This window comes from Tistlia consotensis USBA 355, assembly GCF_900177295.1.
GTDB lineage: Bacteria > Pseudomonadota > Alphaproteobacteria > Kiloniellales > DSM-21159 > Tistlia > Tistlia consotensis.
On the sequence record NZ_FWZX01000008.1, the window covers coordinates 53,941 to 165,010 of the forward strand.

Here is a 111,070-nt window from a genome sequence, read left to right on the forward strand (position 1 = left end):
AAGCGCAACGGGTAGAGGGTCCTGCTCAGGCATCGGCGTACCGTGCTCTTCATCGCCGCCCACCATGCCGTCATCCTCGCGAAAGCGAGGATCCAGAGAAAGGAGACGCCTGCACGGATCGATTGGGGTTCGCTCGTACGGCGTCGTTCTCTGGATCCTCGCTTTCGCGAGGATGACGAAGGAGAGGGGGCGAGGATGCAATGGCTCGGATGCCGACGGACCGGCGGCTCAGACCCCCAGGTAGCGCGCCTGCAGGGCCGGTTCGGCGGCCAGCTCGGCGGAGCTGCCGGTCCAGGCGACCTTGCCCTTCTCCAGGATCGCGTGGCGGTCGCAGAGGCGGATCAGGTCGCCGACGTTCTTGTCGATCACCAGGATCGCCAGGCCCTCGGCCTTGAGCCGGGCCAGCACGCGCCAGATCTCGCCGCGGATCCTCGGGGCCAGGCCCTCGGTCGCCTCGTCGAGGATCAGCAGCTTCGGGTTGGTCAGCAGCGCCCGGCCGATCGCCAGCATCTGCTGCTCGCCGCCCGACAGCTCGTTGCCCCAGGCGGTGCGCCGCTCGGCCAGCACCGGGAACAGCGCCTCGACCTCGGCCAGGCGCCAGCGGCCGCGCCGCGCGGTCGCCACCAGGTTCTCGCGCACCGTCAGGTTCGGGAAGACCTGGCGGCCCTCCGGGACCAGGCCGAGCCCGGCCCGCGCCACGGCGAAGGAACGCAGGCCCGCGAGCTCGATCCCCTCGAATCGCACCGAGCCGGCGCTCGGCCGGAGCAGCCCCATGATGGCGCGCACCGTCGTCGTCTTGCCCATGCCGTTGCGGCCGAGCAGGGCCAGCGCCTCGCCGGCGCCGACCGCCAGCTCGACGCCGAACAGCACGCGGCTGCTGCCGTAGGCCGCCTCCAGGCCGGCGACGCTCAGCATGGCGCCGTCTCCGCGCCGTCGCCGCCGTCCTGGCCCAGGTAGGCGGCCTGGACCTCGGCGTTGGCACGGATCGCGTCGGGCCGGTCGGTCGCCAGGACCCGGCCGCCGACCAGCACCGTGATGCGGTCGGCCAGCGCGAAGACCGCATCCATGTCGTGCTCGACCAGCAGGATGGTGACGCCGCCCCTGAGCCGCTGCAGCAGCGCGACCATGGCCCGGCTCTCCTCGGGCGCCATGCCGGCGGTCGGCTCGTCGAGCAGCAGCAGGCGCGGCCGGCCGGCCAGCGCCAGGGCGATCTCCAGCTGGCGCTGCTCGCCGTGCGCCAGGTCGCCGACCGGCACGGCGGCGCGCGCCTCCAGGCCGACCTCGCCGAGCAGCGCCTCGGCCCGTGCGGCCAGCCTGCGATCGCGCGCCGCGGCGCGCCGGAAGCCGAAGCTGTGGCCGCTGGCGACCTGGACCGCGAGGCGGGCGTTCTCCAGGGCGGTGAAGCGCGGGAACAGGCTGGTGATCTGGTAGGAGCGGCCGATGCCGGCGCGCGCCCGGGCGGCGGCGTCGAGGCCCTGGATCTCGCGGCCGGCGAAGCGGATGCGGCCCGCGTCGGGCCTGAGCTCGCCGGCCAGCAGGCCGGTCAGGGTGGTCTTGCCGGCGCCGTTCGGGCCGATCACCGCGCGCAGCTCGCCCGGCGCGAGGGCGAGCTCGACCTCGGCGCAGGCCCGGACGCCGCCATAGGCCTTGGTCAGGCCTTCCGCGCTCAGCAGCGGCTCAGCCATGGCCGGCACCGCGCGGGCGTCGCAGGCCGGCGAGGCCGCCGCGCGCGAACAGCACGACCAGGATCAGGATCGGCCCGAGCGCGAGCTGCCAGTGCTCGCTCCACTCCTTGAGGGCGAACTCCAGCAGCAGCAAGGCGGTCGCGCCGTAGAGCGGGCCGTAGAGCCGGCCGATGCCGCCGAGAATGACCATGACCAGCAGCTCGCCCGAGACCGGCCAGGACAGGAAGGCCGGGCTGACGAACTCGGTCAGGTTGGCGATCAGCGCGCCGGCGAGGCCGGTCACGGCGCCGGAGAGGACGAAGGCCGCGAGCTTGTAGCGGAAGGTCGGCAGGCCGAGCGCGGTCATGCGCCGCTCGTTGTCGCGGATGCCCATCAGCGCCCAGCCGAAGCGCGCACGCACGACCAGGGCCTTGGCGGCCAGCAGCAGCGCCAGCAGGCCGAGGCAGAGGTAGTAGAAGGCGAGGTTGTCGTCGAGCTCGAGCGGCCGGAGGCTCGAGCGGGCGAAGAGGCTGAGGCCGTCCTCGCCGCCGTAGTCGGGCAGCGAGACGAAGAGGTAGTAGATCATCTGCGCGAAGGCGAGGGTGATCATGATGAAGTAGAGGCCGTTGGTCCTCAGGCTGAGCGCGCCGATGACCAGCGCCAGCAGGCCCGCGACCAGCACGGCGAGCGGAAAGGCGATCCAGGCGTCAGAGGTGCCGGGAATCTCCAGGCCGGCGATCGCGACGGGGCCCAGCACCATGTCGTGGTAGGCCAGGATCGCGACGACGTAGGCGCCGGCGCCGAAGAAGGCGGCATGGCCGAAGGAGACGAGGCCGCCGTAGCCGAGCACCAGGTTGAGCGCGCCCGCGGCCAGGGCGTAGATCAGGATCCGCGCCGCGAGCTCCAGGCTCCATTCCAGGCCGAGCGCGGCGGCGAGCGCCGGCCAGAGCGCGAAGGCCAGGCCGAGCAGCAGCCCGGCGCCGTGCTCCCTTGCGAGCCTAGCCATGGGGCGGGAACAGCCCGCGCGGCCGCCAGATCAGCACCGCGGCCATCAGGATGTAGATCGCCATCGCCGAGAGCGCGCTGCCCAGGGTGCTCGCCGCCGAGGGCCCGAGGAACAGCTCGAACAGGCCCGGCAGGAAGGCGCGGCCGAGCACGAAGGTCAGCCCGACCAGCAGGGCCGCGACGAAGGCGCCGCGGATCGAGCCGATGCCGCCGATCACGATGACCACGAAGACCGGGATCAGCACGGTCTCGCCCATGCCGATCTCGACCGCGTAGATCGGCCCGGCCAGGGCGCCGGCCAGGGCGGTCAGCGCGGCGCCCAGGGCGAAGACCAGGGTGTAGAGCCGGTCGATGTCGACGCCGAGCGCCGAGACCATCTCGCGGTTCGAGGCGCCGGCGCGGATCAGCATGCCGAGGCGGGTCCGCGCGACCAGCAGGTAGAGGCCGAGCGCGACCGCCAGGCCGACGCCGATGACCGTCAGGCGGAAGGCCGGGTAGGGCGCGCCGGGCAGGATCTCGACCGTGCCGTTCAGGAAGGCCGGCAGGTCGAGGCGCAAGGGCCTGGCGCCCCAGATCATCTTGGTCGCCTCGTTGAAGAAGAGGATCAGGCCGAAGGTCGCCAGCACCTGGTCCAGGTGGTCGCGGGCGTAGAGCCGGCGCACGACCAGCAGCTCGACGACGACCGCGACGGCGGCGGTCGCCGGCAGCGCCGCGATCAGTCCGATCAGGAAGGAGCCGCTCTCGCGCGCCGCCCAGGCGCAGACGAAGGCGCCGACCATGTAGAGCGAGCCGTGCGCCAGGTTGACCAGGTTCATGATGCCGAGCACGAGCGTCAGCCCGGCGGCGATCAGGAACAGCATCACGCCGAACTGCAGCCCGTTCAGGGTCTGCTCGAGGAGGAGGAGCGGGGACACCATGATGCCGTCGGCCCGGAATGCCCGGCTCCCTTGCCCGTCATCCCCGCGAAGGCGGGGATCCAGGGGCCACGAGCCGGTGCCGGACGGCCCTGGATCCCGGGTCGCAAGGCTCGCAAGCCGGAAGCCCTTCTGGGCTTCCGGGCTCGCCTAACGCCCGGGATGACGGAAAGGGTGGGGCATCGCAGTCCTACATCTTGCACTCGGCCGCGTAGGCGTCGCCGTGCTCCTTGAAGGCGGTGCCGATGATCTTGTTGGTCAGCACGTCGCCCTCCTTGACCACCTCGCGCACGTAGATGGTCTGGATCGGGTGGTGGTTGCTGGCGAACTTGAAGGCGCCGCGCACCGAGTCGAAGTCGGCGGCCTCGAGCGCCTTGCGGAAGGCGTCCTTGTCCGCGACCCCGCCGGTCTTCTTCAGCGCCGAGGCGATCAGGCGCGCCGCGTCGTAGCCCTGGCTGGCGTAGAGCGAGGGCAGCCGGCCGTAGGCCTTCTGGAAGCCGGCGACGAAGGCCCTGTTGGCGGCATTGTCGATGTCCTTGTTCCACTGCGAGGAGTTGACGACGCCGAGCGCCGCCTCGCCGACCGCGCCGAGGATGCCCTGGTCGAAGGAGAAGGCCGGACCGAACAGCGGGATCTGGCCGTTGAGGCCGGCCTGAGCGTACTGCTTGATGAAGGAGATGCCCATGCCGCCGGGCAGGAAGAAGAAGACCGCGTCGGGCTTGGCGTCGCGCAGCGCGGCGATCTCGGCGGCGTAGTCGGTCTGGCCGAGCTGGGTGTAGACCTCGCCGGCGACGCCGCCCTTGTAGTAGCGCTTGAAGCCGGCCAGGGCGTCCTTGCCGGCCGGGTAGTTCGGCGCGATCAGGTAGACCTTCTTGAAGCCCTTGTCCTGGACGTACTGGCCCATCGCCTCGTGCAGGTTGTCGTTCTGCCAGGCGACGTTGAAGTAGTTCGGGCTGCAGCCCTTGCCGGCGAGCAGCGACGGCCCGGCGTTCGGGCTGATGTAGAAGACGCCGGCGCGGGTCACCTTGGGCACCACGGCGATTGCCAGGTTCGACCAGACGATGCCGGTCATGATCTGGACGTGGTCGCGCTCGACCATCCGGTTGGCCAGCTCCGTCGCGACGTCGGGCTTGCGGGCGTCGTCGTCGACGATCAGCTCGACCGGAACGCCGCCCAGCTTGCCGCCTTCCTCGTCGACCGCCAGCTTGAAGCCGTCGCGGATGTCGATGCCGAGGCCGGAGCCGCCGCCGGACAGCGTGGTGATCATGCCGATCCTGACCGGATCGGCGGCCTTCGCCGGCGCGCCGGCGACAAGAGGCAGGGCCGCCAGCGTCGCGGCGGCCAGCGCGGTCATGCGCAACTTCATCGGTGTCTCCCCTCGAACCCTGTTCTCTGCTTCCTTGGCGCCGCCGGAGCCCTCCGAAGCGGCGCGCCCGGCACTCTAGTGCAGATCGCGACCCGACGGAATCGCTTCACGACCCGCCGGGTCCCGATCCGGGCTAGATCTGCAGGCGGGAGACGATCGGATCGTCGCTGTCCTGGGGGTGCGAGAGGATGGCGGCGATGCCCGCCTCGACCCCCGCGGCCGCCGTCTCGAGGGACATGCTGGGCGCGCCCAGGTTCTCCTCGCGGGCCGCGACCTCGGGCAGGTGGGGCAGGTGGATCCAGCCGGCGCGCAGCGCGAGGCCGTCCACCGCGGCATGATGCAGGATGCCGTAGAGCAGGTGGTTGCAGCAGAAGGTGCCGGCGGCGTCGGAGATGTCGGCGGGGACGCCGGCGTCGCGCATCGCTCGGACCATCGCGCGGATCGGCAGGGTGCTGTAGTAGGCCACGGGCCCGCCCGGCACGGTCAGCTCGCCCTGCAGCGCGCGGCCGGCGTTGTCGCGCAGGCGGTAGCGGGCGCAGTCGTTGAGGTTCTGCGCGATCCGCTCCACCGTCAGCATGGCGCGGCCGCCGTACTCGCCCAGCATGACGACGGCCTCCGGCCGCAGCTCCGCGATGGCCGCGCGCACGACCTCGATGCAGGTGAAGAAGGTGTTGGGCAGGATGCGCCCCACCACGGCCGCGCCGCCGATCTCGGCACCGTCCAGGCGCCGCGCCACCAGCTCGGCCGGATTGACCGGCGTGTTGCCGAAGGCCTCGAAGCCGGTCACCAGGATCCTGCTCATCGCGATCCGATCCCCCCAACAGCACGTGCCCCGCAGCCTGCCTTGCGCCAATTGGCGATGGGAGGCAAGGCCGAATGCTGCGATCCGCGGGCCGCGGCGCCGGCTCCGTTCCGGTTCACAGGAAGCGGCAGCAGGCCTCCCGGCGCTTGCGGCTGACGGCCTCGTCGTAGACCTCGAAGAAGTTGCGGGAGCCGACGAGCCATTCGTCCCAGTCGACGCCGCCAAGCACCCGGTCGACGACGACGCCGTCGCTGGAGAGCGGCAGCGACAGGCGTCGATAGGGCAGGATCCGCCCGTCGTGCAGCCGCGACTCGACGACGGTCAGCCAGCCGCGCTTCTGCCCGACGACGGTGGCGTAGCTGCGTGCCGCGTTGTCGGACCAGGGCGTCGGCAGCGCCCCGACCAGGCCCTGGCCGGTCAGCTCGCGGTCGAACAGCTCGCGGATGCGGGTCCCGGCCAGGCGTACCTTGACGTCGCCCTCGACCGGCTCCAGCAGGTAGATCCAGGGGAGCAGGCGGGTCAGCTCGCTCGGTTCGATGGCCTTGCGCGCCGGCAGTCCCCCGGGCGGCCGCTTGCTCTCCCAGTAGTCGTAGAGCTGGCCGAGGCGGCCGTCGCCGAGCAGGTCCCGGAAGGCGTCCGGCTCGAGCGGGTCGGGGATCGACGGGGCGCCGGGTGAAGGCGGAGTCTGGATCACCGGATCGCTCGAGAGGAAACGTCAGGAGAAGGCCTTGAAGGCGATCAGCGTGAAGGTGTCCTGGATGCCGGGCAGCGTCTGGATGTGCTCGGTCACGAAGTGGCCGATGTCGGTGCCGTCCTCGAGGTAGCACTTGACCATGAGGTCGTACTGGCCGGAGGTCGAATGGACCTCCGAGACCTGCTCGACGGTCTGCACCAGGTCGTCGGCGACGCTATAGGCGCGGCCCAGCTGGCACTTGATCTGGACGAAGATGGTCTGCATGGCCCCGCCATCATAAGGGTGCGGGCGCGGACGAGAAAGGGGCCACCCGCTGCCGGACGGCCCCCGCTTTCCGCCGTCGCCCGCGCCGGGCTCCGATCAGCCTTCCAGCACGGCCGCCGGGACCTCGCGCAGGATGAAGGCCGGCACATGGTCGCCGAACGGCGTGTCGCCGACCGGCGAGGCCTCGTCGTCGTGCGACTCGTCGCGGCGACGGCGCGCCGGCTCGGCGCGCGCCTTGCGGCGACGGCCACCCTCGGCCGCCGGCTTGGCGACGGCCCGCTCGGGCTGCGGGGCGGCCCCGGTCTCGACCGTCTCGGCCTCGATCGCCTCGGCCTCGATCGGCTCGGCCGCCGGCTGCCTGGGCTCGCGGGCCTCGCGCGGCTCGTCGCGGCCGCTTCGGCGCTTGCCGCGGCTGCGGCGTGGCTTGGCCTCGCTGGTTTCCAGAAGGGCCGGCGTCTCGACCGTCTCGCCGGTCGGCGAGGCGATCTCCTCGATCTTGGCGCCGATCAGCTTGTGCAGGTTGGCCAGCAGCTTCTCGTCGTTGCGCGTCGCCAGCATGAAGGCCTTGCCGCTGCGCCCGGCGCGGCCGGTGCGGCCGATGCGGTGCACGTAGTCCTCGCTGTTGATCGGAACGTCGAAGTTGAAGACGTGGCTGACCCGCGGGATGTCCAGGCCGCGCGCCGCGACGTCGGAGCAGACCAGCAGGCGGATCTCGTCGTTCTTGAAGCGCTTGAGGGTCTCGACGCGGGCCGGCTGGGCCATGTCGCCGTGCAGGGCCTCGGCGTCGTAGCCGTGGCGCTTCAGGGACTTGTAGACCAGGTCGACGTCGCGCTTGCGGTTGCAGAAGATCAGCGCGGACTGGATCTCGTCCTTCTCCGCATCGAGCAGGCTGCGCAGGGCTGCCCGCTTGGCCTTGGGGTCGCTGTGGCAGTGCAGCACCCGCTGGGCCACGGTGGCGGCCGGCGAGGCCGGCGGCGCGACCGAGATCTCCTTGGGATTGTGCAGGAACTTGTTGCCGAGCTTGCGGATCTCCGGCGCCATGGTTGCCGAGAAGAACAGCGTCTGGCGCAGCGGCGGCAGCAGGTTCACGATGCGCTCGACGTCGGGCATGAAGCCCATGTCGAGCATGCGGTCGGCCTCGTCGATGACCAGCAGCTTGGTGTCGGCCAGCAGGATCTGGCCGCGCTCGAACAGGTCGAGCAGGCGGCCGGGCGTGGCGATCAGCACGTCGACGCCGCGCTGCAGCACCGTCTGCTGGTCCTTCACCGACTCGCCGCCGATCAGCAGGGCCTTGGTCAGGCGGTGATACTTGCCGTAGCGGTCGAAGCTCTCGGCGACCTGGGCGGCGAGCTCGCGCGTCGGCTCCAGGATCAGCGAGCGCGGCATGCGCGCCCGGCCACGGCCTTCGGCGAGGATATCGATCATCGGCAGGGTGAAGCCGGCCGTCTTGCCCGTGCCGGTCTGGGCGACGCCGAGGACGTCACGACCCATCAGGACCATCGGGATGGCCTTTTCCTGGATCGGAGTCGGGGTCTGGTAGCCGAGATCGGCTAACGCATGGAGGGTCTCCGGACGGAGACCGAGATCGTCAAATGTCATGTTGCTCCGGGAAGCTATATATCTGGAAGGCGACGGACGGGTCGTCCTTTTCCACGCCTTCGATGTGGGTCTTCCTATGCGGCGTTCAACCGTGGAAGTCAAGGAAAAGCCCGGTGGAAGCCTTGTCTTGGCCAGGGGACGGGCCTGTGTTATGCGCATGCTAGCGAATAATAATTGCCGATTTATTGCCGGGAGAGACTGAAATGCTCGTCGATCCTGAAGACTCGCTGTTGCTGGTCGTCGACCTGCAGCAGCGCCTGGCGCCGGCAGTCGCCGGCCACGAGGCGATCGAGGCGCGCGTCGTGCGGCTGATCCACGGCGCCCGCCGGCTGCGCGTGCCGGTGCTGGCCAGCGAGCAGTATCCGGAAGGCCTGGGCCCGACGATCGCGCCGGTCTCGGCGCTGCTGCGGCCCGAGGAGCGGATCGCCAAGCGCGCCTTCTCCTGCGCCGACGAGCCGGACTTCATGCAGGCGCTGGCCGAGGCCGGGCGCGGCCAGATCGTGATCTGCGGCATGGAGGCGCACGTCTGTGTGCTGCAGACCGCGGTCGAGCTGGCCGAGGCGCGCTTCACCGTCTTCGCGGTCGCCGACGCCATGGGCTCGCGCGACCCGGCCAACCGCGCGGTCGCCCTGCAGCGCATGACCGCGCTCGGGATCGAGCCGGTGACCAGCGAGATGGTCCTCTTCGAGTGGCTGCGCCGCTCCGACAACGAGGCCTTCAGGGACCTGCTGGACCTGATCAAGTGACGGGGACCAAGTGACGGGTGAGATTCACGTGACGGGCAAGACTTCGCTCGCCTTGCTGCCGGGCCTGCTGCTCGACCGGACCTTCTGGCGCCACCAGGAAGCGGCGCTGGCCGACCTCGCCGAGATCCGGGTCGCCGACTTCTCGACCCAGGACAGCATCGAGGCCATGGCGCGCTCGGTGCTCGAGATGATGCCCGGGCGCTTCGCCCTCTGCGGCCTCTCGATGGGCGGCTACGTCGCGCTCGCGGTCGCACACCTGGCGCCGGAGCGGGTCGAGCGGCTCTGCCTGATGGACACCAAGGCGGCGCCCGACAGCCCCGAGAACACGGCGCGCCGGCGCGGCCTGCTGGAGCTCGCCGCCAAGGGCCAGTTCAAGGGCGTGACGCCGAAGCTGCTGCCGCTGCTGATCCACGAGGCGCGGCTCGGCGACACCGACCTGACCGGCGACCTGATGGCCCAGGCCGAGCGCATCGGCCGCGACGGCTTCGCGCGCCAGCAGACCGCGATCATGACCCGGCCCGACGCCCGGCCCTGGCTCGCCGGCATCCGCTGCCCGACCCTGGTCATGGTCGGCCGCCAGGATGCCCTGACGCCGATGGAGAACGCGACCGAGCTGGCCGCCGGCATCCCGGACTCGCGGCTCGTCGTGATCGACGACTGCGGCCACCTGCCGCCGCTCGAGCGGCCCGAGGAGACCAACCGCCAGCTCAGGCGCTGGCTCGGGGCCTGATCCGCCGCGCGGCGGCCGCGCGGCGCCCGCCGAAGCCGGCCATGCTGGAGAACACCCCGTCGCGGAACAGCAGGGCGTGTGCCAGGGCGGCCGCCAGGTGGCCCAGGAAGGTCGCGAAGAGCAGCAGCGCCAGGACCGTGTGCGCGCTGCGCAGCAGGGCGTAGAGACCGGCGTCGGGCGCCAGGATCGGCGGCAGCTCGACAGTGCCCAGCAGCAGGATCGGATAGCCGGCCGCCGACAGCATCGCCCAGCCGACCAGCGGCAGCGCGACCATCAGCAGGTAGAGCAGCAGGTGCGAGCCGTGGGCGGCCAGCCGCATCGGCCGAGGCATCGCGGCCGGCAGCGGCGGCGGCGGCGCCAGCAGGCGATTGATCACGCGCACCGCGGCCAGCACCAGGATCAGCAGCCCGAGCGGCTCGTGGATCGTCACCAGGCGATGGTAGTCGGTCAGCGACGCGGCCATGGCGATGCCGATGAACAGCATCGCCAGGATCAGCGCCGCCATGACCCAGTGCAGCAGGCGCGAGGCGAAGGGGAAGCGGGCGGGCCGGTTCATGGTCACGATCCCTTGCCGGAGGCCTGGAGCTGGACCGCGCTCGGCTGCTTCGGCTCGCCGGCGCGCAGGGTGAAGGAGCGGGCGTAGGCGGCCGAGCGCGCGCTCAGCAGCGGGTCGTCGGTCGGCGCGATGCCGGGCGGCAGCACCAGCGGGTCGAAGTTGATGTCGCGGCAGTTGCCGGCGGCCTCGGCCTCGACCCGGTCGATCGTCAGGGTGCCGAGGTCGAGCCGCTCCCGCCCGGCCGGCCAGGGCAGCGTCGCGTCGTCCGTCGGGTCACCGGGCTGGCCCAGGGTGACCACGAGGTGCCACTGCACCGGCCCCTCTGCGACGCGGCGGATCATGGCGTCGAACAGGAAGTTGGGATCGTCGGGCGATGCCTCCGCCGGCGTCGCCGCGACGACCGGCCCGGCCGCGACCATCGACCAGCGGACCGGCGTGGCGCGGCCCTGGGCATCGACGAAGCGGAAGGCATCGAGGCTGTTGTAGCTGTCGTCGGCGAAGCCGGAGGTGACGCTGCGTGCCTTGATCAGCGCCAGCGCCGCCGCGGTCTCGGGATGGCTCGCGACGAAGGCCTGCAGGCGCGCCGGGTCGGGCTTGCCGGTCGCCGGGTCCGGCCGCGAGGCGACCAGCTGGTCGGTGAAGGCGGCCGCACCCCTGAAGGGGAAGACCGGGATGTCGTTCATGCCGGTGCGCCACTCGCCGCCGCCGGCCGGCCGGAAGCTCAGCGCCATGCTGCGCACGGTGCCGGTCGCGTCGCCGGCGAAGGGCTGGCCGCCGGCGAGGGCGAAGCGGCCGACGACCGGCGTCCGGCCGGGCTGGAACACGGCAGCGCTGGACAGGCGCTCGCCAGCGCCGTTGCTGTCGAAGCTGCCGGCGATGCACAGACCCTTGGCGTGGTTGCGGCGGAAGCCCGGATGGACGCCGTTGGCGGCGTCGAAGGCCGCCATGACCTTGGCCTGGGTCAGACGGTCGGGCGACAGCCAGCCGCCGGCATAGGCGAAGCAGGCGACGACGGCCGCGACCGCAAGGGCAATGCCGGCGAGGGCGAGCGGGGCGCCGCGCCGTCTCAGCGACGACAGCCGATAGGGATTGGACGGGGCGGGGGAGGGCGTGCTGGATCGGGGCTTCACGTCTGGCCTCCTGAGCGGCGGCGGTGGCGGTGGCGGGGGGCCGCTCCCAGGGTGTGGCGACGCCGCCGGGCCGAGGCACGTCAACTTTCGGTGACCTGCCCTGTCTGCGCCGGCGCTAGGATCCGGCGGCCGATACGCAGGAGGGTCCGATGAAGCTCTATTCCGCGCCGCTCAGCCTGTTCGCCCGCAAGGTCGAGATCGCTCTCGCCGAGAAGGGCCTGGCCTTCGAGAGGGTCATGGTGCCGTTCAGCCAGGAGCGCGGCTACGCCCCCAAGCATCCCGACGTGCTGGCCGCGAATCCCAAGGGCCAGGTGCCGGTGCTGCTCGACGGCGACCTCACCCTCTACGACTCGACGGTGATCCTCGAGTACCTGGAGGACGCCTATCCGCAGCCGCCGCTCTATCCGAGCGGGCCGGCCGAGCGGGCGCGCTGCCGCCAGCTCGAGCTCTACGCCGACGAGGTCATGCTGCCGCCGGTCCGCGCGCTGATGCACCGGCCGGGCCCGAAGCCGGCCGACGCGGCGCTCTGGGACTCCTGGGAGGCCGAGGCCGCGAAGGCGCTGCCGGCGATCGCGCGGCAGTACGAGACGCTCGATCGCCGGCTCGAGGGCCGCGAGCATCTCTGCGGCGCCTTCGGCGTCGCCGACATCGCGGTCTTCCTGCAGGTGCTCTACGGCCAGCGCCTGGCCGGCCCGCCGCTGGAACCGCACGCGGCGCTTTCCGACTGGTGGCGGCGGGTCGCCGAGCGGCCCTCGGTCGCGCCGGTCGCCGCCGAGCTGGTCGACGCCGATCGCGCCCTGTCGCGACCCGTCGCCGGCGCCTGGGCCGGCACGCCGCGTACGAGCTGGCTGCCCGCCGCGGGCTGAGCCCGCGGACCCGGACTCAGAAGGCGCCGGCGCCGCTGAGCGCGCTCAGCTCGATGTTGCTGTTCCTGTCGCCGGTCGGCCGGATCGGCGGGAAGAGATCCAGGGTGATCTGCTTCATCAGCGCCACGAAGCGCGGGTCGTCGGGCGAGGTCGCCGCCGGGACATAGCCCTGGGTCGAGGTCATGCGCCGGAAGCCCTCGCAGAAGATCGCCAGCACCGTGATGCCTTCGCCCTGGCGGCCCATGCTCTTCGGCAGCTCGCCGTTCTTGCAGACCGCGTACTCGTCCCATTTGACCGGCGGGTCGAAGACCAGGACGACCTTGTAGGCGGCCTTCTTCAGGGCCGGCGACGGATCGGTCGTGACCGGAAAGCGCGCGCCGAAGCGGTGGTCGGTCAGGACCCGGTCGACGACGCGCTTCAGCGCTGCCTCCTGGCCGGGGAAGGGCTCGCCGGACAGGTAGGCGGCCATGCCGCCGTTCGCCGCCGGGCCGTTCAGCACCGAGAGGTCGTAGGCGTCGTAGACGTAGGCCGGGCCGCTCACCGGACCGCTGCTGCAGCCGGCGAGGCCGAGAACCGACAGGGTCGCCAGCGCCAGGACCGAAAGGCGGGAGAGGGGCTTCATGGTCGCGTGCTCACCGTGACAGGCAGGGGACGACCCCCAGAGATGGGGCGCCGCCCGCCCCCCGGCAACGGCCCGCGCGGTCGCAGGCGGATCGTCGGATGCCATTGTTGGCCGAGTGTTGTCCGGCCAGGGTTTCCACGGGACCTCACGGATATTATCTTACGATCGTTCCATCGATCGAGGATTGGAAAGATGCCGAGCAAGGAGACTGCGCGCCTGTCGTCGAAGTTCCAGATCTCGATCCCGAAGGCCGTGCGTGCGGCCCGCGACTGGAAGGCAGGTCAGGAGTTCGCCTTCATACCGAAGGGCGAAGGCGTGCTGCTGGTGCCGGTGCCGAAGGTCGGCGACCTCGCCGGCCTGGCCAAAGGCGCAAACCCGGAGGGCTACCGCGACCGCTCGGACCGCTACTGATGCGACTGGTCGATACCTCGGCCTGGGTCGAATGGCTGATCGCCTCGCCGACGGGGGCGGTGCTGGCGGCAGAGATCCCAGACCGTTCGGATTGGCTGGTTCCGACCATCGTGCAGCTCGAACTCGTCAAGTGGCTGACCCGCGAGGCCGGCGAGGAAAAGGCCGACCAGGTCATCGCCTTCACCCAGACCTGCCGAATCGCAGAGCTCGACACGGCGACGGCGCTCTCGGCGGCCGAGCTCTGTGCCCGCCACAAGCTCGCCACAGCGGACGCCATCGTCTACGCGACGGCGCTGGCTCACGGCGCGGATCTGCTGACCTGCGACCGTCATTTCGAGAACCTGCCGGGCGTCAGGCTGGTGTCGAAGGGGCGAACCTGAGCCCTGTTGCGGGCTGGCATGCGTGGGGATGTGGAGTGAGCCGATGGTTCCAGCGCGTCCTGTCGGAGAGGTCATTCGAAGCGCGAGGGAGGGCCTCGGGCTGGACGACGAGTTCTGCGCCCGGCAGTGCGTCCTCTCGTCGTCGTGCTATTACGACGTCGAAGCCTACGACGACGAGTTCTTCACCAACGTTTCGCTCGGCACGGCGAGGCGGATCTGCAAGCTGCTGGGATTGGATCTGCTCGACCTGACGGCAGGTTTCCTGCCGGCGGCGATCGCCGAGGGATGATGCTGAATTCTACGCCCCGCCTCACACGTCGAGCGTGTCGGCCTCGACGAAGCGGGCGTGTTCCTGGATGAAGGCGAAGCGCAGCTCGGGCTTGCGGCCCATCAGCTGCTCGACCCGCTCGGCGGTCTCGGCGAGGCCGAGGGCGGGGTCGTCGAGCGAGGCGGCCTGGTTGACCACGACGCGCAGCAGGGTGCGGCGCTTCGGGTCCATGGTCGTCTCCTTGAGCTGGGCCGCAGGCATCTCGCCCAAGCCCTTGAAGCGGCTGATCTCGACCTTGCCGCGGCCCTTGAACTCGGTGGCCATCAGCTCCTCGCGGTGGGCGTCGTCGCGGGCGTAGAGTACCTTGCCGCCCTGGCTCAGGCGATAGAGCGGCGGCTGGGCCAGGTAGAGCCGCCCGCTCTCGATCAGGCCCGGCATCTCCTTGTAGAAGAAGGTCATCAAGAGGCTGGCGATGTGCGCGCCGTCGACGTCGGCGTCGGTCATGATGATGATGCGCTCGTAGCGCAGCTTGTCGACGTCGAACGAGCCGCGCGTGCCGCAGCCCAGGGCCTGGCCGATGTCCTGGACCTCCTGGTTGGCCTTCAGCTTGTCGAACGAGGCGCTGGCGACGTTCAGGATCTTGCCGCGCAGCGGCAGGATCGCCTGGGTCTCGCGGCTGCGCGCCTGCTTGGCCGAGCCGCCGGCCGAATCCCCCTCGACCAGGAAGATCTCGGTGTTCTCGGCGGCGGTGCGGCTGCAGTCGGCCAGCTTGCCGGGCAGGCGCAGCTTGCGCGTCGCCGTCTTGCGGCTCATCTCCTTCTCGGCGCGCCGGCGCTGGCGCTCCTCGGCGCGCTCGACGATTCGCTCGAGCAGCAGGCGGGCGCGCTCGGGATGGCCGGTCAGCCAGTGGTCGAAGTGGTCCTTGACCGTCGACTCGACCAGGCGCTGGGCCTCGGGGCTGGCCAGCTTCTCCTTGGTCTGGCCCTGGAACTGCGGCTGCTCGATGAAGACCGACAACAGCGTGCAGGCGCCGCCCAGGAGATCGTCTGCGGTGACCTGCGCCGTCTTCTTGTTGCCGACCAGGTCGCCGTAGCCCTTGAGGCCGCGCAGCAGGGCGCCGCGTAGGCCCTGGTCGTGGCTGCCGCCTTCCGGGGTCGGGATGGTGTTGCAGTAGGAGCTGGCGAAGCCCTCCTCGTCGGCCGGCCAGTCGACCGCCCACTCGACCTTGCCGACGCCGTCGGCGAACTTGACCTCGCCGGCGAAGGGCTCGCCGGTCAGGCTGCGTCGCTGGCCCAGGGCCGTGGCCAGGAAGTCCTTGAGGCCGCCGGGGAACTGCAGCGTCGCCTCGGCCGGCGTCTTGTCGTTGGCGCCGAGCAGCTCGGGCGCGCAGGACCAGCGGATCTCGACGCCGCGGAAGAGATAGGCCTTCGAGCGCACCATCTTGAACAGGCGCGCCGGCGAGAAGGACTGCTCGCCGAAGATCTCGCTGTCCGGCACGAAGCTGACCTGGGTGCCGCGCCGGTTCTGGGTCTGGCCGAGCTTCTGCAGCGGCGTCTGGGGCTTGCCGCGGGCGTAGCGCTGGGAGAAGAGCTGCCGGTCGCGGGCGACCTCGACCACGAGCTCTGAGGCCAGAGCGTTCACCGCCGACAGGCCGACGCCGTGCAGGCCGCCCGAGGTCGAGTAGGCGTTCTTCCTGAACTTCCCGCCCGAATGCAGCGTCGTCAGAATGACTTCCAGGGCGGACTTGTCACGGTACTTCGGGTGCGGGTCGACCGGGATGCCGCGGCCGTTGTCGCGCACCGTGACCCGGTTGCCGGCCTCGAGCTGCAGCTCGATCCGACTGGCGTGGCCGGCGACCGCCTCGTCCATCGAGTTGTCGACCAGCTCGGCCACCAGGTGGTGCATGGCACGCTCGTCGGTGCCGCCGATGTACATGCCCGGGCGCAGGCGCACCGGCTCGAGGCCCTCGAGGACGTCGATGTCCTTGGCGCTGTAGCTGTCGTCGGTTTTCGCGAGATTCTGGAAGAGATCGGCCATGACCCGCATTATAGGGAGCCGGAGGAAGCCGCAGCAAGCAGATGCTGTGGGCGAGAGGGGATGCATGACAAGATCTAGTGGAAGTGGCGCGACTCCCGAGGCCGAACTGGAGATCCCGCCGGCCGAGGAGCCGGCGCTGCGCACCCTGGCCATGCCGGCGGACGCCAACCCGAACGGCGACGTCTTCGGCGGCTGGGTGCTGGCCCAGATGGACCTCGCCGGCGCGGTGCCGGCCAGCGCCCTGGCGCGCGGCCGGATCGCCACCGTCGCGGTCGAGGCGCTGCGCTTCCACAAGCCGGTGATGATCGGCGACCTGGTGTCCTGCTACGCCAGGATCGAGCGCGTCGGCACGACCTCGATTGCCGTGCGCATCCAGACCTGGGCCCGGCGCCGCTTCGGCGACGAGAACGTCAAGGTGACGGAGGGCATCTTCGTCTACGTCTCGATCGACGACAGCGGCCGGCCCCGGCCGGTGCCCAAGGACTGAGCGGGCGCACCGCCGCGGCGGGCCGCGCGGTCCGGACGGAGGCGCGGTTTAGGGAAAATTAAGCGGCGCCGGCCAACACTCGCGCATCCAGGCCAGTCCTTCGCGACAAGCAGAGGCGCGCGATTTCCATGCTATCGATCGGCGGCATCGTCGTTGTGTTCATCATGGTGTTCGGCAGCTACATCATCGGTGGCGGCAACCTGGGCATCGTGATGCACGCCATGCCGCTCGAGCTGATGACCATCGGCGGCGCTGCCGTCGGCGCGTTCCTGGTCGCCAACTCGATGGACGTGGTCAAGAAGGGCCTCGGCGGCTTCGGCAAGATGATCAAGGGGCCGAAGTGGGGCCGCGACGACTACCGCGACCTGCTGTGCCTCATGTACATGCTGACCAAGGTCATGAAGACCAAGGGCGTGGTCGGCCTGGAGCCGCACATCGAGAAGCCGGACGAGAGCAAGATCTTCACCCAGTTCACGAAGATCTCGGGCGACCACCACGTGACCGCGCTGATCTGCGACACCCTGCGCATGGTGACCATGAACCTCGACGACCCGCACCAGGTCGAGGACTACATGGAGCGCCAGCTCGAGAAGCACCACGCCGAATCGATCAAGTCGGCCGACGCGCTGCAGACCATGGCCGACGGCCTGCCGGCGCTCGGCATCGTCGCCGCGGTGCTGGGCGTGATCAAGACCATGGCCTCGATCGACCAGCCGGTCGAGATCCTCGGCGAGATGATCGGCGGCGCGCTGGTCGGCACCTTCCTCGGCGTCTTCATGGCCTACGGCATCGTCGGCCCGGTCGCCTCGCGCCTGAAGGAGATCATCGAGGAGGAGGGGCAGTTCTACGCCATCATCCGCGATACCATCACCGCGCATCTGCACGGCCATGCGGCCCAGGTCTCGGTCGAGATCGGCCGCGGCAACGTGCCGAGCCGCCTGCAGCCGACCTTCTACGACCTGGAAGAGGCGATCAACGCCGTGCCGTCCGAGGCGATGGCCTAGGCGCGCCGGCGTCGCGCTGCCCGTCCCGTTCCAACCGTCTGGAAACGAAGGCTCTTCGCCGCGGCCGGCGCCGCGGCACGGCACGGCGCAGCGGCAATGACGGCGGGTTGCAGGCGCTTGCCAGCCGAATTTCGCGCATGCAGGGTAGCGGCATGCATCGACTCGCCACTCTCGGATTCCTGCTTGCGCTCTGCCTGACGGCCGTGCCGGTCGCCGCCGGTCCCGCCCGAGCGGGCGAGGCCGACGTGGTCGCCGCTGAGGCCCTGCGAGAGCCCGCCGGCACCTGGCGCTTCGACGTCACCCTGCGCCATGCCGACGGCGGCTGGGAGCACTACGCCGACGCCTGGGAGGTGCTGGCGCCCGACGGCAGGCTGCTGGCGACGAGCCGGCTGCTGCATCCGCACGTCGAGGAGCAGCCCTTCACGCGCAGCCTGGGCGGCGTCGCGATCCCGGCCGGGGTCTCGCAGGTCACGATCCGGGCCCACGACAGCGTCCACGGCTATGGCGGCCGGACCCTCGAGCTGACGCTGCCGGGGACGGCCGGATGATGAGCATCCGACCCGAGGAGTTCGTCCACGAACGGCTGCGCGAGCTCTACGGCTACTGGCGCGGGCGCTGCGTCGGCGGCCGGCCGATGCCGCGCAGTGCCCTCGACCCGGTCGATCTGGCAGGCCTGCTGCCGAACCTGATGTTCCTGGAGGTGCCGACCGACGGCAGCGAGATCCGCTTTCGCCTGGCCGGCGAGGAGATCGAGGAGCGCTACGGCCGCTCGCTGCGCGGCCGGCGGCTGTCCGAGACCTTCCCGATGGTGCGGCGCCGCGACACCTCGCACCAGTGGGCGGAGATCGTGCGCGACGCCAAGCCGAAGTACCGCCGCGGGCCGATGGCCTTTCCCGAGGACCGGGTGTTCGAGGCCGAGCGGCTGCTGCTGCCGCTCTCCGAGGGCGAGCGCGACGTCCGCTACATCCTGGGCGCCGTCTACTACCTGCCGCTGCCGCCGGCGGCCTTCGAGGCCGCGACGATCGACGGCACGCTGGAGGGATGAGCGCTCGGCCGGCGTCGTGAAATCCGTTGCCGAACTTTCGGTCTCGTGAAAATATGAACTAGATTTTCACGAGGCGACCCATGGCCATCGGCGCGCCGGCAGCGGGCAGGCAGGCGGCAGGACAGGCGGCAGGACAGGCGGGCGCCGGGGCGGACGAGGCCGCGGGCGGCTCCGCCCTCGGCACCGACCTGCGCGCGCTGCGCCGGGCCCGCCGGGTGCCGCTCGCCGAGCTCGGCCTCGCGATCGGCCGCTCGGTCGGCTTCCTCAGCCAGGTCGAGCGCGGCCTGTCGCAGCCCTCGATCGAGGACCTGCGCCGCATCGCCGCCTTCTTCCAGGTGCCGCTCAGCCTGTTCTTCGGCCGCGCCGCCTCGGACCCCCAGGAGCAGGGCGTGATCGTGCGTGCCGGCAGCCGCCGGCAGATCGGCAACCGCGAGGCCGGGCTGGTCGAGGAGCTGCTGTCGCCGGACCTTTCGGCGCCCTTCGAGATGGTGCGCAGCGTCTTCCTGCCCGGCGCCGCGCTCGCCGAGCCGAGCCTGCGCGACACCCAGGAGACCGGCTTCCTGGTCTCCGGGCGTTTCGAGATCGAGATCGCCGGCACCCGCTACGCGCTCGGGCCGGGCGACTCCTTCCACATCGACCACAAGCCGTTCCGCTGGCGCAATCCGGGCGACGAGCCGGCGGTCGTGGTGTGGGTGATCGCCCCACCGACCTACTAGACGCGAAGAAGAGAAGAGGGGGAGGGCGCCATGGCGGAGCTTCCGGGCAGCGCGCGGGTCGTGATCATCGGCGGCGGCGCGGTCGGCGTCTCGAGCCTCTACCACCTGGCCAGGGCCGGCTGGAGCGACGCCGTGCTGCTGGAGAAGAACGAGCTGACCGCCGGCTCGACCTGGCACGCCGCCGGCAACGTGCCGACCTTCTCGACCTCCTGGTCGGTGATGAACATGCAGCGCTACTCGGCCTCGCTCTACCGGGGCCTCGGCGCGGCGGTCGACTACCCGATGAACTACCACGTCACCGGCTCGATCCGGCTGGCCCATTCCGACGAGCGGATGCAGGAGTTCCGGCGGGTCCAGGGCATGGGCCGCTATCAGGGCATGGACATCGAGATCCTCGGCCCGGACGAGATCAGGAGCCGCTACCCCTTCATCGAGACCCACGACCTGAAGGGCGCGCTCTACGATCCGGCCGACGGCGACATCGACCCGGCGCAGCTGACCCAGGCTCTGGCCAAGGGCGCGCGCGACCTGGGGGCGACGATCCTGCGCTTCTGCCCGGCGACCGGGGTCCGGCGCGACAGGGGCGAGTGGGTCGTCGAGACGGCCAAGGGCGAGATCCGCTGCGAGGTCGTCGTCAACGCCGCCGGTTACTACGCCCGCGAGGTCGGGCGCTGGTTCGGCCGCGAGGTGCCGATGATGGTGATGAGCCATCAGTACCTGCTGACCGACGAGATCCCCGAGCTGGCCGCGTGGAGCCGCGAGGTCGGCCACAAGCTGCCGCTGCTGCGCGACGTCGACAGCTCCTACTACCTGCGCCAGGAGAAGACCGGCCTCAACCTCGGGCCCTACGAGCGCAACTGCCGGGCCCACTGGGCGACGCCGGACGACCCGATGCCGGCGGACTTCTCGTTCCAGCTGTTCGACGACGACCTGGAGCGGCTCGAGTGGTACATCGAGGACGCCATCGCCCGGGTGCCGATCCTCGGCTCGGTCGGCGTCCAGCGGGTGATCAACGGGCCGATTCCCTACGCGCCCGACGGCAACCCGCTGATCGGCCCGATGCCCGGCGTGCCCAACGCCTTCGAGGCCTGCGTCTTCACCTTCGGCATCGCCCAGTCGGGCGGCGCCGGCAAGGTGCTGGCCGAGTGGGTGACCGAGGGCTCGACCGAGTGGGACATGTGGTCCTGCGACCCGCGCCGCTTCACCGGCTGGTGCGCCCCGGACTACTGCGTCGCCAAGGGCCTCGAGGTCTACGGCCACGAGTACGCCATGCACTTCCCGCACCACGCCTGGCCGGCCGGGCGGAACAGGCGGCTGTCGCCGGTCCACGAGCGGATCGCCGCGCTCGGCGGCCAGTTCGGCGCCTACAACGGCTGGGAGCGGGCCAACTGGTTCGCCGCCGCGGGCGACGACACCTCCGAGGCGGCGACCCGGACCTGGCGGCGCGACGGGCCCTGGCAGGCCCGCGTCCGCGAGGAGTGCCTGGCCGTGCGCGACGCCGCCGGCATCCTCGACCTGCCGGGCTTCTCGCGCTACCGGCTCGCCGGCCCCGGCGTCGTCCAGTGGCTGGAGGGCCTGATCACCGGCCGCGTGCCGAAGCCCGGCCGCCTGGGCCTCGCCTACTTCGCCGACGCGCGCGGGCGGGTCGTCACCGAGATGTCGGTCGCCTGCCTCGGCGAGGAGGAGCTGCTGCTGATCACGGCGGCTGCCGCCGAGTGGCACGACCGCGAATGGCTGGCCGCGCGGCTCCCCGCCGATGGCTCGATCGTGCTGGAGGACCAGACCGAGGCCTGGGCCTGCCAGATCCTGAGCGGTCCCGCCGCGCGGGCGATCCTGGCCGCGGTCTCCGACGGCGACCTGGCGCGGCCCTGGCTGTCGGTCCAGGAGGCGACTCTGGCCGGCCGGCCGGTCCGGCTGTTCCGCGTCTCCTTCGCCGGCGAGCTGGGCTGGGAGGTGCACAGCCGGGTCGAGGACACGCCGACCGTGTTCGATGCGATCTGGCGGGCCGGCGAGGGCCGTGGCCTCAGGCCCTTCGGCATGTTCGCGCTGAACGCCCTGCGCCTGGAGAAGGGCTATCGGGCCTGGAAGGGCGACCTCTCGACCGACTACTCGGTCCTGCAGTCGGGCCTGGAGCGCTTCGTCGCCTGGGACAAGCCCGCCTTCGCCGGCCGGGCGGCGCTGATGAAGGAGAAGCAGGAAGGCGTCGCCAGGCGCTTCGTCACCCTGCTGGTCGAGGCCGGCGACTGCGACGCGCCCTACATGTCGACCCTCTGGCACGGCGACCAGGTCGTCGGCGAGACCACCTCGGGCGGCTGGGGCCATCGCATCGACCGCTCGATCGCCCTCGGCATGCTGCGCGCCGACCTCGCAGCGCCCGGGCAGGAGATCGAGGTCGAGATCTACGGCGAGCGCTTTCCGGCGACGGTCCAGCCGGACCGGCCGCTCTGGGACCCCGAGAACGCGAGGATCCGGGCATGACCCTGGGGGCTCTACCGGACCGCGCCCGCGCGGTCGTCATCGGCGGCGGCGTCTCCGGCTGCTCGGTCGCCTACCACCTGGCGCAGCTCGGCTGGAGCGACGTCGTGCTGCTGGAGCGCAGGCAGCTGACCTGCGGCACGACCTGGCACGCCGCCGGGCTGGTCGGCCAGCTGCGCGGCTCGCAGAACATGACCCGGCTGGCCCGCTACTCGGTCGAGCTCTACCGGCGCCTGGAGGCCGAGACCGGCGTCGCGACCGGCCTGCGCCAGAACGGCTCGATCTCGATCGCCCTGACCCGCGAGCGCGCCGAGGAGCTGCGCCGCTCTCTGGCGCTGGCCCGCGCCTTCGACATCGAGGGCGGCGAGATCGATGCCGCCGAGGTCAAGCGGCTCTATCCGCACCTGGAGACCGGCGACGTGGTGACCGCCGTGCACCTGCCGGGCGACGGCCAGTGCGATCCGGCCAACATCGCCATGGCCCTGGCCAAGGGCGCCCGCATGAAGGGCGCGCGCATCGAGGAGGGGGTGAAGGTCACGGCCGTCGGCCAGGCGAACGGCCGGGTCACCGGCGTCACCTGGGAGCGCGCCGGCGCCACCGGCTTCATCGAGGCCGAGGTCGTGGTCAACTGCGGCGGCATGTGGGCCCGCGACCTCGGCGCCGCCTCGGGCGTGACGATCCCGCTGCACGCCTGCGAGCACTTCTACCTGATCACCGAGCCGATCGAGGGCCTGGGCCAGCTGCCGGTGCTGCGCGTCCCGGACGAGTGCGCCTACTACAAGGAGGACTCGGGCAAGATGATGCTGGGGGCCTTCGAGCCCAAGGCCAAGCCCTGGGGCATGGCCGGGATCCCGGAAGACTTCTGCTTCGACCAGCTGCCCGAGGACTTCGAGCACTTCGAGCCGATCCTGGAGCAGGGCGTCAGGCGCATGCCGCTGCTGGCGACCGCCGGCATCCACACCTTCTTCAACGGCCCCGAGTCCTTCACCCCGGACGACCGCTACTACCTCGGCGAGGCGCCCTCGCTCAGGGGCTACTGGGTCGCCGCCGGCTACAACTCGATCGGCATCGTCTCCTCGGGCGGCGCCGGCTACGCGCTGGCCCAGTGGATCGACCGGGGCCAGCCGCCCTTCGACCTCTGGGAGGTCGACCTGCGCCGGGCCCAGCCGTTCCAGGCCAACCGCGCCTACCTGAAGGAGCGGGTCAGCGAGACGCTCGGCCTGCTCTACGCCGACCACTTCCCCTACCGCCAGCCGGCGACGGCGCGCGGCGTGCGCCGCTCGCCGCTCCACGAGCAGCTGAAGGCGCGCGGCGCCGTCTTCGGCGAAACCGCCGGCTGGGAGCGCGCCAACTGGTTCGCCGGGCCGGGCCAGGAGCCCGCCTACCGCTACAGCTGGGGCCGGCAGAACTGGTTCGAGAACGCGCGGGCCGAGCATCTGGCGGTGCGCCAGGGCGTCGGCCTGTTCGACATGAGCTCCTTCGGCAAGATCCGGGTCGAGGGCCGTGACGCCTGCGCCTTCCTGGAGCGCCTCTGCGCCAACCGGATCGACGTCGAGCCGGGCCGCCTCGTCTACAGCCAGATGCTCAACGAGCACGGCGGCATCGAGAGCGACCTGACGGTCAGCCGGCTGTCCGAGACGGCCTTCCTGCTGGTCGTGCCCGGCGCCACGCTGCAGCGCGACCTCGCCTGGCTGCGCCGCCATCTGGGCGAGGGCGAGTCGGCGGTGATCACCGACGTCACCGCCGGCGAGGCGGTGCTCTGCCTGATGGGCCCCCGGGCCCGCGAGGTGCTGGCCGGCTGCTCGCCGAACGACTTCTCGAACGAGAGCCATCCCTTCGGCACCTGGCGCGAGATCGAGATCGGCTGGGGCCTGGCGCGCGCCCACCGCATCACCTACGTCGGCGAGCTGGGCTGGGAGCTCTACGTCGCCTCGGACCAGGCGGCCCACGTCTTCGAGGCCCTGGAGGCGGCCGGCGCGGAGCCGGGCCTGACGCTCTGCGGCCTGCACGTGCTCGACTCCTGCCGGCTGGAGAAGGGCTTCCGCCACTTCGGCCACGACATCACCGACGAGGACCACGTCCTGGAGGCCGGCCTCGGCTTCGCGGTCAAGACCGACAAGGGGCCGTTCCTCGGCCGCGAGGCGGTGCTGCGCAAGCGCGAGGCGGGACTGGAGCGGCAGCTGGTGCAGTTCCGCCTGAGCGACCCCGAGCCGCTGCTCTACCACAACGAGCCGATCGTCCGGGACGGCCGCATCGTCGGGATCCTGACCTCCGGCGCCTACGGCCACTGGCTGGGCGCCTCGGTCGGCATGGGCTGGGTGCCCTGCGCCGGCGAGAGCGCGGCGGCGCTGCTGGCCTCCAGCTACGAGATCGACGTCGCCGGCCGCCGCGTGGCCGCCGAGGCGTCGCTGAAGCCGTTCTACGACCCGGAGGGCGCAAGGGTGCGCGCGTAGTTCCCGGTCACAGAGGGAGGCGTGTGTGTCGATGAGCGTGGTGGAAGAGGGCGGCGCGCGGCGCCGCCGGGGCGGGCGCGAGAGCAAGCACGCCGAGCGGGCGGCGGCCCTGGCCGAGGACATCAGGCCGATCCGGCCGGGCCTGCCGGGCGGCTGGTACAAGCCGCTGACCGATGCCGGCGTGGCGCGCATCAACGAGGCGGTGCTCGAGGTCCTGGAGGACATCGGCATCGGCCAGGCGATCCCGAGCTGCGTCGAGGCCTGCACGGCGCTCGGCGCGGTCTACGAGAACGGGCGCCTCAGGTTCCCGCGCGCGCTGGTCGAGGACGTCGTGGCCCGTGCCGCGCGCAACTTCCCGCTCTGCGCCCAGGTGCCCGAGCTCGACCTGCATCCGGGCGGCAGCCGCGTCCACTTCGGCACCGCCGGGGCGGCGGTCCACCTGGTCGATCCGGTCAGCCGCGAGTACCGCGAATCGACCCTGCAGGACATCTACGACGCCGCGCGCATGGTCGAGGTGCTGGACAACATCCACTTCTTCCAGCGCCCGATGGTGCCGCGCGACCTGCCGGACCCGACCGAGCTTGACGTCAACACGCTCTATGCCTGCCTGGCGGGCACCCGCAAGCACGTCGGCGTCTCCTTCACCAGCCCGCAGCGCGCGCAGCTCTGCCTGGAGATGCTGCACGTCGTGGCGGGCGGCGAGGCGAGGTGGCGCGAGCGGCCCTTCGTCAGCAACTCGAACTGCCACGTCGTGCCGCCGCTGAAGTTCGGCGAGGACGCCTCGGCGGTGCTCGAGGTCTGCGTGCGCGGCGGCATGCCGGTGCTGCTGCTCTCGGCCGGGCAGGCGGGCGCCACGGCGCCGGCGGCGATCGCCGGGGCGGTCGTGCAGGCGGTCGCCGAGGTGCTGGCCGGCCTGGTCTACGTCAACGCCCTGGTGCCCGGCGCGCCGGCGATCTTCGGCACCTGGCCCTTCGTCTCGGACCTCCGCACCGGCTCGATGTCGGGCGGCTCGGGCGAGCAGGCGCTGCTGACCGCGGCCTGCGGGCAGATGGCGCAGTTCTACGACCTGCCGGGCGGCTCGGCCGCGGGCATGACCGACGCCAAGCTGCCGGACATGCAGTCGGGCTTCGAGAAGGGCATCACCGAGGTCATGGCCGGCCTCGCCGGCACCAACCTGATCTACGAGGCGGCCGGCATGCACGCCTCGCTGCTCGGCTTCTGCCTGGAGAGCCTGGTCATCGACAACGACGTGATCGGCCAGGCCCTGCGCTGCGTGCGCGGCATCGAGGTCACCGAGGACAGCCTGTCGCTGGAGGCGATGCGCCGGGTCTGCCTGACCGGGCCGGGCCACTACCTGGGCGACGCGCAGACCATCCATCTGATGCAGCGCGACTACGTCTATCCGCGTGTCGCCGACCGCAAGAGCCCGAAGGAGTGGGAGGAGCTGGGCTCGAAGGACGTGCTGGAGCGGGCGATCGAGGAGAAGCAGCGGATCCTCTCGACGGTCTTCCCCGGGCACCTGCCGCCGGCCGTTGACGCTGAGCTCAGGGCGCGGTTCCCGGTGCGGCTGCCGCGGGAGGCGATGCGGCGGGGGTAGGGGGAAGACACCTCTCCCTCCCGCGCTTCGCGTGGGCCCCTCCCTCTCCCCTGAAGCCGAGAGGGAAAAGAAGAGCGCCCGTTCATTCCCTCTCCGCTTCGGGGAGAGGGAGGGACCCGCGGCCGAAGGCCGTGGGAGGGTGAGGTGAGCGGAATTTCCGCCCGCTCCCTCCTCACCGAAAGAAGAACGGGCCGCCCCGAAGGGCGGCCCGCCAGCAACCAGTCCGAAAGAGCGACCGCTCAGCTCGAGTAGTACATCTTGAACTCGATCGGGTGCGGCGCCTGCTCGAAGGTGTAGATCTCTTCCCACTTGAGGTCGACGTAGGCGTCGATCTGGTCCTTGTCGAAGACATCGCCGGCGAGCAGGAACTCGTGGTCCTCCTCTAGGGCCTTCACGGCCTCGCGCAGCGAGCCGCAGACCGTCGGCACCTGGGCGAGCTCCTCGGGCGGCAGGTCGTAGAGGTTCTTGTCCATCGGCTGGCCCGGATGGATGCGGTTCTTGATGCCGTCGAGGCCGGCCATCAGCATCGCGGTGTAGCCGAGGTAGGGGTTGGCGGTCGGGTCGGGGAAGCGGACCTCGACGCGCTTGGCCTTCGGGCCGGCGCCGAACGGGATACGGCAGGAGGCCGAGCGGTTGCGGGCGGAGTAGGCCAGCAGCACCGGCGCCTCGAAGCCCGGGACCAGGCGCTTGTAGCTGTTGGTCGAGGGGTTGGTGAAGGCGTTGACCGCGCGGGCGTGCTTGATGATGCCGCCGATGTAGAACAGCGCGGTCTCCGACAGGCCGGCGTAGCCGTCGCCGGCGAACAGCGGGGTCGAGCCCTTCCAGATCGACTGGTGCACGTGCATGCCCGAGCCGTTGTCGCCGTAGACCGGCTTCGGCATGAAGGTCGCGGTCTTGCCGTAGGAGTGCGCCACGTTGCGGACCACGTACTTGTAGATCTGCATGTTGTCGCCGGACTTGACCAGCTCGTCGAACTTGATGCCGAGCTCGTGCTGCGACGGCGCCACCTCGTGGTGGTGCTTCTCGACGGTGACGCCCATCTCCTTGATCACCGAGACCATCTCGGCGCGCAGGTCGGTGGCGCTGTCGACCGGCGGCACCGGGAAGTAGCCGCCCTTGATGCCCGGGCGGTGGCCGAAGTTGCCCTCTGCCAGCTCGCGGCCCGACATGTAGGGGCCTTCCTCGGAGGTGAACTTGAAGAAGGAGTGGTTCATGTCGGTGGCGAACTGCACGTCGTCGAACACGAAGAACTCCGCCTCGGGGCCGAACACGGCCTTATCGCCGATGCCGGTCGAGGCCATGTAGGAGATCGCCTTCTTGGCGGTGCCGCGCGGGTCGCGGTTGTAGGGCTGGCCGGTCGTCGGGTCGTAGACGTCGCAGGTCAGGATCAGCTGCGGCTGGGCGGCGAAGGGGTCCATGACCGCGGTCGCCAGGTCGGGCCGCAGGCTCATGTCGGACTCGTTGATGGCCTTCCAGCCGGCGATCGACGAGCCGTCGAACATGATGCCCTCTTCCAGCATCTCCTCGTCGACGGTGTCGATGTGCTGGGCGACGTGCTGCCACGTGCCGCGCGGGTCGGTGAAGCGGAAATCGACGTACCGGACGTCGTTGTCCTTGATCATCTGGAGTACGGTCTTGGCATCGGACATGGTGCTGCGTCCTTTCTCGTTCGCTAGCGTGTGCTTCCTCTAAAACCCAAACATCCGGCCGCGCGGCGGCCGGATGGTCATCGTCGGGCGGCTCGTTCTAGACAGCTTCGGGCCCGCGCTCGCCGGTACGGATCCGGATCGCCTCGTCGACCGTCGAGACGAAGATCTTGCCGTCGCCGATGCGGCCGGTGCGGGCGGTCTGCTGGATCGCCTCGACCACACGCTCGACCAGGCTGTCGTCCAGGACCACCTCGACCTTCACCTTGGGCAGGAAGTCGACCACGTACTCCGCACCGCGATAGAGCTCGGTGTGTCCCTTCTGCCGTCCGAAGCCTTTCGCCTCCGTGACCGTGATCCCCTTGATGCCGACGTCGTGCAGGGCTTCCTTCACTTCATCCAGCTTGAAGGGCTTGATGATGGCTTCGATTTTTTTCATGGCCTCGTTCGCTTGTCGCAAGTCGGAACGGCACGGCCCGGGGAGCGGGCCGGCGCGCCGATGAGCCCCCAGAAGCAGGAGCCGTGCCAAGCCGGGCAGGCACGTCCGGTGCGGGCCGAGGGGCAGGGGGTGGCGCCCGACGGCCCGAAGCCGGTGGTCAGAAAATAGGCAATCTGCCTGTCGCTTGTGCGCTCATGCCGCCCGGCGCTCCTGCAGCCAGCGCTCGATGCGCTGCAGCGCTTCCAGGATGTTGTCGAGCGAGTTCGCGTAGGACAGGCGCAGGTAGCCCTCGCCGTAGACCCCGAAGGAGGTGCCGGCGATGGTCGCGACCCCGGCCTCCTCGAGCAGCGCCGTCTCCAGGCGCTTGGCGGCGAGGCCGGTGCCCGAGATGTTCGGGAAGGCGTAGAAGGCGCCGCCCGGCTCGACGCAGCTGATGCCGTCGATGGCGTTGAGGCCGCGGACGACCGCGCGGCGCCGCTCGTCGAAGGCCGCGACCATCCGCTCGACCGAATCCTGCGGCCCGGTCAGGGCGGCGAGGCCGGCCCACTGGGTCGCGGCGTTGACGCAGGAATGGCAGTTGACCGCCAGGCGCACGGCGCTCTCGACCAGCGCCTTGGGCCAGTAGGCGTAGCCGATGCGCCAGCCGGTCATCGCGTAGGTCTTGCTCCAGCCGTCGAGCAGGATCAGCCGGTCGTCGAGCTCGGGATAGGCCATCAGGCTGGCGTGCTCGCGGCCGTCGTAGAGGATCCGGCTGTAGATCTCGTCGGACAGGATCGCGACCTCGGGCCAGGCGGCGAGGCCGGCGACCAGGCGCTCGACCTCGGCCTTGCCGGTGACGCCGCCGGTCGGGTTGGCCGGGCTGTTGAGGATGATCAGCCGGGTCCGCTCGGCGATCCGCGACAGCACGTCCTCGGCCGAGAAGCCGAAGCCGTTCTCCTCCTTGAGCGGCAGCGGCACCGCCTTGGCGCCGGTGAACTCGATCGCCGAGCGGTAGATCGGGAAGCCGGGGTCGGGATAGAGGATCTCGGCACCCGGCTCGCCGAAGGCCAGGATCGCGAAGAACATGGTCGGCTTGCCGCCCGGCTCGATCAGCACCCGGCCGGGATCGAGCGGCCGGCCGGCGCGCTTCTCCAGCTCGGCCGCGACCGCCTCGCGCAGCGGCGTGACGCCGGCCGCCGGCGTATAGCCGTGGTGGCCGTCGCGCAGCGCCTTGATGCCGGCCTCGACGATGTGCTCCGGGGTCGGGAAGTCGGGCTGGCCGATGCCGAGATTGACGATGGAGCGGCCGCGCTCGGCCAGGGCCTGGGCGCGGGCCAGCACCTCGAAGGCGGATTCCGTGCCGAGGCGGCCGAGGGCGGCGACGGGGTGGAGCATGTCGGCGGGCTCTCCGAAGGGTCGCGAAACGGGAGCGCCAACCTAGGACCGGCGATGCCCCCAGGTCCAGTGTCCCGCAGGTGCGGCCGACCGCCGGCCGGAGGCGCAGCGCGATGCTTGACGGCTCCGGTCTCGCGGAGTAGACACCCGCTCCCGGCCGTTGGCCCGCCTTCGCGCGCGTGCCGACGCCGATGGTGGCTGTAGCTCAGTCGGTTAGAGCACCAGATTGTGGATCTGGGGGTCGTGGGTTCAAGTCCCATCAGCCACCCCATCGCTCTCCTCCTGTGAGACCCGGAAAAACGGCCGCGTGCGGCCGCGCTCGCGCTTGTTCCGGCTCGCCGCGGCCGTCTATCCTGACCGGCGTCGCGGCAGCCGCCACGCGTCGGCCCGGGGAAGCATGCGTCGTTCCGTTCCGTTCCTTCCGCTGCTCTGCCTGCTCGTCCTGCTCGCGCGACCCGCCTGGGCCGAGAGCTACGAGGACGGCGTGAAGGCGCTCGACGCCGGCAAGCCGAACGAGGCGCTGGCGATCTGGACGGCCCTGGCGGGCAAGGGCGACGCCTCGGCCAAGTACGGCCTCGGCCGGCTCTACGAGGTCGGCGGCCACGGCTTCACGCCCGACAAGGCCAGGGCCGCCGACTGGTACCGCCAGGCCGCCGACGCCGGCGTGATCGCCGCCCAGAACAATCTGGCCCTGCTCTACGCCAAGGGCGAGGGTGTGCCGCGCGACCTGGCGATGGCCGCCAAGCTGTGGGAGCAGGCCGCCGTGCGCGGCCATCCGACCGCCCAGTACAACCTCGGCCTGCTCCACCTGCGCGGCGAGGGGGTCGAGCGCGACGACGCCCAGGGGGCGGCCTGGATCCACAAGGCCGCCGAGGCCGGCGTGCCGGCCGCCCAGTTCGTGATGGGCGACCTCCGGCGCTACGGCATCGGCGTCGCCCAGGATCCGGGGCTGGCGCTCGACTGGTACGAACGCGCCGCGGCGGGCGGCTACGCGCCGGCGCGGCGCGAGGCGGAGCGCCTGCAGGCCGGCGGCGTGCTGGCGAAGCGCGGGCCGCCCGCCGAGACGGCGGCGGTCCCGATGCCGGCTGCGAAGGTGCCGGCGGGCAAGCCGCCCGCACGGCCTCCTGCGCCGCCGGCGGCCAAGCCGGGCGGTGCCGGGATCGCCGCCGCACCGCCCGCGGCGGTGCCGCCGGCGCACGCCGGCAAGCCGGCCGCGGCCCGGCTGCACGACGCCGGGCCGGCGCCGTCGCCCTCGCCGCCGTCGCCGCAGCTGCCGGCCCTGGCCGAGAACGACGGGCCGCTGACGAGCGAGGAGCTGTTCTTCCAGCGGACGGACGGCGCCGGAGCGGCGCCGCCGCCGGCGAGCGACGAGGCCCGCCCGCCCGGGACCCAGGCCGACGCAGCCCGGGCCGCTGCTGCCGGGACCGACGCTGCCGGGGCCGTGACCGCCGAATCCCCGGCAGCGCCCGAGCCCGGGCCGCTGCCCAGCCCGCCGAAGCCGGCAGACCTGCAGGTCGTCACGGCCGAACCGGTCGCCGCCGCGCCGCCCGAGGCGCCGCCGCCCGCTGCGCCTGCTCCGGCACCGCTCTCCGGCCGCTTCGCGCTGTGGCTCGGCACGGCCGGCAGCGAGGCGGCGGCCGACCGGCTGGGCCGGGCGGTCGCCGAGCGGCATCGCGATGCGCTGGGCACGCTCGCCGTGACGGTGCGCCGGGTCGAGGTCGCCGGCCTGGGCGCGGTCTATCGGGTCTTCGCCGGCGACTGGGCCGAGCGCGCCGAGGCCGAGCGCGCCTGCGACCGGCTGCGCGTCGCCGAGCCCGCCACCTTCTGCGCGGCTGTCGCCTACTGAGGCCGCGTCCTGGAGTCGCCGCGGCCGATCGGGCGAGACCGCTCCCGGCCGCAGACGGATGAGCGCCGGATGGGAGAGCCGTGATGCCGGAGACGAGGCCGTGATCGAGGAGGCGAAGGGGGCGGCGCCGGTCGCGCCGGAGGCGCTGCTGCTGTCGGTCGCCGAGATGGCGGCGGCCGACCGGGCGGCGATGGCGCGCGGCGTCGCCGGCACCGAGCTGATGGAGCAGGCGGGCAGGGCGGTCGAGCTGGCGATCCGCGCGCGCTGGTCGGCGCGTCCGACCCTGGTGCTCTGCGGCCCCGGCAACAACGGCGGCGACGGCTTCGTGGCTGCGCGGCGGCTCCAGGCGGCCGGCTGGCCGGTGCGCCTGGCGCTGCTCGGCACGGGCGACGGCCTGACGGGCGATGCCGCGCACCATGCCGCGCTCTGGGAGGGGCCGGTCGAAGCGCTGGCACCGGCCGGCCTGGCGGGAGCCGAGCTGATCGTCGACGCACTGTTCGGCGCCGGCCTGTCGCGCCCCCTCGAGGGCGCGGCGGCCGCGACGGTCGAGGCGGCCAACGCGGCGGCGGTGCCGCTTGTCGCCGTGGACGTGCCGAGCGGGCTCAGCGGCGACACCGGGGCGCCGCTCGGTCCGCTGGCCGCCGAGGCGGCGCTCACCGTCACCTTCTTCCGCAAGAAGCCCGGGCACCTGCTCTACCCGGGCCGGCGCCTCTGCGGCGAGATCCGGCTCGCCGACATCGGCATTCCGGACTCGGTGCTGCCCGAGCTCGCCCTGAAGGCCTGGCAGAACGGGCCGGCGCTCTGGCGGTCTGCCTTCCCGCGCCGGCGGCCGGAGAGCCACAAGTACGACTACGGGCACGCCGTCGTCGCCGGCGGGCCGATGACCGGGGCCGCGCGGCTGGCCGCCCTCGCGGCGCTGCGCGTCGGCGCGGGGCTGGTCTCGATCGCCGCCCGGCCCGAGGACCGGGTGATCTACGCCCTGGCCTCGCCCAGCCTGATCGTGCGCGACTGCGCCGAACCCGCGGCCTGGGAAGCGCTGATCGAGGACGAGCGCCTCAACGCCCTGGTCGTCGGGCCGGGCCTCGGGCGCGGCGACACGGCCTGGCAGCTGGCCCATGCGGCCCTGGCCACCGGTCGCGCCACCGTGCTCGACGCCGACGCCGTCACCGCCGCCGAGGGACGCGGCCACGCCCTGTTCCGCGCCGTGCGCGGGCCGGTCGTGCTGACGCCGCACGACGGCGAGTTCCGGCGCCTCTTCCCCGACCTCGAGGGCGATCGCCTGGTCCGGGCGCGCCGCGCCGCCGAGCGCTCGGGCTGCGTCGTGCTGCTGAAGGGCGCGGACGGCGTCGTCGCGGCGCCCGACGGCCGTGCCGCGATCACCGTCAATGCGCCGCCGGCCCTGGCGACGGCCGGCACTGGCGACGTGCTGGCCGGCACGATCGGCGGACTCCTGGCCCAGGGCATGCCGGCCTTCGAGGCCGCCGCCGCGGGCGCCTGGCTGCAGGGCGAGGCCGCGGCCCTGGCCGGTGCCGGGATGATTTCCCAGGATCTTCCGGAAAGAATCTCGCAAGTGCTTCGCGGAGCGGCATTTTCTTAACTAAAACGCAACAGTTGTAGGAGCAAATTCTATCGTGCCGATGGTTTCTGTCGGCCTCGTTCATGTGCGTAAGGAGCGAAAGCCGTGAGCGTAATCGAGAGGCTTGCCACACCCTGGCAGCGCCGCCGCGTCGAAGTCCGCGAAGGCCTGGTCTTCCGCGCGCGGGTCCAGAACGGGATGCTGGAGACCGCGCGGGTCCTTGCCGTCGTCGCTGATCCGATGGGCATCAGCCACGTCAGCTACGAGCTGACCATCGAGCGCAGCGAGGCGCTGCGCTACGACTACCGGCGTACCCTGAACCTCGAGAGCTTCATCGACCGCTACCAGGAACCGGTCGGAGCGGCCTGACCGGCGACCGGTCGCAGGGCACGATCGCCGAGCCCGACGACGTCCCCCCGAAATTTGATTCGCCATATTTCGTTCACATTTGAAATTAAGTTGAATCTCCGCCATCCAGGGCGTATCCCTTGACCGTCACTTAAGGCCTGTGGGGGTGCCTTGGGGATGGTCATCACCTTGAAAAGCAAGGCCGATTCGGCGAGCCCGCGGCGCGAGCGCAGCAACCTGATCTTCAGGCGCGGCGGCAAGCTGGAATACATCCGCTCCGGCGACACCTTCCGGCACAAGAACGGCGGGCCGGTCGAAGAGCTCGCCCGAATCATCTCGATCTACGCCGACAGCAACAACATCCCGCACGTCCGCTTCGAGCTGTCGCTGCGGCGCAACGAGCTGGGCGTGCCGGGCGGGCCGCGGATCCTGGCCCTGAACTCCTTCCGGGAGCGCTTCCGCGAGCGGGTGCGCTGAGCGGTCCCCCGGCGGAGCTGCCCGGGCCCGAGCCGACGACACCTCTGCCCTCGAGACCTTCGCGCGCCGCACGGCCGCCCTGTGCCGCCGTCCGCCAGCGCGGCTTTGCGCAGGGGCGCGCCGCGCGCCTATAAAGGCGGCTCCTGGGATCACGGGCTGGAGGATGGCCGGATGAGCACGGCGAGGGCGACGCGGGCCGAGGCGGCCGAGACCGCGCGCAGGCATCGACTGCGCTGCCTCGAGGAACTGCAGCGCAAGGTGCTCTGGCTGTCGAGCTGGACGATCCACAACGCCAACCACCTGCGGCCCAGCCGCGACGGCCTCAAGGTCGGCGGCCACCAGGCCTCCTCGGCCTCGCTGGCGACGCTGATGACCGCGCTCTATTTCCACGTCCTCAGGCCGGAGGACCGGGTCGCGGTCAAGCCGCACGCCAGCCCGGTGTTCCACGCCATCCAGTACCTGCTGGGCAACCAGAGCCGCGACAAGCTGGAGGGCTTCCGCGCCCTCGGCGGCGCCCAGTCCTATCCCTCGCGCACCAAGGACGCCGACGACGTCGACTTCTCGACCGGCTCGGTCGGCCTCGGCGTCGCCATGACCTCCTTCGCCAGCCTGGTGCAGGACTACGTCGAGCTGAAGGGCCTGCTGCCCGAAGGCCGGCGGCCGGGCCGCATGGTCGCGCTGGTCGGCGACGCCGAGCTCGACGAGGGCAACGTCTACGAGGCGCTGCTCGAGGGCTGGAAGCACGACCTGCGCAACGTCTGGTGGGTCATCGACTACAACCGCCAGAGCCTCGATTCGGTGGTCACCGACCGCCTGTTTGGCCAGATCGACAAGCTGTTCGACTCCATGGGCTGGCGCGTCGTCGCGCTGAAGTACGGCAAGAAGCTGCAGGCCGCCTTCGCCGAGCCGGGCGGCGAGGCGCTGCGGCGCTGGATCGACGACTGCCCGAACTCGCTCTACTCGGCCCTGGTGTTCTCCGGCGCCGCCGCCTGGCGCCGCCACCTGCTGGCCGACCTCGGCGGGGAGCCGGGCATCCGCGCGCTGCTCGAGCGCACCGGCGATGCCGAGCTCGAAGCGCTGATGACCAATCTCGCCGGCCACGACCTGGAGGCGGTGCTGGAGGCCTTCGAGTCGATCGACGACGACCGGCCGACCTGCTTCATCGCCTATACGATCAAGGGCTTCGGCCTGCCGTTCGCCGGCCACAAGGACAACCACGCCGGCCTGATGAACGTCGAGCAGATGGCCGAGTTCAGGCGCCGCAACCGGATCGGCGACGGCGAGGAGTGGGAGCCCTTCACCGGCCTCGACCTGCCGGCCGAGGAGCTGCGCGCCTTCCTGGACAGCGTGCCCTTCAACGCCGAGGGCCGGCGTCGCCACAAGGCCGAGCCGGTGCCGCTGCCGGCCGACTTCCCGGTGCCCGCCGGCGGGACGATGTCGACCCAGGAGGGCTTCGGCAAGATCCTGGCCGAGCTGGCGCGCGAGGACACGCCGCTGGCGAGCCGGCTGGTCACGACCTCGCCGGACGTGACGGTCTCGACCAACCTCGGCGGCTGGGTCAACCGCCGCGGCATCTTCGACCGCCGGCCGCGCGAGGACGTGTTCCGCGAAGAGAAGGTGGTCTCGGCGCAGCGCTGGTCGATGTCGCCGGACGGCCAGCACATCGAGCTCGGCATCGCCGAGAACAACCTCTTCACCCTGCTGGCGGCGCTCGGCCTCGGCCACACGCTGTTCGGCACGCGGCTGCTGCCGATCGGCACGCTCTACGATCCCTTCATCCAGCGCGGCCTCGATGCCCTGAACTACGCCTGCTACCAGGACGCCCGCTTCATCGTCGTGGCGACCCCCTCGGGCATCACGCTGGCGCCGGAGGGCGGCGCCCACCAGTCGATCGCGACGCCGCTGATCGGCATGGCCCAGGACGGCCTGGCCTCCTTCGAGCCGGCCTACGTCGACGAGCTGGCGGCGATCCTGCGCTGGTCCTTCGACTACCTGCAGCGCGACGAGGCCCATCCCGGCCACGACGCGCTGCCGGGCACGGACTGGCTGCGCGACTCCAAGGGCGGCTCGGTCTACCTGCGGCTCTCGACCCTGCCGCTGGCCCAGCCGCAGCGCAGCCTCGACGCCGAGCTCTCGGCGCGGATCATCACCGGCGGCTACTGGCTGAAGCCGCCGGCCGAGGGCTGCGAGCTGGCCATCGTCTACAGCGGCGCGGTCGCCGGCCAGGCGCTGGACGCCTGGGAGCAGCTGGCCGAGGAGCTGCCCGGCGCCGGCCTGCTGGCGGTGACCTCGGCGGACCGGCTCAACGCCGAGTGGTCGGCCTCGCTGCAGGCGCGCCAGCAGGGCCACCCGCGCGCCGAGAGCCACGTCGAGCAGCTGCTGGCGCCGCTCGCCGCGGACGCCGTCCTGGTCACGGTGCTCGACGGCCATCCGGCGACGCTCGGCTGGCTGGGCAGCGTGCGCGGCCACCGCGTCCAGGCGCTCGGCGTCGAGCACTTCGGCCAGTCCGGCGACGTCCCCGACCTGCACCGGCACTACAGGATCGACGCCGAGGCGATCCTCGACGCCTGCGCGGCCGGGCTGGTGGCGCGCTGCCGCTGACGCCGCCGGGGCGGGCAGGGGGACGCGACCGCGGACGCCGCTGGGCGAGCCGCCGCGGAAGCGGCGGTCCCGCTGCCTTTGACGGCCGGATTTCCTATGCTATAGACCGCGGCTCGCACCGGACGGGAGGCGTCGAGGCGTCTCGCGGCTCCGGGGCTGCGCCGCGGGCGGGCGTGGCGGAACTGGTAGACGCGCAGGATTTAGGTTCCTGTGACCTCGTGTCGTGGGGGTTCAAGTCCCTCCGCCCGCACCACGGCACCGGGTTCCGGGGGCACCGGATTCCGGGCCAGCGATCCGGGGTGCCGGGTCGGCCGGCGGGCGAGCGGCGGCCCGACGGCGGACCGGACGCCTGCGCCGACGACCGAAGGCCGGTGCGAGTGCCGACCCACTGACTACAGCCGACAGCCGAGACGAAAGGGCAAGCGTCCCCATGCAGGTTAACGAGACCCTCAACGAGGGCCTGAAGCGCGAATTCACCGTGACCCTCGCCGCCGCCGAGATCGAGGACAAGGTCCAGGCGCGCCTGGCCGAGGTCGCCAAGACCGCTCAGATCCCGGGCTTCCGGCCCGGCAAGGTGCCGAGCTCCGTGCTCAAGCAGCGCTACGGCGACGCCGTGCTCGGCGAGGTGCTGCAGCAGGCGGTCAACGACGCCTCGCAGCAGGCCATCAACGAGCGCGGCCTGACCCCGGCGATGCAGCCGCAGATCGAGGTCACCAAGTTCGAGAAGGGCGAGGACCTCGAGTACAAGCTCACGGTCGAGCTGATGCCCGAGATCGCGCCGATGGACTTCTCGACCCTCGAGCTCGAGCGGGTCAAGGTCGAGGTCCCGGCCGAGGAGGTCGACAAGGCGCTGGAGCGCCTGGCCGAGAACCAGCGCACCACCAAGCCGCTGGAGAGCGAGCGGCCGGCGGAGAGCGGCGACGTCCTGGTGATCGACTTCAAGGGCACGGTCGGCGGCGTGGCCTTCCCGGGCATGGAGGGCCAGGACCACCACCTGCAGCTCGGCTCCAACCAGTTCATCGCCGGCTTCGAGGACCAGCTGATCGGCGCCGGCAAGGGCGACGAGCGGACCGTGACCGTGACCTTCCCCGAGGGCTATGCGAACGACGAGCTGTCCGGCAAGGAAGCCGTCTTCGAGGTCACGGTGAAGGACATCCTGGCGACCGAGTCGACGCCGATCGACGACGAGATGGCGAAGAACTACGGCGCCGAGAACCTCGAGGACCTGCGCAAGAAGGTCGCGGAGCAGCTCGGCCAGGAGTTCGAGGGCATCGCCCGCTCCAAGGTCAAGCGCGAGCTGCTCGACAAGCTGGCCGAGGGCCACGACTTCCCGGTGCCGCCGGGCATGGTCGAGCAGGAGTTCGAGGCGATCTGGCGCCAGATCGAGGCGGACCGCGAGGCCGGGCGCAGCGACCCCGACGACGAGGGCAAGGACGAGGAGACCCTGAAGCAGGAGTACCGCACGATCGCCGAGCGGCGCGTGCGCCTCGGCCTGCTGCTCTCCGACGTCGGCCAGAAGAACGGCATCGAGGTCACCCAGGACGAGCTCAACAAGGCGCTGTTCCAGGAAGCCCAGCGCTATCCCGGCCGCGAGCGCGAGGTCATCGAGTTCTTCCAGAAGAACCCCGAGGCGATCGGCAACCTGCGCGGGCCGGTGTTCGAGGACAAGACCATCGACTTCATCCTGGCGCTGGCCAAGGTCGCCGAGCGCAAGCTGACGCCCGACGAGCTGCAGAAGGAGCTCGAGGCCGAGGCCGGCGACGAGTCGGCCTCGGAGGGCGGCGAGAAGGCCGAGGGCAAGGCCAAGAAGGCGCCGGCCAAGGCCAAGAGCAAGGCCAAGCCGAAGGCCGCCAAGGCCGGGGACGCCGACGAGTCCTCGGAGGCTTGAGCGGAGCCCCGCGACGGCCTAGCTAGAAGGAAGAGCTTCCGGCCCGGACGACCGTCCGGGCCGTCCAGCGAACCAAACGGGGCAGACAAGGGCGAGCATGAGCCACGACATCCAGATGAACACGCTCGTGCCGATGGTGGTCGAGCAGACCAACCGCGGCGAGCGTGCCTACGACATCTACTCCCGGCTCCTGAAGGAAAGGATCATCTTCCTGACCGGGCCGATCAACGACCACGTGGCCAGCCTGATCTGCGCCCAGCTGCTGTTCCTGGAATCGGACAATCCGAACAAGGACATCGCCTTCTACATCAACTCGCCGGGCGGCTCGGTCTCGGCCGGCCTCGCGATCTACGACACGATGCAGTACATCAAGCCGGACGTCTCGACCGTCTGCGTCGGTCTCGCCGCCTCGGCCGGCTCGCTGCTGCTGATGGCCGGCGCCAAGGGCAAGCGCTACTCGCTGCCCAACGCCAAGATCATGACCCACCAGCCGTCCGGCGGCTTCCAGGGCCAGGCGACCGATATCGAGATCCACGCCCGCGAGATCCTGGCGGTGCGCGCGCGGCTCAACGAGCTCTATGCCGAGCACACCGGCCGCACGATCGCCGACGTCGAGGGCATCATGGAGCGCGACCGCTTCATGAGCGCCGGCGAGGCCAAGGATTTCGGCCTGATCGACGAGGTCGTGGCGAAGCGCCCGAAGGGCCTCGGCGAGGCCGGGGAGGCCGATGCCAAGGACGGCGGCGGCGAGAAGACGTCATCCTAGGGCAGGGCGCCTGCGGCCGGACCGGCCGTCCCCGGCGGGCAGGAATGCGCGCGCCTGGGGATGAAAACCGGCGATTTAAGCCTTTATTGAATGTTGAAGGGCAAGACTTCCGGGCTTGCACGTTCCGGCGACGGGACGTCGCAAGCAGGATTTTTTGCCGTTGTGTGGCACGGCGGCGCCTGTCTAACATGACGTCGCTAGTAAGGGTGCGAGACGAACGGTCATGACGAAACCCGGCGGCAGCGACTCCAAGAACACGCTGTACTGCTCCTTCTGCGGCAAGAGCCAGCACGAGGTGCGGAAGCTCATCGCGGGCCCGACCGTGTTCATCTGCGATGAATGCGTCGAGCTCTGCATGGACATCATCCGTGAGGAGCATAAGACGACGCTCGTCAAGTCGCGCGACGGGGTGCCGACGCCCCGCGACATCTGCGCGGTCCTCGACGACTACGTCATCGGCCAGAGCCATGCGAAGCGGGTGCTCTCTGTTGCCGTCCACAACCATTACAAGAGACTCGCGCACGGCGCGAAGCACAACGACGTCGAGCTGGCCAAGTCGAACATCCTGCTGATCGGCCCGACCGGCTGCGGCAAGACGCTGCTGGCCCAGACCCTGGCGCGCATCCTCGACGTGCCCTTCACGATGGCCGACGCGACGACCCTGACCGAGGCCGGCTACGTCGGCGAGGACGTCGAGAACATCATCCTGAAGCTACTGCAGTCGGCCGACTACAACGTCGAGCGCGCGCAGCGCGGCATCGTCTACATCGACGAGGTCGACAAGATCAGCCGCAAGTCCGACAACCCCTCGATCACCCGGGACGTCTCGGGCGAGGGCGTGCAGCAGGCGCTGCTGAAGATCATGGAGGGCACCGTCGCCTCCGTGCCGCCCCAGGGCGGACGCAAGCATCCGCAGCAGGAGTTCCTGCAGGTCGACACGACCAACATCCTGTTCATCTGCGGCGGCGCCTTCGCCGGCCTCGAGAAGATCATCGCCCACCGCGGCAAGGGCTCGGCGATCGGCTTCGGTGCCGACGTGCGCGGGCCCGAGGAGCGCCAGACCGGCGAGATCCTGCGCGAGGTCGAGCCCGAGGACCTGCTGAAGTTCGGGCTGATCCCCGAGTTCGTCGGCCGCCTGCCGGTCGTCGCGACCCTCGAGGACCTGGACGACGCGGCGCTGATCGAGATCCTGACCAAGCCGAAGAACGCCCTTGTCAAGCAGTACCAGCGGCTCTTCGAGATGGAGGACATCAGCCTCGAGCTGACCGAGGACGCCCTCAAGGCGATCGCCGAGAAGGCGATCAAGCGCAAGACCGGCGCGCGCGGCCTGCGCTCGATCATGGAGGGCATCCTGCTCGAGCCGATGTTCGACCTGCCGGGCCTCGACGGGGTCGAGGAGATCGTCATCAACCGCGACGTGGTCGAGGGACGCGGCAAGCCGCTGTTCATCTACTCCGACCGGCGCGGCGACGTCGGTACCAGCGCCTGACGCGCGGCCGCTTCGGGCAGCCGGCCCGGGCTCTGCGGAGCACGGCGCCTCGGCCGGAGGGCGACCGCTCCGGCGATCGGACTTGAAGGGCCGCCCCCCGCGGCCAAGATAGAACATTGTGCGCACGGGGCCGCGCCACGCGGACCGTCGCCTGCCCGGCGCCGCCTATCCCAGGGGCGCGGACAACCCGAAAGAGAAGCAATGCTCGATCTTCCTCAAGGCAATCTCTTCCCGGTCCTGCCGCTGCGGGACATCGTCGTCTTCCCGCACATGATCGTGCCGCTGTTCGTGGGCCGCGAGAAGTCCGTGCGCGCCCTCGAGGACGTCATGAAGGACGACAAGCAGATCCTGCTGGTCACCCAGAAGAACGCCGCGCAGGACGACCCGAATCCCGGCGACATCTATGCCGTCGGCACGGTCGGCACGGTCCTGCAGCTGCTCAAGCTGCCCGACGGCACGGTCAAGGTGCTGGTCGAGGGCGGCCAGCGCGCGCGCATCCAGAAGTTCACGGAGAACCCGGACTTCTTCGAGGCCTATGCCGACCTGGCCGACGACCACGGCACCGAGGAGGGCGAGATCGACGCCCTGGCCCGCACGGTGGTCTCGCAGTTCGAGCAGTACATCAAGCTCAACAAGAAGATCCCGCCCGAGGTGCTGGTCTCGATCAACCAGATCGAGGAGCCGAGCAAGCTCGCCGACACCGTCGCCTCGCACCTGTCGCTGAAGATCCCCGAGAAGCAGGAGCTGCTCGAGACCGTCTCGGTGCCGGAGCGCCTGGAGAAGGTCTACGGCTTCATGGAGGGCGAGATCGGCGTCCTGCAGGTCGAGAAGCGCATCCGCAACCGCGTGAAGCGCCAGATGGAGAAGACCCAGCGGGAGTACTATCTCAACGAGCAGTTGAAGGCGATCCAGAAGGAGCTGGGCGAGACCGAGGACGGCCGCGACGAGGTCGCCGAGATCGAGGAGAAGATCCGCAAGACCAAGCTGTCCAAGGAAGCCCGCGAGAAGGCCAGCGCCGAGGTCAAGAAGCTGCGCTCGATGAGCCCGATGTCGGCCGAGGCGACGGTGGTGCGCAACTACCTCGACTGGCTGCTCTCGATCCCCTGGAAGAAGCGGACCCGCGCGCGCATCGACCTGAAGCTCGCCGAGAAGACCCTGGATGCCGACCACTACGGCCTGGAGAAGGTCAAGGAGCGCATCCTGGAGTACCTCGCGGTGCAGCAGCGCATGCGCAAGGTCAAGGGCCCGATCCTCTGCCTGGTCGGCCCGCCGGGCGTCGGCAAGACCTCGCTGGGCAAGTCGATCGCCAAGTCCACGGGGCGCAACTTCGTGCGCATGAGCCTGGGCGGCGTGCGTGACGAGGCCGAGGTCCGCGGCCACCGGAGGACCTACATCGGCTCGATGCCGGGCAAGGTCATCCAGGGCATGAAGAAGGCCAAGTCGTCGAACCCGCTGTTCCTGCTCGACGAGATCGACAAGCTCGGCGCCGACTGGCGCGGCGACCCCTCCTCGGCGCTGCTCGAGGTGCTCGATCCGGAGCAGAACAACTCCTTCAACGACCACTACCTCGAGGTCGACTACGACCTGTCGGACGTGATGTTCATCACCACGGCGAACACGCTGCGCATGCCGCAGCCGCTGCTCGACCGCATGGAGACGATCCGCATCCCCGGCTACACCGAGGACGAGAAGGTCGAGATCGCCAAGCGCCACCTGCTGCCCAAGCAGGTCAAGGAGCACGGCATGAAGAAGGGCGAGTGGTCGATCTCCGACGACGCCCTGCGCGACGTGATCCGCTACTACACGCGCGAGGCCGGTGTCCGGAACCTCGAGCGCGAGCTGGCCGGGCTGCTGCGCAAGGCGGTCAAGGAAATCGGCATGAGCAAGGCCGACAAGGTCAACCTGACCCGGCGCAACCTGGAGAAGTTCGCCGGCGTGCGCCGCTATCGCTACGGCGAGGCGGAGCAGGAGCCCCAGGTCGGCGTCTCGACGGGCCTGGCCTGGACCGAGGTCGGCGGCGAGCTGCTGTCGATCGAGGCGGTGACCGTGCGCGGCAAGGGCAAGGTCGTGGCGACCGGCAAGCTGGGCGACGTCATGAAGGAGTCGATCCAGGCGGCCGAGTCCTACGTCAAGAGCCGGGCGCTCGAGTACGGCATCAAGCCGACGATCTTCGAGAAGAAGGACATCCACGTCCACGTGCCCGAGGGCGCGACTCCGAAGGACGGCCCCTCGGCCGGCATCGCCATGGTGACGGCGATCGTCTCGACCCTGACCGGCATCCCGGTGCATCCGGACGTCGCGATGACCGGCGAGGTCACGCTGCGCGGCCGGGTCCTGCCGATCGGCGGCCTCAAGGAGAAGCTGCTCGCCGCGCTGCGCGGCAACATCAAGAAGGTCGTGATCCCCGAGGAGAACGAGAAGGACCTCGCCGACGTCCCGGACAACGTCAAGAAGGGGCTGGAGATCATCCCCTGCCGCACGGTCGACGAAGTGCTCCGGCACACCCTGACGGCGGCGCCGACTCCGATCGAGTGGAGCGAGCCGGAGGAGGCCCCCGTCGAGTCCTTGAAAAAGGACAACCAGGGCGACAGGCCGGACGTTCTGACGCACTGATCGCGGGCAGGATCGCGGACAATTCGAGACGCTTTCGAGGGGCCTTCGGGCCCCTCGAATCCCTTGAAAAGTGCGGCTTTGCACATTGACGGGACTCAAAACGCGCGCTTACACTCCAAGCCTCTTCCGCTGGAATGTTCCTAAGACAACGATTTCCCTACAGAGAAGGGGGGTTCAACGGTGAACAAGAACGATCTCGTGGCCACGGTTGCCGATAGCGCCGATCTTTCGAAGGCCGATGCGGCCAAGGCGGTGGACGCCGTATTCGACGCTATCTCCGCGGCTCTCGCGAAGGGTGAGGAGGTCCGGCTGGTTGGCTTCGGGACTTTCGCCGTCGCGACGCGTGCCGCCTCCGAGGGCCGCAACCCGCGGACCGGCGAGAAGATCAAGATCGCCGCGTCGAAGCAGCCGAAGTTCAAGGCCGGCAAGGGCTTGAAGGACGCGGTCAACTAACACCGGCCGCGCCATCGGACGAACCGGCCGGCCGCTCGCGGGATTCTGCGGGCGGCCGGTCGTTTTTTATGGGCGGTTAGCTCAGCTGGTAGAGCGCCTCGTTTACACCGAGGATGTCGGGAGTTCGAGTCTCTCACCGCCCACCACGACGGCGGCGCCCGACCTGCCCTGAGCGGCGCCCGCCGGCAGAGATCCGCGGAGTCGCACGCCCGTCGAACGGCGTGCGGGAGCGGCAACCCCTTCTTCACGAGGCAAGCACATGGCGCGAGTCGAACCGGGCTCCGTCGATCGGGTCGCCTGCATCGGCGCGGGCGTGATCGGCAGCGGCTGGGTGGCGCATTTCCTGGCGCGCGGCTACCGGGTCACGGCCTGGGATCCGGCGCCCGACGGCGAGGCCCGCATGAACCGCCTGGTCGAGGCGGCCTGGCCGGCACTCGAGGCGCTCGGCCTGGCGCCGGGCGCCAGCCGGGCCAACCTCTCCTTCGAGCCGACGCTGGCCGGGGCCGTTGCCGGCGCCGCCTTCGTGCAGGAAAGCGCGCCGGACCGCCTGGCGCTCAAGGTCGACCTGCTGGCCGAGATCGACGCCGCGGCCGCGCCGGAGGCCGTGATCGCCTCCTCGACCTCGGGCTTCGGCATGACCGAGATGCAGGTCAAGGCGGCCCGGCCCGAGCGCCTGGTCGTCGGCCATCCCTTCAATCCGCCCTACCTGGTGCCGCTGGTCGAGGTGGTCGGCGGCGAGAAGACCGCGCAGGACGCCGTGGACTGGGCGACCGCCTTCTACGAGGCCGCCGGCAAGACCGCGGTCAAGATGAGCCGCGAGGTGCCGGGCTTCATCGCCAACCGCCTGCAGGAAGCGCTCTGGTACGAGGCGCTGCACATGGTCGCGGCCGGCGAGGCGACGGTCGAGGAGATCGACCTGGCGCTGACCGCCGGGCCCGGCCTGCGCTGGGCCTTCATGGGGCCCTTCCTGACCTTCCACCTGGCCGGCGGCGAGGGCGGCATGGGCCACATGCTCGACCACTGGCCGCCGGGCTCGATGGACCCGGCCTGGACCCGCCTGGTGCCGCCCAAGGTCGAGGGCGCGCTGCGCGACACCATCGTCGAGGGCTGCGAGGAAGAGGCGGGCGGCCGCAGCGCCGCCGACCTGATCCGCGAGCGCGACCGCAAGCTGATCGCCGTGCTGCGGGCACTCCGCGAGGCGTGACGGCCCGTGCCGGCCTTGCTTCGTGGTTCGACAGGCTCACCATGAGGCGAAGGGCAGCCTGCGGCTCCCCAGTCTCCCCTTCGCCTCACCCTGAGCTTGTCGAAGGGCGCAGCGAAGCCGCGACCCGCTGGCGGTCCTCGACGACGTTCAGGTCCATGTGGTTGCGCATGAAGCGCTCGCTGGCGTCCTGCAGGGGCTGGAAGTCCCAGGGCGTGTAGCGGCCCTGACGCAGCGCCTCGTAGACGACCCAGCGCCGGGCCTGGCTGGCGCGCACCGCGGCGTCAAAGGCCCGGAGGTCCCAGCGCGCCGCGACCCGCGCCTGGAAGGCGGCGACGCGCTCGGCCTGCTCGGGCCGGCCGGCGAGGTTCTCCAACTCGTCGGGATCGTTCTCCAGGTCGAAGAGCTGCGGCGGATCGAGCTCGCAGGCGTTGAACTTCCAGCGGCCGTCGCGGATCGAGACCAGCGGCGCCCAGGAGCCTTCGGCCGCATACTCCATCAGCACCGGGCTGGTCCGGCCGGCGCCGCCGGCGAGCGGCAGCAGGCTCTCGCCGTCGACCGGCAGCAGCGAGTCCGGCTCGACTCCGCCGAGGGCCGCCAGGGTCGGCAGCAGGTCGAGCTGCGAGACCGGTGCATCGATCCGCCCCGGCGTCAGGCCGGGCGCGGCGATCATCAGCGGAATCCGCGCCGAGCCTTCGTGGAAGCTCATCTTGTACCAGAGGCCGCGCTCGCCGAGCATGTCGCCGTGATCGGCCAGGAACACGATCGCCGTGTCCTCGGCCATGCCGGAGCGCTCGAGCACGCCGAGCAGGCGGCCGATCTGGGCGTCCAGGTAGGAGAGGCTGGCGAAGTAGGCGCGCCGGGCCCGGGCGACATGCTCCGGCGTGACCTCGAAGGCGCCCTGGTCGCAGGCCTTCCAGATCCGCTGGCCGTGCGGGTCGAGCTCCTCGTAGGGGATCGGCGCGACGCGCGGCGTCAGGGGCCAGGCCTCCCCCGGACAGTCCGCGTAGAGCTCCCAGTATTCCGGCCGCGCCACATAGGGGTCGTGCGGATGGGTGAAGCTCACGGTCAGGCTCCAGGGCCGCTCGTCCCTGCGCCGCGCCAGGTCGTAGAGCTTGCGCTCGGCCTGGTAGGCGACCTCGTCGTCGAACTCGAGCTGGTTGGTGATCTCCGCGACTCCGGCGCCGACCACCGAGCCGAGGTTGTGGTACCACCAGTCGATCCGCTCGCCCGGCTTGCGGTAGTCCGGGGTCCAGCCGAAGTCGGCGGGATAGATGTCCGTGGTCAGGCGCTCCTCGAAGCCGTGCAGCTGGTCGGCACCGATGAAGTGCATCTTGCCGGACAGGCAGGTCTGGTAGCCGGCGCGGCGCAGGTAGTGGGCGTAGGTCGGCAGCGAGGAGGCGAGCTCGGCGGCGTTGTCGTAGACGCCGTTGCCGGAGGGCAGCAGGCCGGTCATGAAGGCGGCGCGCGCCGGCGTGCAGAGCGGGCTCGCCGTGTAGCAGGTCGAGAAGCGCAGCGAGCGCTCGGCGAGGCGCGCGAGGTGCGGCGTCTTCAGGAAGCCGGCAGGGCCGTCCTCGAACAGCACGCCCGTCAGCTGGTCGACCATCAGGATCAGGATGTTCGGACGTGTCATCGCTCGCGGCCCCCCTCGTTTGCGCCGGCTGCGCCTGGACATCGCCAAGGCAGGCTTATGGCAGCGACTCTTTCGACCTCTCGGGCAGATCCCGAAAGCCCCAGGAAGACAGCAAGGTCGCCGGATGTGAAGAGGCTGTGACTGTATCTCTGCTATAAATCGATTGATGAGCAGAGACCCTCTCGACCTCGGCTGCCTGCGGCTGTTCGACGCCGCGGCGCGCCACGAGAACCTGTCCCACGCGGCCGCGGCCCTGGGCATGACCCAGCCGGCGCTGAGCTATCGCATCCGCCGGATGGAGGAGCGGCTCGGGCTGCCGCTGTTCGAGCGCCGCCATCGCGGCCTCGCGCTGTCGCCGGCCGGCCGCACGCTGCACGAGGCGGTGCGCGACAGCCTGGAGCGGCTCGACCAGGCGACCGCCGCGATCGCGGTCCAGGCGGAGACGCCGGTCGTGCGCCTGGCGACCGACTACGCCTTCGCCGCGCTCTGGCTGATGCCGCGCGTCGCCGGCTTCCGCGCCGCCCATCCCGGGATCGCGGTGCAGATCGTCGCGTCGCAGGAGCTCGCGGGCGGGCCGGACGGCGGCGCCGACCTCGCGGTGCTGTTCGGCGGCCGCGACGAGGTCGGGGCCGGCGCCGAGCGGCTGATCGCGGAGCGGGTGACGGCGGTCTGCAGCCCGGCCTTCCTGGCCGAGCAGGGGCCCTTCGAGTCACCCCAGCGCCTCGGCGAGCTGCCGCTGTTGCACCTGGAAGGCGCGGGCGAGCGGCGCTGGTACGACTGGGAGTCCTGGCTCGCCGAGCTCGGCGTGACACGCCGGCCGGGCCGGCCGGGGCTCGGCCTCAACACCTACACGCTGGTGATCCAGGCGGCGCTGGCCGGGCAGGGCGTCGCGCTCGGCTGGCTCGGCCTGGTCGACGGGCTGCTCGAGTCGGGCGCCCTGGTGCGGGCCCACCCCGCCGAGCTGGAGAGCCCGCGGGGCTACTGGCTGGTGCCGGGACCGGGCGGCCGGCTGCCGGCCGTCCGGCAGGTCGCCGACTGGATCCGCGGCCGGTTTGCCGCCGGCGCGTGAGCGGCGGGCGGCCGCTGCCGTGCCGGCTTGTTCACCGCTCTCGGCGCCGATAGGGTTGGCGCGCGGCCGACGACAAGGCCGCGTCCAACGAAATCCGCCTTGAGGGAGGAAAGAATGACGGCGAAGGCATCCGGCGTGCGGCAGGGACGTCGCGCGGGCTTCTCTGGCTTCGTTGCAGGACTGTCGGCGCTGGCCCTGGGCTTGGCCCTGGCCGGCGCGCCCGGCACCGCTTCGGCGGCGGACATGCCCCAGGTCAAGCTGGCGATCGGCGGGCCGTCCTGCCTCTGCTACCTGCCGACCGTGCTGGCGCATCAGCTCGGCCTCTACAAGAAGAACGGCGTCGACGTGGAGATGATCCCGCTGAAGGGCGGCTCCCAGGCCCTGACCGCGGTGCTCGGCGGCAGCGCCGACGTGGTCTCCGGCTACTACGACCACACGGTCGAGCTGCAGCCCAAGGGCAAGATCCTGGAATCCTTCGTGGTCTACGACCGCTTCCCGGGCCTCGTGCTGGCCGTCTCGCCGAAGTACACCGACAAGATCAAGACGGTCGGCGACCTGGTCGGCCAGAAGGTCGGCGTCTCGGCGCCCGGCTCCTCGACCGACTTCTTCCTGAAGTACGCCCTGCACAAGGACGGCAAGGACCCGAACTCGGTGCCGGTCGTCGGCATCGGCCTGGGCGCGACCGCCGTCGCGGCGATGGAGCAGGGCCAGGTGCAGGCCGCCGTCATGCTCGACCCGGCGGTGACGCTGATGAAGGGCAAGTACAAGGATCTCCGGATCCTGATCGATACGCGCTCCCAGGCCGATACCCGCAAGGTCTTCGGCGGCGACTATCCCGGCGGCGCGCTCTACGCGCCGGCCGACTGGGTCAAGGACAACCCGGCGGCGGCCCAGGGCTTGGCCGACGGCATGGTCGAGACGCTGAAGTGGATCCACAGCCACTCGGCCGAGGAGATCATGGCCAAGATGCCGGCGGAGTACGTCGGCAAGGACACGGCGCTCTATCTCGCCGCGCTCAAGAACACGATCCCGATGTACTCGAAGAACGGCGTGATGGACCCGAAGGGCGCGCAGGCCGTGCTCGACGTCTTCGCCAGCTCCGACAAGGAGGTGGCGAACGGCCACGTCGATCTCAGCAGGACCTACACCAACCTCTACGCCAAGAAGGCGGCGTCGAAGCTGGGCATCCCGACCGAGTGAGCCGGTCGGGGTGACGATGGCCGTGCCGGCAGAGAACACGCCGGCGGCGCCCGCGAGCGCGCCGCCGGCGATCGCCTTCGAGGGGGTGACGATCCGCTTCGCCACCCCCTCGGGCGAGATCCATACCGTGATGAGCGAGGTCGACCTCGCGGTCGAGGAGGGCACCTTCGTCGCCCTGGTCGGGCCCTCGGGCTGCGGCAAGTCGACGCTGCTCAATGCCGCCGCCGGCCTGCTGTTCCCGCCGGCCGGCACTGTCAGGGTGTTCGGCGAGACGCTGACCGGCATCAACCCGCATGCCGCCTACCTGTTCCAGCAGGACGCGCTGCTGCCCTGGCGCACGGTGCTCGACAACGTCTGCCTGGGCCTGACCTTCCGCAAGGTGCCGAAGGCCAGGGCGGCGGCGGAGGCGCGGCGCTGGCTGAAGCGGGTCGGCCTGGCCGCCTTCGAGGACCGGTTTCCCCACCAGCTCTCCGGCGGCATGCGCAAGCGCGTCGCCATCGCCCAGGCCTGGATCGTCAACCCGCGCCTGCTGCTGATGGACGAGCCCTTCGGCGCGCTCGACGTCCAGACCCGCCAGATCATGGAGAACGAGCTGCTCGAGCTCTGGCAGGAGACCCGCAAGACCGTGCTGTTCATCACCCACGACCTGGAGGAGGCGATCGCGCTGGCCGACCGGGTCGTCGTGCTGTCGACCGGGCCGGCGCGCATCAAGGGCGACTACGCGATCGACCTGAAGCGGCCGCGCGACGTCGCCGAGATCCGCCTCGATCCCGCGTTCAACGCGCTCTACAAGCGGATCTGGGCGGACCTGCGCGACGAGGTCCTGAAGCAGGAGGAGGGGGCCCATGGCGCGTGAGAGGCCGCCGGCTGTGGTCGCCACGCGCAAGCGCGCCAGCCGCTGGCTGGTGCTGGCGCTGCAAGTCGGCTTCTTCGTGCTGGTCACCGGCACCTGGCAGGCCGGCGCCACGACCGGCTGGCTCGACCCCTTCTTCTTCTCGAAGCCGAGCGACATCGCCGGCCGCATGGCCGAGTGGATCCTGTCCGGCTACATCTGGCCGCACCTGATCGTCACGCTGACCGAGGCCATGGCGGCCTTCGCGATCGGCATCGTGACCGGCGTGCTGGCCGGCCTGGCGCTGGCCCGGGTCGAGCTGCTGGCGGCGGTCTTCGACCCCTACATCCGCATCTTCAACGCCCTGCCGCGGGTCATCCTGGCGCCGATCCTGATCATCTGGTTCGGCCTCGGCATGGGCTCCAAGATCGCGCTCGGCGTGACCCTGGTGTTCTTCGTGGTGTTCTTCAACACCTTCCAGGGCGTGCGCGAGGTCGATCCCGTGGTGCTCAACAACGCGCGCATGCTGCAGGCCTCGGACCACCAGCTGATGCGCCACGTCTACCTGCCCTCGGCGATGGCCTGGATCTTCTCCAGCCTGCACACCTCGATCGGCTTCGCCCTGGTCGGTGCCGTGGTCGGCGAGTACATCGGCGCCTCCCAGGGCATCGGCTACGTGGTCTCCCAGGCCCAGGGCGTGTTCGACACGACCGGCGTCTTCGCGGGCCTGATCCTGACCTCGATCGTGGTGCTCTGCATCGATCTCGCGATCGAGGCCCTGGAGCGCTACCTGCTGCGCTGGCGGCCGCAGAGCTAGGGCGACGCGGCGCGGGCAGGGGGCCGGCATGCGCGGCGCGGGACTTGCCGGCCTGCCGGGGGCGGGCTAGCAAGGGGCCGACTCCCGAAGGGCAGGCCCTTGCTGCTGCAGCTGATCTCGATCGTCGTGCCGGTCTTCGGCGCGATCGCCGTGGGTTTCGCCTGGGCGCGCCTGGAGCGGCCCTTCGACGTCGCGACCGTCACCAACCTGGTGATGTACGTCGGCACGCCCTGCCTGCTGATCAGCACCCTCGACCAGGTCCGGCCGAGCGCCCAGGCCTTCGGTGCCATGGCGCTCGCGACTCTGCTCTGCTACCTGGCGATGGCCGTGCTGGCCCTCGCGGTGCTGAAGCTGACCGGCCTGGACCGGCGCAGCTTCCTGCCGGCGATGCTGTTCCCGAACACCGGCAACATGGGCCTGTCGCTCAGCCTCTTCACCTTCGGCGACGCGGGCCTGGCGCTCGCCATCGTGACCTTCGCGATGACCGCGACCGGCCACTTCACGGTCGGCGCCGCGATCTCGCGCGGCTCGCTGGAGCCGAAGGGGCTGCTGCGCATGCCGCTGATCTACGCGCTGCTGGTCGGCCTCGCCATGGTCTTCCTGGACCTGACCCTGCCGCTGCCGCTCGGCCGCGGCCTCAAGCTGCTCGGCGGCCTGACTATCCCGCTGATGCTGATCGCGCTCGGCGTCTCACTGTCGCGCCTCCGGCCGCGCCGCCTGCCGGTCGCCTTCGGCCTGGCGCTGGTGCGCATCGTCGGCGGCTGTGCCATCGCCCTGGCGGTCTCCGCGCTGCTCGGCCTGCCGCCGCTCGCGCGCGGCGCCCTGGTCATGCAGTACTCGATGCCGGTCGCGGTCTACGCCTACCTCTTCGCCATGCGCTTCGACCGCAATCCCGACGAGGTCGCCGGCCTGGTCGTCGCCTCGACGGCGCTGTCGCTGGTCACCGTGCCGCTGACCATCTGGCTGTTCCTCTAGGAGCGCCCGGCGCGGCGTGGCGGCGCCTCGGCGAGCAGCCTCTCGAAGAGGCCGAGATAGCGGGCGACGCAGGCCGACTCGGTGAACTCCTCCCGGTAGCGGCGGTAGCCGGCCTCGACGAGCGACGCGGCGAGGGCCGGCTCGTCGATCAGGCGGGTGATCGCGCCGGCCAGCGCGCCGACGTCGTCGATCGGCACCAGCAGGCCGGTGCGGCCGTCCTCGACGAAGGCCTTCGGGCCGTCGGCGGCGGCGGCGACCAGCGGCCGGCGGTGCGCCCAGGCCTCGACGATGACCGAGCCGAAGGCCTCGGAGCGGGACGGGAAGACGCAGAGGTCGCAGGCCTTGAGCAGCGCGGTCTTGTCGCTGCGCCAGCCGAGGAAGCGGACCCGCTCGGTCAGGCCGAGCTCGGCGCTCAGCGACTCCAGCTCGCCGCGACTCGGGCCCTCGCCGGCGAGCCAGAGGTGGGCGCGCGGCTCGCGGGCCAGGGCGTGGAGCAGGGTGTCGAGGGCCTTGGCCGGGTGCAGCCGGCCGAGCGAGAGCAGCAGCGGCGCGCCCTCCGGCGTGCCGAAGGCGCTGCGCGGCACCGCCGGCTCGTCCTCGAAGGTCGAGAAGTTCGGCATGAAGTGCAGCCGCTCGCGCGGCCAGCCGAGCGCGGCGTAGCGCTCGACCAGCTGCGGCGTGATGCAGAGCAGCTGGTCGCAGCTCCGGAAGTACTTGAGGTCGTAGTAGCCGCCGATGCGCGCGAGCTTGAGCCAGGGGCCGCTCGGCATGACCGCGGCGGCGCGGCTCATCCAGCAGAGCACGATGTCCGGCCGGAAGGCGGCGGCCAGGCGCTTCAGCCGCCAGGGAGTCAGCCGGTCGAGCGGCCCGCCGAAGCGCAGCTCGAGCGGCTCCAGGCCGCCGGCGCGGAGCGCGGCGGCGCGCGCCGGGTTGCGGCGGATCGCGACGCGCTGCTCCAGGCCGGCCCGTGCGAGGGCCAGCGCCAGGCTGACGAAGAAGGTCTCGGCGCCGCCGTGCTCGGCGCCGGCCATGACCTGGAGGAGGCGCATCGGAGACCCCGGCGCAGGCGGTTGAAGGCTGGACCCTGGTTAGCATTCCGGTCGCGGTCTGGCCATCGGCGCGACTTCCCCGGAATCCGGCCGGGGCGCGCTTGACAGGGCCCGGGGGCTGGCGTACATGACGCCTCCGCTTCGGCGGCGGCCCGATTTGCCGCCGCGGTCGTTGGGCTGGGGGTGTAGCTCAGTCGGTTAGAGCGCCGGCCTGTCACGCCGGAGGCCGCGGGTTCGAGTCCCGTCACTCCCGCCACCAACGACGACTGCCCGCCGAGGGGGGAGATCCTCTTCCGGACGGCGACGGCGGGCCCCGATGCGGGTGCCGGGGAACCTTGCTAGGCGAGAAGGCGGGCGCGCAGCTCTGCCGCGGCGTGGCTGTCGACGCCCAGCATCTCCGCCGCGTAGCGCTCGAAGCTGCCGAAGCCCGCATCGATCGCCGAGAAGGCCGCCCTGAGGTAGGCCAGACGGGCCCTCGTGATCGCGGCCCTGATCGGCTCGGGGCAGTGATCGAGCCGGCCGGTCCCTTTCCAGTGCCTGTTGGTGAGCAGGTAGTCGCCGACGACGTCCTTCGCCGAAACGCCGAGGAGGCGCAGGATGACGGCTGCGCCGAAGCCGGTCCGGTCCTTGCCCGCGGTGCAGTGGAAGAGCAGCGGCAGGCCGTCGTCCTCGAGCAGGAGGGACAGGAGCTCTCGATAGACCTGGAAATGCTCCAGGGCGAAGCTCCGGTAGATCTCGGCCATGACCTCCTCCGGCGGCGCGCCGTCCGGCGGCCAGCCGGCGGCGGCGCCGTCGATCGCGTGCTTCAGCGTCGGCTCGATCGGCAGCGCCCGCACTCTCGCCACGACGGCGCCCGCCAGTCCGGGCGCGAGGGCGCACTCGCCGGCCCCCCGCAGGTCGCAGACGGTGCGGATCCCCAGGGCGCGCATCGTCTCCAGATCGGCGGCGGTGAGGTGGCTCAGCCGGGATCCGCGGAACAGACGGCGCCATCGGACGCTCCGCCCGTCCGCGGTCTCGTAGCCGCCGAGGTCGCGGACGTTCGTGGCGCCGTCGAGGGCGATCACGCGCGCCGGGGTCACGGCCGGCCGGCTCCCGGCTCGCGGGCCAGCGTCGGGTCCAGCCGGTCGCGCAGCCAGTCGCCGACCAGGCACATGGAGAGCGTGGTCAGGAAGATCACGCTGCCCGGGAAGACCGCGATCCACCAGGCGTTAATGAGATAGGCGCGGCCCAATCCGAGCATCTGGCCGAGGGAGGTCGCCGGCGGCTGGACGCCGAGGCCGAAGAAGGACAGCGCGGCCTCCAGCAGGATCGTGTGCGGAAAGTTCAATGTCGCCTGGACGATGAGGGCGCCGGCGATGTTCGGCAGGATGTGCAGCAGGTGGATGCGCCAGGCCGGCGCGCCGACGATCCGCATCGACAGGACGTAGCCGCTCTCGCGCGCCGACAGGACCATGCCGCGGGTGAGCCGGGCGTAGCGCTCCCAGCCGTCGAGCCCGACCAGCAGGATCAGCAGCGGCAGGCTGTTGCCGAGGAAGGCCAGGACCGCGAGGGCCAGCACCAGGGTGGGCAGGGCGGCCTGCATGTCGACGAGCATCATGACCGCCTCCTCGCACCAGCCCCGCCAGTGGGCCGCGGCGAAGCCGAGGGAGGTGCCGAGGAGAAAGCCGAAGCCGGTGCCGCCGACCGCGACCAGGATCGAGGTGCGGGCGCCGAACAGGATGCGGCTCAGGATGTCGCGGCCGAGGGTATCGGTGCCGAGCAGGTAGTCGGTGGTTCCGCCGGCCAGCCAGGGCGGCTGCAGGCGGGCGTCGAGATGCTGCTCGGCGAAGCCGTGCGGGGCCAGCAGGTCGGCGCCGGCGGCGGCGAGCAGGACCAGGCCGAGAAACAGCGCGGCCGACAGCACGACGAGGGGAGCCGGACGGCGGGCCGGCAGGGCGAGGCGCGCGGCGAGCCTGAGGTCAGCCGGCATGGCGCCCCCCGGCGACGCGGACCCGCGGGTCTATCCAGCCGTAGGCGAGGTCGACGGCGAGATTGGCCGAGACGACCGAGACCGCGATCACCATCACGACGGTCTGCACCACCGCGAGGTCGCGGCGCGCCACGGAGACGACCAGCAGCTGGCCGATGCCCGGCCAGCCGAAGACGTTCTCCGTGACCACGGCGCCGCCGATCATCAGCCCGAGCTCGAAGCCGAGGAAGGTGATCACCGGGATCGCGGCGTTCGGAAAGACGTGGCGGACGATGACCGCGAGCGAGCCCAGCCTCTTGCCGTGGGCCGTGCGCACGTAGGGCTGGCCGAGCACGTCGAGCACCGAGGTCCGCACGAAACGGGCGAGCTTGGCGGCGACGGCCGTGCCGAGGGTGATCGCCGGCATGACCAGGTGGGCGGGCGTGCCGTAACCGGACGAGGGCAGCAGGCGCAGCTGCATCGCGAACAGCAGGATCAGCAGCAGGCCCAGGAAGAAGTTGGGCATGGCGTAGCCGAAGATGGCTGCGCTCATCGTCAGGTAGTCGCTCGGCCGCCCCCGGCGCAGGGCGGCGACCGTGCCGGCCGGCACGCCGATCAGGATCGCCAGGGCGAAGACCGTGCCGCCGAGCTGCAGCGTCGCCCCGGCGCGCTCGATCACCAGCCCGAGTGCGTCGCGCCCGTCGACGAGGGAGCGTCCGAAATCGCCCCGGGCGAGGGCCAGGAGATAGCGCAGGTACTGCTCGGGAAGCGGCCGGTCGAGGCCCCAGAGCACGCGGTAGCGCTCCAGCAGCTCGGCGGGGCTGTCGGTCGGCAGCAGGGCGACCAGCGGATCGCCGGAAAGCCGCAGGACGAAGAAGGCGAGCGTGGCGCAGCCCAGGACGGTGAGCAGGGCGCGCAGCAGCCGGACGAGCAGGAAGCGGAGCATCGGCTAGCGCGCCGCTACGAGGTGGCAGGCCGCTTCGTGGCCGGCCGACAGCGACCGCAGGACCGGAGCCGAGCGGCGGCAGGTGGGGGTCGCGGCGGCACAGCGCGCGGCAAAGGCGCAGCCGGCGCCGTCCGGCGTGGCCCGGTCCGGGATGGCCAAGTCCTGCGTGGCCAAGTCCTGCGTGGCCAAGTCCGGCGCCGCCGCGATCGCGCGCGCCGCGGTCCGGCGCGGCCCGGGACGGTCGGCCGGCAGGGCCCGGATCAGCGCGCGCGTGTAGGGATGGGCCGGCGACCCGATGACCTCTGCGACCGCACCGCTCTCGACGATCCGGCCGGCGAACAGCACGGCGACCCGGTCGCAGAGGTGGCGTACGACGCGCAGGTCATGGGAGATGAACAGCAGGGTCAGGGCGTGCCGCGTCTTGAGGTCGGCCAGCAGATTGACGACCTGCGCCTGGACCGAGACGTCGAGCGCCGAGACGGGCTCGTCGCAGACCAGCAGGTCGGGCCGCAGCGCCAGCGCCCGGGCGAGCAGCACCCGCTGGCGCTGGCCGCCGGAGACCTCTCCGGGGTAGCGCAGGAGCAGGCTGCGCGGCAGGCCGACGTCGGCCAGCAAGCCATCGATCCGGACCCGCCGTTCGGCGGCGCCGATGCCGTGTACGATCAGGGGCTCCTCGAGCTGCCGGCCGATGCGCAGGCGCGGATTGAGCGCTCCCAGGGAATCCTGGAAGACCGCCTGCACCTTGGCCCGCCGCGCCAGGGGCATGGGCTCGGCGAAGGGCTCGCCCAGCAGCGCGACCGTTCCGGCGTCGGGGCGCAGCGTCGCCGAGACCATCCGCCCCACCGTCGTCTTGCCGCTGCCCGATTCGCCGACCAGGCCGAAGGCCTCGCCGGCCCGTATGGCGAAGCTGACCCCGTCGACCGCCCGGACCTCGGGGCCGCGGCGGAGCAGTCCGGCGCGCGACGCGCGATAGCTCCGCACGAGGCCGCTGGCGCTGATCAGGGGCTGCTGCTGCACGGCCGCGCTCAGGTCGGGTTGAAGCAGGCGACCGCGCCGCGCGGCCCGGTGCCGTCGAGGACCGGCGCCTCGCGTCCGCAGCGCGCCAGGGCCCGGTCGCAGCGCGGCCGGAATCGGCACCCCGGCGGCCGCGCGCCGATGGCGGGGACGCGGCCGGGAATCGAGGCGAGGCGGGCGGCCGGCCGGGAGATCTGCGGCAGGCTGTCGATCAGCCCCCTGGTGTAGGGATGGCGGGGGGCGGCGAACAGCGTGGCGACCGGCGCGCGCTCGACGATGCTGCCGCAGTACATCACCGATACGCGGTCGGCGATCTGCGCCACCACGCCCAGGTCGTGGGTGACGAACAGCAGGGCCGCCCCGGTGCTGTTCTGAACCGCCAGCAGCAGGTCGAGGATCTGCGCCTGTACGGTGACGTCGAGCGCCGTGGTCGGCTCGTCGGCGAGCAGCACCCGGGGCCGGCCGGCCAGGGCCATCGCGATGGCGATGCGCTGGTTCATGCCGCCCGACAGCTCGTGCGGATAGGCCCCGAAGCGCGCGCGCGGGTTCGACAGGCCGACCTGGGCGATCAGCGCCTCGGCCTCCCGGCGCCGGGCCCGCGCCGGCAGGTCGGGCGGCAGCGCCTCGGCGATCTGCCGGCCCACGGTCATCACCGGGTCGAGGGACGCCGTCGCGTCCTGGTAGATCATCGCGAGGCCGGGCGGCGGCCGCCCCTGCCGATAGGCCCAGTCCCGGCCGTCGATCGTCAGGCCGGCGGAACGGCAGCGCGCCCCGGCCGGCAGCAGGCCCATCAAGGCGAGGCAGGTCAGGCTCTTGCCGCAGCCCGATTCACCGACCAGGCAGTGGGTCTCGCCGGCGGCGAGGGACAGGTCGAGGCCGTCGACGGCCAGTCCCTCGCCGACTGCGACGGAGAGGTCGCGGACCGCGAGGACGGGCGACACGACGGCCGGGGCCGCCGGGGCCGGGAAGGCTGCCGGCGCGGCGTCGGGCACTTCAGAAACGCCCTTCCGGCTGGAAGGGCGGCATGTCGCGCAGGAAGCGATAGCGGCCCTGCTTGATGTCGGAGAGATAGAGCGTTTCGATCTGCGGCACCGGCTCGAACCGCATCTCGTAGCCCTCGTCCGCCAGATCGAAGACGAGGATGCCGAGCTCGCGCCGGCTGTCCGGGACGACATGCTCCTGGCCGTGGCCCTGCTGGGAGCCCGCCAGGAAGGCGGTCGAGGGCGCCCAGATCAGGTCGAGGCCGCCGAGGCGCGTCTGCTTGTGGCAGTGCAGATGGCCGTTCGCGACGAAGCGCACCGGGGCGTTCGAGAACAGCTCGATCAGGCGTCGCCGGGGCGTCGGCGCGACGCAGGAGGAGGAGGCCGGATCGTCCCTGTCGGCGACGAACAGCGGCTTGTGCAGGAAGAGGCCGATGTGGCGCGAATCGCTGGCGCCAAGCTGCTCCTCGAGCCAGCGCTGCTGTTCCGTCTCGGCGTCCAGTCCGCTGCCCAGGAGCTGGGCGTTGAGCCCGAGCAGGCGCCAGCTGCCGAGGGTCTCGGCCCAGTAGTGCGCGCCGAAGTGCGCGTGCCAGCGGGCGAGCCGCGGCGGGTCGACGAGCTGCTTCTCGTCCTGGCCGGGCGGCTCGTCGCCGACGTCATGGTTGCCGGCCAGGGCCAGCCAGCGTGGCGCCAGGCGCCCGAGCTCGCTGCGGGCGAAGGTCAGCTCGGCCGCGTCGTCCGGTCCGTTGATCGTCAGGTCGCCGGTGACGACGACGAGGTCCGGGGCGAGCGCGTTGACGTGGCGGACGGTCTTCCTCCAGTTCCCGACAAAGAAGCCGTGGGTCGGGGAGAGATGGGTGTCGGAAATCTGGACGATGCGCATGACGCCCTCCTCAGGCGAACGAGAAGACGTCGGGGCGCAGGTCCATGTAGTACAGCGGATACTGCGTCCAGTTCACCTTGGTCCGCTTGCCGACGATCTCGTTGACGGCATAGAGGATGGTCACCGGCGCCTCTTCCTCGAGCAGGTCGAGCAGGCGCCAGAACAGGCGCTTGCGCTCCTCGGGAGCGGTCGCCGCGGCGAACTGGTCGCAGACCTCGTTGTAGTCGGTCCGCGGGATGAAGAACTTGTGCTTCTGCAGGTAGGAGTTCCTGCCGAGATGCACGATGACGCCGCCGCTCAGCGGGTCGGGATAGCGGAAGGAGGAGGAGATCATGCGCACGTCGGCGCCCGGCTGCATCTGCTGGGCCGCGCTCTCTGCGAACTCGAGCCGGGTGTTGATGCCCAGCGCCTGCCACTGCGCCTGGATGATCTGGGCGGCGTCGCCGCTGCCGAGATAGTAGCTCGGCGGGACGCGCAGCACGATCTCGCCGCCGGCGTAGCCGGCCGCCGACAGCAGCTCCCGGGCCTGGTCCGGGTCATAGGTGAAGTACTTCCGGTTCGGGTCGTAGAGGTCGCCGAAGGCGGGGATCTGGAAATTGTTGGGGCGCCGGTACCTGGGCCCCCAGACGGCCTTGGCGACCGCGTCGTAGTCGATCGCGAAGCTGAGGGCCCGGCGCATCTTCGCGTCGGCGACGGCCGGGCGGTTGTAGTCGAAGAAGAGCAGGTGGAGCAGGTCCATGGGCACCGTCTCGGCCTCGACATCGGCGTAGCCGGCAAACTGGGGGACCTGGTCGGGCAGCACGTTGGTGACGATGTCGTACTCGCCCGAGATCAGGCCGGCGACGCGGGTCGCGACCTCCGGGACGACGCTGATCACAACCTCCGCGGCGGCGGGCGCGCCCATCCAGTAGTCGTCGTGGCTCGCGAAGACGATCCGGGTGTCGCGCACGAACTCCTTGAGCTTGTAGGGGCCGGCGCCGACCGGCTGCGCCTTGAAGCCCTCGGGCCCGAGCTCCCGGTAGGCCTTCGCGCCGATGATCCAGGGGCCGTAGCCGGCCAGGCGGTGGCGCATCACGACGTCTTCCTGGCGCGTGTGCAGCCGCACCGTCATGTCGTCGACCTTCTCGACCTCGGTGACATGGCCGAAGAGGATCTTGCCGTCGGGGTAGGGCGAGTCCGGCCCGATCCGGTCCGGCCCGAAGGTCGCCAGGACGTCCTCGGCCGACAGGGTCGTGCCGTCGTGCAGGCGGACACCCGGGCGCAGCGTCATCTCCCAGACCAGTGGCGAGACCTGGGTGACCGAGGTGGCCAGCTGCGGATCGATCGCGGGCTTCCCGGGATGGCGCTCCTCCTCGACGAAGTTCCGGCGCAGCGGCCGGTCGAACAGGCAGTCGATCGCCCGCAGGCCGACGTTGGTCATCGACTCCAGCGGCTCGAGCGAGGGGCCGAGGGCCTGGACGGCGACGCGCAGGACCGGCCGGCCGTCCTGGGCGAAGGCGCGCCGGGCGCCGGTCCCGTCCAGGGCGGTCAGGGTCATCGTCGAGGCGAGCAGGCCGAGCGTCTGGCGGCGTGTGAACATGGCGGGTTGGTCGCTCCCTGTGCGGCGGCTGATGGTGGCCGGGCGGCCGGCTGGTGGGCACGGTAGCGACGGGCCGATACAGCTTCGTGACGGATTCCGAACGCTGTTCGAAGCGCGGGCCTCGTCGTGGTGCCGGGCCGCGCTCCCACTGTCACACGGACGTGCTATGAGCGCGGCGGGAGGTGACGACGATGGTCGTACGCACTGAGAAGTCCGCGAAGCCGACCGCAGACCAGATCATGGACGTCGCCGAGAGCCTCCTGGCGCGTGCGTCGAGTCTCGACGAGGTCTCGATCCGCACGATCGCGCGCGAAGCCGGCGTCAGCCTGTCGGCGGTCAGCTACCATTTCGGCAGCCGCGACCGCCTGGTCCTGGCGGTGGCCAAGCGGGTCTACCAGCGGCTCTGCACGGAGCGGCTCAACCGCCTGAAGCAGGCGATCGACGCCAGCGCGCCCGGGCCTGCCGAGCTGGAGGCCGTGATCGCCGCCCTGGTCGAGCCCTCGATCCGCTGGCAGTCGAGCCCCGGCTCGGGCTATCTGGTCTTCCGGCATTTCTCGGTGCTGCGCGTCAGCCACCACGATTCGGCCCTCGACAGCATGGCCGGCTTCTCCGCCGAGCATCTCGGCCTGTTCGTCCAGGAGCTCGGCCGGATCGCCCCCTGGCTGTCGGAAGGCGAGATCGGCTGGCGGATCCATTGCGCCCTCGGCATCAGGCAGACCGCCTTCAGGGATCAGGACAGGTGCCGGATCCTGACCCGCGGCGCCTTCGATCCGGCCGACCCGCAGGCCCTGCTCGACAAGGTCGTCGAAGTGGTGGCGCCGATGTTCCGCCGCTCGGTCGGCGACGGCGGTCCCCTCGGCGAGCGGGGCTCGGCGCGCGCCGGCCGCCTCACGGACGGCCGGCACCGTTTCTAGCGCGTCCGCCGCTTCGGTTCCCGGATCGCGCGCCGAGTCGCGACGGATCGCGCCGGACAGCATCGCAGTGGACAGGAACGCAGTGGACAGGAACGCAGCCGGGGGCTATCGATCGGCCGTGCCGACCGCTCGCACCGCGGCCATGCGCCGAGCGCCGGGCTGGGCCACTGGCCACGGGAGGCCGGCGCTCCGCCGCCGCCGGAATTCGCGGCTTTCTGCGTCAATTCGACCTTGTCTCAAGACGGCCTGATAAGCCCTTGTTTTGTCGCGTCGATTGTCCCGGAGGACGCGCGAGATTCGCGCTTTCCCCCGGCCGGATGGCGCTCTATATTGCGGCCGTCACGAGGCAGGGGGCGCGGGGCAATCCGGGCGACGATCCCGGTTGATCCCCCGTTGTGCACTGCGATACTGATGGGGCCTCCGCAACGGTCGCGGCGCCAGGGACGCGCCGGACAGCCGCGCGACGGAGACCGAAGCCGGATCCGAAGGGCCGTTTTCTGATGAACCCATTGCTGGCCGAATACCTGCCGATCCTGATCTTCATCGGCATCGCCGTGGGGCTTGCCCTGGTGATCGTGATCGCCTCCTATGTCGTCGCCCGGCAGCGCCCGGACAGCGAGAAGGTCTCGGCCTACGAATGCGGCTTCGAGGCCTTCGACGACGCGCGCAGCAAGTTCGACGTCCGCTTCTACCTAGTCTCGATCCTGTTCATCATCTTCGACCTGGAAGTCGCCTTCCTGTTCCCCTGGGCGATCAGCCTGGGCGACATCGGGCTCTTCGGGTTCTGGTCGATGGTCTGCTTCCTCGGGCTGCTGACCATCGGCTTCGTCTACGAATGGAAGAAGGGAGCCCTGGAATGGGAGTGAGCGCCGCCACCAGCAGCGGAGCTCCGAGCGGCGCTCCGCTGGCGCCCGGCGCCGCCCAGGACGCCGTGCTGCAGCGGGTCACCAGCGAGCTGAGCGACAAGGGCTTCGTCGTCGCCCAGATGGACAAGCTGGCGGCCTGGGCGCAGGCCGGCTCGCTCTGGCCGATGACCTTCGGCTTGGCCTGCTGCGCCGTCGAGATGATGCAGACCGCGGCGAGCCGCTACGACCTCGACCGCTTCGGCACGGTGTTCCGGCCGAGCCCGCGGCAGTCCGACGTGATGATCGTCGCCGGCACGCTGTGCAACAAGATGGCGCCGGCCCTGCGCAAGGTCTACGACCAGATGGCCGAGCCGCGCTGGGTCATCTCCATGGGCTCCTGCGCCAACGGCGGCGGCTACTACCACTATTCCTACTCGGTGGTGCGCGGCTGCGACCGGGTCGTGCCGGTCGACATCTACGTGCCGGGCTGTCCGCCGACCGCCGAGGCGCTGCTCTACGGCGTGCTGCAGCTGCAGAAGAAGATCAAGCGCGGCGCCGCCATCGCCCGCTAGGGCAGGCGGACCCCCGCGCGGAGAGAACCATGGCCACCTACGATCCCCGTTCGGCGCTGAAGGACCTCGGCGACTATCTCGAGGGCGCGCGCTCCCTGGACGTCATGCGCAGCGAGCTGATCCGCGGCCAGCTGGTCGTCTGGACCAGCCGGGACCGCCTGCTCGACCTGCTGACCTTCCTGCGCGACGACCCGAACAGCCTGTTCAAGCAGCTGGTCGACGTCACCTGCGTCGACTATCCGAGCCGCCCCGAGCGCTTCGAGGTCGTCTACAACCTGCTGTCGCTGAAGCACAACCTGAGGCTCCGGGTGAAGGTCGCGACCGACGAGGACACGGCGGTGCCCTCGGCCTGGTCGGTCTTCAAGTCGGCCAACTGGTTCGAGCGCGAGGTCTGGGACCTCTACGGGGTGTTCTTCTCCGACCACCCGGACCTGCGCCGGATCCTCACCGACTACGGCTTCGAGGGCCATCCGCTGCGCAAGGACTTCCCGCTGACCGGCTACGTCGAGGTGCGCTACGACGAGGACCAGAAGCGGGTCGTCTACGAGCCGGTCAAGCTGGTCCAGGAGTTCCGCAACTTCGACTTCGTCAGTCCCTGGGAGGGCATGCTGCAGCAGCTGCCGGGCGACGAGAAGGCCGAGCAGCCGGCGCCGAAGGCCGCCGGGGAGGGGAAGGCCTGATGGCCGAGCAGACGATCAAGCCCTTGACCCTCAACTTCGGGCCGCAGCATCCGGCGGCCCACGGGGTGCTGCGCCTGGTGCTGGAGATGGACGGCGAGGTCATCGAGCGCGCCGACCCGCACATCGGCCTGCTGCACCGCGGCACCGAGAAGCTGATCGAGTACAAGACCTACCTGCAGGCGGTGCCCTACTTCGACCGGCTCGACTACGTCAGCCCGATGAACCAGGAGCACGCCTTCGCGCTGGCCACCGAGACGCTGCTCGGCCTCGAGGTGCCGCTGCGCGCCCAGTACATCCGCGTGCTGTTCTCCGAGCTGACCCGGATCACCAACCACATCCTCAACATCACGACCTTCGCGCTCGACGTCGGCGCCATGACCCCGCTGCTCTGGGGCTTCGAGGCGCGCGAGTCGATCATGGAGTTCTACGAGCGGGTCTCCGGCGCCCGGCTGCATTCGGCCTACTTCCGGCCGGGCGGTGTGCACCAGGACATGCCGGCCGGCCTGGCCGAGGACATCCGCGCCTTCTGCGCCGACTTCCCGAAGCTGATCGACGACATGGAAGGCCTGCTGACCGAGAACCGGATCTTCCGGCAGCGCACCGTCGACATCGGCGTGGTCTCGCCGGAGGAGGCGCTCGACTGGGGCTTCTCCGGTCCGATGCTCCGCGGCAGCGGCTTCGCCTGGGACCTGCGCAAGTCGCAGCCCTACGAGGTCTACGACCGCATGGACTTCAAGGTGCCGGTCGGCAAGAACGGCGACTGCTTCGACCGCTACCTGGTCCGCATCGAGGAGATGCGCCAGTCGGTGGCGATCTGCCTGCAGTGCCTCGACCAGATGCCTGAAGGCCCGGTCATGGCGCCGAACCACAAGGTGACGCCGCCGCGCCGCGGCGAGATGAAGCGCTCGATGGAAGCGCTGATCCACCACTTCAAGCTCTATACCGAGGGCTACCACGTGCCGCCGGGCGAGGCCTACGGCGCGGTCGAGGCGCCGAAGGGCGAGTTCGGCGTGTTCCTGGTCTCGGACGGTTCCAACAAGCCCTATCGCTGCCGCATCCGGGCGCCCGGATTCCCGCACCTCTCGGCGATGGATTTCTGCTGCAAGGGCCACATGCTGGCCGACTCGGTGGCGATCCTCGGCTCGATGGACATCGTGTTCGGAGAGATCGACCGATGAAGGTCACGACCTACCAGAAGCCGGAAACCGGCAGCTTCGCCTTCACGCCGGAGAACGACCAGAAGGCCAAGGCCTACGTAGCGCGCTACCCGGAGGGCAAGCAGGCCAGCGCCGTGATCTGGCTGCTCTATCTGGCGCAGAGCCAGAACGGCGGCCATCTCAGCGACGAGGCCGTCGAGTACGTCGCCCAGTACCTCGGCATGGCGCCGATCCGCGTCCACGAGGTCGTCAGCTTCTACACCATGCTCAACGACCGGCCGGTCGGCAGGCATCTGATCCAGGTCTGCCGCACGACCAGCTGCTGGCTGCGGGGCTCCGACGAGATCGCCGCAGCCTGCCTGGAGGCGGCCGGCGTCGACCAGCTCGGCGGCACCAGCGCGGACGGCCTGTTCACCGTCACGGAGGTCGAGTGCCTCGGCGCCTGCTGCAACGCGCCGATGTTCCAGGTCAACGACGCCGACTACTACGAGGACCTGACGCCGGAGACGGCCAAGGCGGTGATCGAGGCGCTGCGCCGCGGCGAGCAGCCGAAGCCGGGCTCGCAGAGCGGCCGCCTCGGCTCGCTCAACGAGGACGGGCCGACGACCCTCAAGGACACCTTCACGGACACCGCCAGCGGGGGCGCCGCCTGATGCTGCAGGACAAGGACCGCGTCTTCCTCAACCTCTGGGGCCAGCAGGACTGGCGCCTGGCGGGCGCGCGCAAGCGCGGCATCTGGGACAACACCAAGGACCTGGTCGCGCTCGGCCGCGAGAAGATCGTCGAGATCGTCAAGGACTCCGAGCTGCGCGGCCGCGGCGGCGCCGGCTTCCCGGCCGGCCTCAAGTGGTCCTTCATGCCCAAGGAGGTCGACCCGGCGCGGCCGCACTTCCTGGTGATCAACGCCGACGAGTCGGAGCCGGGCAGCTGCAAGGACCGCGAGATCCTGCGCAACGACCCGCACATGCTGCTCGAGGGCTGCCTGGTCGCCGGCTTCGCGATGGGCGCGCACACCGCCTACATCTACATTCGCGGCGAATACTGGGAGCCGCTCCAGCACCTCGAGGCGGCGATCGTCGAGGCCCGCGAGGCCGGGCTGCTCGGCCCCGACGCCTGCGGCTCGGGCTGGGCCTTCGACATCCACGTGACCCGCGGCGCCGGCGCCTACATCTGCGGCGAGGAGACCGCCCTGATGGAGTCGCTGGAGGGCAAGAAGGGCCAGCCGCGCCTGAAGCCGCCGTTCCCGGCCGGCGTCGGCGTCTGGGGCTGCCCGACGACCGTCACCAACGTCGAGACCATCGCCGTGGCGCCGACCATCCTCAGGCGCGGCGCCGACTGGTGGAAAGGCTTCGGCCGGCCGAAGAACACCGGCACCAAGATCTTCTCGCTCTCCGGGCACGTGAACAAGCCGTGCAACGTCGAGGAGGAGATGTCCATTCCCCTGCGCGAGCTGATCGACAGGCACGGCGGCGGGGTGCGCGGCGGCTGGGACAACCTGCAGGCGATCATCCCCGGCGGCTCGTCGGTGCCCTGCCTGCCCAAGGACATCTGCTCCGAGGTGCTGATGGACTTCGACGCGCTGCGCGAGGTCAAGTCGGGCCTGGGCACCGCGGCGGTCATCGTCATCGACAAGTCGGCCGACATCGTCGAGGCGATCTGCCGCTTCAGCCATTTCTACATGCACGAGTCCTGCGGCCAGTGCACGCCCTGCCGCGAGGGCACGGGCTGGATGTACCGGGTCATGACCCGGATGGTGCAGGGCAGGGCTTCGGTCGACGAGATCGACACGCTGCTCGACGTCACCTATCAGGTCGAGGGTCACACGATCTGTGCGCTCGGCGACGCCGCCGCCTGGCCGATCCAGGGGCTGATCCGCCATTTCCGGCCGGAGCTGGAACGGCGCATCGCGGCGTACCGCAAGCAGGCGCCGGCCCAGGCGGCGGAATAGCCGTCGTCGACGCCGGGCGAAGCGCGCAGCAGGAACTGGAAGGGCCATGCCGAAGCTGACCATCAACGGACGCGAGATCGAGGTTCCGGGCGGAATCACGGTCCTGCAGGCCTGCGAGCTCGCCGGCGCGGAGATCCCGCGCTTCTGCTACCACGAGCGCCTCTCGGTCGCCGGCAACTGCCGCATGTGCCTGGTCGAGATGGAGCGCGCGCCCAAGCCGATCGCCTCCTGCGCCATGCCGGTCGCCGACGGCATGGTGATCTCGACCGACAGCGAGAAGGTCAGGAAGGCGCGCAACGGCGTCATGGAGTTCCTGCTGATCAACCATCCGCTCGACTGCCCGATCTGCGACCAGGGCGGCGAGTGCGACCTGCAGGACCAGTCGATGGCCTACGGCTACGACCACAGCCGCTATCAGGAGAACAAGCGGGCGGTCAAAGAGAAGTACATGGGCCCGCTGATCAAGACGATCATGACCCGCTGCATCCAGTGCACCCGCTGCGTGCGCTTCGCGACCGAGATCGCGGGCGTCGAGGAGCTGGGCCTGCTGAACCGCGGCGAGCATGCCGAGATCACGACCCTGGAGAAGGCGATCGACAGCGAGCTCAGCGGCAACCTGGTCGACATCTGCCCGGTCGGCGCCCTGACCAGCGCGCCCTACGCCTTCGCGGCGCGGCCCTGGGAGCTGCGCAAGACGCCCTCGGTCGACGTGCTCGACGCGGTCGGCTCGAACATCCGGGTCGACGCCCGCGGCCGGCAGGTCATGCGCGTGCTGCCGCGCCTGCACGAGGACGTCAACGAGGAGTGGATCAACGACAAGACGCGCCACGCCTGCGACGGCCTGGCACGGCAGCGGCTCGACAAGCCCTACCTGCGCGGCGCCGACGGCAAGCTGCGCCCGGCCAGCTGGGAGGAGGCCTTCGAGGCCATCGCCGCGAAGCTGGAGGGCCTGGATCCGACGCGCAGCGCGGCGATCGCCGGCGACCTCTGCGACGCCGAGTCGATGCTCGCGCTGAAGGACTTCATGGGCGGCCTCGGCTCGCCCAACCTGGACTGCCGCCAGGACGGCGCCAAGGTCGGCGGCGGGCCGCGCTCCGGCTACCTCTTCAACACCACGATCGCCGGCATCGAGCAGGCCGACGCGGTGCTGATCGTCGGCTCGGACCCGCGCCACGAGGCGGCGCTGGTCAACGCCCGCCTGCGCAAGCGCTTCCTCGCGACCGGCCTGCCGGTCGGCGTGATCGGCGCGCCGGTCGAGCTGACCTTCGAGACCCGGCACCTGGGCAGCGGGCCGGAGACGCTGAAGGAGCTGGCGGCCGGCAAGGGCGCCTTCGCCGAGATCCTCGAGAAGGCCGAGCGGCCGATGCTGATCCTCGGCTCCGGCGCGGTCGCCCGGGCCGACGGCGCCGCGGTCCACGCGCTCTGCCTGGCGATCGCCGAGCGCTACGGCCTGGCCGGCGACAAGGCGCCCGAGGGCTGGAACGGCTTCAACCTGCTGCAGCGCGCGGCCAGCCGGGTCGGCGGCCTCGAGCTCGGCTTCCTGCCGGGCGAGGGCGGCCTCGACACCGAGGCGATCCTGGAGGCGGCGAGCCAGGGCGCGATCGAGTTCGTCTGGCTGCTCGGCGCCGACGAGCTCGACATGGCGCGGCTGGGCAGCGCCTTCGTGGTCTACCAGGGCCACCACGGCGACGCCGGCGCGCACCGCGCCGACGTGATCCTGCCGGGGGCCGCCTACACCGAGAAGAACGCGACCTACGTCAACACGGAGGGCCGGGTCCAGCTCGGCCGCCTGGCGGTCTTCCCGCCGGGCGAGGCGCGCGAGGACTGGACGATCCTGCGCGCCCTGTCCGAGCGGGTCGGCCAGCGCCTGCCCTACGACAACCTCGGCGAGCTGCGCCGCCGCCTGATCGAGACGGCGCCGGTCTTCGCCGCGCTCGACCGGGTCGAGCCGGCGCCCTGGCAGGGCCCGGCGGCCGGCGCTGGCGACGCGGTCTCCGACGCGCCCTTCGGGCTGCCGGTCGAGAACTTCTACATGACCGATCCGATCAGCCGGGCCTCGTCGACCATGGCGAAGTGCACCGAGGCCTTCGTGCTGCCCAAGCGGGCGGCGACGGGCACGGACGGCTGAGCGGGCAGGGGGAGCGGCTGACGTGAATCTGTTCTGGGAAGGCTACGCCTGGCCGACCATCGTCATCGTGGCGCAGATCATCGCGATGATCGTGCCGCTGCTGGTCGCCGTGGCCTATCTGACCTACGCCGAGCGCAAGGTCATCGCGGCGATGCAGATGCGCAAGGGCCCCAACGTGGTCGGCCCCTTCGGCCTGCTGCAGCCGCTCGCCGACGGCGTCAAGCTGCTGTTCAAGGAGACGATCCTGCCGGCCGGCGCCAACCGGGTGGTGTTCATCCTGGCGCCGGTGCTGACCTTCAGCCTGGCGATGGTCGCCTGGTCGGTGATCCCGGTCGACGAGGGCTGGGCGATCGCCGACATCAACGTCGGCATCCTGTTCCTCTTCGCGATCTCCTCGCTCGGCGTCTACGGCGTGATCATGGCCGGCTGGGCCTCGAACTCGAAGTATCCCTTCCTCGGCGCGCTGCGCTCGGCGGCCCAGATGGTTTCCTACGAGGTCTCGATGGGCTTCGTGATCATCACCGTGCTGCTCTGCGTCGGCTCGCTGAACCTGACCGACATCGTGCTGGCCCAGCGCAACGTCTGGTTCTGCGTGCCGCTGCTGCCGATGTTCGTGATCTTCTTCATCTCGACCCTGGCCGAGACCAACCGCGCGCCCTTCGACCTGCCGGAAGGCGAGTCGGAGCTGGTCGCCGGCTACTTCGTCGAGTACTCGGCCATGGCCTTCGCCCTGTTCTTCCTGGGCGAGTACGCGAACATGATCCTGATGAGCGGGATGACCACCATCCTGTTCCTCGGCGGCTGGCTGCCGCCGCTCGGCTTCGCGCCCTTCACCTGGATTCCCGGGCCGATCTGGTTCTTCGCCAAGGTCGCCCTGGTGCTGTTCCTGTTCCTCTGGGTCCGCGCGACCTTCCCGCGCTACCGCTACGACCAGCTGATGCGCCTGGGCTGGAAGGTCTTCCTGCCGTTCTCGCTGCTCTGGGTGGTCGTGACTGCGGGGGCGCTGCTGGCCTTCGGCTGGCTGCCGAAGTAGGGCAGGGCGGACGAACGAGTTGGCCGCCGCGGTTCCCGGCTGCGGCGGCCGGTAAACGAGCGAAAGGTAGGCTTTCGATGGCTTTCGTGGAGCGCGCCGCAAAGGGGCTGCTGCTGACCGAGCTGATCTCGGGCATGTGGCTGACCCTGCGCTACTTCTTCCGGCCGAAGGTCACCCTGAACTATCCCTACGAGAAGGGGCCGATCAGCCCGCGCTTCCGCGGCGAGCACGCCCTCAGGCGCTATCCGAACGGCGAGGAGCGCTGCATCGCCTGCAAGCTCTGCGAGGCGATCTGCCCGGCGCTGGCGATCACCATCGAGGCCGAGCCGCGAGCCGACGGCAGCCGCCGCACGACCCGCTACGACATCGACATGACGAAGTGCATCTACTGCGGCCTGTGCCAGGAGGCCTGCCCGGTCGACGCCATCGTCGAGGGGCCGAACTTCGAGTTCGCGGCCGAGACGCGCGAGGAGCTGTTCTTCAACAAGGCCAAGCTGCTGGCCAACGGCGACCGCTGGGAATACGAGCTGGCGAAGGCGATCGAGGCCGATGCGCCCTATCGCTGATTCGGCCGTTGCGCGCCCCCTGCGGGGCGCCGGGGCCAAGGGGGACGGAACTTTGCAATACCGAGCCACAGCGCGTAAGGAGGGCGCAGAATGATCGTCCAAGCGCTCGCCTTCTATCTCTTCGCCGCGATCATGGTGGCCTCCGCCGTGATGGTCATCTCGTCGCGCAATCCCGTGCACTCGGTGCTGTTCCTGATCCTCGCCTTCTTCAACGCGGCGGGCCTCTTCGTGCTGCTCGGCGCCGAGTTCCTGGCGATGATCCTGGTCGTCGTCTACGTCGGCGCGGTCGCGGTGCTGTTCCTGTTCGTCGTCATGATGCTCGACGTCAACATCGCCGAGCTGCGCCACGGCTTCCTGCAGTACCTGCCGATCGGCGCGCTGATCGGCCTGATCCTGCTGGTCGAGCTGGGCATGGTCGCGGGCGCCTGGGTGATCTCGCCCGGGGCCGGCGCGGCGGCGCACCTGCCGATCCCGCCGCCCGACCAGGTGACCAACACCGCGGCGCTCGGCCACGTGCTCTACGACCACTACGTCTACCTGTTCCAGAGCGCCGGCCTGATCCTGCTGGTCGCCATGGTCGGCGCGATCGTGCTGACCCTGCGCCAGCGCGAGGGCGTGCGCCGCCAGTCGATCGCCCGGCAGATCTCGCGGCGGCGCGACGAGGCGATCGAGGTGAAGGACGTGACCAGCGGGAGCGGCGTGTAATGGAAATCGGCCTTGCCCACTACCTGACCGTCGCCGCGATCCTCTTCACGCTCGGCATCTTCGGCATCTTCCTGAACCGGAAGAACGTCATCATCATCCTGATGTCGATCGAGCTGATGCTGCTCGCGGTGAACATCAACCTGGTCGCCTTCTCGACCTTCCTGAACGACTTGGTCGGCCAGGTCTTCGCGATGTTCATCCTGACCGTGGCGGCCGCCGAGGCGGCGATCGGCCTGGCCATCCTGGTGGTCTATTTCCGCAACCGCGGATCGATCGCGGTCGAAGACATCAACATGATGAAGGGTTGAGGCCGCCGCGATGGACGTCCTGATCGTCTTCCTGCCGCTGGTCGGCGCGATCCTCGCCGGACTGTTCGGCAAGCTGCTCGGCGACCGGGGCTCGCAGGTCGTGACCTGCAGCCTGCTGATCGCCGCCGCCGTGCTGTCGGTCTTCGTCTTCTTCGACGTCGGCCTGCACGGCCACGCCCGCACCACCCAGCTGTTCACCTGGTTCGATTCCGGCACCTTCGAGCTGAACTGGGCGCTGCGCGTCGACACCCTGACCGCGGTGATGTTCTGCGTCGTCACCATCGTCTCGGCGGTCGTCCACGTCTATTCGGTCGGCTACATGGCCGAGGACCGCTCGATCCCGCGCTTCCAGTCCTACCTGTCGCTGTTCACCTTCTTCATGCTGATGCTGGTGAGCTCCGACAACCTGGTGCAGATGTTCTTCGGCTGGGAGGGCGTCGGCCTCGCCTCCTACCTGCTGATCGGCTTCTGGTACGAGAAGCCGAGCGCCTGCGCCGCGGCGATCAAGGCCTTCCTGGTCAACCGCGTCGGCGACGTCGGCTTCGCCCTGGGCATCGCCGGCATCTTCCTGCTGTTCGGCGCGGTCGACTACGACACGATCTTTCAGGCCGTGCCCGGCCAGGCCGACACCGTGCTGCACGTCTTCGGGCGCGACTGGCACGCCCTGACCGTGCTCTGCCTGCTGCTGTTCCTCGGCGCCATGGGCAAGTCGGCGCAGCTCGGCCTGCACACCTGGCTGCCGGACGCCATGGAGGGCCCGACCCCGGTCTCGGCCCTGATCCACGCCGCGACCATGGTCACCGCCGGCGTCTTCATGGTCTGCCGCCTGTCGCCGATCTTCGAGTACGCGCCCGACGCGCTGACCGTCGTCACCATCGTCGGCGCCTCGACGGCCTTCTTCGCGGCGACCGTCGGCCTGACCCAGAACGACATCAAGCGGGTCATCGCCTATTCGACCTGCTCGCAGCTCGGCTACATGTTCTTCGCCGCCGGCGTCTCGGCCTACGGCGCGGCGATGTTCCACCTGATGACCCACGCCTTCTTCAAGGCGCTGCTGTTCCTCGGTGCCGGCGCGGTGATCCACGCCATGCACCACGAGCAGGACATGCGCAAGATGGGCGGGCTGTGGCGCAAGATCCCGGTGACCTACACGCTGATGTGGATCGGCAGCCTGGCGCTCTGCGGCTTCGGCATCCCCGGCCTCGACATCGGCTTCGCCGGCTTCTACTCGAAGGACATGATCATCGAGGCCGCCTTTGCGGCGCACAGCGGGGTCGGCGACTACGCCTACTGGCTCGGCGTGATCGCCGCCTTCATGACGGCCTTCTACTCCTTCCGCCTGCTGTTCATGACCTTCCACGGCAAGACCCGGGCCGACCACCACACCTTCGACCACGCCCACGAGGCACCGAAGGTGATGATCTGGCCGCTGTTCGTCCTGGCGACCGGCGCGGTGCTGGCCGGCGCGGTGTTCTACGGGCTGTTCGTCGGCGAGGGGCAGCTGGCCTTCTGGAACGGCGCCGTATTCTCGCGCAGCGACGTCCTGGAGGCCGCGCACCACATCCCCGAGTGGGCCAAGGTGCTGCCGATGGTCATGACGCTGGCCGGCATCGGCCTCGCCTGGCTGATGTACGTGCGCAGCCCGGAGCTGGCGCCGAAGGCGGCGGCGGCCTTCCGCCCGCTCTACCTCTTCAGCTTCCGCAAGTGGTACTTCGACGAGCTCTACGACCGGATCTTCGTGCAGCCGGCGCTCTACCTCGGCCGCGGCTTCTGGACGACCGGCGACGGCGCGGTGATCGACGGCCTGGGCCCGGACGGCGTCGCCGCGGCGACGCGCGACATCGCCCAGCGGGCGAGCCGCCTGCAGTCGGGCTACCTGTACCACTACGCCTTCGCCATGCTGATCGGCGTCGTGGTGCTGGTCACCTGGTACATTTTCAGCGCCCTGTGAGGGAAGACCGATGAGTTCCTGGCCCCTTCTCTCGCTGGTCACCTTCCTGCCGCTGGTCGGTGCCGTCTTCATCCTGGCGATCCGCGGCGAGCAGGCGGTGGTCTCGCGCAACGCCCGCTACGTCGCGCTCTGGACCAGCCTGATCACCTTCGCGCTGTCGCTGTTCATCTGGTTCGGCTTCAAGCCCGGCACCGCAGACTTCCAGTTCGTCGAGAAGGCGGACTGGATCAAGTCCTTCGGCATCTCCTACCACATGGGCGTCGACGGCATCTCGATGCCCTTCGTGCTGCTCTCGACCCTGCTGACGCCGCTCTGCGTGCTGGCCAGCTGGAAGATGGAGAAGCGGGTCAAGGAGTACATGATCGCGTTCCTGGTGCTCGAGACCCTGATGGTCGGCACCTTCTGCGCGCTCGACTTCGTCGCCTTCTACATGTTCTTCGAGGGCGTGCTGATCCCGATGTTCCTGATCATCGGCGTCTGGGGCGGCCCGCGGCGCGTCTACTCGGCCTTCAAGTTCTTCCTCTTCACCCTGGCCGGCTCGGTCCTGATGCTGCTGGCGATCCTGGCGATCTACTTCGCCGGCGGCACCACCGACATCCCGACGCTGATCAGCCAGGGCCACCTCGACCCGCAGCTGCAGATCTGGCTGTGGCTCGCCTTCTTCGCCTCCTTCGCCGTCAAGATCCCGATGTGGCCGGTCCACACCTGGCTGCCCGACGCCCACGTCGAGGCGCCGACCGCGGGCTCGGTGATCCTGGCCGGCGTGCTGCTGAAGATGGGCGGCTACGGCTTCCTGCGCTTCTCGCTGCCGATGCTGCCCGAGGCGACGCACTTCTTCGCGCCCCTGGTCTTCACCCTCTCGGTAGTGGCGATCATCTACACCTCGCTGGTCGCGCTGGTGCAGAAGGACATGAAGAAGCTGATCGCCTATTCCTCCGTCGCCCACATGGGCTTCGTGACGGTCGGCATCTTCACGATCACCCAGCAGGGCCTGGCGGGCGCGGTCTTCCAGATGCTGAGCCACGGCATCGTCTCGGCGGCGCTGTTCCTCGTCGTCGGCGTCGTCTACGACCGCCTGCACACCCGCGAGATCGAGCGCTACGGCGGCCTCGCCAACTCGATGCCGCGCTACTCGCTGGTCTTCATGGTGTTCATGCTGGCCTCGGTCGGCCTGCCGGGCACCAGCGGCTTCGTCGGCGAGTTCCTGGTCATCGTCGGCGCCTTCCAGGTCAACACCTGGGTCGCGCTGCTGACCGCCAGCGGCATGGTGCTGGGCGCCACCTACATGCTGTGGCTCTACCGCAAGACCATCTTCGGCGCGCTGACCAAGCCCGACCTCAAGGCCATGGCGGACCTGGAGCTGCGCGAGAAGCTGGTCTTCGCGCCGCTGATCGCGCTGGCGATCTTCTTCGGCGTCTATCCGAAGCCGCTGCTCGACATCATGGGGCCGTCGGTCGACCACCTGATCCAGAACTACCAGCTCGCGCTCGAGGCCGGCCACCTGCCGAGCCTCGCGATGCTGCTGCATTGATCGCAGAGGAGTAGCGTGCCCGTGTCCCTGGCCCCCGATCTCGCCGCCGCGGCGCCCGAGCTGTTCCTGGCCTGCGCCGCCATCGCCCTGCTGATGCTCGGGGTGTTCCGCGGCGACGGCGCCGGCCGCCCGATCATGCGGCTCTCGGTGCTGGCGCTGATCGTCGCGCTGCTGCTGGTGGTCTTCCCGATGGGCGGGGAGGGCATCTTCTTCAACAGCCTGTTCATCAAGGACGTCTTCGGCAACTTCATGAAGGGCCTGGTCCTGGTCGGCTCGGGCCTGACCATCCTGATGGGCTGGCGCTACGTCGAGCGCGAGCGGATGGACCGGCCGGAGCTGCCGGTGCTGCTGCTCTTCGCGACCGTCGGCATGCTGCTGATGATCTCGGCCAACGACCTGATCAGCCTCTACGTCGGGCTCGAGCTGCAGTCGCTGGCGCTCTACGTCGCGGCGGCGATCCGGCGTGACTCGCTGCGCGCCTCCGAGGCCGGCCTCAAGTACTTCGTCCTCGGCGCGCTGTCGTCCGGCATGCTGCTCTACGGCCTGTCGCTGGTCTACGGCTTCGCCGGCACGACCGGCTTCACCGACCTCGCCGCCGCCTTCGCGCGCGACGCGGCCGCCGGCACGCCGGTCTCGCTCGGCCTGATCGTCGGCCTGGTCTTCGTCGCCGCCGGCATCGCCTTCAAGATCTCGGCCGTGCCCTTCCACATGTGGACGCCCGACGTCTACGAGGGCGCGCCGACCGCGATCACCGCCTTCTTCGCCGTGGCTCCGAAGGTCGCGGCCATGGCGCTCTTCGTGCGCGTGCTGATGGGCCCCTTCGGCGACCTCGTCGGGCAGTGGCAGCAGATCGTCGTGTTCATCTCGATCGCTTCGATGGCGCTCGGCGCCTTCGCCGCCATCGCCCAGTCGAACGTCAAGCGCCTGATGGCCTATTCCTCGATCGGCAACGTCGGCTACGCCCTGGTCGGCCTGGCCAGCGGCACCGAGGCCGGCATCCGTGGCGTCACCATCTACATGGCCATCTACCTGGTCATGACCGTCGGCACCTTCGCCTGCATCCTGGCGATGCGCATCAACGAGCGCGGCGTCGAGAGCATCGACGACCTGCGCGGCCTGTCGAAGACCCACCCGATGATGGCCGCGGCGCTGGCCATCTTCATGTTCTCGCTGGCCGGCATCCCGCCGCTCGCCGGCTTCTTCGGCAAGCTCTACGTCTTCCTGGCGGCGATCCAGGCCGGGCTCTACGGCCTCGCCGTGATCGGCGTGCTGACCTCGGTGGTCGGCGCCTACTACTACCTGCGCATCGTCAAGCTGATGTACTTCGACGAGCCGACCGAGGTCCTGGACCGGCCGATCGGCCGCGAGGTCGGCCTGGTCATGGGCGTCTCGGCCCTGGCGATCCTGCTGTTCTTCGTCATGCCCAGCCTGGTCGTCGACGGCGCTTCGGCGGCGGCGCTCTCGCTGTTCGCGGGATGAGCACGCCCGGGCCGGCCGACAGCGACAGCCTGCGCGCGCCGCGCCTGCCGCCGGTCTACCGGCTCATCGCCCTCGACAGCGTCGGCTCGACCATGGACGAGGCCCGGCGCCTCGCCGAGGCGGGGGCCGAGGACGGCACCCTGGTCTGGGCGCGCGAGCAGACCAAGGGCAGGGGCCGGCTCGGCCGCAGCTGGGCCAGCCCGCGCGGCAATCTCTATCTCTCGCTGCTGCTGCGCCCCGACTGCCCGCCGGCCCAGGCGGCGCAGCTCGGCTTCGTCGCGGCGCTCGCGCTCGGCGAGGCGATCGGCAGCGTCTCGCCGCCGGTCGACGTCACCTACAAGTGGCCGAACGACGTGCTGCTGCACGGTCGCAAGGTCGCCGGGCTGCTGCTCGAGTCGCGCAGCACGCCGGAGGGCGGGCTCGACTGGCTGATCCTCGGCATGGGGGTCAACGTCGCGACCTTTCCCAAGGAAGCCAACTATCCGGCGACCTCGCTGCGCTTCGAGGGCGTGCCGCGCGACGTCGACGAGGTCGACCTGCTGGAGGCCTTCGGGCGCTACTTCATGAGCTGGGCGAGCCGCTGGCTGGAGGACGGCTTCGCCCCGGTCCGCGCCGCCTGGCTGCGCCACGCCGAGCGGCTCGGCCAGGAGATCGAGGTGCGGCTGCCGAACCAGAGCCTGGCCGGCACCTTCCGCGACCTCGACGCCGAAGGGCACCTGCTGCTCGGGCAGGCCGACGGCACGACGCGCCGGATCGCCGCCGGCGAGATCTTTCCGGTAGGATAGGGAAATGCTGCTCGTCGTCGACATCGGCAACACCAACGTCGTCTTCGCGGTCTACGAGGGCGAACACAAGCGCGGCCGCTGGCGGGTCGCGACCGACGCCCGGCGCACGGCCGACGAATACGCCGTGCTGCTCAGCCAGTTCCTGGCGCTCGGCGGCCTGGTGCCGCAGCAGATCGAGGCGGCGATGATCTCCAACGTCGTGCCTGCCGTGCAGCGACCGATGGAGCAGCTCTGCCGCCAGTACCTCGGCTGCGAGCCGGTCTCGGTCGAAGCGGCGATCGCGGCCTACGACTTCGCGATCCGCATTGCCCGTCCCGAGCAGGTCGGAGCCGACCGCATCGCCAATGCCGTCGCGGCGCACCGCAGCTACGGCGGCGCCCTGATCGTGGTCGATTTCGGCACGGCGACGACCTTTGACCTGGTCGACCCGGACGGCGCCTATTCCGGCGGCATCATCGCGCCGGGCATCAACCTCTCGATCGACGCGCTCTACAGCGCCGCGGCCCGGCTGCCGCGCATCGCGCTGGAGCGGCCTCGCGAAGTCGTCGGCCACGACACCGTCTCGGCCATGCAGTCGGGCGTGTTCTGGGGCTACGTCGGCCTGGTCGAGGGCCTGATCGCGCGCATCAAGGCCGAGCGCGGCGAGCACCACCGGGTGATCGCGACCGGCGGCCTGGCGCCGCTGTTCAACGACACGACCACGGCGATCGACCTGGTCGACGACGACCTGACCCTGCGCGGCCTGGTGCTGATGCACCAGGCGCTCTCGGCCCGGGACGGCGGGGTCGCGGTATGACGGCGCTGCCGCGCCGACCTGCCGAACCCGGTCCCGACGAGCTGCTCTTCGTGCCGCTCGGCGGCACCGGCGAGATCGGCATGAACCTCAACCTCTACGGCCATGCCGGCAAGTGGCTGATGGTCGACTGCGGCGTCGCCTTCGGCGAGCACGACCTGCCGGGCATCGAGGTCGTGCTGCCCGATCCCGACTTCGTCTTCGAGCGCCGCGACGATCTGGTCGGCATCCTGCTGACCCATGCCCACGAGGACCATCTGGGCGCCTTGCCCTACGTCTGGCCGGAGCTCGACTGCCCGGTCTACGCGACGCCCTTCACCGCGGCCCTGCTGCGCCGCAAGCTGCGCGACGACGGGGTGCGCCAGCCCGCCGAGCTGATCGAGGTGCCGCTGTCGGGGCGCCTCTCGATCGGTCCCTTCGAGGTCGAGCTGGTGACCCTGACCCACTCGATCCCGGAGCCCAACGCCGTGCTGCTGCACACCAAGTGCGGCACGGTCTTCCACACCGGCGACTGGAAGCTCGATTCCGATCCGCTGATCGGCGAGAGCTACGACGTCGAGCGCCTGCGCCGCTTGGCCGGCGAGAGCGTGCTGGCGATGGTCTGCGACTCGACCAACGCCCTGGTGCCCGGCAGCTCCGGCTCGGAGCTCGACGTCCGCGAGGCGCTGGACAAGGTGATCGGCGCGCAGACCGGCCGGGTCGCGGTCGCCTGCTTCGCCAGCAACGTCGCCCGCCTGGAGACCGTGACCACCGTGGCCGAGAGTCACGGCCGGCGGGTCGCCCTGGTCGGCCGCTCGATGCACCGCATCGTTGCGGCGGCGCGCGAGGCCGGCTACCTGGCGGACCTGCCGCCCTTCATCGACGTGCGCGACGCCGGCTACCTGCCGCGCGAGGAGGTGCTGCTGCTCTGCACCGGCAGCCAGGGCGAGCCGCGCGCCGCGCTCTGGCGCATCGCCAACGACGACCATCCGGAGATCAACCTCGCCGAGGGCGACAGCGTGGTCTTCTCGAGCCGGGTCATCCCGGGCAACGAGAAGTCGATCTTCGCGCTCTACAACGCGCTCAGCCGGCGCGGCATCAAGGTCATCTCCGACCACGAGTCGCCGGGCATCCATGTCTCCGGCCATCCCTGCCGGGACGAGCTGACCCAGATGTACCAGTGGGTGCGGCCGCGCATCGCCGTGCCGGTCCACGGCGAGGCCCGCCACATGGCGGCGCAGGCCGAGCTGGCGCGCGTCTGCCAGGTGCCCGAGGTGGTGCTCGCCGAGAACGGCGCGGTGGTGCGCCTGGCCCCCGGCAAGGCCGAGATCGTCGACCACGTCCATGCCGGCCGCATGGTCGTCGACGGTACCAGCCTGCGCACCACCGACAGCCCGGTGCTGCGGCAGCGCCGGCGCATGGTGCGCGAGGGCTCTGCCGTGGTCGGCGTCGTCGTCGACAGCCACGGCGACCTGCTGAGCGAGCCGCGGATCGCCGCCGCCGGCCTGTTCGACCGCGAGGAGGAGCCGGAGGTCGAGGAGGCGGCCGTGGAGGCCGCCGAGGATGCCGTGCACCGGGCCTCGCGCCACGACCGGCGCGACGACGCCGCGCTCGGCGAGGCCGTGCGCCTGGCCGTGCGCCGCGCCCTGCAGCGCGAGCTCGGCCGCAAGCCCGTCGTCGAGGTCCAGCTGATCCGGCTGGAAGACTGACCAGGAAGAGGGAAGGGATGATCGGTCGTCTCAACCACGTCGCCATCGCCGTGCCGGATCTGGCGGCGGCCACGGCGACCTACCGCGACACGCTCGGCGCCAAGGTCTCGGCGCCGCAGGACGAGCCGGACCACGGCGTCACCGTGGTCTTCGTCGAGCTGCCGAACACCAAGATCGAGCTGCTGCATCCGCTCGGCGAGGGCTCGCCGATCGCCGCCTTCCTGGAGCGCAACCCGGCCGGCGGCATCCACCATCTCTGCTACGAGGTCGCCGACATCCTGGCGGCGCGGGACCAGCTCGAGGCAGAGGGCGCCCGGGTGCTGGGCGACGGCGAGCCGAAGATCGGCGCCCACGGCAAGCCGGTGCTGTTCCTGCACCCCAAGGATTTCCTGGGCTCGCTGATCGAGCTCGAGCAGGTCTGACCGCCGGCGGGATCCGGGCGGCTGGGACGATTTGGCCCGCGCGGCGGCGCCGGCTCCTGGCTAGGATGCGGCCGCCGATTCCCGGCATCCCACGAGCGCGAGTGCAGACCCCGTGACCTGGTTCGAAAGCATCGTCGTCTATTTCCTGGTCTGGTGGCTGGCGCTTTTCGTCGTGCTGCCTTTCGGGGCCAGGCCGAGCGCGGCGCCGGAGGAGGGACACGAGCCGGGCGCGCCCGACAAGCCGCGGCTCTGGACGAAGGTGCTGGCGACCTCGCTGCTCGCCGCAGTCATCTGGGGCGCGGTCTACCTGGTCGTCGACAGCGGGCTGATCTCGTTCCGCTCGATGGTCGAGCACGCGACCTACTGACCTGCCGGCCCCGGCTTCCCGGAGCGCCCCCTGCAAAAAGAAACGGCAGGACTTGGTCCTGCCGAGGTAGAGCGCGTTTAACCGCGCGTCTTTTGCTGCGCTGCGTCGCGATGGGTGCCTGCGACGACCCTCCCCAAACTTGGGCTGTGCCGAGCCTTGTTAAGCTTCGAGCAAGGTTTACATAGCCCAAGCCCGACCGCAGGTCACGCGGAATCTGCGCCTTCTGCCTGAAACGCAGGCAGGTTGCCCAAATGTCGGCTTCCTGTCGCGGCCGGCCGGTCCGGGACGGCCGGCGCGGTCTCGGGCGAGGGGGCGACGCGGTCGCTTCAGGCGCGCGCGGCGAGGTGGACATCCGCCGCCGCCTCGCGTCGCAGGCCGGCGGTCGCGGCCTCGCCGACGTGGATGTAGCCCTGCTTCTCGCGGACCTCGGCGCCCAGGTGCCGCAGGTGCCCGGCCAGATCGGCATCGAAGTAGCGCAGCCCCATCTTGACGATGATCTCGCCGCGCTCGCTCAGCTGGTTCTCGGCGAGGTCCGTCAGGAAGTAGCTCCACTCCGCGGCGCCCCAGGGCGTCGGGAAGCGGTTGAAGGTGGTCATCATGGCGGTGGCTAGGTCGAAGCGGCCTTGGCCGAAGTCGAGCGGCACGAAGGGCTCGACCCGGTGGATGATCCGCTGCAGCCCGAAGAAGTCGATCATGTCGTCGTAGAGCGTCTTGGCCCCGGTATCGGTGCAGACGACGTCGTGCCCATAGAAGCGGCAGATCAGCGCGAACAGGCCGTTGCCCGCGCCGATGTCGACGATCCGCTTCGGCGGGCAGGCATGCAGGCCGAAGGCGGTGACGAGCTTGAACTTGGCGTCCGTCCAGTAGACGAGATCGAGGAACTTCGCCTCGCGGCCGGTCTCGGGGCTCTCCAGGTGACGCTGCTGCATGCGCCGGAAGCCGTCGAAGTCGACGGTCTCCAGCAGGTGCCTCAGGAAGGCGACGCGCGGATCCGCCGGGCGCTTCCGAAGCGAGTCGAGACGCTGTTCGATCGCGGTCCGCAGGTCTCGCGCAGCATCGGTGGCATTGGTGGCCATCGGATCTCCAGAAAGGTGTCTAATGGTTGACGGGTCGGCGCCTGCGGCCGGCGCGGGGCAGGTGGCGGTCGAAGTCTGTCCAGGACAGGTGGGTGGAGGCCGGAAGACCGGCAACACCGGCGCCGGCGTCCCGGGCCGGCGCCGGGTCCGGGATGCCTAGGCCCCGAGGGCGATCAGCTTCACGATGAACAGGGCCGCGATCAGGTAGACCGCGATCGAGCACTCCTGCGGCCGGCCGGAGATCACCTTGATCGCGGCGTAGGTGACGAAGCCGAAGCCAAGGCCGTTGGCGATCGAGAAGGTCAGCGGCATGGCGACGGCGGTGACCACGCCGGGGGCGTACTCGCTGACGTCCTCCCAGTCCAGCTCGGCCAGGCCGCGCGCCATCATGCAGGCAACGAACAGCAGGGCCGGCGCCGTCGCGTAGTCCGGGACCGTCTCGGCCAGCGGGCCGAACAGCAGGCAGGCGAGGAACAGCAGGCCGACGACGACGGCGGTCAGGCCGCTGCGGCCGCCGGCCTTGATGCCGGCCGCGCTCTCGATGTAGCTGGTCGTCGTCGAGGTGCCGACCAGGGCGCCGAAGATCGTGGCGCCCGAATCGGCGACCAGGGCCCGGCCGAGCCGCGGCAGGCGGCCCTGGGCGTCGAGCTGGCCGGCGCGGTGCATGACGCCGATCAGCGTGCCGGCGGTGTCGAAGAAGTCGACGAACAGGAAGGCGAAGACGATCGTCACCAGCCCGAGCTGCAGGGCGCCCTCGATGTCGAGCTGCAGGAAGGCGGGCGAGGGATCGGGCGGCAGGTCGATCACGCCCTTGAACTCGGACACGCCGAGCAGCACGCCGATCACCGTCACCGCCAGGATGCCGATGATCACGGCGCCGGGCACCCGCCGGTAGTCGAGCGCGGCGATGATGCAGAAGCCGAGCACCGCCAGGATCGCCGGCCACGCCGTCATGTCGCCGAGCGTCACCATGGTCGCCGGATGGGCGACGACTATGCCGGCGTTCTTGAGCGCGATGATCGCCAGGAACAGGCCGATGCCGGCCGAGATCGACAGCTTCAGGCTCTTCGGGATGGCGTTGATGATCCATTCCCGGATCGGCAGCACCGAGATGACCAGGAAGATGATGCCCGAGAGGAACACGGCGCCGAGCGCCGCCTGCCAGGCGATGCCCATGCCGCCGACCACGGCGAAGGCGAAGTAGGCGTTGAGGCCCATGCCCGGCGCCAGGGCGACGGGGTAGTTGGCGTAGAGCCCCATGATCAGCGTGCCGAAGGCGGCGGCCAGGCAGGTCGCGACGAAGACCGCGCCGAAGTCCATGCCCGTCGTCGACAGGATCCCGGGATTGACGACGATGATGTAGGCCATGGTCAGGAAGGTCGTGAAGCCGGCCAGCACCTCGGTGCGGACGGTCGTTCCCTTCTCCTTGAGGCCGAAGAACTTCTCCATCTCCCCCTCCATGTCAGGCAGCGCCGCAGATGCCACGACTTGCGGGCGGGCAGCCCGCTGCCGCCCGGTCGCGGGAACCCGTCCCACGTGGCGATCGTCCCCCGACGCCGGCCGCAGCTTTCCCCGTGCGCGGCCTTGACGAACCGCGCCGAGGATAGGTCCGGCCCGGGGCCGGCGCTACAGGAATGTGACGGCCGGGGGCCGGCTTCAGCCCGCCGCGGCGCGCTCCAGCTCGCCCTGGATCGCGAGGTCGAACATCTGCTGCAGCACCTCGGGCGGCTGGGCGCCGGGCAGGGCGTAGCGGCCCTCGAAGATGAAGCAGGGCACGCCGGTGATGCCGGCCATGCGCGCACGCAGGTCCTCGGCGCGCACCTCCTCGGCCTCCTCGTCGCCGGCCAGGAAGGCCGCCGCCGCCGCCCGCTCAAGGCCGGCCGCCGCCGCGGCCTCGGCGAGCACCGCCGGATCGCCGAGGTCGCGCGCCTCCAGGAAGGCGTCCTCGAACAGCCGGTCGACCAGCGGCGTCTGGCGGCCGAAGCGCTCGGCCCAGCGGATCAGGCGGTGCGACTGCAGGGTGTTCGGCGTGCGCGTCATGCGCTCGAAGGCGAAGTCGATGCCTTCCTCCTTGCCGGCCGCGCGGATCGGCGCGTAGACGCGCTCGGCCTCGCGCGCGCCGCCGAACTTGCGCTCCAGGTAGCTCTGCCGCTCCATCCCTTCGGGCGGCATGTCGGGATTGAGCTGGAAGGCCCGCCAGCGGATCGTCAGCTCCGGCTGCGGCCGCTCGGCCAGCGCCCGGTCGAGGCGCTTCTTGCCGATGTAGCACCAGGGACAGATGGTGTCGGAGAAGATGTCGATCTGCATGGCCGGGCTCCTTGCGCTCGGCCGGAGTCTAGCACGGCCGCCGCGGCAGGCATCCCGCTGCGCGGCCACGTTCGCGTGAGCCGTCCGGCCTGTTTCGACTCCCCTCTCTGCCCCTTGGGGGCGGAGAGGGGCGCGAAGCGCGGCGCCACGCGCGGAGAGGTGGGGGATTCGGGACGGGCCGGCAGCGAGGGAGCTGAAGGGCGAGGCTTGCCCCCACCTCACCCCGACCCTCTCCCCCCCGAAGGGGCGGAGAGGGAGAGCGACGAAAGGAGCGGGAGAGGGAGACGGCTCGGCCGTCTTGACCGGCTCCGCCCGCCCCGTGACAGTAGCGACCGAACGCGGGAGGAAACGCCGGGCCCATGGCGAGCAGCATCTACGATCTCGATCTCGACCGCACCGCGGCCAACCACGCCGCGCTTACGCCGCTGTCGTTCCTGAAGCGCGCCGCCGCGGTCTATCCCAACAAGCCGGCGGTCATCCACGACCGGGTGATCAGCTACCGCCAGTTCGGCGAGCGGGTCCGGCGCCTCGCCTCGGCCCTGGAGGGCAGGGGCCTCGGGCCCGGCGACACCGTCGCGGTCATGGCGCCGAACGTCCCGGCGCTGCTGGAGGCGCACTACGGCGTGCCGCTGATGGGCGGCGTGCTCAATGCCCTCAACATCCGGCTCGACGCCGCGACCATTGCCTTCATCCTGCAACACGGCGGCGCCAAGGTGCTGATCACCGACCGCGAGTTCGCGCCGACCATCGAGCGCGCCCTGGCGCAGCTCGAGACGCGGCCGCTGGTCATCGACATCGACGACCCGCTGACCGAGGCGCAGAAGGGCGTCAAGGGCCCGCTGCTCGGCGCGCTCGACTACGAGGCCTTCCTGGCCGAGGGCGATCCGGAGCGGCCCTGGACCCTGCCCGAGGACGAGTGGCAGGCGATCTGCCTCAACTACACCAGCGGCACGACCGGCAACCCCAAGGGCGTGGTCTACCACCATCGCGGCGCCTTCCTGAACGCCATGGGCAACGCGATCTCGATGGGCCTGACCCGGGACAGCGTCTATCTCTGGACGCTGCCGATGTTCCACTGCAACGGCTGGACCTTCACCTGGGCGGTCACTGCCATGGCCGGCATCCACGTCTGCCTGCGCCGGGTCGACCCCGAGCTGATCTATCCCCTGATCGAGAGCCAGGGCGTCACCCACCTCTGCGGCGCGCCGATCGTGCTCAACCTGCTGGCCCACGCGCCCGATTCGCTGCGCAAGCCGCTGCCGCACCCGATCAAGGTGGTGACCGGCGGCGCCGCGCCGCCCTCGACGGTGATCGCCAACATGGAGCGCCAGGGCTTCCAGATCACCCACATGTACGGCCTGACCGAGTGCTACGGCCCGGCGACCCTCTGCGCCTGGCAGGACGAGTGGAACGACCTCGACCTGGAGGGCCGCGCCTCGAAGATGGCGCGCCAGGGCGTCAAGCTGGTCACCCTCCACGACTGCACCGTGCGCGATCCCGACAGCCTGGAGGAGGTGCCGCACGACGGCGAGACCCTGGGCGAGCTGATGCTGCGCGGCAACACCGTCATGAAGGGCTACCTCAAGAACCCGACGGCGACGGCCCAGGCCTTCGCCGGCGGCTGGTTCCGCACCGGCGACCTCGGCGTCGTCCATCCGGACGGCTACATCGAGGTCAAGGACCGCAGCAAGGACGTCATCATCTCCGGCGGCGAGAACATCTCCAGCCTCGAGGTCGAGGAGGTGCTCTACCGCCATCCCAAGGTGCTGGAGGCGGCGGTCGTCGCCCGGCCCGACGAGAAGTGGGGCGAGAGCCCTTGCGCCTTCGTCACCCTGAAGACCGGCGCCAGCGCGAGCGAGGAGGAGATCGTCGCCTTCTGCCGTGACAACCTGGCGCGCTACAAGGTGCCGAAGACCGTGGTCTTCGCCGAGCTGCCCAAGACCTCGACCGGCAAGATCCAGAAGTTCGTGCTGCGCGAGCAGGCGGCGGCGCTGCCGGGGACGGGGGCGTAGTGCGAGACCATTCGACAGCCGGCGCACAGCCTGCTTCGTCCCGTGCGTGTCGAGGGACGTGGGCGCGCGGTCGGGGACGATGCCCACACACCCTTCGACAGGCTCAGGGTGAAGCATCCGTCGGAGCAACGGAGCCACCTCGATGACCGACCTGCTCGACCTGACCGGCAAGACGGCGCTGGTCACCGGCGCCTCGAGCGGGCTCGGCCGCCACTTCGCCCAGGTGCTGGCCCGCCACGGCGCCCGCGTCGCCGTCGCGGCGCGCCGCACCGAGCGGCTCGAGGCGCTCTGCGCCGAGATCGAGGGGCCGGGCGGGCGCGCCATGCCTGTCCACCTCGACGTCCAGCTGCCGGACAGCGTGGAGCGTGCCGTGGCCGCGACCGAGACCGAGCTCGGGCCGATCTCGGTGCTGGTCAACAACGCCGGCATCGCGGCCAGCAGGCCGGCCCTGGAGACCTCCTTCGAGGAGTGGAACCAGGTCGTCTCGACCAACCTCAGCGGCGCCTGGCTGGTCGCCCAGGCGACGGCGCGCCACATGGCCCGGCTCGGCCACGGTGGCTCGATCGTCAACATCGCCTCGATCCTGGGGCTCGCCGGCGCCAGCCAGGTGCCGGCCTACTGCGCCGCCAAGGCGGGCCTGGTCAACCTGACCCGGGCCCTGGCCGGCGAGCTGGCGCGCCACGAGATCCGGGTCAACGCCCTCTGCCCGGGCTATGTCGCCACGGACCTCAACCGCGACTTCCTGGAAAGCCCGGCCGGCGAGAGCCTGAAGAAGCGCATCCCGCAGCGCCGCTTCGGCCTGCCCCAGGACCTCGACGGCATCCTGCTGCTGCTCGCCTCCGACGCCTCGCGCTACATGACCGGCGCCGTGATCGCCGTCGACGGCGGCCAGTCGGCGGTGCTGTAGGGGATGCCGGCATTCCCCTCTTCTTGTTTCCGTCATCCTTGCGAAAGCGGGGATCCAGAAGAAGACGAAGCTGGGGAACGGCCCGGCCGTCCCGCGCAGGCGGCCCTTTCCTCTGGATTCCCGCTTTCGCGGGAATGACGGGTGAGAGGGCGGCGATGACGACAACGAGAACAAAGGCCTAGCTCATGAACTTCACGCCGTCCCCCGAGGTCGAAGCGGTCCGCCGGAAGATCCGGGACTTCGTCGCCGAGCACCTGCTGCCGCTGGAATCCGATCCGGCGAGCTACGACGAGTACGAGAACATCCGCCTCGACCTGCTCGACGCCGTGCGCGCCAAGGCCAAGGCGGCGGGGCTCTGGGCGCCGCAGATGCCGGTCGCGCGCGGCGGCCTCGGCTTCGACCAGGTCGGCTTGGCGGTCTGCTACGAGGAGATGGCGCGCTCGATCTTCGGGCCGGTCGCCTTCAACGCCGCCGCCCCCGACGACGGCAACATGTTCCTGCTCAACAAGGTCGCCCGCGAGGACCAGAAGGACCGCTGGCTGCAGCCGGTGATCGACGGCGCGCTGCGCAGCAGCTTCGTCATGACCGAGCCGGCGCCGGGCGCCGGCTCCGACCCGGGCCTGATGCGCACCAGGGCCGAGCGCAGGGGCGACCGCTGGGTCGTCAGCGGCCGCAAGTGGTTCATCACCGGCGCCGGCGTCGCCCGGCACTTCATCCTGATCGCGCGCACCTCGGACGACGCCCGCAAGGGCCTCTCGGCCTTCCTGTTCGAGCGCGACCAGCCGGGCTGGGAGATCGTCCGGCGCATCCCGATCATGGGTCCGGAGGAGCACGGCGGCCACTGCGAGATCACCTTCGACGGCCTGGAGATTCCCGACGAGAACCGCCTGATGGAGGTCGGCGACGGCCTCAAGGCGACGCAGATCCGGCTCGGCACGGCGCGCCTGACCCACTGCATGCGCTGGCTCGGCATGGCGAAGAGGGCGCTCGAGATCTGCCAGCCCTACGTCGCCGAGCGCGACTCCTTCGGCATCAAGCTGGCCGACCGCGAGTCGGTGCAGAACCAGCTCGGCGAGGCCGCCATGGCCATCGAGGTCGGCCGCCTGCTGACCATGAAGGCGGCCTGGAAGCTGGCCGCCGGCGACTTCGCCCGCAAGGAGGTCTCGATGGCCAAGATCCAGGTCGCCGACGTCCTGCAGAAGGCGGTCGACACGGCGATCCAGCTGATGGGCGCCAAGGGCTACTCCAAGGACACGCCGCTGGAGTGGATGTACCGCTACGCCCGCCAGGCCCGCCTGGTCGACGGCGCCAGCGAGGTCCACAAGATGGTGCTGGCCGGCGCGCTGCTGGCCGAGGGCAGCGAGTTCTGGAGCTGGTCTTGAGCTTCGACCGCGAGGCGCTGGAAGGCTGGCTGGCCAAGGCCGCCGGCGCGGAGCGCGTCGAGATCGTCGAGGCGGTGCCGCTGTCGGGCGGCGCGATCCAGGAGAATTGGCTGCTCAGCGTCGCCTTCCGGGGCGGCCCCCGGGAGGGCAGCCGGTCGCTGGTGCTGCGCACCGACGCGCCCTCGGCCGTCGCGGTCAGCCACAGCCGGCCGCAGGAGTTCGCCCTGCTGAAGGCCGCGGCCGCGGCCGGCGTCGCGGTGCCGGAGCCGCTCTGGTGCTGCGAGGACCGCTCGGTGCTCGGCCGGGCCTTCTACCTGATGGCCAAGGCCGAGGGCGTCGCGCTCGGCCCCAAGGTGGTCAAGGACGAGGCCCTGGGCGGCAACCGCGAGGCCCTGGCCGAGCGGCTCGGCCGCGAGATGGCGCGCATCCACGCGATCCGGCCGCCGCGCCCCGACCTCGACTTCCTGCCGCTGCCGCAGGGCAACGCGGCGCTGGCCGACGTCCGGCTCTACCGCCGTTACCTCGACGCCCTGGGCCAGGCGCGCCCGGCCCTGGAGTGGGGCCTGACCTGGGCCGAGCGCCACGCGCCGGAGACCCGCGAGATCGTGCTGCTGCACCGCGACTTCCGGACCGGCAACTACCTACTCGACGAGACCGGCCTGACCGCGATCCTGGACTGGGAGTTTGCCGGCTGGGGCGACCCGATGAGCGACCTCGGCTGGTTCACCGCGCGCTGCTGGCGCTTCGGCCGGCCCGACCGCGAGGCCGGCGGCATCGGCTCGCGCGACGCCTTCTACCGCGGCTACCGCTCCGAGAGCGGCCGGCAGATCGACGAGGCGGCCGTCGCCTTCTGGGAGGTCATGGCGCACATCCGCTGGGCGGTCATCGCCCTGCAGCAGGGCCGGCGCCACTGGTCGGGCGAGGAGGCCTCGCTGGAGCTGGCACTGACCGGCCGCATGGCGGCGGAGCTGGAGCACGCGGTGCTGGCGATGACGCCGCCCGAGCGCTGGACCCGGGGCGTCACGGGGAGGGCAGAGAGCCATGCGTGACCGTCCGGGTGGCGCCGAGCTGCTGGCCGAGGCGCGCCGTGTCCTGCGCGAGGAGCTGGCGCCGGTCCTCGAGGGCCGCCACCGCTTCCAGGCCCTGATGATCGCCAACGCCCTCGGCATGGCCGAGCGCGAGCTGCTGGCCGGCAACCGGCCGGTCGAGGCCGAGACGGCGGCGCTCCGGGAACTGCTCGGCCGCGACGCCCCGCTGCCGACCCTCGCCGCCGCCTTCGCCGCCGCCCTGCGCGACGGCCGCCTGGCCGGCGACCCGAAGGCCTACGCCCTGCTGGTCGAGGAGACCCGCAACCGGGTCGCGGAGAGCAATCCGCGGGTGCTGGCGGAGTGAGGGGGCGAATCAACAGCTGGCTCTAACGCCCTGACTTCGCACTCTTCCGTCATCCCTGCGAAAGCAGGGATCCAGAGAACGGTGTCGCCTGCACGGACGGGCGACCGTTCGCACCTGCCGCATCTTCCTCTGGATCCCCGCTTTCGCAGGGATGACGGAAAAGGGGCGGAGATGACGAAGGAGGACGGACCCGACGCCCGGCTCCCCTAAGCCGTCACTGCGCCCATGATCTGGCGGCTGAGCTGGGGGACGTAGCGGGAGAGCGGGCCCTCGAGGCGGCTGTGGCGCACGAACATGGCGTTGCGCACCAGGATGCCGATCATCGAGGCGGTCGCGAGCATCGGCTCGTGGACCCGGCCGTCCTTGACCATCAGCTCGTGGATCACGTCGATGGCGTTCGGCAGGTTCGAGGGCAGGCGCTCGAGCTGGCGGTGCTGGACCATCAGCAGGAAGCCGAAGAGGATCGGGTCCTCGTCGTAGAAGCCGCAGAACAGCCCGACCATCCGCTCGACCTGCGCCTCGAGCCCGGCGACCGCGGCGGTCGCCTCGGCCAGCTTCTCGGAGAAGCTGACGTAGTGCTCGGTGAAGATCTCGCGGATCATCGCGTCCTTGCTGTGGAAGTGCCGGTAGAGCGTGCCCTCCGAGATGCCGCAGGCCTCGGCGATGTCGCGCACCGAGGTGCCGTTGACGCCCTTCTCCAGGAACAGGGCGATCGAGGCCCGCTCGATCTTCTCCTTGGTCGCCTGTCCGCGCTTCGCTGTTGCCTGCGTCATCGTTGCCCTGAGGTCTCCCTGTCCCGTGACGCGCTCCGGTCGCCTGCCATCGTCGCGCCATAGATCTGCAAACGAGCGCTCACATTAACGGCCCGGCCGGCGGGTGACAAACCGCCCGGCGCGGGCCATATTCCGGGAAGGTCCCATTCTCCGACAGGTTCTTCGCTCATGCCCGACGCCAGCGGCAGCCGCCCGCGTCATCCCGAGAAGGCGCACCGGCCCGACAATCCGGTGCAACGCCACAAGCCGGACTGGATCCGCGTCAAGGCGCCGACCAGCCGGGAGTACGCCGAGACGCGCCAGATCGTGCGCGATCACAAGCTGCACACGGTCTGCGAGGAAGCGGCCTGCCCGAACATCGGCGAGTGCTGGGCCAAGCGCCACGCGACGATGATGATCATGGGCGAGGTCTGCACCCGGGCCTGCAGCTTCTGCAACGTCGCGACCGGCAAGCCGGGCCGGCTCGATCCCTTCGAGCCGACCAACGTCGCCCAGGCGGTCGCCAGGCTCGGCCTCAAGCACGTCGTCGTCACCTCGGTCGACCGCGACGATCTGGAGGATGGCGGCGCGGCGCACTTCGCCGCGACGATCCGCGCGATCCGCGAGGCCGCGCCGGGCACCACGGTCGAGGTGCTGACCCCGGACTTCCTGCGCAAGGAGGGCGCGCTGGAGGTCGTCGTCGAGGCCCGGCCGGACGTCTTCAACCACAACCTGGAGACCGTGCCGCGGCTCTACGGCCCGGTGCGCCCCGGCGCGCGCTACTTCCACTCGCTGCGCCTGCTCGACCGGGTCAAGGCGCTCGACCCGACGATCTTCACCAAGTCCGGCATCATGGTCGGCCTCGGCGAGAGCCGCGACGAGGTGCTGCAGGTCATGGACGACCTGCGCTCGGCCGAGGTCGACTTCATGACCATCGGCCAGTACCTGCAGCCGACCCCCAAGCACCACCCGATCGAGCGCTTCGTGACCCCCGAGGAGTTCAAGGAGTACGAGCGCCGCGCCTTCGGCAAGGGCTTCCTGATGGTCTCGGCCGCGCCGCTGACCCGCAGCTCCTACCACGCCGACGCTGACTTCGAGCGGCTGCGCGCCGCCCGGGACGAGCAGCTGGCCGCGGCCGGCTGACCCGCCGCGCCGCCCGACGAGTCGATGCCGACCCACGGCGAACAGCGCCTGCTGCCCTATCCGCCGCGCCAGCTCTACGAGCTGGTCGCCGACGTCGGGCGCTATCCCGAGTTCCTGCCCTGGTGCGTCGCGGCCAGGGTCCGCGAGCACGACGAGCGGCACGTCGTCGCGGACCTGGTGATCGGCTTCCGCATGGTGCGCGAGCGCTTCACCAGCAAGGTCGCCCTGCGCGACGAGCCGGGCCAGCCGCTGCGCATCGACGTCGCCTACGTCGAGGGGCCCTTCCGCTACCTCAACAACCACTGGATCTTCATCGAGCAGCCGGACGGCGGCACGCTGATCGACTTCTTCGTCGACTTCGAGTTCCGCTCGAAGCTGCTGCAGACCATGATCCAGCCGCTGTTCAACGAGGCGGTGCGCCGCATGGTCGGCGCCTTCGAGACCCGTGCCCGCCACCTCTACGGCGGCGGCGCGGGCTGAGCCGGCGGCTCAGCCGCGCGGGCGCCGCCGGCTGAGCGCCAGCAGCAGGATCAGGGCGAAGGAGGCGGCTGTCAGCAGCGTGCTGATCGCGGCGATCGTCGGGTCGATCTCGTCGCGCAGCACGGTGAACATCTTCTTGGTCAGGGTCTGGTTGGCGCCGCCCGAGATGAACAGGGCGACGATCGTCTCGTCGAGCGCCGCGATGAACACGAAGATCGCGCCGGAGACCACGCTCGGCCGGATCTGCGGCAGGGTGACGCTCAGGAAGGCGCGCAGGCGGTTCATGCCGAGGCTGCGCGCGACCAGCTCCTGGGTCTGGTCGAAGCCCTGCAGGCCGGCGGCGACGGCGGTCATGACGTAGGGCAGGCCGAGCATCGTGTCGGCCAGCACCAGGCCCGGGATCGAGGCCAGCAGGCCGACCTTGGCGTAGACGAAGAAGACGCCGACCGCGACGATGATGATCGGCACCATCAGCGGCAGCAGGAAAACGAAGCGCAGGCCGCGCAGCAGGCGCGAGCTGGTGTTGTGCAGGGCGTAGGCAGCGGCGATGCCGAGCGGCGTCGCCAGCAGGGTCGCCAGCAGGGCGACGCCGAGGCTGGTGCGCGCCGCCTGCATCCAGGAGCGGCTGGCGAAGAACTCCTCGTACCAGCGCAGCGACCAGCCGGGCGGCGGAAAGGTCAGGAAGCGGCTGTCCGAGAAGGACATCGGCAGCACGATCAGGATCGGCAGGATCAGGAAGGCCAGCACCGCGGCGACGTAGAGGCCGAGCAGCCAGCGGCTCCAGGCGGGGCGCCAGAGGGGACAGGGATCGGTCATTGCGTCCCCACGATCCGCTCGATCGGCACCAGCCGCCCGACGGCGAGGAAGATCAGCCCGACGCAGAGCAGCAGCACGACGCTGACCGCGCTGGCCGCGCCCCACTGGCTGTAGAGCTCGACGTTCCGGCTGACCAGCATCGAGACCATGATGGTCCGGCCGCCGCCCATCAGCTCCGGCGTGATGTAGAAGCCGAGGCAGAGCACGAAGACCAGGGTCAGGCCGGCCAGCACGCCGGGCAGCGAGAGCGGCAGGAAGACCCGCCAGAAGACGTGCAGCGGCCGCCCGCCCAGGCTGGCGCCGGCCTGCAGCAGGTCGCCCGGGATCTTCTGCATGGTCGCGTAGAGCGGCAGCACCATGAAGGGCAGCAGGATGTGCAGCGTCGCGATGATCGTGCCGAGCTCGTTGTGCACCAGCGCCAGCGGCTGCTCGCTCAGGCCCAGGCCCTCGAGCAGCGAATTGATCAGGCCGCTGCGCTGCAGCAGGATCAGCCAGGCGTAGGCGCGCACCAGCACGCTGGTCCAGAAGGGCACGATGACCAGGGCCAGGATCACCAGGGCGCGGCGCGGCGGCGCGCTGGCCGCGGCGTAGGCCAGGGGATAGCCGAGCAGCAGCGCCGCCAGGGTGACGATCCCGCTGATCCGGAAGGTCGTGGCGAAGGTGTTCCAGTAGACCGGCTCGGCGAGGATCCGCCGGTAGTGCTGCAGGGTGAAGCCGTCGGCCTGGAAGGACTGCCAGACCAGCCAGCCGAGCGGCACCAGCAGCAGGCCCAGGATGATCAGGAAGGCCGGCGACGCGAGCAGCAGCATCAGGGCCTGCTCGCGCCGCCGGTAGCGGGCGGCCGGATCCGCGCCGGACGGCAGCGCCGCCCCGGGCATCGTCATCGCCGCGTCGGATCCGGCCACGTCCGGGCTCACTTCTGGATGAATTCCAGCCAGCGCTTCTCGGCGGCCTCGCCCTCCGGCGACTGCCACCAGGCGTAGGACATCAGCGCCTGCCTGGCGGCGTTGTCCGGCGCGCTCGGCAGCTGGGCGGCCCGCTCCGGCGAGATGATGCCGGTGTCGAAGGCCGCCGGGTTGCCCGGGCCGTAGTCGATGTAGAGCGGCAGGTGCGCCTGCACCTCGGGCCCGATCGCCGCGTTCACGAAGCGCACCGCCGTCGCCATGTTCGGCGCGTGCTTCAGGATGCAGAGCTGGGTGTTCTGCAGGATGCCGTCGTTGAAGGTGAAGCCGACCGGAGCGCCGTCCTTGATCAGTGCGCTGACCCGGCCGTTCCAGGCCATCTCCATGTCGACCTCGCCGTCGTGCAGCAGCTGCGCCGACTGCCCGCCGGAGGTCCACCAGACGGTGATGTAGGGCTTGATCTCCTCGAGCTTCTTGAAGGCGCGGTCGACGTCGAGCGGGTAGAGCTTGTCGCGCGGCACGCCGTCGGCCAGCAGCGCCGCCTCGAGGGTCGCCAGCGGGTGGTTGCGCAGGGCGCGGCGGCCCGGGAACTTCTTGACGTCCCAGAAGTCGGCCCAGCTGTGCGGGACCTTGTCGCCGAGGGTCTTCCTGTTGAAGGCCAGGACGCTCGAATAGAACTCGTAGGGCACCGACCAGGCGGTCGCGTAGCCCTTGGGCAGCTTGGCGGCGTTCGGCAGCTTGCTGAAGTCGAGCTCGGCGATCAGGCCCTGCTTGCCGCCGCGGATGCAGTTCGAGGTCGGGGTGTCGACGACGTCCCAGATCGCCTGGCCGGTCTCGCCCTGGCTCTTGATCATCGGCCAGGCGTTGGGCGCGCTGTCCTGGTTGACGGTGATGCCGAGCTGCTTGGCGACGGGGTCGAGGATCGCCTTGGTCTGGGCCTCCTGGTAGGCGCCGCCCTGGGAGACGAAGGTGACCTGGCCGTCGGCTCGCGCCGCGGCCGGAGCGAGGGCCCCGACCGCCGCGACCGAGAAGGCGGCGGCGACGAAGTGGCGGTATCTGCGGTTCATCATTCTTGCTCCTGTTCAGGTGGTTCGGCTCGGGTCTTAGCGCCCGATGAAATCGAGGAACTGGTAGAGCCCCGCGGTCAGGCGGACCGCCGGCTCGCGCAGGGCCGGGCAGGGGATCGGCCTGAGACGCGCGGCGTCGAGCAGGGCGACCTCGGGCGTCTCGCCGCAGAGGAAGGCGGCGAGGTAGCGGCCGATCAGGCTGGACAGGGCGACCCCGGCGCCGTTGAAGCCGGCGGCGAAGGCGAGGCGCCCCTCGAAGGGGCCGGCCTCGAGCCGGCCGACGTGGGGCAGCTTGTCCAGGGTCATGCCGACCAGGCCCGACCAGCGGTAGGCGACCCGGACGTCGGCCAGCTCCGGGAACAGCCCGACCATGGCGCGCCTGAGGCCCTCGAAGGCCGCCTCGGAGTCGGTCTTGCCGAAGGCGCCGCGCCCGCCGAACACGATCCGGCCCTCGACCTTGCGGAACCAGCGCATCATGCGCCGTGTCTCGCTGTAGCTGCGCTCGCGGGCGAGCAGCCCGGCGTCGAGCGCCGGCGGCAGCGGGGCCGTCGCGATGATCGCGCTGCGGAACGGCACCAGGCTGCGGCGCAGCCGGTCGCTGGCCGGCGTCAGGTCGGAGTAGGCGTTGGTGGCCAGCACGACCTTGCCGGCGCGGATCGCCGCCTCGGGCGTCTCGACCAGCAGGCCGGCGCCGTCCCGCCGGACCCGCAGCGCCGGCGTCGCCTCGCGGATCCGGACGCCGCGCCGCTCCAGGCCGGCGGCCAGGCCGCGCGCGTAGCCGAGCGGATGGAGCGTCGCGGCGTGGTGGCCGAGCAAGCCGCCGACGAAGCCGGCGGAGCCGGTCTCCTCGGCGATGGTCCCGGCCGGCAGCAGCTCGTAGGAGCGGTCGCCGAGCCGGCCGGCCAGCCAGTCGGCCTCGGCGGCCAGCAGGCCGAGCTGGCGGGCGTTGTGGGCGCAGCGCAGGTTGCCGTTGGCCTGCAGGCGGGCCGCCGCGATGCCGTAGCGCGCGATCAGCGCCTCGACCGCCTCGACGGCCTCGCGGCCGATCGCATGCATGCGCCGGGCGGTCTCGAGCCCGTGCAGCCGCTCCATCTCGGCGAAGCCCAGGCGGAACTTGCCGGAGACGACGCCGCCGTTGCGCCCGCTGGCGCCCCAGCCGACCTCGTTGGCCTCCAGGACCAGGGCCTCGACGCCGCGCTCGGCCAGGTGGTGGGCGGTCGAGAGGCCGCTGTAGCCGCCGCCGACCACGACCACCTCGGCCTGCAGCTCCCCGCTCGCGGCCGGCCGCCGCGGCGCGGCCGGTGCCGTCGCCGCCCACAGCGAGGCGGGCGATGGCGGCCTGTCCGGGATCGAGCGGGCGAGGGCGGCGGCGGTCATCGTCGCCTCAGGCGGCCGAGCGCCCGACCCGCTCGGCCTGCTCGACGGCGTCGGCCAGGGCCTTCAGGCTCGGGAAGTGGAAATCCGGCTTCGTGACGCTCTCGGGCTCGGGCGTGCCGCCGTAGCCGCCCTGGCCCTGGCGCCGCTCGATCCAGCAGACCCGGTAGCCGAGCCGCCTGGCCACGCCGATGTCGTGGTACTGGCTCTGGGCGACGTGCAGGATCTCGTCGAACTTGTAGCCGAAGGCCGCCTGGCGGCCGCGGTTGTAGGCGAAGAACTGCGGGTCCGGCTTGTGCACGCCGGTCTCGTCGCTGGTCACCCCGTCGTCGAAGGGATCGCCCAGGGTCTGGGCGTAGAAGGAGAAGGCGCAGCGGTCGGCGTTGGTCATGGCGACCAGACGGAAGCGCTTGCGCAGGCGCTTCAGCGCCTCGGCGGAATCGGCGAAGGCCGGCCAGCGCAGCACGGCGAGCTGGAAGGCGTCGGCCGACTCGGCGTCGGCCGGCAGGCCGAGCTCCCCGGCGAGCGACAGGTAGACGTCGCGCATCACCTCGCTGGAGCGGCCGTCGTGCCGGGCACGGCCGCGCAGGTAGGGCGCGAAGATCTGGTCGTCGCTCAGCGCGGCCGCGGCCGGCCCGCCGATGCGGCGCACCGCCTCCAGGATGCCGCGCTCGAAGTCGATCAGCGTGCCGACGACGTCGAAGGTGAGGACTTTGAACCGGCTGTAGGGCATGAGGCTCTCTCGTTGCTTCGGATTCGGGCGGTGAAATCGGTGTGGGATCAGGGGGCCGCGGCCCGCTCGGGCACGACGATCGTGTCCTCGGGGTGCAGCGTGACGGTCAGCGACTCGCCGACCGGCGGGATCAGCCCGCGGGCGGCGTGGTGGCTCGGCTGGCGCAGGCTCAGCGCCGTGCCGTCGGCCAGGATCAGGAAGACGCGCAGGCTTTCGCCCTGGTAGACGACCTCGGCGACCCGCCCGGTCAGGCGGTTCTGGCCCTCGGCCGCGGCGCTGGGGCCGGCGATCAGCAGCTTCTCGGTCTGCACGGTCAGGAACAGCGGCCCGCCGGCCGGCACGGCGCGGCTGGTCGCCAGGACGGCCGTGCCGAGCCGGACCTGCCGCTCGCCGGCGCGCTCGACCGGCACCAGGGTCGCCTCGCCGATGAAGCCGGCGACGAAGGCGTCGGCGGGATGGTCGTGCAGCCGCTCGGGCGCGTCGACCTGGACCAGGCGGCCGTCCTTGAGGATCGCCACCCGGTCGCTCATGGTCAGCGCCTCGCGCTGGTCGTGGGTCACGTAGATGACCGTCGAGCCGAGCTTGCGGTGCAGCGCCCGCAGCTCGATCTGCATGGTCTCGCGCAGCTGCTTGTCGAGCGCCGAGAGCGGCTCGTCCATCAGGATCAGGCGCGGCTCGAAGACGATGGCGCGGGCCAGGGCGACGCGCTGGCGCTGGCCGCCGGAGAGCTGCGAGATGCGCCGCTCCTCGAAGCCGCCGAGCTCGACCATCTCCAGCGCCGCGCGCACCCTGCCGGGCCAGAGGCCCTTGGCCATGCGCCGGGCGCGCAGCGGGAAGGCGACGTTCTCGCCGACGCTCATGTGCGGGAAGAGGGCGTAGTTCTGGAAGACGATGCCGATGTCGCGCAGGTGCGGCGGCGTGTAGGTGACGTCGCGCTCGCCGAACAGCACCTGGCCGCCGGAGGGCTGGACGAAGCCGCCGAGGATGCCGAGCAGGGTGGTCTTGCCGGAGCCCGAGGGGCCGAGCAGCGAGACGAACTCGCCGGGCGCCACCGCCAGGCTGACCGCGTCGAGCGCGCGGAAGCTGCCGTAGCGCTTCTCGGCTCGCCGGATCGCGACCGCGATGCCGTGAGGCTCGCTCATCGCATTACATCACTGTCGTGGATTGCCGGCTCGGGCACGCGCTCCCCCTCCGGAACCGGCAGTGTCACTGCCGGACCGGCCTTGCTGATCGACGCTCGGATCAGTGTTCCTGAGCCGGGATCGAAGCAAAGGCGGCGGCCAGGGGGCAATTGCAGAATAGTTTGATCGTCGATAACATCATGTAATGCAGTACCTGCGCAGGATGCTGCCCTCGACCAACGCGCTCTTTGTCTTCGAGGCGGCGGTCCGCTGCGGCAGCTTCACCAAGGCGGCGGCCGAGCTGAACGTCACCCAGCCGGCGGTCAGCCGCATGCTCGGGCGCCTGGAGAGCCATCTCGGCGTCAAGCTGTTCGAGCGCGTGCCCGGCGGGCCGCAGCTGACCGAGAGCGGCACGATCCTCTACCGCCGTCTGTCCCACAGCTTCCGCGAGATCGAAGGCGCGCTGCGCGAGATCGAGGCGCGGCGCACCGGCGCGGAGACCGTGACCCTGTCGGTCTCGACCGCCTTCACGACCCACTGGCTGATGCCGCGCATGAGCGAGCTGCACCGGCTGTTCCCGACGCTCGACCTGCGCTTCCAGCTGCTCGCCGGGCCGCTCGGCGGGCCGGTCGACGAGGTCGACCTCGGCATGCGCTTCGTCGAGGGCGAGGACGCGCGCCACGAGGCCGCGCTGATCATGCCCGAGATCGTGCTGCCGATCTGCAGCCCGGCCTACCTGGAGCAGCGCCGCCAGGAGGGCCGGGACGGCCAGCCCTTCCCCAACACCATCGTCAACCTCAGCAAGGCCGAGCCGGACTGGTCGCGCTACTTCTCCTCGGAGCGGCCGGACGGCGAGACGGGAGCGGGGAACTCGCTGATCTTCTCCGACTACGCGATCGTCGTGCAGGCCGCGCTGCTCGGCCAGGGCATCGCGCTCGGCTGGCTCAACGTCGTCTCGCACTGGCTGCGCGGCGGCGCGCTGGTGCCGGCCGCCGACGAGCCGATCGTCACCGGCCGGCGCTGCCACCTGGTCCACCTGAAGGAGCGGCCGCTGCGCCCGGTCGCAGCGCAGCTGCGCGACTGGATCATCGAGGAGACGCGGGCCGACGTCGCCGCGATCGACGCGCTCTATCCGCAGTTCGGCCTGGCGCGGCTGTGCCGGCTGGCGTGAGCCGGCGGCTCAGCCGAGCCCGTCGCGCAGCAGCGCCAGCGCCTCGCGGACGCTGGCCAGGCGCACGGCCGAGCGGTCGCCGGCGAAGACCCGGCGCCGGTGGCTGACGCCCGCCGGCGTCGCCAGGCCGAAGAAGACCAGCCCGACCGGCTTCTCGGGCGAGCCGCCGCCGGGGCCGGCGATGCCGGTGATCGCGACCGCGACCTCGGCGCGGGAGCGGGCCAGGGCGCCGGCGGCCATCGCCTCCGCGGTCTCGGCGCTGACCGCGCCGACGCGGGCCAAAGTCTCGGCCGGCACGCCGAGCAGCTCCTGCTTGGCTTCGTTGGAGTAGGTCACGAAGCCGCGCTCGACGACGTCGGACGAGCCGGCGATCTCGGTCAGCAGGCCGGCGACCAGCCCGCCGGTGCAGGACTCAGCGGTCGCCAGGCGTTTGCCGGCGGTGCGGTAGTCGGCCAGCAGCGCGGCTGCGGCCTCGGTCAGCTCGGCGGGAAACAGGTCTCGGCTCCGATCAGGCGGGCGATGCCCCAGACGAGGGCGGCAGCGTAGAGCCCGGCGAAGACGTCGTCGAGCATGATGCCGAACCCGCCGCCGAGCCGCCGGTCGGCCAGCGAGGCCGGCCAGACCTTGGTGATGTCGAAGAAGCGGAACAGGAAGAAGCCGACCAGGAACAGGCCGGGATTGAAGCAGACCGGCACCATGACCAGCCACTGCGCCACGACCTCGTCGACCACGACCTCGCCGGGATCGCCCTTGCCCTTGGCCCGGCTGTAGAGCTCGCTGGCCCAGACGCCGATCGGGAACAGCACCCCGGCTGCGGCGAGCAGCACCCAGGGCCCCCAGAGCCACATGATCGCGGCGCCGAAGGGCAGGGCGGCGAGCGAGCCCCAGGTCCCGGGGATGCCGGGGATCAGGCCGCTGCCGAACCAGGTTGCGATCCAGAAGGCCGGATGCCAGGCCGGCAGGTGCCGCGTCGGGCCGGCCGGCGCGCCTTTCACGCGGATCCGTCCGGACCGGCGGCCGGCAGCTCGAGGGCGGCGGTCGCCTGGGCCGCGATGCCCTCGCGCCGGCCGGTGAAGCCCAGGCCCTCGGTGGTCGTCGCCTTGACTCCGACGCGCTCGACGGCGATGCCCAGGATCCCGGCGATCCGGGCCCGCATCGCCTCGCGGTGCGGCCCGACCTTGGGCCGCTCGCAGATCAGCGTGACGTCGAGGTTGAGGATGCGCCCGCCGCGCGCCGCCAGCAGCGATCCGGCGTGGGCCAGGAAGGCCGCCGAATCGGCGCCTTTCCAGCGCGGGTCGGTCGGCGGGAAGTGCTGGCCGATGTCGCCGGCGCCGAGCGCGCCGAGCAGCGCGTCAGTCAGGGCATGGAGGCCGACGTCGGCATCGGAATGGCCGACCAGGCCGTGGCTGTGCGCGACCGGCACGCCGCACAGCATGACCGAGTCGCCGGGGCCGAAGCGGTGCACGTCGAAGCCGTTGCCGATGCGCGTCTCGCGCCCGCTCGCGCCGCCGCCGGCGAGCAGCCGCTCGGCGCGCGCCAGGTCCTGCTGGGTCGTCACCTTGAAGTTCTCCTCCTCGCCCTCGACCAGCGCGACCGCCAGGCCGGCACGCTCGGCCAGGGCCGCGTCGTCGGTCAGGGCCTCGCCCTTCAGGGCATGATGGGCCGCGCGGATCGCCTCGAGGCGGAAGGCCTGCGGCGTCTGGGCGCGCCACAGGCCGTCGCGCGGCACGGTCTCGCCGCAGAGCGGCATCCCCGCCGGCCCGGCCCGGCCGCGCTTCAGCGTGTCGGTGACCGCCAGCGCCGGGATCGCGCCGTCGTGGCTGTCGAGCGCCTGCAGCAGGCGCTCGAGCATGGCGGCGCCGGGGAAGGGGCGGGCGCCGTCGTGGATCAGCACCCGGCGCGGCGCGCCCCCGGGCAGGGCGGCCAGGCTGTCGAGGCCGAGGCGCACCGAATCCTGGCGCTCGGCGCCGCCGGCACAGGGCTCCAGCAGCGCCAGGTCGGCCGCGGCCTCGTCGTAGAGCGCACGGTCGTCGGGGTGGATGACGACGCGCACGGCGTCGATCCCGGGATGGGCGGCGAGGCGCTCCAGGCAATGGGCGAGCAGCGGCCGGCCGGCCAGGCGCCGGTACTGCTTGGGCAGGGCGCCGCCGAAGCGGTGGCCGCGGCCGGCCGCGACGACGAGCGCGACGGTTTCGATCATCTCTCCATCCCTGGGGCGGCCCGGCGCCGCCGCTCGCGATCCTGACGCGGGCGGACGTTACGGCCCGCTGCCGCCGAGGCCAAGAGGTGATATACCCCGGCCATGATCGGAGCGCTCCTGCTGCCGCTGGCCGCCCTGGCCGCCCTCGTCGCGGCGACCCTGGCCAGCTTCCGCGACGCCGCCGGCTGGTCCGGCCGGCGCTTCTGGCTGCTGCTCGGCGCGGCCCTGGCCGGCAGCGCCGCGGTCATCGCCCTGCGCAGCGGCGCGCGCTGGGACAGCAGCCTCTCGACCGCGCTCTGGTGGTCGGTCGCCTGCTGCCTGGCCCTGTTCGGCCTGCTCTCGGCCTTCAGCGACACGATGCGGCGCCTCGCGCCGCTGCTGCTCGTCTATCTGCTGCTGCTGGCGGCGATCGCGCTGGCCAGCGGCGGGCTGCCGGGCCACGTGCCGCCGCTCGGCGACCCCGGCGTCTGGCTGCCGCTGCACATCGCGATCTCGCTCGCGACCTACGCCCTCGCGACCCTGGCGGCGGTCGCCGGCCTCGCGGTCTTCCTGCGCGAGCGCGCCCTCAAGAAGCGGCAGGAGGCGGGCGGCCTGGTCGAGCGGCTGCCCTCGATCGCCGACGGCGAGCGCCTGCAGTTCCGCCTGCTCGGTGCCGCCGAGGCGGTGCTCGTGGCCGGTCTCGCGACGGGCCTCGCGCTCGACTGGGAGGCGTACGGCCAGCTCGTCGAGTTCGACCACAAGACCCTGCTGTCGGTGCTGGCCTTCCTGCTGTTCGGCCTGCTGCTCCTGCTGCACAACCGCGGCGGCCTGCGCGGCCGGCGGGCGGCGCGCCTCGCCCTGGTCGCCTACCTGCTGCTGACCCTCTCCTACATCGGCGTCAAGTTCGTCACCGACGTGCTGCTGGCCGGCTGAGCCGGTCGCGGCAGGCCGTGCGGTGCTGCGGTGCGGCGAGGCTGCCCACGAAGGCGGCTTCCCAAGGTGTTGAGGGTGCGCTAAGACTGGGCATCTGAACGCTTGATGGGCAGCTGCTCAAGGAATAGGCATGGCGCGTGTCTCGACACAACTGCTCCGGCGCGTGATGGGCTCCTCCCTCGATCCCGCGGCCGTCCTCAATGCCCTGGCCGAGCCCGTGTTCTGCGTCGACGAGCAGGACTGCTTCCTCTACCTGAACCTGGCGGCCGAGCAGTTCTTCGGCTCCTCGATGCGCAGCCTCGACGGCCGCCCGCTGTCTGAGATCCTGCCGGCCGACAGCCCGGTCTTCGGGCTGATCGCCCAGGCGCGCCAGGGTCTGCAGAGCCTGTCGGAGTACGAGGTCGTGCTGGAGAGCCCGCGGATCGGCGCCCACACCGTCTCGATCGACGTCTCGGCGGTGCCCGAGACGCCGGGCGCCGTGGCCGTGACCTTCAAGGAGCGCTCGATCGCCCGCAAGATCGAGCACCAGTTCACCCACCGCAACGCCGCCCGCTCGGTGACCGCGATGGCCGCGATGCTGGCCCACGAGGTCAAGAACCCGCTGTCCGGGATCCGCGGCGCGGCGCAGCTGCTGGAGAGCTCGGTCGAGGGCGACGACCGCGAGCTGACCCGCCTGATCACCGCCGAGGCCGACCGCATCGTCGCGCTGGTCGACCGCATGGAGATGTTCGCCGACCGCCGGCCGATCGACCGCCAGCCGATCAACATTCACGAGGTGCTCGGCCACGTCCGCCGCCTCGCCGAGAACGGCGTCGCGCGCAAGATCCGCTTCGTCGAGATCTACGATCCCTCGCTGCCGCCGGTGCTCGGCAACCGCGACCTGCTGATCCAGGTCTTCCTGAATCTGGTGAAGAACGCGGCCGAAGCCCTTCACAAGCAAGGCGAAGGCGAGATCCAGCTCTCGACGCGCTACCAGCAGGGCGTGCGCCTTGCGATCCCCGGGGGCGGCAGCCGGGTCGACCTGCCGCTGGTCGTTTCCGTGCAGGACAACGGCCCGGGCATCCCCGAGGACCTGCGCGGCCACCTCTTCGATCCGTTTGTCACGGGCAAGCCGAACGGAAAAGGCCTGGGACTTGCATTGGTCGCGAAGATCGTCGGCGACCACGGCGGGGTGATCGAGTTCGACAGCGAGCCGAACCGGACGGTGTTCCGCACCCTGCTGCCGAAAGCCGACTGATCCGGCCGGCCACGCCGGCCGCCTTCAGAGCCGCTCGTCAGGGAGACCACAGGCCCGTGCCTCTTGCCACCATTCTTGTTGCCGACGACGACCGCGCGATCCGGACTGTGTTGTCGCAGGCCCTCGGACGCGAGGGCTATGAGGTTCGGACCACGGGCAACGCGGCGACGCTCTGGCGCTGGGTCGAGCAGGGCGACGGCGACCTGGTGATCACCGACGTCGTGATGCCCGACGAGAACGGCCTCGACCTGATCCCGCGCATCAAGAAGATCCGCCCGAACCTGCGCATCCTGGTGATGAGCGCGCAGAACACCCTGCTGACCGCGGTCAAGGCGACCGAGCGCGGCGCCTTCGAGTACCTGCCCAAGCCCTTCGATCTGCGCGAGCTGATCGCGGTCGTGCGGCGGGCGCTCTCCGAGCCGCGCGGCGCCGTGTCGACCAGCGGCGCCGGCGCCGAGGACGAGCAGCTGCCGCTGATCGGCCGCTCGCCGGCGATGCAGGAGATCTACCGCGTCCTGGCGCGCCTGATGGGCACCGACCTGACGGTGATGATCTACGGCGAGTCCGGCACCGGCAAGGAGCTGGTGGCCCGCGCCCTGCACGACTACGGCAAGCGCCGCCACGGCGCCTTCGTGCCGATCAACATGGCGGCGATCCCGCGCGAGCTGATCGAGAGCGAGCTGTTCGGCCATGAGAAGGGCGCCTTCACCGGCGCCACCGTGCGCTCGGCCGGGCGCTTCGAGCAGGCCGAGGGCGGCACGCTGTTCCTCGACGAGATCGGCGACATGCCGCTCGAGGCGCAGACCCGGCTGCTGCGGGTGCTGCAGGAGGGCGAGTACACGACGGTCGGCGGCCGCACGCCGATCCGCGCCGACGTGCGGATCGTCGCCGCGACCCACCGGGACCTGCGCCAGATGGTCCGCTCCGGGCTGTTCCGCGAGGACCTCTTCTACCGGCTCAACGTGGTGCCGATTCGCCTGCCGGCGCTGCGCGACCGTGCCGAGGACATCCCCGAGCTGGTGCGGCATTTCTTCGCCCAGGCCCAGGCCGAGGGCCTGCCGAGCAAGACCCTGGATCGCGCGGCGATGGACTACCTGCAGTCGTATCGCTGGCCGGGCAACGTGCGCGAGCTGGAGAACATGGTGCGCCGCCTGGCGGCGCTCTACAGCCAGGAGGTCATCGGGCTCGACGAGATCCGCATGGAGCTGGCCGGCGAGGCACAAGCCGAGGCGGCGCCTGCCGAAGGGCCGCCGGCCAACGAGTCGCTGGGCGGCGCCGTCGAGCGCATCCTCAAGGACTACTTCGAGGCCCTGGACGGCGACCTGCCGCCGCCCGGCCTCTACGAACGCGTGCTGCACGAGGTCGAGCGGCCGCTGATCGAGCTGGTCCTCGGGGCGACCCGCGGCAACCAGCTCAAGGCGGCGCACCTGCTGGGGCTGAACCGCAACACCCTGCGCAAGAAGATCCGGGATCTGGACATCCAGGTGGTCCGGGGCCTTAAATGAGCCTGTGGCCGCTTTGCAACAGCGCAGGGCGGCCGCGTTCGTCCGGGACCGCGGTGGGCGGCGTCCGGGGTGCCCGTCACGGCGGGCGCCCGATGCCGCCGAAATCCGCTCCCGCAGGATCGACGGAGCCTGAATGACCGACCCCAGGTCGGAGCCTGCCGGCGAGAAGGACAGCGCCTTCCTGGCGCAATTCGCCGCCTTTGCGCGACGGACGCACCTCGAGCGCTGGGTCTCGCTGATCCTGCTGGCTCTGGCGCTGGCCGGCTGCGTCACGACCTTCCTGGCGATGACCGGCCGCCTGCCGGTCACGCCGGACGCGGTCGAGATCCAGCTGCTGCTGACCGCCGACCTGGTGCTGGTGCTGCTGCTGACCGCGATGATCGGCCGGCGGCTGATCGTGCTGTGGCTGCAGCGCCGGCGCGACGTCGCCGGCGCACGGCTGCACGCCCGCCTGATGACGCTCTTCGCCCTGGTCGCGGTGACCCCGACGCTGATCGTCGCGGTCTTCACGGCGCTGCTGTTCGTCGGCATGCAGGACTGGTTCAGCGAGCGCGTGCGCACGGCGGTGCGCGAATCGCTGGCGGTCGCCCAGTCCTACCTGGAGGAGCATCGGCGCACGATCGTCGGCGACGCCCTGGCGATGGCCCAGGACCTGAACCGCGCCGGCCCCTCGATGCTGGTCAATCCGCAGCGCTTCTCGCAGTTCGTCAGCACCCAGGCGGCCTGGCGCTCGCTGACCGAGGCGCTGGTCTTCGATTCGAGCGGCCACGTCCTGGCGCGCGCCGGCTTCTCGCTGCTGCTGGAGTTCGAGCCGGACATCCCGCCCTGGGCGATCGAGCAGGCCAACCAGGGCGAGGTCGCGATCCTGGAGCCCGAATCCGACGACCGGGTGCGCGCCATCATCAAGCTGGAGGCCTTTCCCGACACCTACCTCTTCGTCGGCCGGCTGATCGACCCGCGCGTGCTGGCCCACACCCAGCGCTCCTCGGACGCGGTCAAGCTCTACGAGCAGATCGAGAACCAGCGCGAATCGATCCTGGCGACCTTCGCCGCGATCTTCGCCGTGATCTCGCTGCTGCTGCTGCTGGTCGCGGCCTGGATCGGCCTCGCCTTCGCCAACCGCCTGGGCCGGCCGATTGCCCAGCTGATCGAGGCCGCCCAGAGGGTCGGCGCCGGCGACCTGACCGTGCGCGTGGCCGACGACGACGAGGGCATCGAGATCGACGCCCTGGCGCGCGCCTTCAACCGCATGACCGGCGACCTGCAGCGCCAGCGCGGCGAGCTGATCGAGGCGAACCAGCAGATCGAGGCGCGCCGCCGCTTCGGCGAGGCGGTGCTGTCGGGCGTCACCGCCGGCGTGCTCGGCCTGGACCGGGACGGCTACGTGACGATCGCCAACCGGCGCGCCCACGAGCTGCTGGCGCTGCAGCCCGGCCAGCTGATGGGCCGGCGCGTCTCCAAGCTGTCGCGCGAGATGCGCGAGCTGCTGGAGCAGGCGCGCCGCAAGCCGCGGCGGATCCACGAGCGCCAGGCCGGCCTGGCCGGCGCCGACGGCTCGAGCCGCACGCTGCTGGTCCGCATCGTCGCCGAGCAGGCCGGCGAGAAGATCATCGGCTACGTCGTCACCTTCGACGACATCACCGAGCTGCTCTCGGCGCAGCGCAAGGCGGCCTGGGCCGACGTCGCCCGGCGCATCGCCCACGAGATCAAGAACCCGCTGACCCCGATCCAGCTGTCGGCCGAGCGCCTGAAGCGCCGCTACCTGAAGCAGATCTCCGAGGATCCCGAGACCTTCGCGGCCTGCACGGACACCATCGTGCGCCAGGTCGGCGACATCGGCCGCATGGTCGACGAGTTCAGCAACTTCGCGCGCATGCCGACGCCGGCCAAGGCGCCCTGCGACCTGATCCGGCTGGTCATCGACAGCCTGGCCCTGCAGCGCAGCGCCCACGGCGCGATCCGCTTCCTCTCGGAGCTGCCCGACAAGCCGGTGCCGGTCCAGGTCGACGCCGCGCAGATCCGCCAGGCGCTGACCAACCTGCTGCAGAACGCCGTCGATTCGATCGAGGGCCGGCAGGCCGCCGAAGGGGGCGGGGAGGGGGCGCCCGCCGGGGTGGCGGGGGAGGAGGGCCTGGTGCGGGTCCGGCTCTCGACGACCGCGAGCCTGGCCGAGATCGCCATCGAGGACAACGGCCGCGGCCTGCCGAAGAAGGACCGCGACCGCCTGACCGAGCCCTACGTGACGACCCGCGAGAAGGGCACGGGGCTGGGCCTGGCGATCGTCAAGAAGATCCTGGAAGACCATGGCGGGAGCCTGGCGCTGGCCGATCGGGAGGGCGGCGGCGCGGTGATCAGGCTGACCCTGCCGCTCGGGGAAACCGCCAGCCGCGACGGACCGGCGCAGGAAGGACGGATCGCTGTCCATGGCTCATGACATCCTGATCGTCGACGACGAGCACGACATCCGCCTGCTGATCGAGGGCGTGCTGCAGGACGAGGGCTACCGCACCCGGGCCGTCGCCGACAGCGACCAGGCCCTGGAGGCGGTGCGCAACCGCCGCCCGCACCTGGTGATCCTGGACATCTGGCTGCAGGGCTCGACGCTCGACGGCCTGGAGCTGCTGCAGGCCCTGCAGCGCGAGCGCCCGGGGCTGCCGATCGTGATGATCTCCGGCCACGGCACGATCGAGACGGCGGTCGCGGCGATCCGCCATGGCGCCTACGACTTCATCGAGAAGCCCTTCAAGTCGGACCGCCTGCTGCTGATCGTGTCGCGCGCCATCGAGGCCGCGCGCCTGCGGCAGGAGAACGAGGAGCTGCGCCAGCGCGGCGCGCCGGAGACCGAGCTGATCGGCCACTGCGCGCCGATCCAGCAGCTGCGCCAGCAGGTCCAGAAGGTCGCCCCGACCGGCAGCCGGGTGCTGATCGCCGGCGCCGCCGGCAGCGGCAAGGAGGTCGTGGCGCGCCAGCTGCACAGCCTGTCGAAGCGCGTCGACGGCCCCTTCGTCGTGGTCAACTGCGCGACCCTGCATCCGGAGCGCATCGAGGCCGAGCTGTTCGGCGTCGAGCCCGGCGACGGCGAGAGGGCGACGATCGGCACCTTCGAGCGCGCCCACGGCGGCACGCTGCTGCTCGACGAGGTCGCCGACATGCCGCTGGAGACCCAGGGCAAGATCGTCCGCGTGCTGCAGGAGCAGACCTTCGAGCGCCTCGGCAGCCGGCGCCGCATCGAGGTCGACGTGCGGGTCATCGCCTCGACCAACCGCGACCTGCAGGCGCGCATCGCCGAGGGGCTGTTCCGCGAGGACCTCTTCTACCGCCTGAACGTCGTGCCGCTCAGGGTCCCGAGCCTTCGCGAGCGCCGCGAGGACATCCCGGAGCTGGTCGAGTACCTCGGCGCGCGCTCGGCCGAGAACACCGGCATGCCGATGCGCCGGCTCGGCAGCGACGCCCTGGCCGCCCTGCAGGCCTACGACTGGCCGGGCAACGTGCGCCAGCTGCGCAACCTGGTCGACTACCTGATGATCATGGCGCCCGGCGGCCCGCAGGAAGCGATCGGCTCCGAGCTGCTGCCCGCCGAGATCTCGGCCCGCGCCCCGGCGCTCTTGCCCGGTGCCGCCAACGGCGAGATCATGACCCTGCCGCTCCGTCAGGCCCGCGAGCATTTCGAGCGGCAGTACCTCGAGGCTCAGGTCTTGCGCTTCGGCGGCAACATCTCTAGGACCGCGGCCTTCGTCGGCATGGAGCGCTCGGCCTTGCACCGCAAGCTGCGCTCGCTCGGCATCAACACCTCGGAACGCTAAGCCATGAAAGTGATCGCCCGGTGAAAGTGATCGCCCGATGAAAGTGATCGCCCGATGAAAGTGATCGTCTGCGGCGCCGGCCAGGTCGGCTTCAACATCGCGCGCTACCTGGCCAGCGAGAACGCCGACGTTACGGTCATCGACCAGTCGCCGGAGCTGATCCAGAAGATCAGCGAGTCGCTCGACGTCACCGGACTGGTCGGCTTCGCCTCGCATCCCGACATCCTGGAGCAGGCCGGCGCGCGCGACACCGACATGCTGATCGCGGTGACCTACGCCGACGAGGTCAACATGGTCGCCTGCCAGGTCGCGCACTCGATCTTCGAGGTGCCGACCAAGATCGCCCGCGTGCGCCACCAGTCCTACCTGAACCCGCTGTGGTCCGACCTGTTCAGCCACGACCACATGCCGATCGACGTGATCATCTCGCCGGAGCTCGAGGTCGCCAAGGCGATCGGCCGGCGCCTGCAGATCCCCGGCGCCTTCGACGCCATGCAGCTGGCCGACGGCAAGGTCAACCTGATCGGCGTGCACGTCCGCGAGGACACGCCGATCATCCAGACGCCCCTGCGCCAGCTGACCGACCTGTTCCCGGACCTGCACATCGTCGTGGTCGCGATCTCGCGGGCCGGGCGGACCATCGTGGCACACGGCGACGCCGAGCTGATGCCCGGCGACGACGCCTACTTCGTCTGCGAGACCTCGCACCTGACCCGCGCGTTGATGACCTTCGGCTACGAGGAGCGGGCGGCCCGCCGCGTGCTGCTGATCGGCGGCGGCAACATCGGCCTCAACCTGGCCCGCACGGTCGAGGAGAAGCACCCCCAGGTGCAGCTCAAGATCATCGAGATCTCCAAGGCGCGGGCCGAGTTCGTGGCCCAGACCCTGGAGCGCTCGGTGGTGATCCACGGCGACGCGCTGGACCTCGACATCCTGACCGAGGCCAACATCGCGGCGACCGAGACGGTGATCGCGGTCTCCAACGACGACGAGGTCAACATCCTGGCCTCGCTGCTGTCCAAGCGCTACGGCGCCAAGCGCGCGGTCACGCTGATCAACTCGACCTCCTATTCCCAGCTGGTCGGCAGCCTCGGCATCGACACGGTGGTCAGTCCCCGCGCCATCACCGTCTCGACGATCCTGCAGCACGTCCGACGCGGCCGCATCCGCTCGGTCTATTCCCTGGCGGAGGGGCTCGGCGAGATCATCGAGGCCGAGGCCATGGAGACCTCCGGCCTGGTCGGCAAGCCGCTGCGCGACGCGCCGCTGCCGAGCGGCTCGGTGGTCGGCGCCGTGGTGCGCGACGACGAGGTGATCATCCCGCGCGGCGACACGGTGATCCGTGCCGGCGACCTCGTCGTCATGTTCGCCGCCGCCGAGGCGGTGAAGAAGGTCGAGAAGCTGTTCGCCGTGAAGCTGGAATTCTTCTGAGCGGACGCTAGGGTGGCGCACCCGGGCCGCGCCGCCGCCGTTCTCGAAGCCCGCACCAAGACAGGAAGGCCGTCCTCCGACCATGCCGCTGACCGCGCCCAAGGCGATCCTCTTCGACTGGGACAACACCCTGGTCGACACCTGGGCCGTCATCCACCACGCCCTGGCCGTGACCTTCGAGGCCTTCGGGCGCACGCCCTGGACCCTGGAGGAGACCCGCCAGCGGGTCCGCGCCTCGGCGCGCGACGCCTTCCCGGAGCTGTTCGGCGACGACACCGAGGCGGCGACCGAGCTGTTCTACGAGACCTTCGCACGGGACCATCTGCAGGGCCTGGCGCCGCGCGCCGGTGCGCCGGAGGCCCTGGCCGCGCTCGCGGCGCGCGACGACCTCTGGCTCGGCGTGGTCAGCAACAAGACCGGCCGCTACCTGCGCGAGGAGGCCGAGCACCTGGGCTGGAGCCGGCACTTCCGCCGGGTCGTCGGCGCGCTCGACGCGGTGCGCGACAAGCCGGCGCCGGACCCCGTCGTCATGGCCCTGGCCGGCAGCGGCCTCGAGCCCGGGCCGGCGGTCTGGTTCGTCGGCGACACCGACATCGACATGCTCTGCGCCCGCAACGCCGGCTGTACCGGCCTGCTGATCCGCGACGAGGCGCCGGGCGAGGGCGAGTTCGGCGCGGCGCCGCCGCACCGCCACGTCGCGACCTTCGAGGAGCTGCTCGGCCTCATCGCCTGACCCCGACAGGCCCCAAGGCTTTGCCTCGCCCTGCGGCTGCCGTCATAATCGAGCCGTTCTTGCCGGGCCGGGCCCGAAGGACCACATGAGGTCGGCAAGGCGGGTCGGGTTCCCGCACGCCCCGTAAGAAGCCGAAGAACAACAACTACTAACGAACACGAAGAAACAAAGGGGGTTCACTCCATGGCTGCCGACAAGTCCCAGAACGTCCAGGATGTCTTTCTCAACCACATCCGCAAGCACAAGATCCCGGTGACCGTGTTCCTGGTGAACGGCGTCAAGCTGCAGGGCATCGTCACCTGGTTCGACAATTTCTGCGTCCTGCTGCGCCGGGACGCCCACTCGCAGCTGGTCTACAAGCACGCGATCTCGACGGTGATGCCGGCAGCACCGATCCAGCTGTTCGAGGGCAGCGACAAGGAGGAATCGACTGGCGAAGCCTGAGAGTCCGGGCCCCGGCCGACCGGCCGCCGCGCCGGGACCGGCCAAGGGCAGGCGGGCCCAGCGCGCCGGCGAGGAGCCGTCGCGGCAGGTGCCCGAGCGCGCGCTCGAGACGCGCCGCGCGGCGGAGCGTGCCCTGGTCGTGCATCCGGACCGCGCCGACCGGCGTGCGCCGCTGCGTGACGCCGCGGCGCGCCTGGACGAGGCGGTCGGCCTGACCGAGGCGATCGCGCTCGACATCGTCGGCGCCGAGGTCGTGCCGGTCAATCAGCCGAAGCCCTCGACGCTGCTCGGCAGCGGCCAGGTCGAGCGGCTGCACGCCCTGGTCGAGGAGCGCGAGGTCGAGGTCGTGATCGTCGACGCCCAGCTGACCCCGGTGCAGCAGCGCAACCTGGAGAAGGCGCTCGACTGCAAGGTCATCGACCGCACCGGCCTGATCCTGGAGATCTTCGGCGAGCGGGCCCGCACCAAGGAAGGCCAGCTGCAGGTCGAGCTGGCGGCGCTGAGCTACCAGCGCTCGCGGCTGGTCCGCTCCTGGACCCATCTGGAGCGGCAGCGCGGCGGCGCCGGCTTCATGGGCGGCCCGGGCGAGCGGCAGATCGAGCTGGACCGCCGCCTGATCGACGAGCGCATCGTGCGCCTGAAGAAGGAGCTGGAGCAGGTTCGCCGGACCCGCGGCCTGCATCGCGGCGCGCGCCAGCGCGTGCCCTATCCGGTGGTCGCGCTGGTCGGCTACACCAACGCCGGCAAGTCGACGCTGTTCAACCGCCTGACCCGGGCCGAGGTGCGCGCCGAGGACCTGCTGTTCGCGACGCTCGATCCGACCAT

106 protein-coding genes and 4 tRNA genes (2 of these 110 running past the window's edge) are annotated in these 111,070 nt (G+C 70.9%); 72 read left to right on the forward strand and 38 right to left on the reverse strand.

Annotated elements, in window-relative coordinates:
• Positions 1 to 15: the final stretch of an AraC family transcriptional regulator gene (locus B9O00_RS12145; protein WP_085122952.1), read on the forward strand. 762 nt of this gene lie to the left of the window's left edge; 15 of the gene's 777 nt are visible here — the last part of the coding sequence; its start codon lies beyond the left edge, outside the window; the stop codon is at positions 13 to 15.
• A 213-nt stretch (positions 16 to 228) separates the two neighbouring features.
• Here the strand turns inward: B9O00_RS12145 and B9O00_RS12150 are convergent, their stop codons facing one another.
• The 9 genes from B9O00_RS12150 to B9O00_RS12190 form a co-directional block, all read right to left on the reverse strand.
• A complete protein-coding gene (locus B9O00_RS12150; protein ID WP_085122953.1) occupies positions 229 to 915 on the reverse strand; it encodes an ABC transporter ATP-binding protein in 687 nt (228 codons plus the stop codon).
• Positions 909 to 1,685 carry an ABC transporter ATP-binding protein gene (locus tag B9O00_RS12155; protein WP_085123063.1) on the reverse strand — a complete coding sequence of 259 codons (777 nt, stop codon included), beginning with the start codon at positions 1,683 to 1,685 and terminating at the stop codon, positions 909 to 911. Before B9O00_RS12155 ends, B9O00_RS12150 begins: the two co-directional genes overlap by 7 nt.
• Complete coding sequence (locus B9O00_RS12160) at positions 1,678 to 2,670, reverse strand: branched-chain amino acid ABC transporter permease (RefSeq protein ID WP_085122954.1); 993 nt, start codon at positions 2,668 to 2,670, stop codon at positions 1,678 to 1,680. The genes B9O00_RS12155 and B9O00_RS12160 overlap by 8 nt, the downstream gene beginning before the upstream one ends.
• Positions 2,663 to 3,583, reverse strand: a complete 921-nt coding sequence (locus B9O00_RS12165; RefSeq protein ID WP_085123062.1) for a branched-chain amino acid ABC transporter permease — start codon at positions 3,581 to 3,583, stop codon at positions 2,663 to 2,665. Before B9O00_RS12165 ends, B9O00_RS12160 begins: the two co-directional genes overlap by 8 nt.
• Before the next feature lie 190 nt (positions 3,584 to 3,773).
• Positions 3,774 to 4,949 carry an ABC transporter substrate-binding protein gene (locus B9O00_RS12170; RefSeq protein WP_085122955.1) on the reverse strand — a complete coding sequence of 392 codons (1,176 nt, stop codon included), beginning with the start codon at positions 4,947 to 4,949 and terminating at the stop codon, positions 3,774 to 3,776.
• 133 nt (positions 4,950 to 5,082) lie between these two features.
• Positions 5,083 to 5,751 (reverse strand): pyroglutamyl-peptidase I, encoded by a 669-nt coding sequence (pcp, locus tag B9O00_RS12175; RefSeq protein WP_085122956.1) that lies wholly within the window; start codon positions 5,749 to 5,751, stop codon positions 5,083 to 5,085.
• A gap of 115 nt (positions 5,752 to 5,866) precedes the next feature.
• Complete coding sequence (locus B9O00_RS12180) at positions 5,867 to 6,445, reverse strand: PAS domain-containing protein (protein WP_085122957.1); 579 nt, start codon at positions 6,443 to 6,445, stop codon at positions 5,867 to 5,869.
• A 21-nt stretch (positions 6,446 to 6,466) separates the two neighbouring features.
• The gene (locus B9O00_RS12185) at positions 6,467 to 6,709 is read right to left on the reverse strand and encodes an Lrp/AsnC ligand binding domain-containing protein (protein WP_085122958.1); all 243 of its coding nucleotides are present in this window, start codon (positions 6,707 to 6,709) and stop codon (positions 6,467 to 6,469) included.
• Positions 6,710 to 6,805: 96 nt separating this feature from the next.
• Positions 6,806 to 8,200, reverse strand: coding sequence for a DEAD/DEAH box helicase (locus tag B9O00_RS12190; RefSeq protein ID WP_496196056.1), 1,395 nt, complete (start codon positions 8,198 to 8,200; stop codon positions 6,806 to 6,808).
• 311 nt (positions 8,201 to 8,511) lie between these two features.
• On the opposite strand from B9O00_RS12190, the gene B9O00_RS12195 reads away from it, so the two are divergent.
• Together B9O00_RS12195 and B9O00_RS12200 are read left to right on the forward strand one after the other, a co-directional pair.
• Positions 8,512 to 9,054: a hydrolase gene (locus tag B9O00_RS12195; protein WP_085122960.1), complete on the forward strand. Its 543-nt coding sequence runs from the start codon at positions 8,512 to 8,514 to the stop codon at positions 9,052 to 9,054.
• Positions 9,055 to 9,082: 28 nt separating this feature from the next.
• Entirely contained in the window at positions 9,083 to 9,784 is a 702-nt protein-coding gene (locus B9O00_RS12200) for an alpha/beta fold hydrolase (RefSeq protein ID WP_085122961.1), read from the forward strand.
• Here the strand turns inward: B9O00_RS12200 and B9O00_RS12205 are convergent.
• The gene (locus B9O00_RS12205) at positions 9,762 to 10,340 is read right to left on the reverse strand and encodes a cytochrome b (protein ID WP_085122962.1); all 579 of its coding nucleotides are present in this window, start codon (positions 10,338 to 10,340) and stop codon (positions 9,762 to 9,764) included. The genes B9O00_RS12200 and B9O00_RS12205 overlap by 23 nt on opposite strands.
• Positions 10,341 to 10,342: 2 nt before the next feature.
• On the reverse strand, positions 10,343 to 11,470 hold the full coding sequence (locus B9O00_RS12210; RefSeq protein WP_200808479.1) for a catalase family peroxidase: 1,128 nt from the start codon (positions 11,468 to 11,470) through the stop codon (positions 10,343 to 10,345).
• A gap of 149 nt (positions 11,471 to 11,619) precedes the next feature.
• Here B9O00_RS12210 and B9O00_RS12215 point away from each other — a divergent pair, with 149 nt between their 5' ends.
• Positions 11,620 to 12,336 carry a glutathione S-transferase family protein gene (locus B9O00_RS12215; RefSeq protein WP_085122963.1) on the forward strand — a complete coding sequence of 239 codons (717 nt, stop codon included), beginning with the start codon at positions 11,620 to 11,622 and terminating at the stop codon, positions 12,334 to 12,336.
• A gap of 16 nt (positions 12,337 to 12,352) precedes the next feature.
• Here the strand turns inward: B9O00_RS12215 and B9O00_RS12220 are convergent, their stop codons facing one another.
• Entirely contained in the window at positions 12,353 to 12,958 is a 606-nt protein-coding gene (locus B9O00_RS12220; protein WP_085122964.1) for a hypothetical protein, read from the reverse strand.
• Positions 12,959 to 13,150: 192 nt separating this feature from the next.
• On the opposite strand from B9O00_RS12220, the gene B9O00_RS12225 reads away from it, so the two are divergent.
• From B9O00_RS12225 to B9O00_RS12235, 3 genes are read left to right on the forward strand one after another with little or no spacing between them, the layout of a single operon-like run.
• Positions 13,151 to 13,369, forward strand: a complete 219-nt coding sequence (locus B9O00_RS12225) for an AbrB/MazE/SpoVT family DNA-binding domain-containing protein (protein WP_085122965.1) — start codon at positions 13,151 to 13,153, stop codon at positions 13,367 to 13,369.
• Positions 13,369 to 13,749 carry a type II toxin-antitoxin system VapC family toxin gene (locus tag B9O00_RS12230; protein WP_085122966.1) on the forward strand — a complete coding sequence of 127 codons (381 nt, stop codon included), beginning with the start codon at positions 13,369 to 13,371 and terminating at the stop codon, positions 13,747 to 13,749. Before B9O00_RS12225 ends, B9O00_RS12230 begins: the two co-directional genes overlap by 1 nt.
• Before the next feature lie 43 nt (positions 13,750 to 13,792).
• Positions 13,793 to 14,038, forward strand: a complete 246-nt coding sequence (locus B9O00_RS12235) for a hypothetical protein (RefSeq protein WP_085122967.1) — start codon at positions 13,793 to 13,795, stop codon at positions 14,036 to 14,038.
• Between the two features lie 21 nt (positions 14,039 to 14,059).
• Here the strand turns inward: B9O00_RS12235 and parE are convergent, their stop codons facing one another.
• Entirely contained in the window at positions 14,060 to 16,054 is a 1,995-nt protein-coding gene (gene parE / locus B9O00_RS12240; protein WP_089229688.1) for a DNA topoisomerase IV subunit B, read from the reverse strand.
• Positions 16,055 to 16,118: 64 nt separating this feature from the next.
• On the opposite strand from parE, the gene B9O00_RS12245 reads away from it, so the two are divergent.
• The 8 genes from B9O00_RS12245 to B9O00_RS12280 all read left to right on the forward strand — a co-directional run bounded on the left by B9O00_RS12245 (position 16,119) and on the right by B9O00_RS12280 (position 25,831).
• Positions 16,119 to 16,541, forward strand: coding sequence for an acyl-CoA thioesterase (locus B9O00_RS12245; protein ID WP_085122969.1), 423 nt, complete (start codon positions 16,119 to 16,121; stop codon positions 16,539 to 16,541).
• Positions 16,542 to 16,669: 128 nt separating this feature from the next.
• Positions 16,670 to 17,545, forward strand: a complete 876-nt coding sequence (gene motA, locus B9O00_RS12250; RefSeq protein WP_085122970.1) for a flagellar motor stator protein MotA — start codon at positions 16,670 to 16,672, stop codon at positions 17,543 to 17,545.
• A 152-nt stretch (positions 17,546 to 17,697) separates the two neighbouring features.
• Positions 17,698 to 18,093, forward strand: a complete 396-nt coding sequence (locus B9O00_RS12255; protein ID WP_085122971.1) for a hypothetical protein — start codon at positions 17,698 to 17,700, stop codon at positions 18,091 to 18,093.
• Positions 18,090 to 18,590 carry a PAS domain-containing protein gene (locus tag B9O00_RS12260; protein ID WP_085122972.1) on the forward strand — a complete coding sequence of 167 codons (501 nt, stop codon included), beginning with the start codon at positions 18,090 to 18,092 and terminating at the stop codon, positions 18,588 to 18,590. The genes B9O00_RS12255 and B9O00_RS12260 overlap by 4 nt, the downstream gene beginning before the upstream one ends.
• A gap of 80 nt (positions 18,591 to 18,670) precedes the next feature.
• Positions 18,671 to 19,306 (forward strand): helix-turn-helix domain-containing protein, encoded by a 636-nt coding sequence (locus B9O00_RS12265; protein ID WP_085122973.1) that lies wholly within the window; start codon positions 18,671 to 18,673, stop codon positions 19,304 to 19,306.
• A gap of 30 nt (positions 19,307 to 19,336) precedes the next feature.
• Complete coding sequence (locus B9O00_RS12270) at positions 19,337 to 21,784, forward strand: GcvT family protein (protein WP_085122974.1); 2,448 nt, start codon at positions 19,337 to 19,339, stop codon at positions 21,782 to 21,784.
• Entirely contained in the window at positions 21,781 to 24,234 is a 2,454-nt protein-coding gene (locus B9O00_RS12275) for a GcvT family protein (protein ID WP_085122975.1), read from the forward strand. The genes B9O00_RS12270 and B9O00_RS12275 overlap by 4 nt, the downstream gene beginning before the upstream one ends.
• Positions 24,235 to 24,265: 31 nt before the next feature.
• Positions 24,266 to 25,831, forward strand: a complete 1,566-nt coding sequence (locus tag B9O00_RS12280) for a trimethylamine methyltransferase family protein (protein WP_085122976.1) — start codon at positions 24,266 to 24,268, stop codon at positions 25,829 to 25,831.
• Between the two features lie 239 nt (positions 25,832 to 26,070).
• Here B9O00_RS12280 and glnA read toward each other — a convergent pair whose 3' ends face one another.
• The 3 genes from glnA to B9O00_RS12295 form a co-directional block, all read right to left on the reverse strand.
• The gene (glnA, locus tag B9O00_RS12285) at positions 26,071 to 27,480 is read right to left on the reverse strand and encodes a type I glutamate--ammonia ligase (protein ID WP_085122977.1); all 1,410 of its coding nucleotides are present in this window, start codon (positions 27,478 to 27,480) and stop codon (positions 26,071 to 26,073) included.
• Positions 27,481 to 27,577: 97 nt separating this feature from the next.
• Entirely contained in the window at positions 27,578 to 27,916 is a 339-nt protein-coding gene (locus B9O00_RS12290; protein ID WP_085122978.1) for a P-II family nitrogen regulator, read from the reverse strand.
• Between the two features lie 192 nt (positions 27,917 to 28,108).
• Positions 28,109 to 29,290 (reverse strand): pyridoxal phosphate-dependent aminotransferase, encoded by a 1,182-nt coding sequence (locus B9O00_RS12295; protein WP_085122979.1) that lies wholly within the window; start codon positions 29,288 to 29,290, stop codon positions 28,109 to 28,111.
• A gap of 194 nt (positions 29,291 to 29,484) precedes the next feature.
• On the opposite strand from B9O00_RS12295, the gene B9O00_RS12300 reads away from it, so the two are divergent.
• The 14 genes from B9O00_RS12300 (at position 29,485) to B9O00_RS12365 (ending at position 44,551) form a co-directional block, all read left to right on the forward strand.
• Positions 29,485 to 29,561, forward strand: a tRNA-His gene (locus B9O00_RS12300).
• Between the two features lie 126 nt (positions 29,562 to 29,687).
• A complete protein-coding gene (locus tag B9O00_RS12305) occupies positions 29,688 to 31,136 on the forward strand; it encodes an SPOR domain-containing protein (RefSeq protein WP_085122980.1) in 1,449 nt (482 codons plus the stop codon).
• Between the two features lie 100 nt (positions 31,137 to 31,236).
• Entirely contained in the window at positions 31,237 to 32,733 is a 1,497-nt protein-coding gene (locus B9O00_RS12310) for an NAD(P)H-hydrate dehydratase (RefSeq protein WP_322111193.1), read from the forward strand.
• A gap of 84 nt (positions 32,734 to 32,817) precedes the next feature.
• Complete coding sequence (locus B9O00_RS12315; RefSeq protein WP_085122982.1) at positions 32,818 to 33,081, forward strand: hypothetical protein; 264 nt, start codon at positions 32,818 to 32,820, stop codon at positions 33,079 to 33,081.
• 168 nt (positions 33,082 to 33,249) lie between these two features.
• The gene (locus tag B9O00_RS12320) at positions 33,250 to 33,537 is read left to right on the forward strand and encodes a hypothetical protein (protein WP_143596214.1); all 288 of its coding nucleotides are present in this window, start codon (positions 33,250 to 33,252) and stop codon (positions 33,535 to 33,537) included.
• A gap of 171 nt (positions 33,538 to 33,708) precedes the next feature.
• Complete coding sequence (locus B9O00_RS12325; RefSeq protein WP_085122984.1) at positions 33,709 to 36,138, forward strand: thiamine pyrophosphate-binding protein; 2,430 nt, start codon at positions 33,709 to 33,711, stop codon at positions 36,136 to 36,138.
• A 167-nt stretch (positions 36,139 to 36,305) separates the two neighbouring features.
• A tRNA-Leu gene (locus tag B9O00_RS12330) sits at positions 36,306 to 36,391 on the forward strand.
• 177 nt (positions 36,392 to 36,568) lie between these two features.
• Positions 36,569 to 38,026, forward strand: a complete 1,458-nt coding sequence (tig, locus tag B9O00_RS12335; RefSeq protein ID WP_085122985.1) for a trigger factor — start codon at positions 36,569 to 36,571, stop codon at positions 38,024 to 38,026.
• Between the two features lie 97 nt (positions 38,027 to 38,123).
• On the forward strand, positions 38,124 to 38,792 hold the full coding sequence (clpP, locus tag B9O00_RS12340; protein WP_085122986.1) for an ATP-dependent Clp endopeptidase proteolytic subunit ClpP: 669 nt from the start codon (positions 38,124 to 38,126) through the stop codon (positions 38,790 to 38,792).
• A 223-nt stretch (positions 38,793 to 39,015) separates the two neighbouring features.
• Entirely contained in the window at positions 39,016 to 40,281 is a 1,266-nt protein-coding gene (gene clpX, locus B9O00_RS12345) for an ATP-dependent Clp protease ATP-binding subunit ClpX (RefSeq protein ID WP_085122987.1), read from the forward strand.
• A 201-nt stretch (positions 40,282 to 40,482) separates the two neighbouring features.
• Positions 40,483 to 42,894: an endopeptidase La gene (gene lon / locus B9O00_RS12350; RefSeq protein ID WP_085122988.1), complete on the forward strand. Its 2,412-nt coding sequence runs from the start codon at positions 40,483 to 40,485 to the stop codon at positions 42,892 to 42,894.
• 180 nt (positions 42,895 to 43,074) lie between these two features.
• On the forward strand, positions 43,075 to 43,347 hold the full coding sequence (locus B9O00_RS12355) for an HU family DNA-binding protein (RefSeq protein WP_085122989.1): 273 nt from the start codon (positions 43,075 to 43,077) through the stop codon (positions 43,345 to 43,347).
• A 70-nt stretch (positions 43,348 to 43,417) separates the two neighbouring features.
• Positions 43,418 to 43,493 (forward strand) — tRNA-Val (locus B9O00_RS12360).
• Between the two features lie 113 nt (positions 43,494 to 43,606).
• A complete protein-coding gene (locus tag B9O00_RS12365) occupies positions 43,607 to 44,551 on the forward strand; it encodes a 3-hydroxyacyl-CoA dehydrogenase NAD-binding domain-containing protein (RefSeq protein ID WP_085122990.1) in 945 nt (314 codons plus the stop codon).
• Between the two features lie 85 nt (positions 44,552 to 44,636).
• On the opposite strand, the gene betC is transcribed toward B9O00_RS12365, so the two are convergent.
• The gene (gene betC / locus B9O00_RS12370; RefSeq protein WP_085122991.1) at positions 44,637 to 46,181 is read right to left on the reverse strand and encodes a choline-sulfatase; all 1,545 of its coding nucleotides are present in this window, start codon (positions 46,179 to 46,181) and stop codon (positions 44,637 to 44,639) included.
• A 166-nt stretch (positions 46,182 to 46,347) separates the two neighbouring features.
• Between betC and B9O00_RS12375 the strand changes: the two genes are divergently transcribed.
• From B9O00_RS12375 to B9O00_RS12395, 5 genes are all read left to right on the forward strand, one after another.
• The gene (locus B9O00_RS12375; protein ID WP_085122992.1) at positions 46,348 to 47,250 is read left to right on the forward strand and encodes a choline sulfate utilization transcriptional regulator; all 903 of its coding nucleotides are present in this window, start codon (positions 46,348 to 46,350) and stop codon (positions 47,248 to 47,250) included.
• Positions 47,251 to 47,364: 114 nt separating this feature from the next.
• Positions 47,365 to 48,450, forward strand: coding sequence for an ABC transporter substrate-binding protein (locus tag B9O00_RS12380; protein WP_085122993.1), 1,086 nt, complete (start codon positions 47,365 to 47,367; stop codon positions 48,448 to 48,450).
• Positions 48,451 to 48,466: 16 nt separating this feature from the next.
• On the forward strand, positions 48,467 to 49,306 hold the full coding sequence (locus B9O00_RS12385) for an ABC transporter ATP-binding protein (protein WP_085122994.1): 840 nt from the start codon (positions 48,467 to 48,469) through the stop codon (positions 49,304 to 49,306).
• Positions 49,296 to 50,099 carry an ABC transporter permease gene (locus tag B9O00_RS12390; protein WP_085122995.1) on the forward strand — a complete coding sequence of 268 codons (804 nt, stop codon included), beginning with the start codon at positions 49,296 to 49,298 and terminating at the stop codon, positions 50,097 to 50,099. Before B9O00_RS12385 ends, B9O00_RS12390 begins: the two co-directional genes overlap by 11 nt.
• A 99-nt stretch (positions 50,100 to 50,198) precedes the next feature.
• The gene (locus B9O00_RS12395) at positions 50,199 to 51,074 is read left to right on the forward strand and encodes an AEC family transporter (protein WP_085122996.1); all 876 of its coding nucleotides are present in this window, start codon (positions 50,199 to 50,201) and stop codon (positions 51,072 to 51,074) included.
• Here B9O00_RS12395 and B9O00_RS12400 read toward each other — a convergent pair.
• Complete coding sequence (locus tag B9O00_RS12400; protein ID WP_085122997.1) at positions 51,071 to 52,123, reverse strand: glycosyltransferase; 1,053 nt, start codon at positions 52,121 to 52,123, stop codon at positions 51,071 to 51,073. The two genes, B9O00_RS12395 and B9O00_RS12400, sit on opposite strands and share 4 nt — an antisense overlap.
• 179 nt (positions 52,124 to 52,302) lie before the next feature.
• Between B9O00_RS12400 and B9O00_RS12405 the strand changes: the two genes are divergently transcribed.
• A tRNA-Asp gene (locus B9O00_RS12405) sits at positions 52,303 to 52,379 on the forward strand.
• 82 nt (positions 52,380 to 52,461) lie between these two features.
• On the opposite strand, the gene B9O00_RS12410 is transcribed toward B9O00_RS12405, so the two are convergent.
• Genes B9O00_RS12410 through B9O00_RS12440 form a run of 7 tightly spaced genes read right to left on the reverse strand, consistent with a single transcriptional unit; the run spans position 52,462 to position 59,473 of the window.
• Positions 52,462 to 53,202 carry a tyrosine-protein phosphatase gene (locus tag B9O00_RS12410; protein WP_159460202.1) on the reverse strand — a complete coding sequence of 247 codons (741 nt, stop codon included), beginning with the start codon at positions 53,200 to 53,202 and terminating at the stop codon, positions 52,462 to 52,464.
• Positions 53,199 to 54,092, reverse strand: a complete 894-nt coding sequence (locus tag B9O00_RS12415) for an ABC transporter permease (RefSeq protein WP_085122999.1) — start codon at positions 54,090 to 54,092, stop codon at positions 53,199 to 53,201. The genes B9O00_RS12410 and B9O00_RS12415 overlap by 4 nt, the downstream gene beginning before the upstream one ends.
• Positions 54,082 to 55,017, reverse strand: coding sequence for an ABC transporter permease (locus tag B9O00_RS12420; protein WP_085123000.1), 936 nt, complete (start codon positions 55,015 to 55,017; stop codon positions 54,082 to 54,084). The genes B9O00_RS12415 and B9O00_RS12420 overlap by 11 nt, the downstream gene beginning before the upstream one ends.
• A 3-nt stretch (positions 55,018 to 55,020) precedes the next feature.
• A complete protein-coding gene (locus B9O00_RS12425) occupies positions 55,021 to 56,034 on the reverse strand; it encodes an oligopeptide/dipeptide ABC transporter ATP-binding protein (RefSeq protein ID WP_085123001.1) in 1,014 nt (337 codons plus the stop codon).
• 8 nt (positions 56,035 to 56,042) lie between these two features.
• A complete protein-coding gene (locus tag B9O00_RS12430; protein ID WP_235017111.1) occupies positions 56,043 to 57,023 on the reverse strand; it encodes an ABC transporter ATP-binding protein in 981 nt (326 codons plus the stop codon).
• Between the two features lies 1 nt (position 57,024).
• Complete coding sequence (locus B9O00_RS33785; protein WP_085123002.1) at positions 57,025 to 57,894, reverse strand: metallophosphoesterase family protein; 870 nt, start codon at positions 57,892 to 57,894, stop codon at positions 57,025 to 57,027.
• Positions 57,895 to 57,904: 10 nt separating this feature from the next.
• Complete coding sequence (locus B9O00_RS12440; RefSeq protein WP_085123003.1) at positions 57,905 to 59,473, reverse strand: ABC transporter substrate-binding protein; 1,569 nt, start codon at positions 59,471 to 59,473, stop codon at positions 57,905 to 57,907.
• A 191-nt stretch (positions 59,474 to 59,664) separates the two neighbouring features.
• On the opposite strand from B9O00_RS12440, the gene B9O00_RS12445 reads away from it, so the two are divergent.
• From B9O00_RS12445 to B9O00_RS12540, 20 genes are all read left to right on the forward strand, one after another.
• Positions 59,665 to 60,387: a TetR/AcrR family transcriptional regulator gene (locus tag B9O00_RS12445; RefSeq protein WP_085123004.1), complete on the forward strand. Its 723-nt coding sequence runs from the start codon at positions 59,665 to 59,667 to the stop codon at positions 60,385 to 60,387.
• 500 nt (positions 60,388 to 60,887) lie between these two features.
• Positions 60,888 to 61,253 carry an NADH-quinone oxidoreductase subunit A gene (locus B9O00_RS12450; RefSeq protein WP_085123005.1) on the forward strand — a complete coding sequence of 122 codons (366 nt, stop codon included), beginning with the start codon at positions 60,888 to 60,890 and terminating at the stop codon, positions 61,251 to 61,253.
• On the forward strand, positions 61,244 to 61,804 hold the full coding sequence (locus B9O00_RS12455; protein WP_089229683.1) for a NuoB/complex I 20 kDa subunit family protein: 561 nt from the start codon (positions 61,244 to 61,246) through the stop codon (positions 61,802 to 61,804). The genes B9O00_RS12450 and B9O00_RS12455 overlap by 10 nt, the downstream gene beginning before the upstream one ends.
• 29 nt (positions 61,805 to 61,833) lie before the next feature.
• A complete protein-coding gene (locus tag B9O00_RS12460; RefSeq protein ID WP_085123007.1) occupies positions 61,834 to 62,484 on the forward strand; it encodes an NADH-quinone oxidoreductase subunit C in 651 nt (216 codons plus the stop codon).
• On the forward strand, positions 62,484 to 63,662 hold the full coding sequence (locus tag B9O00_RS12465) for an NADH-quinone oxidoreductase subunit D (RefSeq protein WP_085123008.1): 1,179 nt from the start codon (positions 62,484 to 62,486) through the stop codon (positions 63,660 to 63,662). The genes B9O00_RS12460 and B9O00_RS12465 overlap by 1 nt, the downstream gene beginning before the upstream one ends.
• The gene (locus B9O00_RS12470) at positions 63,659 to 64,294 is read left to right on the forward strand and encodes an NADH-quinone oxidoreductase subunit NuoE family protein (protein ID WP_085123009.1); all 636 of its coding nucleotides are present in this window, start codon (positions 63,659 to 63,661) and stop codon (positions 64,292 to 64,294) included. The genes B9O00_RS12465 and B9O00_RS12470 overlap by 4 nt, the downstream gene beginning before the upstream one ends.
• Entirely contained in the window at positions 64,294 to 65,589 is a 1,296-nt protein-coding gene (gene nuoF / locus B9O00_RS12475) for an NADH-quinone oxidoreductase subunit NuoF (protein ID WP_085123010.1), read from the forward strand. Before B9O00_RS12470 ends, nuoF begins: the two co-directional genes overlap by 1 nt.
• A gap of 46 nt (positions 65,590 to 65,635) precedes the next feature.
• Positions 65,636 to 67,717, forward strand: a complete 2,082-nt coding sequence (nuoG, locus tag B9O00_RS12480; protein WP_085123011.1) for an NADH-quinone oxidoreductase subunit NuoG — start codon at positions 65,636 to 65,638, stop codon at positions 67,715 to 67,717.
• 22 nt (positions 67,718 to 67,739) lie between these two features.
• Entirely contained in the window at positions 67,740 to 68,750 is a 1,011-nt protein-coding gene (gene nuoH / locus B9O00_RS12485; RefSeq protein ID WP_085123012.1) for an NADH-quinone oxidoreductase subunit NuoH, read from the forward strand.
• 77 nt (positions 68,751 to 68,827) lie between these two features.
• Positions 68,828 to 69,316: an NADH-quinone oxidoreductase subunit NuoI gene (gene nuoI / locus B9O00_RS12490; protein WP_085123013.1), complete on the forward strand. Its 489-nt coding sequence runs from the start codon at positions 68,828 to 68,830 to the stop codon at positions 69,314 to 69,316.
• Positions 69,317 to 69,406: 90 nt separating this feature from the next.
• Positions 69,407 to 70,021, forward strand: coding sequence for an NADH-quinone oxidoreductase subunit J (locus tag B9O00_RS12495; protein WP_085123014.1), 615 nt, complete (start codon positions 69,407 to 69,409; stop codon positions 70,019 to 70,021).
• Positions 70,021 to 70,329 carry an NADH-quinone oxidoreductase subunit NuoK gene (gene nuoK, locus B9O00_RS12500; RefSeq protein WP_085123015.1) on the forward strand — a complete coding sequence of 103 codons (309 nt, stop codon included), beginning with the start codon at positions 70,021 to 70,023 and terminating at the stop codon, positions 70,327 to 70,329. Before B9O00_RS12495 ends, nuoK begins: the two co-directional genes overlap by 1 nt.
• Positions 70,330 to 70,339: 10 nt before the next feature.
• Complete coding sequence (nuoL, locus tag B9O00_RS12505) at positions 70,340 to 72,280, forward strand: NADH-quinone oxidoreductase subunit L (protein ID WP_085123016.1); 1,941 nt, start codon at positions 70,340 to 70,342, stop codon at positions 72,278 to 72,280.
• A 10-nt stretch (positions 72,281 to 72,290) separates the two neighbouring features.
• Entirely contained in the window at positions 72,291 to 73,811 is a 1,521-nt protein-coding gene (locus B9O00_RS12510; protein WP_085123017.1) for an NADH-quinone oxidoreductase subunit M, read from the forward strand.
• 21 nt (positions 73,812 to 73,832) lie between these two features.
• The gene (gene nuoN, locus B9O00_RS12515; protein ID WP_085123018.1) at positions 73,833 to 75,290 is read left to right on the forward strand and encodes an NADH-quinone oxidoreductase subunit NuoN; all 1,458 of its coding nucleotides are present in this window, start codon (positions 73,833 to 73,835) and stop codon (positions 75,288 to 75,290) included.
• Positions 75,287 to 76,075, forward strand: coding sequence for a biotin--[acetyl-CoA-carboxylase] ligase (locus B9O00_RS12520; RefSeq protein ID WP_085123019.1), 789 nt, complete (start codon positions 75,287 to 75,289; stop codon positions 76,073 to 76,075). Before nuoN ends, B9O00_RS12520 begins: the two co-directional genes overlap by 4 nt.
• Before the next feature lie 4 nt (positions 76,076 to 76,079).
• Complete coding sequence (locus B9O00_RS12525; protein ID WP_085123020.1) at positions 76,080 to 76,871, forward strand: type III pantothenate kinase; 792 nt, start codon at positions 76,080 to 76,082, stop codon at positions 76,869 to 76,871.
• Positions 76,868 to 78,556 carry a ribonuclease J gene (locus B9O00_RS12530; protein WP_085123021.1) on the forward strand — a complete coding sequence of 563 codons (1,689 nt, stop codon included), beginning with the start codon at positions 76,868 to 76,870 and terminating at the stop codon, positions 78,554 to 78,556. Before B9O00_RS12525 ends, B9O00_RS12530 begins: the two co-directional genes overlap by 4 nt.
• A 17-nt stretch (positions 78,557 to 78,573) precedes the next feature.
• Positions 78,574 to 78,978: a methylmalonyl-CoA epimerase gene (gene mce / locus B9O00_RS12535; protein ID WP_085123022.1), complete on the forward strand. Its 405-nt coding sequence runs from the start codon at positions 78,574 to 78,576 to the stop codon at positions 78,976 to 78,978.
• A gap of 112 nt (positions 78,979 to 79,090) precedes the next feature.
• Positions 79,091 to 79,345: a DUF1467 family protein gene (locus tag B9O00_RS12540; RefSeq protein WP_085123023.1), complete on the forward strand. Its 255-nt coding sequence runs from the start codon at positions 79,091 to 79,093 to the stop codon at positions 79,343 to 79,345.
• A 326-nt stretch (positions 79,346 to 79,671) separates the two neighbouring features.
• On the opposite strand, the gene B9O00_RS12545 is transcribed toward B9O00_RS12540, so the two are convergent.
• The 3 genes from B9O00_RS12545 to B9O00_RS12555 form a co-directional block, all read right to left on the reverse strand.
• Positions 79,672 to 80,421: a class I SAM-dependent methyltransferase gene (locus B9O00_RS12545; protein WP_085123024.1), complete on the reverse strand. Its 750-nt coding sequence runs from the start codon at positions 80,419 to 80,421 to the stop codon at positions 79,672 to 79,674.
• Positions 80,422 to 80,577: 156 nt separating this feature from the next.
• Entirely contained in the window at positions 80,578 to 81,870 is a 1,293-nt protein-coding gene (locus tag B9O00_RS12550; RefSeq protein ID WP_089229682.1) for an NCS2 family permease, read from the reverse strand.
• A gap of 207 nt (positions 81,871 to 82,077) precedes the next feature.
• The gene (locus B9O00_RS12555; RefSeq protein WP_085123026.1) at positions 82,078 to 82,728 is read right to left on the reverse strand and encodes a DsbA family oxidoreductase; all 651 of its coding nucleotides are present in this window, start codon (positions 82,726 to 82,728) and stop codon (positions 82,078 to 82,080) included.
• A gap of 359 nt (positions 82,729 to 83,087) precedes the next feature.
• Between B9O00_RS12555 and B9O00_RS12560 the strand changes: the two genes are divergently transcribed.
• From B9O00_RS12560 to B9O00_RS12580, 5 genes are all read left to right on the forward strand, one after another.
• Positions 83,088 to 84,740, forward strand: coding sequence for an acyl-CoA synthetase (locus B9O00_RS12560; protein ID WP_085123027.1), 1,653 nt, complete (start codon positions 83,088 to 83,090; stop codon positions 84,738 to 84,740).
• A gap of 142 nt (positions 84,741 to 84,882) precedes the next feature.
• A complete protein-coding gene (locus B9O00_RS12565) occupies positions 84,883 to 85,647 on the forward strand; it encodes an SDR family NAD(P)-dependent oxidoreductase (protein WP_085123028.1) in 765 nt (254 codons plus the stop codon).
• 185 nt (positions 85,648 to 85,832) lie between these two features.
• On the forward strand, positions 85,833 to 87,029 hold the full coding sequence (locus B9O00_RS12570; RefSeq protein ID WP_085123029.1) for an acyl-CoA dehydrogenase family protein: 1,197 nt from the start codon (positions 85,833 to 85,835) through the stop codon (positions 87,027 to 87,029).
• Positions 87,026 to 88,078, forward strand: a complete 1,053-nt coding sequence (locus B9O00_RS12575) for a phosphotransferase family protein (protein WP_235017112.1) — start codon at positions 87,026 to 87,028, stop codon at positions 88,076 to 88,078. Before B9O00_RS12570 ends, B9O00_RS12575 begins: the two co-directional genes overlap by 4 nt.
• The gene (locus tag B9O00_RS12580; RefSeq protein WP_085123030.1) at positions 88,071 to 88,421 is read left to right on the forward strand and encodes a DUF6285 domain-containing protein; all 351 of its coding nucleotides are present in this window, start codon (positions 88,071 to 88,073) and stop codon (positions 88,419 to 88,421) included. Before B9O00_RS12575 ends, B9O00_RS12580 begins: the two co-directional genes overlap by 8 nt.
• Before the next feature lie 206 nt (positions 88,422 to 88,627).
• Here the strand turns inward: B9O00_RS12580 and B9O00_RS12585 are convergent, their stop codons facing one another.
• A complete protein-coding gene (locus tag B9O00_RS12585; RefSeq protein WP_085123031.1) occupies positions 88,628 to 89,194 on the reverse strand; it encodes a TetR/AcrR family transcriptional regulator in 567 nt (188 codons plus the stop codon).
• Positions 89,195 to 89,362: 168 nt separating this feature from the next.
• Between B9O00_RS12585 and lipA the strand changes: the two genes are divergently transcribed.
• Positions 89,363 to 90,316 carry a lipoyl synthase gene (gene lipA, locus B9O00_RS12590; RefSeq protein WP_085123032.1) on the forward strand — a complete coding sequence of 318 codons (954 nt, stop codon included), beginning with the start codon at positions 89,363 to 89,365 and terminating at the stop codon, positions 90,314 to 90,316.
• A gap of 24 nt (positions 90,317 to 90,340) precedes the next feature.
• Positions 90,341 to 90,796: a type II toxin-antitoxin system RatA family toxin gene (locus B9O00_RS12595; RefSeq protein WP_085123033.1), complete on the forward strand. Its 456-nt coding sequence runs from the start codon at positions 90,341 to 90,343 to the stop codon at positions 90,794 to 90,796.
• Positions 90,797 to 90,805: 9 nt separating this feature from the next.
• On the opposite strand, the gene B9O00_RS12600 is transcribed toward B9O00_RS12595, so the two are convergent.
• Genes B9O00_RS12600 through B9O00_RS12625 form a run of 6 tightly spaced genes read right to left on the reverse strand, consistent with a single transcriptional unit; the run spans position 90,806 to position 96,830 of the window.
• A complete protein-coding gene (locus B9O00_RS12600) occupies positions 90,806 to 91,612 on the reverse strand; it encodes an ABC transporter permease (protein WP_085123034.1) in 807 nt (268 codons plus the stop codon).
• Positions 91,609 to 92,517 carry an ABC transporter permease gene (locus B9O00_RS12605; protein ID WP_200808480.1) on the reverse strand — a complete coding sequence of 303 codons (909 nt, stop codon included), beginning with the start codon at positions 92,515 to 92,517 and terminating at the stop codon, positions 91,609 to 91,611. The genes B9O00_RS12600 and B9O00_RS12605 overlap by 4 nt, the downstream gene beginning before the upstream one ends.
• 8 nt (positions 92,518 to 92,525) lie before the next feature.
• Positions 92,526 to 93,584 (reverse strand): ABC transporter substrate-binding protein, encoded by a 1,059-nt coding sequence (locus tag B9O00_RS12610; protein WP_322111192.1) that lies wholly within the window; start codon positions 93,582 to 93,584, stop codon positions 92,526 to 92,528.
• 33 nt (positions 93,585 to 93,617) lie between these two features.
• The gene (locus B9O00_RS12615) at positions 93,618 to 94,958 is read right to left on the reverse strand and encodes an NAD(P)/FAD-dependent oxidoreductase (protein ID WP_085123035.1); all 1,341 of its coding nucleotides are present in this window, start codon (positions 94,956 to 94,958) and stop codon (positions 93,618 to 93,620) included.
• Positions 94,959 to 94,965: 7 nt separating this feature from the next.
• Positions 94,966 to 95,688: an HAD-IA family hydrolase gene (locus B9O00_RS12620; RefSeq protein ID WP_085123036.1), complete on the reverse strand. Its 723-nt coding sequence runs from the start codon at positions 95,686 to 95,688 to the stop codon at positions 94,966 to 94,968.
• Positions 95,689 to 95,735: 47 nt separating this feature from the next.
• Positions 95,736 to 96,830 (reverse strand): ABC transporter ATP-binding protein, encoded by a 1,095-nt coding sequence (locus B9O00_RS12625; protein WP_085123037.1) that lies wholly within the window; start codon positions 96,828 to 96,830, stop codon positions 95,736 to 95,738.
• A 184-nt stretch (positions 96,831 to 97,014) separates the two neighbouring features.
• Here B9O00_RS12625 and B9O00_RS12630 point away from each other — a divergent pair, with 184 nt between their 5' ends.
• Positions 97,015 to 97,980: a LysR family transcriptional regulator gene (locus B9O00_RS12630; protein WP_085123038.1), complete on the forward strand. Its 966-nt coding sequence runs from the start codon at positions 97,015 to 97,017 to the stop codon at positions 97,978 to 97,980.
• A gap of 9 nt (positions 97,981 to 97,989) precedes the next feature.
• On the opposite strand, the gene B9O00_RS12635 is transcribed toward B9O00_RS12630, so the two are convergent.
• The 3 genes from B9O00_RS12635 to B9O00_RS12645 are packed head-to-tail and all read right to left on the reverse strand — an operon-like array spanning position 97,990 to position 100,180.
• Positions 97,990 to 98,508, reverse strand: a complete 519-nt coding sequence (locus B9O00_RS12635) for a CinA family protein (protein ID WP_437123443.1) — start codon at positions 98,506 to 98,508, stop codon at positions 97,990 to 97,992.
• Entirely contained in the window at positions 98,457 to 98,975 is a 519-nt protein-coding gene (locus B9O00_RS12640) for a phosphatidylglycerophosphatase A family protein (protein WP_235017113.1), read from the reverse strand. Before B9O00_RS12640 ends, B9O00_RS12635 begins: the two co-directional genes overlap by 52 nt.
• Positions 98,972 to 100,180 (reverse strand): bifunctional 2-C-methyl-D-erythritol 4-phosphate cytidylyltransferase/2-C-methyl-D-erythritol 2,4-cyclodiphosphate synthase, encoded by a 1,209-nt coding sequence (locus tag B9O00_RS12645; RefSeq protein WP_085123039.1) that lies wholly within the window; start codon positions 100,178 to 100,180, stop codon positions 98,972 to 98,974. Before B9O00_RS12645 ends, B9O00_RS12640 begins: the two co-directional genes overlap by 4 nt.
• Positions 100,181 to 100,282: 102 nt before the next feature.
• Between B9O00_RS12645 and ccsA the strand changes: the two genes are divergently transcribed.
• The 9 genes from ccsA to hflX all read left to right on the forward strand — a co-directional run.
• Complete coding sequence (gene ccsA, locus B9O00_RS12650; RefSeq protein ID WP_085123040.1) at positions 100,283 to 101,092, forward strand: cytochrome c biogenesis protein CcsA; 810 nt, start codon at positions 100,283 to 100,285, stop codon at positions 101,090 to 101,092.
• Positions 101,093 to 101,222: 130 nt separating this feature from the next.
• Entirely contained in the window at positions 101,223 to 102,329 is a 1,107-nt protein-coding gene (locus tag B9O00_RS12655) for a two-component system sensor histidine kinase NtrB (protein WP_085123041.1), read from the forward strand.
• Between the two features lie 56 nt (positions 102,330 to 102,385).
• A complete protein-coding gene (gene ntrC, locus B9O00_RS12660) occupies positions 102,386 to 103,834 on the forward strand; it encodes a nitrogen regulation protein NR(I) (protein WP_085123042.1) in 1,449 nt (482 codons plus the stop codon).
• 133 nt (positions 103,835 to 103,967) lie between these two features.
• Positions 103,968 to 106,268, forward strand: coding sequence for a sensor histidine kinase NtrY-like (locus B9O00_RS12665; protein ID WP_085123043.1), 2,301 nt, complete (start codon positions 103,968 to 103,970; stop codon positions 106,266 to 106,268).
• Positions 106,258 to 107,637, forward strand: a complete 1,380-nt coding sequence (gene ntrX, locus B9O00_RS12670) for a nitrogen assimilation response regulator NtrX (RefSeq protein WP_085123044.1) — start codon at positions 106,258 to 106,260, stop codon at positions 107,635 to 107,637. Before B9O00_RS12665 ends, ntrX begins: the two co-directional genes overlap by 11 nt.
• A 54-nt stretch (positions 107,638 to 107,691) precedes the next feature.
• On the forward strand, positions 107,692 to 109,068 hold the full coding sequence (trkA, locus tag B9O00_RS12675; protein ID WP_085123045.1) for a Trk system potassium transporter TrkA: 1,377 nt from the start codon (positions 107,692 to 107,694) through the stop codon (positions 109,066 to 109,068).
• A gap of 82 nt (positions 109,069 to 109,150) precedes the next feature.
• Entirely contained in the window at positions 109,151 to 109,801 is a 651-nt protein-coding gene (locus tag B9O00_RS12680; RefSeq protein WP_085123046.1) for an HAD family hydrolase, read from the forward strand.
• Between the two features lie 183 nt (positions 109,802 to 109,984).
• Entirely contained in the window at positions 109,985 to 110,245 is a 261-nt protein-coding gene (hfq, locus tag B9O00_RS12685) for an RNA chaperone Hfq (RefSeq protein ID WP_085123047.1), read from the forward strand.
• 88 nt (positions 110,246 to 110,333) lie between these two features.
• Positions 110,334 to 111,070 carry the 5' portion of a GTPase HflX gene (hflX, locus tag B9O00_RS12690; RefSeq protein WP_085123048.1) on the forward strand. It continues 598 nt past the right edge of the window, so the window shows 737 of its 1,335 coding nt (coding positions 1–737); its start codon is at positions 110,334 to 110,336; its stop codon lies beyond the right edge, outside the window.

What these genes read in the sequence shown, in the direction of transcription:
- B9O00_RS12150 (WP_085122953.1), bottom strand. Translation starts at nt 915, where the DNA reads ATGCTGAGCGTCGCCGGCCTGGAGGCGGCCTACGGCAGCAGCCGCGTG.
- B9O00_RS12155 (WP_085123063.1), bottom strand. Translation starts at nt 1,685, where the DNA reads ATGGCTGAGCCGCTGCTGAGCGCGGAAGGCCTGACCAAGGCCTATGGC.
- B9O00_RS12160 (WP_085122954.1), bottom strand. Translation starts at nt 2,670, where the DNA reads ATGGCTAGGCTCGCAAGGGAGCACGGCGCCGGGCTGCTGCTCGGCCTG.
- B9O00_RS12170 (WP_085122955.1), bottom strand. Translation starts at nt 4,949, where the DNA reads ATGAAGTTGCGCATGACCGCGCTGGCCGCCGCGACGCTGGCGGCCCTG.
- pcp (WP_085122956.1), bottom strand. Translation starts at nt 5,751, where the DNA reads ATGAGCAGGATCCTGGTGACCGGCTTCGAGGCCTTCGGCAACACGCCG.
- B9O00_RS12185 (WP_085122958.1), bottom strand. Translation starts at nt 6,709, where the DNA reads ATGCAGACCATCTTCGTCCAGATCAAGTGCCAGCTGGGCCGCGCCTAT.
- B9O00_RS12190 (WP_496196056.1), bottom strand. Translation starts at nt 8,200, where the DNA reads ATGGGTCGTGACGTCCTCGGCGTCGCCCAGACCGGCACGGGCAAGACG.
- B9O00_RS12195 (WP_085122960.1), top strand. Translation starts at nt 8,512, where the DNA reads ATGCTCGTCGATCCTGAAGACTCGCTGTTGCTGGTCGTCGACCTGCAG.
- B9O00_RS12205 (WP_085122962.1), bottom strand. Translation starts at nt 10,340, where the DNA reads ATGAACCGGCCCGCCCGCTTCCCCTTCGCCTCGCGCCTGCTGCACTGG.
- B9O00_RS12215 (WP_085122963.1), top strand. Translation starts at nt 11,620, where the DNA reads ATGAAGCTCTATTCCGCGCCGCTCAGCCTGTTCGCCCGCAAGGTCGAG.
- B9O00_RS12220 (WP_085122964.1), bottom strand. Translation starts at nt 12,958, where the DNA reads ATGAAGCCCCTCTCCCGCCTTTCGGTCCTGGCGCTGGCGACCCTGTCG.
- B9O00_RS12225 (WP_085122965.1), top strand. Translation starts at nt 13,151, where the DNA reads ATGCCGAGCAAGGAGACTGCGCGCCTGTCGTCGAAGTTCCAGATCTCG.
- B9O00_RS12230 (WP_085122966.1), top strand. Translation starts at nt 13,369, where the DNA reads ATGCGACTGGTCGATACCTCGGCCTGGGTCGAATGGCTGATCGCCTCG.
- B9O00_RS12235 (WP_085122967.1), top strand. Translation starts at nt 13,793, where the DNA reads ATGGTTCCAGCGCGTCCTGTCGGAGAGGTCATTCGAAGCGCGAGGGAG.
- parE (WP_089229688.1), bottom strand. Translation starts at nt 16,054, where the DNA reads ATGGCCGATCTCTTCCAGAATCTCGCGAAAACCGACGACAGCTACAGC.
- B9O00_RS12245 (WP_085122969.1), top strand. Translation starts at nt 16,119, where the DNA reads ATGACAAGATCTAGTGGAAGTGGCGCGACTCCCGAGGCCGAACTGGAG.
- motA (WP_085122970.1), top strand. Translation starts at nt 16,670, where the DNA reads ATGCTATCGATCGGCGGCATCGTCGTTGTGTTCATCATGGTGTTCGGC.
- B9O00_RS12255 (WP_085122971.1), top strand. Translation starts at nt 17,698, where the DNA reads ATGCATCGACTCGCCACTCTCGGATTCCTGCTTGCGCTCTGCCTGACG.
- B9O00_RS12260 (WP_085122972.1), top strand. Translation starts at nt 18,090, where the DNA reads ATGATGAGCATCCGACCCGAGGAGTTCGTCCACGAACGGCTGCGCGAG.
- B9O00_RS12265 (WP_085122973.1), top strand. Translation starts at nt 18,671, where the DNA reads ATGGCCATCGGCGCGCCGGCAGCGGGCAGGCAGGCGGCAGGACAGGCG.
- B9O00_RS12270 (WP_085122974.1), top strand. Translation starts at nt 19,337, where the DNA reads ATGGCGGAGCTTCCGGGCAGCGCGCGGGTCGTGATCATCGGCGGCGGC.
- B9O00_RS12275 (WP_085122975.1), top strand. Translation starts at nt 21,781, where the DNA reads ATGACCCTGGGGGCTCTACCGGACCGCGCCCGCGCGGTCGTCATCGGC.
- B9O00_RS12280 (WP_085122976.1), top strand. Translation starts at nt 24,266, where the DNA reads ATGAGCGTGGTGGAAGAGGGCGGCGCGCGGCGCCGCCGGGGCGGGCGC.
- glnA (WP_085122977.1), bottom strand. Translation starts at nt 27,480, where the DNA reads ATGTCCGATGCCAAGACCGTACTCCAGATGATCAAGGACAACGACGTC.
- B9O00_RS12290 (WP_085122978.1), bottom strand. Translation starts at nt 27,916, where the DNA reads ATGAAAAAAATCGAAGCCATCATCAAGCCCTTCAAGCTGGATGAAGTG.
- B9O00_RS12295 (WP_085122979.1), bottom strand. Translation starts at nt 29,290, where the DNA reads ATGCTCCACCCCGTCGCCGCCCTCGGCCGCCTCGGCACGGAATCCGCC.
- B9O00_RS12305 (WP_085122980.1), top strand. Translation starts at nt 29,688, where the DNA reads ATGCGTCGTTCCGTTCCGTTCCTTCCGCTGCTCTGCCTGCTCGTCCTG.
- B9O00_RS12325 (WP_085122984.1), top strand. Translation starts at nt 33,709, where the DNA reads ATGAGCACGGCGAGGGCGACGCGGGCCGAGGCGGCCGAGACCGCGCGC.
- tig (WP_085122985.1), top strand. Translation starts at nt 36,569, where the DNA reads ATGCAGGTTAACGAGACCCTCAACGAGGGCCTGAAGCGCGAATTCACC.
- clpP (WP_085122986.1), top strand. Translation starts at nt 38,124, where the DNA reads ATGAGCCACGACATCCAGATGAACACGCTCGTGCCGATGGTGGTCGAG.
- clpX (WP_085122987.1), top strand. Translation starts at nt 39,016, where the DNA reads ATGACGAAACCCGGCGGCAGCGACTCCAAGAACACGCTGTACTGCTCC.
- lon (WP_085122988.1), top strand. Translation starts at nt 40,483, where the DNA reads ATGCTCGATCTTCCTCAAGGCAATCTCTTCCCGGTCCTGCCGCTGCGG.
- B9O00_RS12365 (WP_085122990.1), top strand. Translation starts at nt 43,607, where the DNA reads ATGGCGCGAGTCGAACCGGGCTCCGTCGATCGGGTCGCCTGCATCGGC.
- betC (WP_085122991.1), bottom strand. Translation starts at nt 46,181, where the DNA reads ATGACACGTCCGAACATCCTGATCCTGATGGTCGACCAGCTGACGGGC.
- B9O00_RS12375 (WP_085122992.1), top strand. Translation starts at nt 46,348, where the DNA reads ATGAGCAGAGACCCTCTCGACCTCGGCTGCCTGCGGCTGTTCGACGCC.
- B9O00_RS12380 (WP_085122993.1), top strand. Translation starts at nt 47,365, where the DNA reads ATGACGGCGAAGGCATCCGGCGTGCGGCAGGGACGTCGCGCGGGCTTC.
- B9O00_RS12385 (WP_085122994.1), top strand. Translation starts at nt 48,467, where the DNA reads ATGGCCGTGCCGGCAGAGAACACGCCGGCGGCGCCCGCGAGCGCGCCG.
- B9O00_RS12390 (WP_085122995.1), top strand. Translation starts at nt 49,296, where the DNA reads ATGGCGCGTGAGAGGCCGCCGGCTGTGGTCGCCACGCGCAAGCGCGCC.
- B9O00_RS12400 (WP_085122997.1), bottom strand. Translation starts at nt 52,123, where the DNA reads ATGCGCCTCCTCCAGGTCATGGCCGGCGCCGAGCACGGCGGCGCCGAG.
- B9O00_RS12415 (WP_085122999.1), bottom strand. Translation starts at nt 54,092, where the DNA reads ATGCCGGCTGACCTCAGGCTCGCCGCGCGCCTCGCCCTGCCGGCCCGC.
- B9O00_RS12420 (WP_085123000.1), bottom strand. Translation starts at nt 55,017, where the DNA reads ATGCTCCGCTTCCTGCTCGTCCGGCTGCTGCGCGCCCTGCTCACCGTC.
- B9O00_RS33785 (WP_085123002.1), bottom strand. Translation starts at nt 57,894, where the DNA reads ATGCGCATCGTCCAGATTTCCGACACCCATCTCTCCCCGACCCACGGC.
- B9O00_RS12440 (WP_085123003.1), bottom strand. Translation starts at nt 59,473, where the DNA reads ATGTTCACACGCCGCCAGACGCTCGGCCTGCTCGCCTCGACGATGACC.
- B9O00_RS12445 (WP_085123004.1), top strand. Translation starts at nt 59,665, where the DNA reads ATGGTCGTACGCACTGAGAAGTCCGCGAAGCCGACCGCAGACCAGATC.
- B9O00_RS12450 (WP_085123005.1), top strand. Translation starts at nt 60,888, where the DNA reads ATGAACCCATTGCTGGCCGAATACCTGCCGATCCTGATCTTCATCGGC.
- B9O00_RS12455 (WP_089229683.1), top strand. Translation starts at nt 61,244, where the DNA reads ATGGGAGTGAGCGCCGCCACCAGCAGCGGAGCTCCGAGCGGCGCTCCG.
- B9O00_RS12460 (WP_085123007.1), top strand. Translation starts at nt 61,834, where the DNA reads ATGGCCACCTACGATCCCCGTTCGGCGCTGAAGGACCTCGGCGACTAT.
- B9O00_RS12465 (WP_085123008.1), top strand. Translation starts at nt 62,484, where the DNA reads ATGGCCGAGCAGACGATCAAGCCCTTGACCCTCAACTTCGGGCCGCAG.
- B9O00_RS12470 (WP_085123009.1), top strand. Translation starts at nt 63,659, where the DNA reads ATGAAGGTCACGACCTACCAGAAGCCGGAAACCGGCAGCTTCGCCTTC.
- nuoF (WP_085123010.1), top strand. Translation starts at nt 64,294, where the DNA reads ATGCTGCAGGACAAGGACCGCGTCTTCCTCAACCTCTGGGGCCAGCAG.
- nuoG (WP_085123011.1), top strand. Translation starts at nt 65,636, where the DNA reads ATGCCGAAGCTGACCATCAACGGACGCGAGATCGAGGTTCCGGGCGGA.
- nuoI (WP_085123013.1), top strand. Translation starts at nt 68,828, where the DNA reads ATGGCTTTCGTGGAGCGCGCCGCAAAGGGGCTGCTGCTGACCGAGCTG.
- B9O00_RS12495 (WP_085123014.1), top strand. Translation starts at nt 69,407, where the DNA reads ATGATCGTCCAAGCGCTCGCCTTCTATCTCTTCGCCGCGATCATGGTG.
- nuoK (WP_085123015.1), top strand. Translation starts at nt 70,021, where the DNA reads ATGGAAATCGGCCTTGCCCACTACCTGACCGTCGCCGCGATCCTCTTC.
- nuoL (WP_085123016.1), top strand. Translation starts at nt 70,340, where the DNA reads ATGGACGTCCTGATCGTCTTCCTGCCGCTGGTCGGCGCGATCCTCGCC.
- B9O00_RS12510 (WP_085123017.1), top strand. Translation starts at nt 72,291, where the DNA reads ATGAGTTCCTGGCCCCTTCTCTCGCTGGTCACCTTCCTGCCGCTGGTC.
- B9O00_RS12520 (WP_085123019.1), top strand. Translation starts at nt 75,287, where the DNA reads ATGAGCACGCCCGGGCCGGCCGACAGCGACAGCCTGCGCGCGCCGCGC.
- B9O00_RS12525 (WP_085123020.1), top strand. Translation starts at nt 76,080, where the DNA reads ATGCTGCTCGTCGTCGACATCGGCAACACCAACGTCGTCTTCGCGGTC.
- B9O00_RS12530 (WP_085123021.1), top strand. Translation starts at nt 76,868, where the DNA reads ATGACGGCGCTGCCGCGCCGACCTGCCGAACCCGGTCCCGACGAGCTG.
- mce (WP_085123022.1), top strand. Translation starts at nt 78,574, where the DNA reads ATGATCGGTCGTCTCAACCACGTCGCCATCGCCGTGCCGGATCTGGCG.
- B9O00_RS12545 (WP_085123024.1), bottom strand. Translation starts at nt 80,421, where the DNA reads ATGGCCACCAATGCCACCGATGCTGCGCGAGACCTGCGGACCGCGATC.
- B9O00_RS12550 (WP_089229682.1), bottom strand. Translation starts at nt 81,870, where the DNA reads ATGGAGAAGTTCTTCGGCCTCAAGGAGAAGGGAACGACCGTCCGCACC.
- B9O00_RS12555 (WP_085123026.1), bottom strand. Translation starts at nt 82,728, where the DNA reads ATGCAGATCGACATCTTCTCCGACACCATCTGTCCCTGGTGCTACATC.
- B9O00_RS12560 (WP_085123027.1), top strand. Translation starts at nt 83,088, where the DNA reads ATGGCGAGCAGCATCTACGATCTCGATCTCGACCGCACCGCGGCCAAC.
- B9O00_RS12565 (WP_085123028.1), top strand. Translation starts at nt 84,883, where the DNA reads ATGACCGACCTGCTCGACCTGACCGGCAAGACGGCGCTGGTCACCGGC.
- B9O00_RS12570 (WP_085123029.1), top strand. Translation starts at nt 85,833, where the DNA reads ATGAACTTCACGCCGTCCCCCGAGGTCGAAGCGGTCCGCCGGAAGATC.
- B9O00_RS12580 (WP_085123030.1), top strand. Translation starts at nt 88,071, where the DNA reads ATGCGTGACCGTCCGGGTGGCGCCGAGCTGCTGGCCGAGGCGCGCCGT.
- B9O00_RS12585 (WP_085123031.1), bottom strand. Translation starts at nt 89,194, where the DNA reads ATGACGCAGGCAACAGCGAAGCGCGGACAGGCGACCAAGGAGAAGATC.
- lipA (WP_085123032.1), top strand. Translation starts at nt 89,363, where the DNA reads ATGCCCGACGCCAGCGGCAGCCGCCCGCGTCATCCCGAGAAGGCGCAC.
- B9O00_RS12595 (WP_085123033.1), top strand. Translation starts at nt 90,341, where the DNA reads ATGCCGACCCACGGCGAACAGCGCCTGCTGCCCTATCCGCCGCGCCAG.
- B9O00_RS12600 (WP_085123034.1), bottom strand. Translation starts at nt 91,612, where the DNA reads ATGACCGATCCCTGTCCCCTCTGGCGCCCCGCCTGGAGCCGCTGGCTG.
- B9O00_RS12610 (WP_322111192.1), bottom strand. Translation starts at nt 93,584, where the DNA reads ATGATGAACCGCAGATACCGCCACTTCGTCGCCGCCGCCTTCTCGGTC.
- B9O00_RS12615 (WP_085123035.1), bottom strand. Translation starts at nt 94,958, where the DNA reads ATGACCGCCGCCGCCCTCGCCCGCTCGATCCCGGACAGGCCGCCATCG.
- B9O00_RS12620 (WP_085123036.1), bottom strand. Translation starts at nt 95,688, where the DNA reads ATGCCCTACAGCCGGTTCAAAGTCCTCACCTTCGACGTCGTCGGCACG.
- B9O00_RS12625 (WP_085123037.1), bottom strand. Translation starts at nt 96,830, where the DNA reads ATGAGCGAGCCTCACGGCATCGCGGTCGCGATCCGGCGAGCCGAGAAG.
- B9O00_RS12630 (WP_085123038.1), top strand. Translation starts at nt 97,015, where the DNA reads ATGCAGTACCTGCGCAGGATGCTGCCCTCGACCAACGCGCTCTTTGTC.
- B9O00_RS12645 (WP_085123039.1), bottom strand. Translation starts at nt 100,180, where the DNA reads ATGATCGAAACCGTCGCGCTCGTCGTCGCGGCCGGCCGCGGCCACCGC.
- ccsA (WP_085123040.1), top strand. Translation starts at nt 100,283, where the DNA reads ATGATCGGAGCGCTCCTGCTGCCGCTGGCCGCCCTGGCCGCCCTCGTC.
- B9O00_RS12655 (WP_085123041.1), top strand. Translation starts at nt 101,223, where the DNA reads ATGGCGCGTGTCTCGACACAACTGCTCCGGCGCGTGATGGGCTCCTCC.
- B9O00_RS12665 (WP_085123043.1), top strand. Translation starts at nt 103,968, where the DNA reads ATGACCGACCCCAGGTCGGAGCCTGCCGGCGAGAAGGACAGCGCCTTC.
- ntrX (WP_085123044.1), top strand. Translation starts at nt 106,258, where the DNA reads ATGGCTCATGACATCCTGATCGTCGACGACGAGCACGACATCCGCCTG.
- trkA (WP_085123045.1), top strand. Translation starts at nt 107,692, where the DNA reads ATGAAAGTGATCGTCTGCGGCGCCGGCCAGGTCGGCTTCAACATCGCG.
- B9O00_RS12680 (WP_085123046.1), top strand. Translation starts at nt 109,151, where the DNA reads ATGCCGCTGACCGCGCCCAAGGCGATCCTCTTCGACTGGGACAACACC.
- hfq (WP_085123047.1), top strand. Translation starts at nt 109,985, where the DNA reads ATGGCTGCCGACAAGTCCCAGAACGTCCAGGATGTCTTTCTCAACCAC.